Source organism: Pseudomonas sp. MHK4, from assembly GCF_054600775.1.
Window position 1 is genome coordinate 1 of record NZ_BAAIAK010000015.1, and the last position, 114416, is coordinate 114416.

At 61.0% G+C, this 114416-nt stretch carries 98 protein-coding genes and 2 pseudogenes (1 of these 100 running past the window's edge); 56 read left to right on the forward strand and 44 right to left on the reverse strand.

Annotated elements, in window-relative coordinates; all coding sequences use genetic code 11:
- The 7 genes from ACYP2Q_RS27065 to ACYP2Q_RS27095 all read left to right on the forward strand — a co-directional run.
- Nucleotides 1-2222 (forward strand): lipase family protein (locus ACYP2Q_RS27065; RefSeq protein ID WP_459733277.1); only part of this gene is annotated, 2222 nt, incomplete at its 5' end.
- Between the two features lie 338 nt (nucleotides 2223-2560).
- Nucleotides 2561-3268 (forward strand): transposase, encoded by a 708-nt coding sequence (locus ACYP2Q_RS27070; RefSeq protein ID WP_459733278.1) that lies wholly within the window; start codon nucleotides 2561-2563, stop codon nucleotides 3266-3268.
- Between the two features lie 345 nt (nucleotides 3269-3613).
- The gene (locus ACYP2Q_RS27075; RefSeq protein WP_459733279.1) at nucleotides 3614-4093 is read left to right on the forward strand and encodes a hypothetical protein; all 480 of its coding nucleotides are present in this window, start codon (nucleotides 3614-3616) and stop codon (nucleotides 4091-4093) included.
- A gap of 107 nt (nucleotides 4094-4200) precedes the next feature.
- Nucleotides 4201-4758: a polysaccharide biosynthesis/export family protein gene (locus ACYP2Q_RS27080; protein ID WP_459733280.1), complete on the forward strand. Its 558-nt coding sequence runs from the start codon at nucleotides 4201-4203 to the stop codon at nucleotides 4756-4758.
- Between the two features lie 56 nt (nucleotides 4759-4814).
- Nucleotides 4815-5909 (forward strand): hypothetical protein, encoded by a 1095-nt coding sequence (locus ACYP2Q_RS27085; protein ID WP_459733281.1) that lies wholly within the window; start codon nucleotides 4815-4817, stop codon nucleotides 5907-5909.
- Between the two features lie 20 nt (nucleotides 5910-5929).
- Nucleotides 5930-7492, forward strand: coding sequence for a GumC family protein (locus ACYP2Q_RS27090; protein ID WP_459733282.1), 1563 nt, complete (start codon nucleotides 5930-5932; stop codon nucleotides 7490-7492).
- An 11-nt stretch (nucleotides 7493-7503) separates the two neighbouring features.
- Entirely contained in the window at nucleotides 7504-8292 is a 789-nt protein-coding gene (locus ACYP2Q_RS27095) for a CpsD/CapB family tyrosine-protein kinase (RefSeq protein ID WP_459733283.1), read from the forward strand.
- Nucleotides 8293-8457: 165 nt separating this feature from the next.
- On the opposite strand, the gene galE is transcribed toward ACYP2Q_RS27095, so the two are convergent.
- The 3 genes from galE to ACYP2Q_RS27110 all read right to left on the reverse strand — a co-directional run bounded on the left by galE (nucleotide 8458) and on the right by ACYP2Q_RS27110 (nucleotide 13668).
- On the reverse strand, nucleotides 8458-9435 hold the full coding sequence (gene galE / locus ACYP2Q_RS27100) for a UDP-glucose 4-epimerase GalE (protein ID WP_459733284.1): 978 nt from the start codon (nucleotides 9433-9435) through the stop codon (nucleotides 8458-8460).
- Between the two features lie 70 nt (nucleotides 9436-9505).
- The gene (locus ACYP2Q_RS27105) at nucleotides 9506-12136 is read right to left on the reverse strand and encodes a cellulase family glycosylhydrolase (RefSeq protein ID WP_459733285.1); all 2631 of its coding nucleotides are present in this window, start codon (nucleotides 12134-12136) and stop codon (nucleotides 9506-9508) included.
- 5 nt (nucleotides 12137-12141) lie between these two features.
- Nucleotides 12142-13668, reverse strand: a complete 1527-nt coding sequence (locus tag ACYP2Q_RS27110) for an O-antigen ligase family protein (RefSeq protein WP_459733286.1) — start codon at nucleotides 13666-13668, stop codon at nucleotides 12142-12144.
- 102 nt (nucleotides 13669-13770) lie between these two features.
- Between ACYP2Q_RS27110 and ACYP2Q_RS27115 the strand changes: the two genes are divergently transcribed.
- The 12 genes from ACYP2Q_RS27115 (at nucleotide 13771) to ACYP2Q_RS27170 (ending at nucleotide 26774) form a co-directional block, all read left to right on the forward strand.
- Nucleotides 13771-15153: an oligosaccharide flippase family protein gene (locus tag ACYP2Q_RS27115; RefSeq protein WP_459733393.1), complete on the forward strand. Its 1383-nt coding sequence runs from the start codon at nucleotides 13771-13773 to the stop codon at nucleotides 15151-15153.
- A gap of 263 nt (nucleotides 15154-15416) precedes the next feature.
- Entirely contained in the window at nucleotides 15417-16883 is a 1467-nt protein-coding gene (locus ACYP2Q_RS27120; protein WP_459733287.1) for an FAD-dependent oxidoreductase, read from the forward strand.
- A gap of 111 nt (nucleotides 16884-16994) precedes the next feature.
- A complete protein-coding gene (locus ACYP2Q_RS27125) occupies nucleotides 16995-17612 on the forward strand; it encodes an acyltransferase (RefSeq protein WP_459733288.1) in 618 nt (205 codons plus the stop codon).
- A complete protein-coding gene (locus ACYP2Q_RS27130) occupies nucleotides 17605-18561 on the forward strand; it encodes a glycosyltransferase family 2 protein (RefSeq protein WP_459733289.1) in 957 nt (318 codons plus the stop codon). Before ACYP2Q_RS27125 ends, ACYP2Q_RS27130 begins: the two co-directional genes overlap by 8 nt.
- Before the next feature lie 8 nt (nucleotides 18562-18569).
- Nucleotides 18570-19094: a serine O-acetyltransferase gene (locus tag ACYP2Q_RS27135; protein ID WP_459733290.1), complete on the forward strand. Its 525-nt coding sequence runs from the start codon at nucleotides 18570-18572 to the stop codon at nucleotides 19092-19094.
- Nucleotides 19091-20077, forward strand: a complete 987-nt coding sequence (locus ACYP2Q_RS27140; RefSeq protein WP_459733291.1) for a glycosyltransferase family 2 protein — start codon at nucleotides 19091-19093, stop codon at nucleotides 20075-20077. The genes ACYP2Q_RS27135 and ACYP2Q_RS27140 overlap by 4 nt, the downstream gene beginning before the upstream one ends.
- A gap of 7 nt (nucleotides 20078-20084) precedes the next feature.
- Nucleotides 20085-21008 carry a DUF535 family protein gene (locus ACYP2Q_RS27145; protein WP_459733292.1) on the forward strand — a complete coding sequence of 308 codons (924 nt, stop codon included), beginning with the start codon at nucleotides 20085-20087 and terminating at the stop codon, nucleotides 21006-21008.
- 69 nt (nucleotides 21009-21077) lie between these two features.
- Complete coding sequence (locus tag ACYP2Q_RS27150; protein ID WP_459733293.1) at nucleotides 21078-22280, forward strand: glycosyltransferase family 4 protein; 1203 nt, start codon at nucleotides 21078-21080, stop codon at nucleotides 22278-22280.
- Complete coding sequence (locus ACYP2Q_RS27155; RefSeq protein WP_459733294.1) at nucleotides 22277-23464, forward strand: glycosyltransferase family 2 protein; 1188 nt, start codon at nucleotides 22277-22279, stop codon at nucleotides 23462-23464. The genes ACYP2Q_RS27150 and ACYP2Q_RS27155 overlap by 4 nt, the downstream gene beginning before the upstream one ends.
- Nucleotides 23464-24207, forward strand: a complete 744-nt coding sequence (locus ACYP2Q_RS27160; protein WP_459733295.1) for a WecB/TagA/CpsF family glycosyltransferase — start codon at nucleotides 23464-23466, stop codon at nucleotides 24205-24207. The genes ACYP2Q_RS27155 and ACYP2Q_RS27160 overlap by 1 nt, the downstream gene beginning before the upstream one ends.
- A 239-nt stretch (nucleotides 24208-24446) precedes the next feature.
- Nucleotides 24447-25598: a hypothetical protein gene (locus ACYP2Q_RS27165; RefSeq protein WP_459733296.1), complete on the forward strand. Its 1152-nt coding sequence runs from the start codon at nucleotides 24447-24449 to the stop codon at nucleotides 25596-25598.
- A gap of 63 nt (nucleotides 25599-25661) precedes the next feature.
- On the forward strand, nucleotides 25662-26774 hold the full coding sequence (locus ACYP2Q_RS27170; protein WP_459733394.1) for a glycosyltransferase 61 family protein: 1113 nt from the start codon (nucleotides 25662-25664) through the stop codon (nucleotides 26772-26774).
- 96 nt (nucleotides 26775-26870) lie between these two features.
- On the opposite strand, the gene ACYP2Q_RS27175 is transcribed toward ACYP2Q_RS27170, so the two are convergent.
- The 7 genes from ACYP2Q_RS27175 to ACYP2Q_RS27205 all read right to left on the reverse strand — a co-directional run bounded on the left by ACYP2Q_RS27175 (nucleotide 26871) and on the right by ACYP2Q_RS27205 (nucleotide 33806).
- On the reverse strand, nucleotides 26871-28295 hold the full coding sequence (locus ACYP2Q_RS27175) for an undecaprenyl-phosphate glucose phosphotransferase (RefSeq protein ID WP_459733297.1): 1425 nt from the start codon (nucleotides 28293-28295) through the stop codon (nucleotides 26871-26873).
- 341 nt (nucleotides 28296-28636) lie between these two features.
- A complete protein-coding gene (locus tag ACYP2Q_RS27180; protein ID WP_459733298.1) occupies nucleotides 28637-29158 on the reverse strand; it encodes a cytochrome C in 522 nt (173 codons plus the stop codon).
- 58 nt (nucleotides 29159-29216) lie between these two features.
- The gene (locus ACYP2Q_RS27185; protein WP_027620621.1) at nucleotides 29217-29738 is read right to left on the reverse strand and encodes a methylamine dehydrogenase light chain; all 522 of its coding nucleotides are present in this window, start codon (nucleotides 29736-29738) and stop codon (nucleotides 29217-29219) included.
- A gap of 18 nt (nucleotides 29739-29756) precedes the next feature.
- Complete coding sequence (gene mauD, locus ACYP2Q_RS27190; RefSeq protein WP_075949195.1) at nucleotides 29757-30377, reverse strand: methylamine dehydrogenase accessory protein MauD; 621 nt, start codon at nucleotides 30375-30377, stop codon at nucleotides 29757-29759.
- Nucleotides 30378-30382: 5 nt separating this feature from the next.
- On the reverse strand, nucleotides 30383-30922 hold the full coding sequence (locus tag ACYP2Q_RS27195) for a MauE/DoxX family redox-associated membrane protein (RefSeq protein ID WP_459733299.1): 540 nt from the start codon (nucleotides 30920-30922) through the stop codon (nucleotides 30383-30385).
- A gap of 14 nt (nucleotides 30923-30936) precedes the next feature.
- The gene (locus ACYP2Q_RS27200; protein WP_459733300.1) at nucleotides 30937-32085 is read right to left on the reverse strand and encodes an amine dehydrogenase large subunit; all 1149 of its coding nucleotides are present in this window, start codon (nucleotides 32083-32085) and stop codon (nucleotides 30937-30939) included.
- 233 nt (nucleotides 32086-32318) lie between these two features.
- A complete protein-coding gene (locus tag ACYP2Q_RS27205) occupies nucleotides 32319-33806 on the reverse strand; it encodes a sensor histidine kinase (protein ID WP_459733301.1) in 1488 nt (495 codons plus the stop codon).
- A 191-nt stretch (nucleotides 33807-33997) separates the two neighbouring features.
- Here ACYP2Q_RS27205 and ACYP2Q_RS27210 point away from each other — a divergent pair, with 191 nt between their 5' ends.
- The 9 genes from ACYP2Q_RS27210 to feaR all read left to right on the forward strand — a co-directional run bounded on the left by ACYP2Q_RS27210 (nucleotide 33998) and on the right by feaR (nucleotide 41892).
- Nucleotides 33998-35161 carry an acyl-CoA dehydrogenase family protein gene (locus tag ACYP2Q_RS27210; RefSeq protein WP_459733302.1) on the forward strand — a complete coding sequence of 388 codons (1164 nt, stop codon included), beginning with the start codon at nucleotides 33998-34000 and terminating at the stop codon, nucleotides 35159-35161.
- A 28-nt stretch (nucleotides 35162-35189) separates the two neighbouring features.
- The gene (locus tag ACYP2Q_RS27215; protein ID WP_046816379.1) at nucleotides 35190-35561 is read left to right on the forward strand and encodes a hypothetical protein; all 372 of its coding nucleotides are present in this window, start codon (nucleotides 35190-35192) and stop codon (nucleotides 35559-35561) included.
- Nucleotides 35562-35564: 3 nt separating this feature from the next.
- Nucleotides 35565-36035 carry a nuclear transport factor 2 family protein gene (locus ACYP2Q_RS27220; protein ID WP_459733303.1) on the forward strand — a complete coding sequence of 157 codons (471 nt, stop codon included), beginning with the start codon at nucleotides 35565-35567 and terminating at the stop codon, nucleotides 36033-36035.
- Entirely contained in the window at nucleotides 36032-37156 is a 1125-nt protein-coding gene (locus ACYP2Q_RS27225; protein ID WP_459733304.1) for an amidase, read from the forward strand. The genes ACYP2Q_RS27220 and ACYP2Q_RS27225 overlap by 4 nt, the downstream gene beginning before the upstream one ends.
- 23 nt (nucleotides 37157-37179) lie before the next feature.
- Nucleotides 37180-38463 carry an aromatic ring-hydroxylating oxygenase subunit alpha gene (locus ACYP2Q_RS27230; RefSeq protein ID WP_459733305.1) on the forward strand — a complete coding sequence of 428 codons (1284 nt, stop codon included), beginning with the start codon at nucleotides 37180-37182 and terminating at the stop codon, nucleotides 38461-38463.
- A complete protein-coding gene (locus ACYP2Q_RS27235) occupies nucleotides 38460-38960 on the forward strand; it encodes an aromatic-ring-hydroxylating dioxygenase subunit beta (protein ID WP_459733306.1) in 501 nt (166 codons plus the stop codon). Before ACYP2Q_RS27230 ends, ACYP2Q_RS27235 begins: the two co-directional genes overlap by 4 nt.
- Before the next feature lie 10 nt (nucleotides 38961-38970).
- The gene (locus ACYP2Q_RS27240; RefSeq protein ID WP_459733307.1) at nucleotides 38971-39711 is read left to right on the forward strand and encodes an SDR family NAD(P)-dependent oxidoreductase; all 741 of its coding nucleotides are present in this window, start codon (nucleotides 38971-38973) and stop codon (nucleotides 39709-39711) included.
- A 157-nt stretch (nucleotides 39712-39868) separates the two neighbouring features.
- Nucleotides 39869-40819, forward strand: coding sequence for a PDR/VanB family oxidoreductase (locus tag ACYP2Q_RS27245; RefSeq protein WP_459733308.1), 951 nt, complete (start codon nucleotides 39869-39871; stop codon nucleotides 40817-40819).
- Between the two features lie 152 nt (nucleotides 40820-40971).
- Nucleotides 40972-41892 carry a transcriptional regulator FeaR gene (gene feaR, locus ACYP2Q_RS27250; protein ID WP_459733309.1) on the forward strand — a complete coding sequence of 307 codons (921 nt, stop codon included), beginning with the start codon at nucleotides 40972-40974 and terminating at the stop codon, nucleotides 41890-41892.
- Nucleotides 41893-42028: 136 nt separating this feature from the next.
- Here the strand turns inward: feaR and ACYP2Q_RS27255 are convergent, their stop codons facing one another.
- On the reverse strand, nucleotides 42029-42658 hold the full coding sequence (locus ACYP2Q_RS27255; protein WP_274076163.1) for a response regulator transcription factor: 630 nt from the start codon (nucleotides 42656-42658) through the stop codon (nucleotides 42029-42031).
- A 260-nt stretch (nucleotides 42659-42918) separates the two neighbouring features.
- On the opposite strand from ACYP2Q_RS27255, the gene hpaC reads away from it, so the two are divergent.
- Nucleotides 42919-43428: a 4-hydroxyphenylacetate 3-monooxygenase, reductase component gene (hpaC, locus tag ACYP2Q_RS27260; RefSeq protein ID WP_459733310.1), complete on the forward strand. Its 510-nt coding sequence runs from the start codon at nucleotides 42919-42921 to the stop codon at nucleotides 43426-43428.
- A 216-nt stretch (nucleotides 43429-43644) separates the two neighbouring features.
- On the opposite strand, the gene ACYP2Q_RS27265 is transcribed toward hpaC, so the two are convergent.
- The 4 genes from ACYP2Q_RS27265 to ACYP2Q_RS27280 form a co-directional block, all read right to left on the reverse strand.
- A complete protein-coding gene (locus ACYP2Q_RS27265; RefSeq protein WP_459733311.1) occupies nucleotides 43645-44658 on the reverse strand; it encodes a phosphotransferase enzyme family protein in 1014 nt (337 codons plus the stop codon).
- Nucleotides 44659-44668: 10 nt separating this feature from the next.
- Nucleotides 44669-45949, reverse strand: coding sequence for an aspartate aminotransferase family protein (locus tag ACYP2Q_RS27270; protein WP_459733312.1), 1281 nt, complete (start codon nucleotides 45947-45949; stop codon nucleotides 44669-44671).
- Nucleotides 45942-47255 (reverse strand): amino acid permease, encoded by a 1314-nt coding sequence (locus tag ACYP2Q_RS27275; protein WP_459733313.1) that lies wholly within the window; start codon nucleotides 47253-47255, stop codon nucleotides 45942-45944. Before ACYP2Q_RS27275 ends, ACYP2Q_RS27270 begins: the two co-directional genes overlap by 8 nt.
- A gap of 459 nt (nucleotides 47256-47714) precedes the next feature.
- Complete coding sequence (locus ACYP2Q_RS27280; protein ID WP_459733314.1) at nucleotides 47715-48638, reverse strand: hypothetical protein; 924 nt, start codon at nucleotides 48636-48638, stop codon at nucleotides 47715-47717.
- 459 nt (nucleotides 48639-49097) lie between these two features.
- On the opposite strand from ACYP2Q_RS27280, the gene srmL reads away from it, so the two are divergent.
- On the forward strand, nucleotides 49098-50246 hold the full coding sequence (gene srmL / locus ACYP2Q_RS27285) for a PheS-related mystery ligase SrmL (protein WP_459733315.1): 1149 nt from the start codon (nucleotides 49098-49100) through the stop codon (nucleotides 50244-50246).
- A gap of 190 nt (nucleotides 50247-50436) precedes the next feature.
- On the opposite strand, the gene ACYP2Q_RS27290 is transcribed toward srmL, so the two are convergent.
- From ACYP2Q_RS27290 to ACYP2Q_RS27305, 4 genes and pseudogenes are all read right to left on the reverse strand, one after another.
- Nucleotides 50437-51276, reverse strand: coding sequence for a methyl-accepting chemotaxis protein (locus ACYP2Q_RS27290; protein ID WP_459733395.1), 840 nt, complete (start codon nucleotides 51274-51276; stop codon nucleotides 50437-50439).
- Nucleotides 51277-51294: 18 nt separating this feature from the next.
- Nucleotides 51295-52563 (reverse strand): annotated as a pseudogene (locus tag ACYP2Q_RS27295) (HAMP domain-containing protein); the annotation flags it as partial.
- A 53-nt stretch (nucleotides 52564-52616) separates the two neighbouring features.
- Complete coding sequence (locus tag ACYP2Q_RS27300; RefSeq protein ID WP_459733316.1) at nucleotides 52617-53939, reverse strand: alginate export family protein; 1323 nt, start codon at nucleotides 53937-53939, stop codon at nucleotides 52617-52619.
- 175 nt (nucleotides 53940-54114) lie between these two features.
- Nucleotides 54115-54831, reverse strand: a complete 717-nt coding sequence (locus ACYP2Q_RS27305; protein ID WP_459733317.1) for a glycosyltransferase family 25 protein — start codon at nucleotides 54829-54831, stop codon at nucleotides 54115-54117.
- A gap of 258 nt (nucleotides 54832-55089) precedes the next feature.
- On the opposite strand from ACYP2Q_RS27305, the gene ACYP2Q_RS27310 reads away from it, so the two are divergent.
- Nucleotides 55090-55482 carry a c-type cytochrome gene (locus ACYP2Q_RS27310; RefSeq protein WP_459733318.1) on the forward strand — a complete coding sequence of 131 codons (393 nt, stop codon included), beginning with the start codon at nucleotides 55090-55092 and terminating at the stop codon, nucleotides 55480-55482.
- Nucleotides 55483-55491: 9 nt separating this feature from the next.
- Nucleotides 55492-56982 (forward strand): aldehyde dehydrogenase family protein, encoded by a 1491-nt coding sequence (locus tag ACYP2Q_RS27315; protein WP_459733319.1) that lies wholly within the window; start codon nucleotides 55492-55494, stop codon nucleotides 56980-56982.
- Between the two features lie 32 nt (nucleotides 56983-57014).
- On the opposite strand, the gene ACYP2Q_RS27320 is transcribed toward ACYP2Q_RS27315, so the two are convergent.
- The 5 genes from ACYP2Q_RS27320 to ACYP2Q_RS27340 all read right to left on the reverse strand — a co-directional run bounded on the left by ACYP2Q_RS27320 (nucleotide 57015) and on the right by ACYP2Q_RS27340 (nucleotide 62877).
- The gene (locus tag ACYP2Q_RS27320) at nucleotides 57015-59399 is read right to left on the reverse strand and encodes a DUF3772 domain-containing protein (RefSeq protein ID WP_459733320.1); all 2385 of its coding nucleotides are present in this window, start codon (nucleotides 59397-59399) and stop codon (nucleotides 57015-57017) included.
- A 116-nt stretch (nucleotides 59400-59515) separates the two neighbouring features.
- Nucleotides 59516-60928, reverse strand: coding sequence for a heavy metal sensor histidine kinase (locus ACYP2Q_RS27325; RefSeq protein WP_459733321.1), 1413 nt, complete (start codon nucleotides 60926-60928; stop codon nucleotides 59516-59518).
- Entirely contained in the window at nucleotides 60925-61596 is a 672-nt protein-coding gene (locus ACYP2Q_RS27330; RefSeq protein WP_459733322.1) for a heavy metal response regulator transcription factor, read from the reverse strand. The genes ACYP2Q_RS27325 and ACYP2Q_RS27330 overlap by 4 nt, the downstream gene beginning before the upstream one ends.
- A gap of 113 nt (nucleotides 61597-61709) precedes the next feature.
- Complete coding sequence (locus ACYP2Q_RS27335; RefSeq protein ID WP_459733323.1) at nucleotides 61710-61967, reverse strand: DUF2790 domain-containing protein; 258 nt, start codon at nucleotides 61965-61967, stop codon at nucleotides 61710-61712.
- A 136-nt stretch (nucleotides 61968-62103) separates the two neighbouring features.
- A complete protein-coding gene (locus ACYP2Q_RS27340; RefSeq protein WP_459733324.1) occupies nucleotides 62104-62877 on the reverse strand; it encodes an alpha/beta hydrolase in 774 nt (257 codons plus the stop codon).
- A 208-nt stretch (nucleotides 62878-63085) separates the two neighbouring features.
- Here ACYP2Q_RS27340 and ACYP2Q_RS27345 point away from each other — a divergent pair, with 208 nt between their 5' ends.
- The 4 genes from ACYP2Q_RS27345 to ACYP2Q_RS27360 all read left to right on the forward strand — a co-directional run bounded on the left by ACYP2Q_RS27345 (nucleotide 63086) and on the right by ACYP2Q_RS27360 (nucleotide 67185).
- Nucleotides 63086-64051, forward strand: a complete 966-nt coding sequence (locus ACYP2Q_RS27345; protein ID WP_459733325.1) for a Bug family tripartite tricarboxylate transporter substrate binding protein — start codon at nucleotides 63086-63088, stop codon at nucleotides 64049-64051.
- A gap of 1 nt (nucleotide 64052) precedes the next feature.
- Nucleotides 64053-64538 (forward strand): tripartite tricarboxylate transporter TctB family protein, encoded by a 486-nt coding sequence (locus tag ACYP2Q_RS27350; protein WP_459733326.1) that lies wholly within the window; start codon nucleotides 64053-64055, stop codon nucleotides 64536-64538.
- Nucleotides 64539-64556: 18 nt separating this feature from the next.
- Entirely contained in the window at nucleotides 64557-66065 is a 1509-nt protein-coding gene (locus ACYP2Q_RS27355) for a tripartite tricarboxylate transporter permease (RefSeq protein WP_459733327.1), read from the forward strand.
- A 106-nt stretch (nucleotides 66066-66171) separates the two neighbouring features.
- Complete coding sequence (locus tag ACYP2Q_RS27360) at nucleotides 66172-67185, forward strand: hypothetical protein (protein ID WP_459733328.1); 1014 nt, start codon at nucleotides 66172-66174, stop codon at nucleotides 67183-67185.
- Between the two features lie 20 nt (nucleotides 67186-67205).
- On the opposite strand, the gene ACYP2Q_RS27365 is transcribed toward ACYP2Q_RS27360, so the two are convergent.
- Complete coding sequence (locus tag ACYP2Q_RS27365) at nucleotides 67206-68090, reverse strand: LysR substrate-binding domain-containing protein (RefSeq protein ID WP_459733329.1); 885 nt, start codon at nucleotides 68088-68090, stop codon at nucleotides 67206-67208.
- Nucleotides 68091-68246: 156 nt separating this feature from the next.
- Between ACYP2Q_RS27365 and ACYP2Q_RS27370 the strand changes: the two genes are divergently transcribed.
- The gene (locus ACYP2Q_RS27370) at nucleotides 68247-69548 is read left to right on the forward strand and encodes an NAD(P)/FAD-dependent oxidoreductase (protein WP_459733330.1); all 1302 of its coding nucleotides are present in this window, start codon (nucleotides 68247-68249) and stop codon (nucleotides 69546-69548) included.
- 51 nt (nucleotides 69549-69599) lie between these two features.
- Nucleotides 69600-70688 carry a polyamine ABC transporter substrate-binding protein gene (locus ACYP2Q_RS27375; protein ID WP_459733331.1) on the forward strand — a complete coding sequence of 363 codons (1089 nt, stop codon included), beginning with the start codon at nucleotides 69600-69602 and terminating at the stop codon, nucleotides 70686-70688.
- 135 nt (nucleotides 70689-70823) lie between these two features.
- On the opposite strand, the gene ACYP2Q_RS27380 is transcribed toward ACYP2Q_RS27375, so the two are convergent.
- A complete protein-coding gene (locus tag ACYP2Q_RS27380) occupies nucleotides 70824-71342 on the reverse strand; it encodes a carboxymuconolactone decarboxylase family protein (RefSeq protein ID WP_459733332.1) in 519 nt (172 codons plus the stop codon).
- A gap of 132 nt (nucleotides 71343-71474) precedes the next feature.
- On the opposite strand from ACYP2Q_RS27380, the gene ACYP2Q_RS27385 reads away from it, so the two are divergent.
- The 4 genes from ACYP2Q_RS27385 to ACYP2Q_RS27400 all read left to right on the forward strand — a co-directional run bounded on the left by ACYP2Q_RS27385 (nucleotide 71475) and on the right by ACYP2Q_RS27400 (nucleotide 77938).
- The gene (locus ACYP2Q_RS27385; protein WP_459733333.1) at nucleotides 71475-72287 is read left to right on the forward strand and encodes a cupin domain-containing protein; all 813 of its coding nucleotides are present in this window, start codon (nucleotides 71475-71477) and stop codon (nucleotides 72285-72287) included.
- 132 nt (nucleotides 72288-72419) lie between these two features.
- On the forward strand, nucleotides 72420-75230 hold the full coding sequence (locus ACYP2Q_RS27390) for an amino acid adenylation domain-containing protein (RefSeq protein ID WP_459733334.1): 2811 nt from the start codon (nucleotides 72420-72422) through the stop codon (nucleotides 75228-75230).
- A 97-nt stretch (nucleotides 75231-75327) separates the two neighbouring features.
- On the forward strand, nucleotides 75328-75708 hold the full coding sequence (locus tag ACYP2Q_RS27395) for a RidA family protein (protein WP_033044524.1): 381 nt from the start codon (nucleotides 75328-75330) through the stop codon (nucleotides 75706-75708).
- A gap of 232 nt (nucleotides 75709-75940) precedes the next feature.
- Nucleotides 75941-77938 (forward strand): peptidase U32 family protein, encoded by a 1998-nt coding sequence (locus ACYP2Q_RS27400; RefSeq protein ID WP_459733335.1) that lies wholly within the window; start codon nucleotides 75941-75943, stop codon nucleotides 77936-77938.
- A 58-nt stretch (nucleotides 77939-77996) separates the two neighbouring features.
- On the opposite strand, the gene katG is transcribed toward ACYP2Q_RS27400, so the two are convergent.
- The 4 genes from katG to ACYP2Q_RS27420 form a co-directional block, all read right to left on the reverse strand.
- A complete protein-coding gene (gene katG, locus ACYP2Q_RS27405; protein ID WP_459733336.1) occupies nucleotides 77997-80249 on the reverse strand; it encodes a catalase/peroxidase HPI in 2253 nt (750 codons plus the stop codon).
- 435 nt (nucleotides 80250-80684) lie between these two features.
- Nucleotides 80685-81191, reverse strand: a complete 507-nt coding sequence (gene msrA / locus ACYP2Q_RS27410) for a peptide-methionine (S)-S-oxide reductase MsrA (RefSeq protein WP_459733337.1) — start codon at nucleotides 81189-81191, stop codon at nucleotides 80685-80687.
- 53 nt (nucleotides 81192-81244) lie between these two features.
- The gene (locus tag ACYP2Q_RS27415) at nucleotides 81245-81748 is read right to left on the reverse strand and encodes a copper chaperone PCu(A)C (protein ID WP_459733338.1); all 504 of its coding nucleotides are present in this window, start codon (nucleotides 81746-81748) and stop codon (nucleotides 81245-81247) included.
- Entirely contained in the window at nucleotides 81748-82353 is a 606-nt protein-coding gene (locus ACYP2Q_RS27420; RefSeq protein WP_459733339.1) for an SCO family protein, read from the reverse strand. Before ACYP2Q_RS27420 ends, ACYP2Q_RS27415 begins: the two co-directional genes overlap by 1 nt.
- A gap of 242 nt (nucleotides 82354-82595) precedes the next feature.
- Here ACYP2Q_RS27420 and ACYP2Q_RS27425 point away from each other — a divergent pair, with 242 nt between their 5' ends.
- The 4 genes from ACYP2Q_RS27425 to ACYP2Q_RS27440 all read left to right on the forward strand — a co-directional run bounded on the left by ACYP2Q_RS27425 (nucleotide 82596) and on the right by ACYP2Q_RS27440 (nucleotide 86869).
- Entirely contained in the window at nucleotides 82596-82796 is a 201-nt protein-coding gene (locus tag ACYP2Q_RS27425) for a YbdD/YjiX family protein (RefSeq protein ID WP_459733340.1), read from the forward strand.
- Between the two features lie 665 nt (nucleotides 82797-83461).
- On the forward strand, nucleotides 83462-86023 hold the full coding sequence (gene nirB, locus ACYP2Q_RS27430; protein ID WP_459733341.1) for a nitrite reductase large subunit NirB: 2562 nt from the start codon (nucleotides 83462-83464) through the stop codon (nucleotides 86021-86023).
- On the forward strand, nucleotides 86023-86397 hold the full coding sequence (nirD, locus tag ACYP2Q_RS27435) for a nitrite reductase small subunit NirD (protein WP_459733342.1): 375 nt from the start codon (nucleotides 86023-86025) through the stop codon (nucleotides 86395-86397). The genes nirB and nirD overlap by 1 nt, the downstream gene beginning before the upstream one ends.
- A 31-nt stretch (nucleotides 86398-86428) precedes the next feature.
- The gene (locus tag ACYP2Q_RS27440) at nucleotides 86429-86869 is read left to right on the forward strand and encodes a CBS domain-containing protein (RefSeq protein WP_459733343.1); all 441 of its coding nucleotides are present in this window, start codon (nucleotides 86429-86431) and stop codon (nucleotides 86867-86869) included.
- 87 nt (nucleotides 86870-86956) lie between these two features.
- On the opposite strand, the gene ACYP2Q_RS27445 is transcribed toward ACYP2Q_RS27440, so the two are convergent.
- Entirely contained in the window at nucleotides 86957-87388 is a 432-nt protein-coding gene (locus tag ACYP2Q_RS27445) for a nuclear transport factor 2 family protein (RefSeq protein WP_459733344.1), read from the reverse strand.
- Between the two features lie 278 nt (nucleotides 87389-87666).
- Between ACYP2Q_RS27445 and ACYP2Q_RS27450 the strand changes: the two are divergent.
- Both ACYP2Q_RS27450 and ACYP2Q_RS27455 read left to right on the forward strand, forming a co-directional pair.
- Nucleotides 87667-88422 (forward strand): annotated as a pseudogene (locus tag ACYP2Q_RS27450) (MCP four helix bundle domain-containing protein); the annotation flags it as partial.
- A 132-nt stretch (nucleotides 88423-88554) separates the two neighbouring features.
- The gene (locus tag ACYP2Q_RS27455) at nucleotides 88555-89280 is read left to right on the forward strand and encodes a methyl-accepting chemotaxis protein (RefSeq protein WP_459733396.1); all 726 of its coding nucleotides are present in this window, start codon (nucleotides 88555-88557) and stop codon (nucleotides 89278-89280) included.
- 110 nt (nucleotides 89281-89390) lie between these two features.
- Here the strand turns inward: ACYP2Q_RS27455 and ilvD are convergent, their stop codons facing one another.
- Nucleotides 89391-91073 (reverse strand): dihydroxy-acid dehydratase, encoded by a 1683-nt coding sequence (ilvD, locus tag ACYP2Q_RS27460; protein WP_459733345.1) that lies wholly within the window; start codon nucleotides 91071-91073, stop codon nucleotides 89391-89393.
- A gap of 362 nt (nucleotides 91074-91435) precedes the next feature.
- Between ilvD and mqo the strand changes: the two genes are divergently transcribed.
- Nucleotides 91436-93079, forward strand: a complete 1644-nt coding sequence (gene mqo / locus ACYP2Q_RS27465; RefSeq protein ID WP_459733346.1) for a malate dehydrogenase (quinone) — start codon at nucleotides 91436-91438, stop codon at nucleotides 93077-93079.
- Nucleotides 93080-93178: 99 nt separating this feature from the next.
- On the forward strand, nucleotides 93179-93511 hold the full coding sequence (locus tag ACYP2Q_RS27470; RefSeq protein ID WP_459733347.1) for a hypothetical protein: 333 nt from the start codon (nucleotides 93179-93181) through the stop codon (nucleotides 93509-93511).
- Nucleotides 93512-93523: 12 nt separating this feature from the next.
- On the opposite strand, the gene ACYP2Q_RS27475 is transcribed toward ACYP2Q_RS27470, so the two are convergent.
- Nucleotides 93524-93976: a hypothetical protein gene (locus ACYP2Q_RS27475; protein ID WP_459733348.1), complete on the reverse strand. Its 453-nt coding sequence runs from the start codon at nucleotides 93974-93976 to the stop codon at nucleotides 93524-93526.
- Between the two features lie 164 nt (nucleotides 93977-94140).
- Here ACYP2Q_RS27475 and ACYP2Q_RS27480 point away from each other — a divergent pair, with 164 nt between their 5' ends.
- On the forward strand, nucleotides 94141-95562 hold the full coding sequence (locus tag ACYP2Q_RS27480; RefSeq protein ID WP_459733349.1) for a DUF2252 domain-containing protein: 1422 nt from the start codon (nucleotides 94141-94143) through the stop codon (nucleotides 95560-95562).
- A gap of 4 nt (nucleotides 95563-95566) precedes the next feature.
- On the opposite strand, the gene ACYP2Q_RS27485 is transcribed toward ACYP2Q_RS27480, so the two are convergent.
- The 4 genes from ACYP2Q_RS27485 to ACYP2Q_RS27500 form a co-directional block, all read right to left on the reverse strand.
- Nucleotides 95567-96061, reverse strand: a complete 495-nt coding sequence (locus ACYP2Q_RS27485) for a PaaI family thioesterase (RefSeq protein ID WP_459733350.1) — start codon at nucleotides 96059-96061, stop codon at nucleotides 95567-95569.
- A gap of 206 nt (nucleotides 96062-96267) precedes the next feature.
- Nucleotides 96268-97446, reverse strand: a complete 1179-nt coding sequence (locus tag ACYP2Q_RS27490) for a trans-sulfuration enzyme family protein (protein ID WP_459733351.1) — start codon at nucleotides 97444-97446, stop codon at nucleotides 96268-96270.
- Nucleotides 97443-98819 (reverse strand): pyridoxal-phosphate dependent enzyme, encoded by a 1377-nt coding sequence (locus ACYP2Q_RS27495; protein ID WP_459733352.1) that lies wholly within the window; start codon nucleotides 98817-98819, stop codon nucleotides 97443-97445. The genes ACYP2Q_RS27490 and ACYP2Q_RS27495 overlap by 4 nt, the downstream gene beginning before the upstream one ends.
- Nucleotides 98820-98990: 171 nt before the next feature.
- Nucleotides 98991-99653, reverse strand: coding sequence for a glutathione S-transferase family protein (locus ACYP2Q_RS27500; RefSeq protein WP_459733353.1), 663 nt, complete (start codon nucleotides 99651-99653; stop codon nucleotides 98991-98993).
- Between the two features lie 168 nt (nucleotides 99654-99821).
- Between ACYP2Q_RS27500 and ppk2 the strand changes: the two genes are divergently transcribed.
- Both ppk2 and ACYP2Q_RS27510 read left to right on the forward strand, forming a co-directional pair.
- Nucleotides 99822-100643, forward strand: a complete 822-nt coding sequence (gene ppk2, locus ACYP2Q_RS27505) for a polyphosphate kinase 2 (protein WP_459733354.1) — start codon at nucleotides 99822-99824, stop codon at nucleotides 100641-100643.
- A 49-nt stretch (nucleotides 100644-100692) separates the two neighbouring features.
- Nucleotides 100693-102471, forward strand: coding sequence for a SulP family inorganic anion transporter (locus ACYP2Q_RS27510; protein ID WP_459733355.1), 1779 nt, complete (start codon nucleotides 100693-100695; stop codon nucleotides 102469-102471).
- Nucleotides 102472-102558: 87 nt separating this feature from the next.
- Here the strand turns inward: ACYP2Q_RS27510 and ACYP2Q_RS27515 are convergent, their stop codons facing one another.
- The 6 genes from ACYP2Q_RS27515 to ACYP2Q_RS27540 form a co-directional block, all read right to left on the reverse strand.
- Nucleotides 102559-105006 (reverse strand): TonB-dependent siderophore receptor, encoded by a 2448-nt coding sequence (locus ACYP2Q_RS27515; RefSeq protein WP_459733356.1) that lies wholly within the window; start codon nucleotides 105004-105006, stop codon nucleotides 102559-102561.
- An 87-nt stretch (nucleotides 105007-105093) separates the two neighbouring features.
- On the reverse strand, nucleotides 105094-106074 hold the full coding sequence (locus tag ACYP2Q_RS27520) for a FecR domain-containing protein (RefSeq protein WP_459733357.1): 981 nt from the start codon (nucleotides 106072-106074) through the stop codon (nucleotides 105094-105096).
- The gene (locus ACYP2Q_RS27525; RefSeq protein ID WP_459733358.1) at nucleotides 106071-106577 is read right to left on the reverse strand and encodes a sigma-70 family RNA polymerase sigma factor; all 507 of its coding nucleotides are present in this window, start codon (nucleotides 106575-106577) and stop codon (nucleotides 106071-106073) included. Before ACYP2Q_RS27525 ends, ACYP2Q_RS27520 begins: the two co-directional genes overlap by 4 nt.
- Nucleotides 106578-106774: 197 nt before the next feature.
- On the reverse strand, nucleotides 106775-107230 hold the full coding sequence (locus tag ACYP2Q_RS27530; protein WP_459733359.1) for a MarR family winged helix-turn-helix transcriptional regulator: 456 nt from the start codon (nucleotides 107228-107230) through the stop codon (nucleotides 106775-106777).
- A gap of 135 nt (nucleotides 107231-107365) precedes the next feature.
- On the reverse strand, nucleotides 107366-107818 hold the full coding sequence (locus ACYP2Q_RS27535) for an Ohr family peroxiredoxin (RefSeq protein ID WP_459733360.1): 453 nt from the start codon (nucleotides 107816-107818) through the stop codon (nucleotides 107366-107368).
- Between the two features lie 229 nt (nucleotides 107819-108047).
- A complete protein-coding gene (locus ACYP2Q_RS27540) occupies nucleotides 108048-108503 on the reverse strand; it encodes an outer membrane lipoprotein (RefSeq protein ID WP_459733397.1) in 456 nt (151 codons plus the stop codon).
- A gap of 319 nt (nucleotides 108504-108822) precedes the next feature.
- Between ACYP2Q_RS27540 and ACYP2Q_RS27545 the strand changes: the two genes are divergently transcribed.
- On the forward strand, nucleotides 108823-110160 hold the full coding sequence (locus ACYP2Q_RS27545) for an MFS transporter (protein WP_459733361.1): 1338 nt from the start codon (nucleotides 108823-108825) through the stop codon (nucleotides 110158-110160).
- Between the two features lie 25 nt (nucleotides 110161-110185).
- Entirely contained in the window at nucleotides 110186-111448 is a 1263-nt protein-coding gene (locus ACYP2Q_RS27550; RefSeq protein ID WP_459733362.1) for a gallate dioxygenase, read from the forward strand.
- A 1218-nt stretch (nucleotides 111449-112666) separates the two neighbouring features.
- Here the strand turns inward: ACYP2Q_RS27550 and ACYP2Q_RS27555 are convergent.
- Entirely contained in the window at nucleotides 112667-113881 is a 1215-nt protein-coding gene (locus tag ACYP2Q_RS27555; RefSeq protein ID WP_459733363.1) for a LysR family transcriptional regulator, read from the reverse strand.
- Nucleotides 113882-114038: 157 nt separating this feature from the next.
- On the opposite strand from ACYP2Q_RS27555, the gene galB reads away from it, so the two are divergent.
- On the forward strand, nucleotides 114039-114416 hold the 5' portion of the coding sequence (gene galB, locus ACYP2Q_RS27560; RefSeq protein WP_459733364.1) for a 4-oxalmesaconate hydratase. The gene runs 369 nt beyond the window's last position; only the first 378 of its 747 coding nucleotides appear in the window; it begins with the start codon at nucleotides 114039-114041; its stop codon lies beyond the right edge, outside the window.

The following is a 114416-nucleotide window of genomic DNA, read 5'->3' on the forward strand; positions in this document are numbered from 1 at the left end:
CGCTATCGGAACGTGAGCAAGCATTTTTTGGCGGCGATATCCATGCCTGCCCGTTGCGCGGCCACTCCACCAGTTTTCAGCTAGTCGACGAGTTCGGTGACGGTCGGGCCTACGCCGGGTTGACCTATCAGCTCATCGATTACGAAGACATCGTCTATACCGGAAAACTGGATACGACGGGTTCTGGCAAGTTGGAAAATCACTACTGCGGCCCGCTGGAAATCCGACTGAATCAAGCCTACCGAGGGCAAGAAAAGTCCTACGAGCGCTTGCAAGAACGAAAGGCCTATCCACTACCCATCACCGAACTGCAAGTACGTGCCGAGAACACCCGCTTCTTCAATAAAACCGGCCAGCGCACCGAGTCCAACCCGGCACAAGGCCTGGCTGCGGCCAACGCCTTTTATCAGGTTGAAGTGCGTGAATTGGTGGAGCATGGGGCACATCTACCCCCGCTGGCCGAACGCCATTTCGCGCCCAAACATCATGTCATCAAGCTGTTTCGACCGCTGCCGGTCAAAGGCCAGGCGGGCTACAAGCCGGAACTGGCCAAACGCTTTGGCATTCCCCTGTTGCCAAACAAACACCATGTGCTGGAAGTGCGCCCGCTGCGCGCCTTGCGCCCCATGCTGTCCACCCGCAATGAATTCTGCGCGCTCAATTTGTACCAATTGGCCTTGATGGCGACCTTGAGTTACACACCCTTTGGTCAGCAGCCTGACCAGCACCCCGTGACCGAGCGCTCGGTGAGCTTTCCACTTCAGCCCAGCAGTGGCAACTGGTTTGGCGCGGCCTTGGCCAAGGGGGATGAAATCTGGCGGGTGGACGCGGGTCAGGAACCGGCACTGCCGTATTACCCCTTGTACGAAGACGTAGCGTACTCCAAGCGTTTGGAAATCGTGCCGTTTGACCCCCAATTGTACCCAGAGGTGAATGATCCCGCGTTAGGCGATGCACAGGAAAATCCGGCCAAGCTCCATTTTCTTGATGACGCGGAAAAAGAGGCTGGAACAAACAGTCAAGCCTTTATCACCCATAACGATGAGCTGGTGTTGATTGCCGTGCGCGGTACCAATGAGCTGCCGTGGGACCTGTTGACCGACATCGATGCGCAACAAGTGCCTTTTGCAGAAGGTGTAGGCCAGGCGCATCAGGGCTTTTACGGCGCCGCAAAAGTCACCTATGAATTCGTGATCACCTACCTGGACAAGTTTTACAGTGGGCAAAAGCTCGTCATTACCGGGCATAGCCTGGGTGGCGCAACCGCTTTACTGCTGGCTGAAATGCTGCGGCGTCGAGCAGAGCAATACGACATTCTGCTCTACACTTACGGCGCCCCACGGGCCGCTGACCAGACCTTCATCGACGCAGCCGCTGAATTGACGCATCACCGCATGGTCAATCATAACGACCCGATCCCGAGCGTGCCGGGCACCGGCATGGACACCAAGCCCATGGTGTTTGGCACCGGCCTTGCGGTCAGCTTCGCCAACGCCCCACTGGGTATCTCGATGTTCATGGCCGGGGTGAGCAATCTCAGGGGCGCGCCCTATGGACACCACGGCAGGCTGCACCACTTCATGCCGGTACGGTTCGAGGACGGTCGCCAGTCTTCGATCCTCTGGGAGCCAGGTTGCGAGAGTATTAGCAACCACGCCTGCACCGAGATACTGCGGCAAAGAAACGGTTTACCGACCCATCGCGCCTTCGAGCCGGCGCTCTACATCCTCAATCACCTGATGGTCGGGGGCTACGTCCCCAACAGTTGGGCCACCCTGCGCCGCTGGCAGGAGTCGCAAGAGATGCGCCGGCCATTGGTGACTAAACGCGAGTTTGAGTGGGTTGATAACGCACTTCAGAGCATGGACCGGCAATTGGCAAGCGTAGCCCGGGAAACCCGCTCCGATGCTTACTTGCGCGCCCATGAGAAAGAATATGCGGCACTCTGGGCTGAAAGAGACAAGTTGCAGATAACCCGGGATCGCTTGCGCGAACTTCGTTTTAAACCTGCCAGCGAGGAACAAGTCTACGGCACGCTCGCCCGCCACCCGGAGTTACTGACAACCAACCTGCCACGCTGGAAAGCACACGCCGCCAATACTGTCCCGGAGCAACTGGCGATGACCCCGCCAGCGGTGCTAACCGATGATCAGGCGATCGCCGCAATAGTCGGCGGACACGTCATAGGCGCCCCCTATTATCTGGATATCGATTCAGTTTGAAGGTGATGGATTCACCAGGCTCTTGCATCGCCGCCATCATTGCCTGACTTCAATGAAGCCACCTATTTCCCAGGGAGAACTCAAGTTCAATGTCCGAAACTCGCCCTCCACCCGACTACCACCGGTGCCTACCCGTCAAGCTCCATGGCCAGGCGGATGCCTTTATCCGCTATCTGCACCAGCTACCCAATAAATCACCGGTCGAGTGCCCTGCGTGCGGTCATCCACGCTTCAGGCTGGATGCCACGAAAAAGGTGCGTCTGCCTTTTTACCGCTGCGTTGCGTGTGACAAAGGCTTTAACAGTCTGTCGAAAACCCCGTTTTCGAATTATGGGCTGATGCACCTGTGGTCGATCTATGGTCAGTACCTGTTAGCCGGTTGGCCCTCAACCGATATTGCCCAGGCCATGGGTATTTCCCGCAGCTCCTCGTGGCGCTGGATCAAGCCGTGCCGTGCCGTGATGGCCATAGAGTTTGCAGCGTTGTACCACTGGTGGTCCGCGCGGCAGGATCGAACCAACCTGCAGCCGCCCGCGCACATCGCGGCCCAGGCCCGGTTGTTCCTGAGTGGGTTGGAACAGCTGCTGACGGCTCAGCGGGTGGATTGTGCGAAATGTGGTTCGCCTGATATGCAGCGTATCGATCAGCGTCGCCCTGATTTTCGCTGCCCCGGTTGTGGCTACGCGGTGAGTTTACTCAAGGGCACGTTGCTGTCCCGATTGGGGTATCCGCAACACTGGTTGGGGTTTGCCCAAGGGCTGATCAATGGCGAGAGCGTGGTCGATCTGCAACGGCGCACAGGTCTTTGCGAGAAGGCGTGCAAGCGCTGGCAAGTGCGTTTCCTGCTAATGCTTGAACAGCAGGGCCATACCGAGCTGGTCAAATGGATTAGCTGGCTGCGTAGTCGCCGGGTCAAGGAAGTGAATGAATTTGTGCGTGAGGGCGGACGGATGGAGCCGGTCGCCGGTTCCCGGTATTCGGCAGGCTCTAATCGTCGATTTGCCGTTCCACCCAGACAATCCCGAAAGCGCAACACAGTGTCTTAACCGCTTCAACGCGTACCAACCCCCAAGAAAGTCTATTACTCGGGATGAGCCCATCCGATCGTCGGTCAATCTTCGGCATCTTCATTGCATATTTTTGATACGCAGTCGTGAAATTGACGGGTTTTTTTTGGGGCTCCACTGAACACATAGGCACTTGCTGTCGCTGCTACGTGGCTTGTTCTGTTAGTGGCGTTTTTTTGACGTTATCCGGCCGGATTTTATATTTCTATTTATTATGGTGACGTGCTATTGACGTACTGGCTATCTGCTTATAGGCTCCATTTAGCCTGATTCAGATTTCTTCAACCGACCAATTGCAAACCCTCAGCGCAGGGAGGCGGTTATATGCGGACGACAGTTTTCATTAAGTTGATGGTGTTATTTGCGACTCTGAATGGAGTAGCCGTTTCCACTGCCCAAGCGACCAATTTGCCCAATGAAATTAGTCGCATAAGTAGTGCTTGCGAGGGGGCACGGGCTCAAGCTGGCGTGGCTTCGACAGGCTCCGCCGCTGCTGCGACGGCGAACCTTGGCAAAGACCATAGTGGCTCTTCGCCAGACACCCAAAGTGCTCAACTTGCCACCTCTGATACTGGATCCAAGTCGGGAGCAAGTGCTTCCGTCAATACTTCAGCGTGCGACGGTTTAATGACGAAAGTTGCCGCTCAGCCCTTCGTGATCGATCCAGTCCAGGACAAGGGACTGACTGGAGAAACGGCATTCCACGACACTCAAGCCAATGCAGTGCCGGTCTCTGCGGTTGTATGGTTATTCTCTTCCGCACTATTGGGTTTCATCGTTGTTGCCAACCGGCGCAAGATTTAGTTGCCAGTTTTACGAGACAGGTTTTTCCAGGTGTTACAGCTTTAAAGAGGACGCTGATTGTAACGGTTGATCCTCATTAGATGTGCTAACCAGGCGGAGGAATTCAGATGCTGCGTTTACTGTTACCTGCACTGTGTGCGCTGGCTATCGTGCCCGGCGTGGCCCGTGCCGCCGAAGACAGCCCCTATCTCCTGAACCCTGGAGACAAGGTTGAAGTGTCCATTTGGGGCGAGCCAGCGGAAAAAATTGAGCGCGTCGATGTGCTGCCCAATGGCTACGTCACGTTGAAGCTGGCAGGGCCGGTCAGGGTCAAGGGGCTTGATACGTCTCAGGCTGAAAAGATAATCACTGAAAAACTCACAAAATATTATCCCGATCCGGTGGTCAGCGTTGTTGTCACCGAGGCCAAGGGCAATGTCGTCTATGTCCAGGGCAAAGTGCTCAAGCCTGGCAAGGTACAGATAACCGGCGATACCGATGTACTGCAACTGTTGGGTGAGACCGGTCCACTCGACAAGTTTGCAGACAAGGATGAAATCAAACTCTTGCGGCGCGACGGGAAAACCCAGAAAGTGATGCCCGTCGACTACAGCGCTCTGATTTCCGGGAGTGACATGTCCACTAACTACGAACTTAAGGCCGGCGATACGCTGGTCGTTCCCTGACATTGCGCGATGCATTAAGGATTAACTTGCGTTCATTGCAAACAACCGGAGTGGTGATGGCAATATTGACTTTGCCATGTTCCGGCATGACTTACGCCGGCACCTGGCAGTCGGCAGTTGCGCTGCCCATGACAGTCGAACACGACAGCAACCCACTGCTCTTGACGACTGACGAGAAAGCGATCACGCGAACGATCATTGCCCCCGATTACACGCTGGTGGGTAATTTTGATCGGGATCAGTGGAAGTTTGGCCTCGGTGTCAATGTCGAGCGCTCGTCCGATCCCGACATCGTGTCCGATCGAGAAGATCCGAGGCTGTCGTTTGGCTGGCAGCGTGAGACCGAAAAAGGAAGCTATGGACTCACGGCGAGATACTTCGAGAGTTCGACGCTCTCCACTGAAGTCCAGCAGACCGGGGTAACAAACTCGACCGATGGCACGCAAAAGCTCTCGACCATCGGTGGTAACTGGCGAACCGCGGTGACCGAGCGCAGCACCCTGGTCGACGAGATCGACCTCACCCATGTCGAATACGACACCGCCTCGCTGACCAACTACGATGAGCTGACCAACCGTTTCAGCTGGCTTTATCAATGGAATGAGCGGGTCGAACTGTTCACCCGATTCGAAGCGACGCGTTATGAGCCCAAGGACGACACCACCTCCACCCTCGGCTCCTCGAACAGCTACACCCCGGTAGTCGGCGTGAACTACCAGATTTCCGAGCAGTTTATGGCGTCGGCGTACGGCGGCGTGAACGAGGTATCCAACAGCAACAGCGGCCCCAGCGGCCAGGGTGGCATGAGCCTGCGTTACACCGGTGAGCGTGTCGAGTCCAGTGTCGAGGCCAGTCGCAGCACGATCGCCAACGGCGAGAACGGCCTGATCGAATCCGATGAGCTACGGGGTAACTGGAGTTATCTGCTCGACGAGACCAGTCGTGTCGGTGTTGATGGCTCCTGGCAAAAAACCAAAGGGGACGCGGCCAGTACCTTTCGCACATACGGCGCCTTTGTGAGTCGCGAACTCTCGCCTTTTTGGCTTGCACGCCTATCCTTCACCTACAAAGAGCGCGAGCGAGACGGCTTGCCAAACGCCGATGCCAACATCATAGGGATGACCGTGATCTATAGTCACCCCGACTTCTGACCATCAGCAGCGTGGTATTTATGTCCTCTGAATACGAAATGTCGGTCAACGACTACATTGCAGTAATCAAGCACCGGGCCTTGCTGTTGGTTGTGACGGTAGCCGTGATAATCGGGGCGAGTGTATTGGTGGCGACGTCCATGCCACCGATCTATCAGTCGTCCGGGACTATCCTGGTCGAGTCGCAGCAGATATCGCCGGACCTGGTGGCGGGGAACAACAATACCTTTGCTGACGAGCGCATCGAGGTCATCCGCCAGCGCGTGATGACCCGCGAGCATCTGGAGGCGATCATCAACAAGTACAATCTTTTCGAAACGGGCAGCCGTCGGCTGACCCTGACCGAAAAGATCGAAGAGATGCGCAATGCGATTTCCGTCGCCCTGGTCAGTGCGGCGGTCAAGGGGCGAGGTGAAGTGACGATTGCCTTCCGTCTTGCCTTCGAGCACCGCGAACCGCAAGTGGCGAACGAAGTGGCCAACGAACTGGTGACGCTGTTCCTCAACGAGAACATCAAGCAGCGCACCGAGCGCGCCAGTGAAACCACCGAGTTCCTGACCCAGGAAGCGAACAAGCTGCGCACCGAGCTGGAAGTGCTGGAAAACAAGCTGGCGGACTTCAAGCAGGCCCACGGCAACGCGCTGCCCGAGCATCAGGAGCTGCGCATGAACATGTTGTCGCGCTCTGAACTCGAACTCAAGGATATCGACCGCGACTACAAGGCGGCCAACGAAGAGTTGCGCTTCCAGGACCTGGAACTGTCGGCGGCCCATGCCGGTCTGGCGACCAGAGTGGGTACGGCGGGTGCGGTCGCTGAACCCGTGCAGGATCTGGCCAGCCTCAAGGCCGAGTACGCCCGGTTGCAGACTATCTATACAGAAGCCCACCCGGATGTACGGGCGGTCAAACGCAAGATTGCTGCACTGCAGGCCAGCGAAGGCCGCGGCAGTTCCGTCTCGCCGGTCAGCCTCGACGTTGCCAGGGTCCAGGCGCGCATTGCCGCTTCGGAACAGCGCATGAGATCGCTGGCCGCGCAGAAGCAGGAATTGCTCAACAAGATCACGACCCTGGAGAGCCAGATTCTCGAGGCGCCGCAAGTGGAACGCGGCTTGGTCACGCTGATGCGCGACCATGAAAACGCACGCAAGAAATACGAGGAAATTCGCACCAAGGAAATGAGTGCGAAGATTACCGAAAGCCTGGAGCAGGAAAACAAGGCCGAGCGTTTTGTGTTGCTCGAAGCGCCGCTGATGCCGGAAAAACCAGTCCGGCCGAACCGCAAGAAAGTCGTGGCCCTGGGCTTTGTCCTCGCGCCGGTAGGGGCGGGTGCACTGGTGATGCTGCTCGAGATGCTGAGCCAGCGGGTACGCGGTGTCGACGCGCTGACCAGTGTGCTGGGTAAACGTGTACTGGTTGCCATTCCCTACATTCATACCCAGGCGGAACTGGCTCGTCGCAAACAGTGGCGAACGATACTGGTGCTCTGTGGCGTCCTGATGATCGTGGTCTCTCTGGTGCTCCTGCATTTCTTCTACATGCCACTGGATCTGTTGATGTTCAAAGCTCTGGCGCGGTTTGAATAAGGAATATTGCGATGGAAATTATTAAGCCACCTCTGGGAAAAGGCGAACAGCCACCCTCGTCAGGCCTGGTGCTCTCATCCTCCGGACAGCCTGCGCCGCTCAATGCGCTCAGTTACGTGCAGACAAAGGTTGTACCGCTGCGAGCAGAGCACCTGGAGCGCCATCGCATTGTCGCCTACAACAAGAATTCGAACATGGGCTGGGCCTTCGATCTGCTGCGTACCCAGGTCCTCAAGGCCATGGAGGAAAATGGCTGGCGCACGCTCGCCATCACCTCGCCGACGCCGGAGGCGGGCAAGTCGGTGTTGGCGATCAACCTGGCAATGAGTATCGCGCATCACACGACCAAGACGGCGCTGCTGGTGGATTTCGATTTGCGTTGTCCCAAGGTGGGTAGCTACCTGGGGCTGCCGATGGAAAAATCGCTCAATGAATTGCTGACCAACGAAGCAGAACTGCAGGAGGTCCTGGTCAATCCGACCTTGCCGCGCTTTGTGGTCCTGCCGACGCGCGAACCGATTCCGCTCTCTACCGAGGTACTGTCTTCACCGGCGGTGGGCGAGTTGATCGTCGATTTGCGCGAACGCTACAACTCTCGCATCGTGATCTTCGACTTGCCGCCGGTGCTGAGTTCGGACGATGTGATTACCATCCTGCCCAAGTTCGACTGCGTCCTGCTGGTGGTCGCCAACGGCATGAACACCAAGAAAGAGATCGAGGAAAGCCTGCATCACCTGGGCAGGGCCAATCTGATCGGTACGGTGCTGAACAAGTCCGGGCCGGCGAAACGTCCTTACTGATGCACCGTTGGTCTGGCTTCTCGGGTCGCAGCATCGCAGCGATGGCGGCCTCATAGCCGACGCACTCAGCCTCCCGAAGGGGCGGGTAGATCAAGATCAAGAGCTGCAGGCGAGCTAACGCTCGGCCTGAAGGGTGGTTAAAAGCAGGTGTGTCCAGGTTTTCATTCAGTTCCAGGGATACTTCTTCTCCCACTCCCACGCATGCGCCACGATCTGTTCCAGCGTGGCGAATCGCGGTTGCCAGCCCAGCAAGCTATTGGCCCGTCGAGCATCTGCCACCAGCCGTGGCGGGTCACCAGCGCGGCGGGGCGCTTCGCTGATGAAGATGTCGCGGCCGGTCACGCGGCGCGCCGTGTCGATCACTTGTTGCACCGAGAAACCCTGGCCATTGCCAAGGTTGAAAGCCGTGCTGGCGCCCCCCGCCAATAAATAGTCCACCGCCTGCGCGTGAGCGGCGACCAGGTCGACAACGTGGACGTAATCGCGAATACAGGTGCCGTCCGGCGTGTCGTAGTCAAAGCCATAGACAGTGATGGTCTTGCGCCGGCCAGAGGCCGCCTGCAGGATCAGCGGCAGCAGGTGGGTCTCCGGTTCATGGCGTTCACCCAGCTGCCCATCAGGGTCTGCGCCGGCGGCGTTGAAGTAGCGCAGGCAAACCGACTTGAGCCCATAGGCACGGTCGAAATCTTCCAGCACCTGTTCCACCATCCACTTGCTGCGACCATAGGGGTTGATCGCGGCCTTGGGGTGCGCTTCATCGATCGGCACATACTCCGGGTCGCCATAGACGGCGGCGGTGGAGGAGAAGATGAAGTGTTTCACCTTGGCGCGAACCATGGCCTTGAGCAGCGTCAGGGTGGCGGCCAGGTTGTTCTGGTAATACTTGGCAGGTTCAGTGACGGACTCGCCCACCTGGATGAAGGAGGCGAAGTGGAACACGGCATCGAAGCGATGTGTGTCAAACAAGGCGTCCAGGGCCCGGGCGTCGGCGATGTCGAGTTCGACCAGTGTCCCGCCCAGCACCGCGTTGCGGTAGCCCGTGGAAAGATTGTCCGCCACCACCAGTTCGTGCCCCGCGCCAAGGAGCTGCTTGACCATGTGCGAACCGATGTAGCCTGCGCCGCCAATCACCAGGAATTTCATGCCGCTCTCCTTGATATCGATGCGGTGTCAGCGCGAGGCGGCTGACCCGTCCTTTACAAGACCTTTGCTGTCACTTGAGACTGTCACTCGCTTGCGATGCTTTTTTCAGGAACAACCAATTGGACGCCTGCAGGCCATCGAACTGGATCGTGTAGCGGCCATCCAGGTATGTGGCTGGCAGTTTTCCAGGTTGCCCAAGAGGCCCGACCTGGGTGAACAGAGTCAAGCCCGGGGGGGCCTGGAGGGTCAGCGTGCCCGCGAGGGGCTCCACGTAAAAAGGTGTCTTGTTGACGTCCTTGGGGATGGCCCGGGTGCCCAGGGAAATCAGCAGGTTCGTGGACTTGCCAACGGGCGCGTCGTCCAGGCTTTGCACCACTACGCTGGCGTAGGCGTTTTTGATTTGCACCTGCATATTGCCCAGCTTGATCGACTCGCCGCCGATCCAGCCGGTTGCCGCCTGGGTGCGCGGCGTATCGATGGTGTAGATGCCTTGTTTCCAGTTGCGCTTGAGCTCGCCGGTGTCTGTCGTGGACTCGCTGGCCGAGGCGTCCAGTAGCGATTGAGCAGGGTCATGAAACACCTGGGCGTTACTGGCGATGATCCCCGGTTGCAACCAGGGCAGTTGCGGCGTCTTCGGCATGGCGATCTGCAGCTTGCCTTTCTCCATGGCGGTGCGCAGCAAGGCCGAGTTGGCCGGGTTAATGCGTTGGTTGAACAGGGTTTGCGGCGTCGGTGCGAAGACATAGGTGGTCTTCGCTTCGTGAACGTCTGCACGGCGATAGAGCAAGGCGGCGGCGGGCAAGGTCGCCAGCATGGCCGGGTCGCTATAGGCGTGCCAGTTGTCGGCCGATATTCCTTCACCGTTGAGTCCCTCCTGGCTATAGGCATATTGCATCAGGGCATCCCAGCCCTGATGACTGGCCGTTCCTGCCATATAGAGTGGGAGCGAGTGGCGATCGGGTATCGGGAAGGGTTCATTGTTCCATTCCGTGACGGTCAGGGGTTTGCCGGTGACCTGTCCGGCGGCGATCCAGTCCACCAGGTTGGCGCTGGTCAGCGGGTTTTTCTCAAGTTGTCCCGGGCCACCGTAGCTATGGACGTCGATCACGTCTCCAGCAGTCAAGGCAGGCAGGGAACTCAGGCCATTGCCGCCCCAGCTGCTGGTCGTGGCGATCGGCACTTTCACGCCTGTCTGGCGCAGGTAATCAATCATGTCGACGTTGAAACGCCGTTCCAGGTCGTTGAGGAACAGCTTGGCGGGGCCAGGCTCCCAGGACCGCCAGGTCTGGTCTTCAGACAGGTCGTGCTGTTTGGCAAATGCCCTGGCAGCCCTCATGTACAACTCGTTGTGCCGGGGCACGGACTTGTCTGGTAACAGGGCGTTGCCGTAGTGGTGGGTGATGTCGTTTTCGTTGGTGAGCAGAACCGCGGCGATCGCCGGGTCGTCCTTGTAGGCGAGGCCGGTATAGCTGTTTACATGGCTCAGATAATCTTTTGCAAAGCGTTTCATGGCCTGCTGGATAGTGACGTTTACGTAGGCGTAGCCCTTGAGGTCGGCGCCGCCCAGCTCGTTCTTCGTCAATTCATCGAAGCCAAAGATGTTGTCGTTCGCCATGAGGGCTCGTTCGACGTGCATGTCGAGCCAGACATAGATGCCCTCGTCCTTCAGGCACTTGATCCACAAGTCGAGTTTCTTCAGCGATTCTTCGCTCAGGTGCTGGGTGTCACGCAAGACCATGCCGTTACCGAAGATGTTCGGGAAAACCCACGGAGAGTCATGGTGGTGCAGTCGCACCAGATTGAAACCTAGGGCCGAGAGGCGCTTGGCCTGCTGCTTGATCGCATCGTCCGGGGTGCGGTACAGCGTGTAGGCCGACAGGTTGGTGCCCCAGAAGCGTACCGGGGTGTTATCGGCAAACAGCAGTTGCTCGCCGGCTGCCTTGACGAAGCCGCGCTTGCCCGCAGGTTTTTCCTGGGCATTGAGAAAGGACAGGTCGACCGGCGCGGTCTTCCAGTCCAGCCTGTCGCTCGGCCAGCTTTTCGGGTCGGCGAGCCCGAAGCGCTCGGCGGCGGTTGGCCCCAGTTCCACATCACCGGAGACGCTAAACGTGGCTTTGAAGTTTTCGCGGCCAGGTTTGATCCTGTCCTTGTAGAGGAACGCCCGCACCTGGGAACGATCACCCGGTTCGAAATACACCCTCGCCAGCGCCGGCTCGAAGCGCATCTCGATGCGCCGCCCCTGGGCATTGCCCCAGGACCAGCCACGGTTGTCGGGCAGCAACTGCGGCTCGCCCATTTCTTCGGCAAGGGCCGGGTCGAAGTTGAAGACGATGCCTCCGCCCATCACGTTCGACTTCATGCTGTGGGCATTCAGGACCAGGTCCATGCTCAGCGTCTGCTCGCCTTCCTTGCGGATTTGCCCCGTCGCGTCGAAGTCCAGTTTTTGGCTCTTGCCTTCCATGGCGTAGACATAGGGCGAGATCACCTTGAGCGAGGGGGTAAAGTCCGCCCAGTCCCAGTTGCCTCCCCAAAAGACGTATTGAGAGGCGATGGCAGGGCTGCCGCCGCGCGTGACCTGGGGCAGGCCACTGCGCTCATCCACGCTGGCGACCCACTCCGACGCCTGGGTGCTGAACGGCCAAATGACAAGAAACAGGAGAGCGACGGGCAACAGCGGGCGGCGGTAAAAAAAACACGTCATGAGCGTTACCAGGTAGGTAGGAAGGCACTCTTGCTGCTGGAAGTCTCCGCGCGCTTGAGCCTGCGCGCCATCTGAGCATAGGACACACCCAGTCCGGCTACCGACCAATACACCACGGGGATGACCGTAATACTGCTGACAGTGATGATGGTCACCAATATCCCGGCCAGTGTCGCCAGCAACGTACGTCCGAGGCGGCGTGACTCATCGTCCGGGTTGGGGAACGAATGCATCGCCTTGCGAATGCCGAGCACGATCGTGGCGAAAAAAGCCACGAAAAGCGTCAGCCCGATCAAGCCCATTTGCAGGGCGATGGCGATATAGGAGTTGACGATGTCGATGATGCCCTGGCCTTGCGTCAGCGACTGCATTTCCGGGGTGCTGCGGTAATCGAAGGAGCCCAGCCATGGATTGCGCTGGATGACGATCAGCGAGTTATCGATCAAGCGCTGGCGGTAGGTGATGTTCTCTGTTTCCACCGAGCCGATGAAGGGCAGCAGATCAAGGATTTTTTGTCCGCCGGGCACGATGGCCAGCAAGGGCAGGGCGAGCACGGCGGCGAGCCCGAGCAGCATCAGGCGCCTGACTGCATAACGGCCGGTGCCGATGTACATGACGATGATCACCGCGGCACCGATCCAAGGGCCGCGCGACAGGGGGGCAAACAGACCGCCGGCGAGCAGGAGGGCGCCAAGTCGTCGCTGCAGTTTGCTGCGAACGCTTTCCTGCAGGAACAGGTAGAAGCCGATGGCCACGGCGATGACGTAACCCAGCGCAATGGCCTGGCCAGTGGTGACGCTGGCGCGCAACGAGCCGCCACGGCTGAGGTAGCTGGAGATTTCCCATTGCACGCCCATGGCGTCGGTCAGCGCGTTGTACAACAACCATCGGCGCGAATATTCGAACAGACCGATCAGTGACAGCACCATGGCGGCGAGTAAAAAGCCCAACAGTGCGTCCTTGAAATCGCTGACGTTCTTCAGTGCCCGACTGGCAACGTAGTAAGGCAAAAAAACGTCGACGAACAGATAGAGCGATTGCCGCAACGTGTCTGTCGGCGTGGTTTGGCGCAGGGAAAGAACGGCACTCAGGAGGAGAAAGGCGAGCAGCAGTTTGTCCGGCAGGGTGCGCCCGAAGGGTAGTGTGTCCGGCTTCTTGCGCAAGGCGAGAAAGGCCGGGAGCAACACAAACAGCGCCAGTATGCGTACGTGGTTCAGGTCGACAAAATAGTTGATCAGGCCGAAGCCGGGGACCTGCGCCGAGGCGGGAGGAATGAGAAACAACAGGAAGAAAAACAACGCCATGGGGTTGCGCTCTCGCTGTCGCGTGACCGTCAGGATGATTGCGGTAACACCCGCGTACACCCAGAAGCTGTGGGAGACAAAGGCCAGTAGCGTCAAGGCGAACCATAGATTGCGCCGGCGGGTGAAATCACTCAGAGGGATCAGATCGGCTGCCGGTCGCCGTGCGAAAGCGAAGACGATACCGGCAAGGACCAGGATGACGACTAACGCGCGAAAGTGCTCAGGCATGGGCTACCGATTTATTTGATGAGTGAGCGATGGCTAATGGCTAGTGGTTTGCCTAATAGCGACTATAGTACCTTTCGTGTCGTCCAATACGGGATTGATGTTATGCCTTCAGTACGCATCTCGCCATCGTTTGGCCTTCGTGGGCGAGCAATATCAGCTGGGGCATGGAATCTGGGGGCGCTGGTCACCTCTCAAGTGATGCGCCTGGGCGGCAACCTGATAATGACCCGCCTGCTGATGCCGGAAATGTTCGGCATCATCAGCATCGCCGCCACCGTTTTATTCATTCTTCACCTGCTCTCCGACGTGGGGTTGCGCCAGAACATTCTGCAGAGCCCGCGCGGCGATGATCCGGAGTTTCTCAACACCCTCTGGACCGTGCAGATCGTGCGCGGCTTTGTGCTGTTCGCCTTGACGCTGTTTCTCGCAGCCGCTGCCTGGTACGCGCAAGCCATCGATTTCTGGTCGCACGACTCCACCTACGCCGCACCGCAATTGCCGGCGGTGTTGGCCTGGACCGGCCTTACCGCGATCATCTACGGGTTCCAGTCGACGAAAGTCGACTTGGCCGTGCGCGCTTTTCAGCAAAAGAAAGTGGTGATCGCCGAATTTATTTCCCAGGTGGTCGGCCTGTTGGTGATGCTGGCCATCGGATACTTCACCCATTCCATCTGGTCACTGGTGGCAGCCGGCCTGGCCGCGGCCCTGGCCAGCACGCTGCTCGGGCATCTCTGGTTCGAGGGGCCGTCCAACGGTTTGCGCTGGGAACGCGCCGCGCTCGACGAACTGGTGGTCTTCGGTCGCTGGATCCTGTTGTCTTCGGCCGTGGGCGTACTGTCCATGCAGGGTGACCGGATCATTTTCGGCGGCAGCATGACGGTCACCGAAATGGGCGTGTACTCCATTGCCGGACTGATCCTGGGGGCTGTTCAGACGGGTGTATTGAAAGTGGTCGGGGCCGTGGCCCTGCCAGCCTTCGGTGAGGCCGCCAGAACCAACGACTTCGAGCGTCTGCGCCGGTTGTATTACCGCTTCAAGATGCTGGTCGACCTGGCGCTGCTGTTTCTTTGCGGGCTGTTCTGGGTCACCAGTCCACTCATCATCGGCATTCTTTACGATGATCGTTACGCCGAAGCCGGCAAAATGATGTCGATTCTCTCGACGTCCTTTTTCGTGATGCGCTTCATAGTGGCCAATCAAATCTGGATCGCGCTGGGGCTCACCAAGTACCAAGCTATCGACAACATCATTCGTGTCGTTTCGTTATGGGTGCTGGTGCCGCTGTTACTGGCTATCGGGGGGGTCGAATACGCGATCTGGGGCGTCGCCCTGCATACATTGCCGACCTTGGTACTGGTTATGTATGTCAATCGTCGCGTGGGTATCCTCGATATCAAGCGCGAGCTCATCGTGTTGCCTATGCTGGTGGTAGGCGCCTTGTGTGGCGAGCTGGTCCTGGTCGTTTTCCACTGGCTTTTCGGTTGAGCCGCGTTACCAGGCATGTTGAAACACCCTTGAAATCTGCGATGCAATCTCGATCCCATGGAGTCGTGAGTGATGAGTGAACGCGTGTTGAATAACTCTGGCATCAGTCGCAGAGGTCTCATTCGGGCATTTGCCCTGTTAAGCCTGGGGGGGCTGGTGGTGAAATTTTCCGGGGTTGGGGCCCGGTCTCCTGCAGGAAAATCGGAGTTTGTCGTTATCAACGGGTGGGTGTTGCCTGCCGCGCATTTCCGGTAACTACAAATATGATCAAAGATTACCAAACGCAGAAAGACCTGCGCGATCACTATGATTTCTGCATCGTTGGCGCAGGTCCGGCCGGTATTACGCTGGCCTTGCGTTTGGCCGGCAATGGATGGCGCGTAGTGCTTCTCGAGGGAGGAGGGCGCGAATATGCCCTGTATTCGCAAAACCTCTACAAGGCTTCGTCCTCGGGGCTGGAGGCCTACACCGAAGAAACCCGCCTGCGTTACCTGGGGGGGACCTCGAACCACTGGGCCGGTCGTTGCCGTCCCTTCGAACCTTCCGACTTTGCCCTGACCCCTCCGGTGAATCTGCCCGGCTGGCCCATCGCGTTTTCCGAGATGGAGCGCAATCTGCCAGCGGCCATGGCGATTCTGGACCTGCCGCTGGACTCGGGATTCAAGACCGTCAACGCGGCCTTCCACAGCGACGAATTCGAGGCCGACCGTTTCCTGCTCAGTCCGCCGACGCGTTTTGCACAAAAATATGCCAAGGAACTCTCCGAGACCGAAGGCCTGGATGTTTTCATCAATTGCAATTGCGTCGACCTGGATTTCGACAGCAACACCGGCCGCGTCATCGCCGTTGTCGTGTCCGATTACGAACGGCATCAAGAGCGAATCTCGGCCAAGCAATTCATCCTGGCCACCGGCGCGATAGAAAACGCCCGGCAGTTGCTCAACAGCCAGTCATTGGCCGCCGCCGGGGTTGTCACCGAGGATGGCTTCGTCGGTCGATGCTTCATGGAACACCTGAACATCGCACTCGGTACCTTCATCCTCAACGACGGCGAAAGCAGGGAGGCCAGGCAGTTCTTCACCAAGGATGCCTTTGTGATCGAGCATCATTCCGGTAAAGGCAATGTCACCGCTTCCCTCGTGTCGCACGTGGAAACCTATGGGCGCATGGCGGCCATCAAGGGCTTTTTCGAGAATCTGGCCTGCAAGGCAGGCGTGGCGCACAAGATCGATTTCATCACCCAGTTCAACTGTCCCGGTGACGGGGAGCTCGCCACGATGATCGAGCAGTTTCCCAACCGCAAGAGTCGCATCTCGTTGACTGAAGAGCGCGACGACCTGGGGATGAGAAAGGTCAATATCCACTGGGAACTCGCCCCCGAAGACAGGGAAACCATAAAAAGCATAGGCCTGGAGGTGGCCAAGTGTTTTGCCGAAGAGGGGCTTGGCTATGTCAAGTTGAACGAAGCGGTTTATGAGGTTTCCCTGCCGCTGCAGGTCGGGCCGCATGCCCATCACATGGGTACGACCCGGATGGCGACTTCCCCTGAATTCGGGGTAGTCGATGAGAACTGCAAAGTGTTCGGGACCAATAACCTGTACGTCGCTGGCAGCAGTGTTTTTTCAACGGCCGGCGCGAGCAATCCAACCATGCCGCTGTTGCAGCTGACGCTGCGGCTGGCGGACTACCTCAACCACCAAATGGGACCTGCGCAAGGCACGTATTCTTGAATGAAACAGTCTTAGGGAGAGCAACCAAAGCAGGGTGCCACTACAACAACAACCATGGCGCATCTGGTCTTGGTACCGATGTGAAACGCTGAAATTTGTGAGGCTGACAGGATGATTGGGCTAGCAAAGCGTGCAATACGTTACTACGTGTTCAAAACGGGTCGGGGCAAGGGGCTGTTCAAGAAGTTTTGCCACCCCACCGGCTATGAATGGGCCGATTACCTGGCGCGCTGGGGAGGTATTTATTCGGTCGGCAAGGGCGTGTGGATCAATCCCGGCGCCAACATCCCCGACCCTACGCTGTTGCGCCTGGGCGACAACGTCGGCTTGTCCGATTGTACGATACTCGGGCACGACGGACTCGTTGGCATGCTCCAGATCAGCGAAGGTAAACTGCTCGACTCCGTCGGTGCGGTCGATATCTTCGACAACTGTTTCATCGGTTATCAGTCGATCATCATGCCAGGTCGCAAAATCGGTCCGAACTCAATCGTCGCCGCCGGTGCCGTCGTCACCCGGGATGTTCCGCCCGGTGTCGTGGTGGGCGGGAACCCGGCGAAGGTGCTCTGCACTGTTGAAGACCTGATCAAGAAAATCGAAGAACGTTGCGAAGACTATCCGTGGATGGAACTCATCCGCCAGCGCGCCACGCACTTCGATCCGGATTACGAGCCCAAGCTCAAGGCCATGAGAGCGCAGTACTTCTTTGGCGAGAAAGCCAATGAGTAGCGCCCCCCTGGATGTGCTCGTAGTCAACTACAACACGGCGGGCCTGCTGCAGCCGATGTTCAATGCACTGCGCCAGTCCAAGCGTGCCGATCCGGCGCGCTACCTGGTGGTGGACAACGCCTCGGCGGACAATTCGCTGGATTGCCTGGGCGATATTTGCCCAGAGGCCGTGCTGCTGGCCAATAAAGCCAATGTCGGCTTTGGGCGGGCCAACAATCAATTGGTTGAACACCTGCAGGGCAAGTACGCGTTGCTGCTCAACACCGACGCATTCGTGTCCGACGACACCCTGGCCAAGACCCTGGAGTACATGGAGGCTCATCCCGATTGCGGGATCCTCGGTGTGCGCCTGGTCGGTCGGGACGGCGAACTGCAACCCTCGTGCCGCTATTTTCCGACACCGCTGAATGTGTTCCTCGTGACGGCCGGGCTCGAGCGGTTTTTCCCCTGGGTGAAACTGGTCGACGACCTGGACTGGGATCATGCCTCGGTGCGCGAGTGTGACTGGGTGCCAGGCTGCTATTACCTGATTCGCCGTGAAGTGATCGACAAGGTCGGCTTGTTCGATCCGCGCTATTTCCTCTACTACGAGGAAGTCGATCACTGCCGGCGCGTCAAGCAGGCAGGGTGGAAGGTGGTCTACTACCCCCACACGTCGGTGGTGCATATCGGTGGCGAGAGTGCCAAGTCGGTCGACAAGCTGAACATGGACGGTCGGCAGCTGCAGACGCTGCAGATCGAAAGTGAGCTGTTGTACTTTCGCAAGCACCACGGTTTGCCGGGGTTGGCATTGCACATGCTACTGGTCAGCCTGTGTGACCTGATCCTGGGGCTCAAGGCTTTGTTGAAAGGTCGCGGTCGGGCCGCCATCAAGGCGTGTTGGCAACATACACGGGTCACCTGGGCGCTGCTGCGCAAAACCAAACTCGGTAGCCAACCCACACGGTAGGTCAGTCCATGTTCGATAACATACGTGCGGACTTGCGAGCATACGAGGGTGACTGGGGCGCCCAGGGTTTCTGGGTGATGCTGGTGTATCGCTTCGGGCGCTGGCGTTATGGCGTGCGCCCGGCGCCGCTGCGCAAATTGCTGTCCTTTATCTACAAAGTGCTCTTCAAGCTGGTGCAGATCGTGACGGGCATCGAGTTGCCGTGCGAGGTGGTGGTCGGGCGCAACTTCGTCATCGATCATTTCGGCGGCATCGTGATCAGTGGTTATGCGCAGTTCGGCGATGACTGCCGGATCCGCAATGGCGTCGTCGTTGGGCTCAAGAACGTGAACGAGCCCATCGCCCCTATAATGGGCAACAACGTCGATATCGGCACCGGCGCCAAGGTGCTGGGCAATATTCGCATTGGCAACAATGTGGTGATCGGTGCCAATGCCGTGGTGTTGACCGACGTACCGGACAACTCGGTGGCCGTCGGCGTACCGGCGACCATCAAGCAGCGCAAGTTCGTCGATGCCGGGGAATACTCATGAGCACGGCGTCGATGGGGGTGGGCGTCGTTGTCATCGGTCGCAATGAAGGCCAGCGACTTGAGCGCTGCCTGGCTTCGCTGGTCGGCGCGGCGCAGCAGATCGTCTATGTCGACTCCGGGTCGACCGATGGCTCGGTACAAATGGCGCAAAGGCTTGGCGTCGAAGTGGTCGAGTTGGACATGAGCATTGCCTTCACGGCGGCTCGCGCGCGCAATGAAGGGTTTGCCCGCTTGCAACGCCTGTTGCCGTCGATGCGTCATGTGCAGTTCGTCGACGGCGATTGCGAGGTGGTCGCCAGTTGGCTGCCCCATGCACAGGCCTTTCTGGATGCGCAGCCCGAGGTGGCGGTGGTTTGCGGACGGCGCCGCGAACGATTTCCCCAGCGTTCCATTTATAACCTGATGTGCGATCTCGAATGGGATACGCCGACCGGTGCGACCAGCGCCTGTGGTGGCGATGCCCTGATGCGCGCGGACGCCTTCGCCACCGCGGGCGGGTACCGACCGGACCTGATTGCCGGTGAAGAGCCGGAGCTGTGTGTGCGCCTGCGGGCAAAGGGCTGGAAGGTCTGGCGCTTGCCTGCGGAAATGACCTTGCACGATGCGAGCATGACCCGTTTCGGCCAATGGTGGCGGCGTACCCTGCGCGGAGGTTATGCCTTTGCCGAGGGCGCGTTCTTACATGGCAGCGCGCCGGAGCGTCATTGGCGACGCGAGTCGCGCCGTGCCTGGTTCTGGGGCCTGGGCGTGCCGCTGGCAACGCTGATTGCCACGCTCATGCTCGGTTGGACGGGACTGCTGGTGCTGTTGGTCTATCCCCTGCAGGTCGCGCGTTTGGCCAGGCGCGGCGCAGGTCCCGCGCGGCAAAACTGGCTGCTGGCGTTCTTCCTCGTACTGGGCAAATTTCCCGAGATGGTCGGGCAGGTCAAGTTTCTTTTGAACAGGTTCGGTGCCGGCAAATCCGCACTGATCGAATACAAGTGAGACTTCGATGGACTATTGGTTGATCGTCAAAAGCGTCTTCTCCGTGCACGCTGGCTATTCCCTGAGGGCATTGAAGAACAAACTCAAGTTCCTGCTGTTGGTGGCCAAAAACTGGACCGAGCTGGATCTGTTTTTCGCCCGTATGTCCAACGCGCTGGGCAGTACCGGGATCGAGAGGCTCGGCGGCGATTGCCTGGGCGTCGTGCACTGGCCCTACATCAGCAAAAGCTGGGGCGCCCAGGACAAACTTGGGGTCATGGCCTCGCACTACGAAGTGGTCAGCAAAAGCTGCCCGCAATTGTTGCTGTTCGGGCGCGACGACAGCCTGGTCCTGAGCGATCTGACGGCCTGGTCGCCAGGTTGTACCCTGGTGCTGGATCGCCCGTTCTGGTTCATGCGTGAAGGCGAACTGGTGTTGAACCTGTTCCAGGGCGATCTGCGTATCGCCTCGATCGCCTTCACCTTGTGTTTAACGCAAGGTGAGCTGTGCATCTTCATCGGTGCCGTCCAGGGCATCCATAAAGGCATCGAGAGCGACAGGTCGCTGGCCATCTACCGGGATGTGACCAAGGACTTTGAAGGCCTGCGTCCCAGAAGCTTCTTGATCGAAGTGACCAAGTACATCGCCGGCAATATCGGGGTCGGAAAAATCTACGCGGTAGGGGATGTCTATCGTCACCACCGTCACCCGTATTTTGGTGCGCACAAAGCCCAGGAGCTGGCCGCCAATTACGATTCGATCTGGCTTGAACACGGGGCGACCCCCTCGGAGCGCGAAGACTTCTTTGAAATTCCCATGGCATCGTCGCGCAAGCCGCTTGAAACCATCGCTTCAAAAAAACGCGCCATGTATCGCCGGCGCTATGAGCTGCTGGACGATGCCTTTGCCCAGGTCGACAAGGTGTTGACAGGCAGCTACGCAGTGCATTGACGTGACCGGTTACTGGACTACTGTGGGGGTACCTGCAGTAACAAATTCGACGACAAAAGCCGGGTGCCCATGCGTATCGCTTACTTCATCAATCAATACCCGAAGGTCAGCCATAGCTTCATTCGTCGCGAGATCCTGGCACTGGAACGCCAGGGCTTTGAGGTACAACGCATCGCGCTGCGAGGCTGGGATGCCGAGTTGGTAGACGCCGAGGACGAGTCCGAACGCAGCAAGACCCAGTATGTGTTGGAGGGCGGCGTCAAGGCGTTGCTCAAACCTGCTCTGCAGGTACTGCGCGCCCAGCCGCAACGGTTTTTTTCGACGCTGTGGCTGGCGTTGCGCATGGGCTGTCGTGCCGATCGGTCCTGGCCGTACCACCTGGTCTATTTGCTCGAGGCGTGTCGCGTGCTGTTGTGGATGCAGGCGTTTGGCGCCCGGCACGTGCACGCCCATTTCGGCACCAACTCGACCGAAGTGGTGATGCTGGCCAACGCCCTGGGTGGGCCGGCATACAGTTTCACCGTGCATGGCCCGGAAGAGTTCGACAAGCCGCAGTTCATTCATCTGGGCGAGAAAGTCCGGCGCTCGGCCTTTGTCGCGGCCATCAGCGCCTATGGGCGCAGCCAGCTGTATCGCTGGGTCGACCACGCGCATTGGGCTCGGGTCAAGGTCGTGCATTGTGGCCTGGAGCGGGCCTTTCACGATGTGCCGGCGGTGGCGGTGCCGTCCGCGCCGCGGTTGGTCTGCGTGGGGCGCTTGTGCGAGCAGAAGGGCCAGTTGCTGTTGCTGGAGGCTGCGCGTCGGTTGGCCGAGCAAGGGGTCGAGTTCGAGATGGTCCTGGCCGGCGACGGCGAAATGCGCCCGCAGATCGAAGAACTGATCACCCGGCATGGCTTGCAATCGCGTGTGCGAATCACTGGCTGGATCAGCAGCAAACAGGTGCGCACGGAAATTCTCGCCGCCCGGGCCCTGGTGCTGCCGAGCTTCGCCGAAGGCTTGCCGGTGGTGATCATGGAAGCCATGGCGTTGCGCCGGCCGGTGCTGACGACCTATGTCGCGGGCATTCCCGAACTCGTACGCCAGGGCGAGAACGGCTGGCTGTTTCCCGCAGGCGCCGTGGAGGAACTGACGGCGGCACTGGCGGACTGCCTCGCGCAACCTGTCGAGGTGTTGCAGCGCATGGGCGAGGCGGCTTACCAGCGCGTGCTCGAGCGCCACGATATCGACACTGAAGCGACCAAGTTGGCTCATCTGTTCAAGGCGCAAGCATGATCACATTCCTCAATTGGCTACTGGGCGTACCGCTGGCAATCCTCCTCCTGCCGGTGTTGGTGCTGTTCGTGCAGGTGCTGCTGGCGGACCTGCCGGTGCGCACGCCTGCGTCGACGCAACGCCCGCGTCCGCGGGTGGCGGTGCTGGTGCCGGCGCACAATGAGTCCTCGATCATCCAGGCCACATTGGAGTCCCTGCGCCCGCAACTGCTGGAGGGCGACCGCCTGCTGGTGGTGGCGGACAACTGCTGCGACGACACCGCGGCGGTCGCTCGCGCAGCGGGCGCCGAGGTGGTGGAGCGCAGCAATGCTCAGCTGCGTGGCAAGGGTTATGCGCTGGATTTTGGCGCGCGTCATCTGGCCAGCGACGCGCCGGACGTGCTGATCATTGTCGATGCCGATTGCCAGATCAGCGAAGGCTTCATCGAGCGCCTGGCCATACAGTGCATCGACTCGGGCCGGCCAACCCAGGCCCTTGATCTGATGCGTGCGCCGGCGGGTTCGGGGCTGAAGGTACAGCTCGCCGAGTTTGCCTGGTGCGTGAAGAATAAGGCGCGCCCGCTAGGCTGGGCCCGACTGGGCTTGCCCTGCCAGTTGATGGGCACCGGCATGGCGTTCGTCTGGCGCGACCTGCCCTTGATCACGCTGGCCAGTGGTCACATCGTCGAAGACCTGAAAATGGGCCTGGATTTCTGCCGTAGCGGCAAGCCGCCGTTGTTCTGCCCCGATGCCCTGGTGACCAGCTATTTCCCGCGCAGCGACGAAGGCCTCACGACCCAGCGCACGCGCTGGGAGCATGGCCACCTGGGCGTGATCCTGGCAGACGCGCCCAAATTGCTTGGCGAGTCGATTGCCCGGCGCAACCTCAACCTGCTGGCCATGACCCTGGATCTGCTGGTGCCGCCGTTGGCCTTGCTGACGTTGTTGCTGGGCGCGGCGTATACCCTGTCCTGGCTGGTGTTCTGGTTGTTCGGCGCCTGGCTGCCGGCCTTGATCGCTTCGCTCGGGGTGGCCATGTTGATGGCGACCATCCTGCTGGCGTGGAGCCGGTTCGGGCGCGGCATCATTGCCTTTTCCGCGTTGCTCTATGCGCCGTTCTACGCCCTGAAGAAAATTCCCCTGTACCTGGGCTTCCTGCTTAAACGCCAGGTTGAATGGGTGCGTTCCAAACGAGACGACTCCTGATGCGCGCACCCGCCTGGCAGCACAACTGGCAAACGATCATCCAGTCACTGAGGGTCATCAGCGACGCCGAAGAAGAGTTGCGCTTGATCGAGACGTTGTCCAGGCCGCAAGCGGCGACGGTGCTGGGGTTCGTCAACGCCCATGCGATGAACCTGGTCGCCAGGGACAATGACTATTACCAGGCACTGGCGGCCGCCGACGTGTTGCTGCGCGATGGCTCCGGCATGTCCATCCTGTTTCGTCGACTGGGCCGGGTGCCAGGTCTGAACATGAATGGCACGGACTTGATCCCCAAGTTGCTGGCGGCGTCCAAAGGACGACGCGTGGCATTATGGGGCACGCAAGAACCTTTCCTGGCCAATGCGGCAAGACAGTGCGAGGCGGCATGGGCGGTCAATGTGGTGTCTGCCCACCATGGTTTCGCCGAGGTGCAGACCTACCTGGACCTGGCCCGGCAACATAAGCCGGAACTGGTGGTGTTGGGGATGGGCATGCCCAAGCAGGAAGTCGTTGCTGCCAGGCTGGCGGCCAGCGGCGTACCGTGCCTGATCGTGTGTGGCGGGGCGATCCTGGACTTTCTCGGCGGCAAGGTGAATCGCGCTCCGCAATGGATGCGTGGCTTGGGCTGCGAATGGGTATTTCGGCTGATCAGTGAGCCCAGACGCCTGTTCAGTCGATATGTAGTCGGTAACCCGATGTTCATATTGAGGACGCTTGCTTGCACAGGGCCGACTGGCGAGTGAGCCCGGGCGATATATGCAGGCTTGGCTCTGTAATATCTTGCAAAACTCTCGCGCAGGATCTTTACTGCTCATGTAAGCGACGGCTTGCTGGCGCGGTTGCCATTTGTGTCGTGTTTAGTGCAATAAACGACGAAAGTTTGACGTCAACCGCCATTGAATCGAAGCCTGGTTTGCAGTGTCTTATTCCTTGACTCGAACTTTCGAATAATCTTTCCTTAATTAATTAGTGTTAATACCAAATGAAAGAATATGTGAAGGCACTGTTGCGCCAGTGGGTTACGCCGTCGGTACGCTTTGAACTGAGGAAAGCTCACGCCTGGCTGCGCGACATTGCCGGACGAGCCTGTTTCTGGCGCTGGGAATTTGTCAGGTTCAAACTGCGTGAAGAGAGCGCTTACGACATTCTCTATGTGGGTCGCAAAGCCCAGCGCGAATTTGTCAAAGTTCTGATGGGCGCTGAACCCGCTGAACCCCAGGTGGCCAATCAGCAAGTTAAACCGGATAAATCAGCTCACACGGTATTTGTCAGTGAAATACCGACGCCAGGTGCGCTGTGCGTGCCGCAGTATCTTAGCGCTGTCGTGCCCCTGGGCAGATCGATCGAGGATATAACCGCCAGATACAACTCCGAGTTGCGCCGCAATCTTCGCAAGAACCGCCTGCGCTATCGCTTGAAACAGGCGTTGAACGACGATGAAATCGAAAGCGCGGACCAGGGCATGCTGCAACCTTATGCCAGCGCAAGGCACGGCAACTCCGCTTCGCAAATCGAGCAGCAGGAAGTGCGCCGGGTGGCCAAAACCGCCGGGCGACTGGACCTGGTGCTGCTGGAAGACGAGGTCGTCGCCTGTCACCTGGGTTGCGTGATCACCCGCGCGGGCAAGCGCTACTGGAGCACGATCCGTTTCGGCTACCCGGAAACGGTCTATACGGATGCGAAAAAGCTACGGGAAATCAACTCGATCACCACCTTCATGGCGCTGGAATGGGCGTTGGAAAACGGCTTTGACTATTACGATATCGGCACGTGCCTGGCGCGTCCCGACGATGGTCTGCTGGAGTGGAAAAGAAGGCGCGGCGGCGATGTCGATACGCTGAACAACCACGGTTATCTATTTATCCGACTGCCCAGGGTGGGCGTCGCGCAATTTCTCTGGGAAACCCCTCTGTTTGCCGTGGAGGGTAAAAAACTGACCTTGCACCTTGGTTTGCCGGACGGGCCGAGTGATGAGCAAATCGCCGAGCGCTATCGTGAAATGGGTTTTGGTGGACTTTCCAAGGTCTATCTTCATTGCGCCAAGGCGCCGCAAGAAATACTGCTCCAGACCTTACGCGGTCGCTACAGTCATCTGAAATCGCCCCCTGCCATGGAAAGCCTGATTTGCAACTGAAGTGGATGTCGAGCACGCAGATGACAAGCGCTATTGGTATTTCAACGTAGAGTGGTAATCCTTATGTCGCAATCGAATATGTTGGTGAGCGGCGCTGGGGCGAAATGGAGTTTTGCTGCGTATAAACACATATTCAAGGAGAAACTTGCCAGAAAACCGGCGCTGGATCTGCAAAGTGTCGCGGTGAAAACCTGGGAAGTTGCTCCGGCGGATGCCTCCGTTGCCCCGCCTGCTTTTTACCTGCCCAACCAGCTTGAGCGCGTGACGGGGTGGCAGTTTTATCCCTTCGAGCATCCCCGGCGCACCATGGAGGGCAACGGTCTCGTGCAGCACCGCCCGACACGCGCCTTTCTGCTCAAGGATGCCTGGTTGATCGATGGCGCGCTTTACAACGGTGGAGCCAAATCCTGGTTATCGCCCAGGGCTGGCTGGTTGCCGAAGATTCGCATAGAAAACGAAATTGATCGCGGCGCGATGTATTGCACCATGGGCGGGAACAAGTGGTTTGGCTCGTGGATGGTGGATGATTGCATCACCTATCCCATGGCCAGCCAGGAGGGCGTTCCGGTGACTACGGTGCTCTCTGAGGATGCCGTTTGCGTAGCCAGGCACGGGATTCTCCACGCGCCCGGTTATGAAGACTGGCTGGGGATGAATCCGGTTCGTTTGCGCAATGCGTATTTTCGCGAGCTGGTGATCTTTGACGACATCAGTCACAACCGCCATAAGCACATGCGCTTTCGTGGAATGTCTGAAAAGTTGCTGTCGCATGTCGATGCCAGTTCTCACCCGGGCGTATTCGTTCTACGGGGCAACAAGGGCGAGTTGCGGTTGTTGCGCAATGAACTGGAGCTGGCCGAACGTCTGCGCGAGCGCCGGGGTTTTCGCATCATTGACCCGTCGAAGTGCGATGTGCCGACCATCGTCGCCGCCTGTGCCGGGGCCAGGACAGTGATTGGCATTGAAGGCAGCCAGCTCATACATGGCGTCAATCTCCTGCAACCCGGCGGTTCGCTGCTGATCCTGCAACCGCCTGATCGTTTTGTCTGCTTCTTCAAGTACCTGACGGATCGCGATCAGCAAAACTTCGGTTTTGTGGTGGGTACCCCGGACGGCGAAGGTTTCCGGATCGACCCCGACGAGGTTGAGCGCACGCTCGATCTGTTCCCGGTATAACGCGTCTTCAGGCTTTGCCTGCCTCTTTCGTCACCCGGTAGCGCTGATAACCAGCGCTACCGGGCGCTCGATTTCGCTCATGCATCCAGGACACGATTAGTAGGCATGCTTGCCGGAGAAGGCCGTCACCGTTCGGGCAAGAATGATGAAGTCGAGCCACAGCGACCAGTTGTTGATGTATTCGATGTCCGAATCGACCCGACGGATCATCTGTTCTATATCTTTCGTTTCGCCCCGATAGCCACGCACCTGGGCCAGGCCAGTGATGCCAGGCTTGATGTTGTGACGCGCAAAGTAGTCGGCGATGTCGGGCGAATACTGCGCATCGTGCTGGATGGCGTGGGGACGAGGCCCGACCAGGGACATTTCGCCCATCAGCACATTGAACAGCTGTGGCAGTTCGTCAAGGCTGGTTCGGCGAATGAAGGCGCCGACCCGGGTCATGCGCGGATCATTCTTTTGCGCTTGCTTGACCACACCGTCTTCGGGCTGGTGGACCTTCATGCTGCGAAACTTCCAGATGCGAAAAGGTCCGCCACTCCAGCCCATCCGTTGCTGGCGAAAGAACACCGGCCCCGGGCTATCGAGCTTGATGGCAATGGCGACGATGGCCAGCACCGGCGCGGCAAACAGCAACAGGAGAAACGCCAGCACGCGGTCTTCAAGGTTCTTGAGCAACAGGCGCATGCCCATCAGTGGCGTTTCGGACAAGGTCAGCACGGGAATGCCGGCAATCTCGCGAACGCTGTGATTGATCAGGCGCAGGGAAAAGATGTCCGGCACCCAGTTGACCGAGATGTGCTTGTCGAACAACTTCAAATACACATCCTTGATCACCTGGGATCCGTCCAGTGGCGTGACGAAGTAGACGGTGCGAATGGAATGTTGCGCGACCAGGTCATCGAGGTCGGATAAATTTCCCAGTATCGCCAGGCGATTGGGATTCTCCGAGCCATCCTTGCCGTGGTCGTCGGCCGCCCCGATCAACACGGAGCCGACGACCCGTTCACCCAGCCAGGGATTGTTACTGATTTTCTGGTGGAGAAAATCCGCCAGTTCTCCCGAGCCAATGATCAGCGCGTTGTCCCGTTGGGTGGGATGCGCCAGGAACTTCTTTTGCAGTTCACGGCTCCCTAGGTGCAACAGCAGCTGGGCAAAATAGCCAATGACGAACAGCTCACCGACCAGCAGGCGCGAGTACTGTTCGCTCTGTTTCGTAAGAAAGGCCATGGCGACGAGAAAACAAAAAGCGGCGGTCCATGCCTTGAACAGTTTGAAGGCCTTGACGGCGAACCCGACATTGCTTCGATAGATGGCGTAGTGGTCGTATACGACGGCCAACGCCCCCAGCAACAGCAGGACCATGATCACATAGGCCTGCGTGATGTAGCCGATGTGGTAATCAATCAGGTACCACGCGACACCGGTGACAGCAAGGCTATCGAGACCTGCCTGGATAAAGATACTGGTGCTGCTTCTTCGCTGGAGGACGGAACGACTACTGCTCGGCTCAAAAATCATGATCAGATCCCATTTTTGCTACCCCCCTCGCGCCCGACAAGAGCGCGATCCAGGTCAAAACTACCCTCGTTTCAGAGCTTTAGCCTCAGCGGCAAGCTACTTATAGTCGAGAAATCCACCCTCCACCGAAAATCGCAGGGCAGGGGAGAATGCGGGTCCCGTGCTATCACTTTAGCAGCACTGTGGATTCATTCACGTTATGGACGAAGTTTAGTCGGGAGAAGTGACGCAGGCGCCGGCTGGCCTGCTTTTGGCGTGTCTGCACGACCATCGGTCGCAAGGGGATTATCCGGGCAGGCGCGAAGGCCTGGACCCAGGATGAGTCATTGCGTTTGCCGCTATCAGTTGTTCATTCCGTCTTCGATGGCGATACCTTGGGCGCGCATCTTGTTGATCAGTTCGGCACGGGTACCCGGCAGGTTGAGCATGGTCTTGGCCCGCAGTGCCGCGACTTCGTCCGCGCTGTAGGGTTGGTAGTCGGCGGGCCTGCTTTTGCCGGCCATGCCGTCCTCGCGCATCAGCCAGTTGAGCAGGTCAGCCAGTTGCGCGTTGTTCAACGCCGATTGCGACATGCCCGGCACGCGCACCAGGAATTCACGGCCGCCGGGGACTTTCAGGAAGTTGCCGACAAACCCGGTCATTCTCGGTGTGTCATTGGCCGCCGAGCCCATGCCGTTGCCCAGGTGGCAACCGGCGCATTGCAGCTGGTAGTTCACGCCCACGCTGTAGCCGGCCTGGGCGATGGGCTTTTGCAGTTCTTCGTTGCCGGGTGCGTGACGCTGCGTCGGGTCGGGGATGGCCCGGGCATGGACGAGCGGGGCGCTCAGGGCGCAGACGAGACCGAGGACCAGCAACTTGCGCATGAGATGTCTCCTACAAGGGAAACCGCCGATTGCCAGGCAACCGGCGGTAAAGCGCGTGTCAGACCGCTACGCCACGGATGATCGAAACGGTGCAGTGATAGATGTGCGACTTGGCGGCCAGGCACCAGTTCACATCGTTGTTGTTGAACGGGCGGTAGGCCGGTTCTTCACTGTCGTTACGGGTGCAGGCGCACTGGGCGCAGCTTTGTTTACCGCAGCAGTCGTTGTACGAAATGATGTAGTCCTTGCCGTCGGCCGGGTTGCGGCAGGTGCCGATCCAGGTCACTTGCGAGGCTTCGGTGCCCGGTGGGCAGGACGTCACCGACCCGCCGCAGCAGCTGCACAGAAAGCCGTCAATGGAACAGTAGCGCCAGTAGTCGCAACTGTTCGGATCACCCGGGTCACCAGCCTTCGGGTCAGTGGCGGCCAGCGCCTTGCTGGTGCGATCCAGGGGCAGCAGCAGGGGCAGGGCGGCACCGGCCACCATCAGCGAGCCCATGCGCGACAACAGTTTGCGGCGCGAAGTAGTGTCGGCAACACGGCGCGTCGAGCGCTCGAACAACAGATCCAGCAGTTTCATGAAGGTCTCCCTGCCTTATCAGTGGCTATGGCCGTGGCTGTGGTCATGGTCGTGGGGCTGCGCGTTGAGGTACTGCTGCAGCGTGGCGTGCTTGAGGTGCTCGACTTCGAACAGGCTGTCCAGATGCTCGCGGGAGTTGACCAGGCCTTTGGCGCGCAGGGTGCCGGACTTGTCGATCAGCGCGGCGTACGGCAGCTTGCCGATCTGGTAGGTCATGCCGACTTCCGGTCCGACCACGTAGGTGGCGTCTTCGAGCTTGTGTTCGCGGATCAACGCTTGCTGGGCGTCCATGTCGCCATCGCTGACGAACACCACATCGAGCGTACCGGCCTGTTCTTTGGCGATGGATTTGATCGCCGGCAGCAGGGATTTGCAGATCGGGCAAGTCGGCGAGAGGAAAAACAGCAGTTGCGATTTTTCGCCGGCATAACCGAAGTTCACCGGGCGGCCCTTGCGGTCGGCGGCGGTGATTTGCGGTGCGGCTTCGTTGACGGCCACGCCTTTGTCGACCATCAGTGCGCCGGCCGGCGCGAGGCGACCGTGCAGCACGCCAATCTGACGAACCAGGCCCATGACGACAAACGCCACGGCCACCAGCAGCACCCAGAGCAGAACGTTGGAAACTATCAAGCCTTCCATTTCGATTACCTACCAATCAATTTGAGCAGAAGAGGGGAGTTCGCCATCAGGCCAGCGGCCGCGGCGTAGATGAGCAGCGCGACAGCGGCGGCGGCCACGGTCACGAAGCCATCGAACACAGTCATGTCACGCACCACCGGCGCCATGCTGGCCAGCAGCGCCAGCGCCACCAGCACGCTGTTGCGCAGCAGCAGCACCGGGCGCAGCGGTTGCGCCTGGTCTGGACCGGCACAGCCGCAGTCGATGTCGCGACGACCGCGCCACAGGTTGATGCCGATGGCGGCGGCGTACAGCGCCAGCAGGCTGGCTGCGCTCAACGCTGCCCAGCCCCGGCTGACCGGGACCAGCAGCGCGAAGGCGATGGCCAGTTCCAGCAGCGGGATCAACTTGGCGCTCGGACGAACCAGCGCCGCAGGCAGCAGTTGATAATCCGCCAGCTGCTTGGCGAAGCGCCCCGGTGCCCGCACCTTGTGGGTCGCGGCACTGGCCAGCAGCGCCGAAATGGCGAGGGCGCTGGCAATGATGAAGATCGGATCTGATTGCATGGGCCGAATCTCGTTTAGTAGCTCATGACCTGGGTCGCGGTTTTGGCGACCTTGGCCATGCTGCCGGTGTGCTGGTTGGTCTTGAGGTCGAAGATCTGCAAACCACCTTCAACGTCGGTGCCCAGCAACAGCGGCTTGTCGTCGCCGGTTGCCTGCATGCTCCACACTGGCGCCGGGGCTTGCAGGGTGGCGACTTTCTTCATGGTCTTGAGATCGAAGGCCCAGATGAAGGTGCTCGGGTCTTCCCACTTCATCGGTTCGTGGGCGTCATGCATCAGCACGTACAGGCGGTTGAGCTTCGGCGCGACGGCCATCAGCTGCCAGCCGCCCGGTGCCCAGCCGGCTTTCTTTTCCTCTTCGGTGGTCAGCGACCAGCTCGGCAGGATTTTCGGCGTGTCACCGGAGAAATCCACGGCGCGCACCGTGCCGGTGGTGGTGGTGAAGTAGTAGGTGTCGCCGACGTTGACCGCGCGCTCCACCAGTTTTTCCGCGTTCGGGTCGAAGAACGGCGTGCGGTTGCGCGCGGTTTCCTGGCCCTGGTCGTTGAGGGTCACCACCTGCAGGCTGCCGTCGCCGCACAGCGAGGCGAAACGGCGCTTGCCGACCGGGTAGTTGAGCACGCAGCCAGGGATCGAGATTTCGCTGGCGACGGCCTTGGTCTGGGTATCGACCACAGTGACCGAGGTCGACGGGGTGAAGTTGTAGACGTAGACGAAACGGTCGTCGCCGCTGGTCTTCAGGCCGTAGCGCTGGGTCAGCGACTCGGCGCGCTTGTTCGGGATCAGTACTTCCCAGGCCGGCGACAAGGTCGAGCTGTCCCAGGCGGTCAGGACGTCGGTGCGGGTGCCGCGGGTGCCGCGCGAGTACCAGATGTCGGCGCTGTAGATCAGCTTGCCGTCGTGGCTCAAGGTCGAAGGCGCGGCAAAGCCGGTCGGCACCATGCCGAGCACGCGTTTCTGGTCGGGGTCGACCACGGTGACACGCCCGGCGACGAAGCTGTCGAACTCGACATCGACCACAAACGCGCGGTGCGGTTCGGCGGGGAAGGCCAGGGTGGTCTGGCCGATGGTGTCGGCCGGCAGGTCCGCACGGGCACTGTTCAAACCGAGTACAAGCAGGCTCAGGCCTAGCGCTGACTGTACGGAGATCCTGTTTGTTCGCATAAGGGGAACTTCCTGAATTGTTGGTAACGCGGATCGCGGGTGAGTGGGCAGATTCTGACCATCGAATAGTGCCTTGCCCGGCAATCGGGGGAATTGCCCTGCCTGCCAAGTGTTTGTGTATCTGTGCCAGTGTCATGCTGTAGGAGCGAGCTTGCTCGCGATGGACGTCAACGATATCGCGCCCTGCCTGACTGACTGCATCGTTCTGACGTTTTTCGCGAGCAAGCTCGCTCCTACAGGGGGCCGGGGGTGGCCAGGGGAAGGGAGAAGCTGAATACCGCCCCACAGGGCTCCAGGTTCTGCGCCCAGATATCGCCCCGATGACGACCGATGATGTTCTTGCACAGCGCCAGGCCGATGCCGTTACCGCTGACCTTGGACGAGAAGAAACCGTCGAACAGCTTCTCTTGCGCCTGGGCCTGGATGCCGCGGCCGCTGTCCTCGATGCTCACCAGCGCCATGCCGTTGTCGGCGCGCGCATGGATGCGCAGCAAGCGGCGTTCGACGGGCAGGTCGGCCATTTCTTCGATCGCATTGAACGCCAGGTTGAGGATCACCTGGCCGATCAATACCTTCTCGCAACTCACCCGCAGCGGCCCGGGCGAGGTCACGACCTCAACGCGTACCACGCTCGGGTCGGCCCGCAGGCTGATGAAGTAGCGGGTTTCACGCAGCAGTTCGTTGAGGTCGATCAGTTCTTCGCTCTGCTCCAGCTTCACCACGTAATCGCGCACGCTCTTGATGATCACCGAGGCGTGCTCGATCTGCCGCACGGCATTCTGTAGACCCCAGGCGACGCCTTGATCGGCGTCGGCGGCGTTGCCCAGGCGAATCACCGCGCCCTCGATGAAATTGCGGGTGGCGGCCAGGGGTTGGCTCAGTTCGTGGGCGATGGCCACGGCCATTTCGCCCATGGCGTTGTAGCGCGCCAGGTATTCGAGCTTTTGCTCGCTGACCCGCCGCGCTTCCTCGGCCTGCACCTGTTCGGTGACGTCGCGAAACAGCAGCAGATGGCCGACCAGGTCATCCTCGATCTCTATATAGCGGCACGTTGCATCATGCCAGCGCCATTCGCCGTCGCGCCGCTGCACCTGGTAATGCACGTTGAACGGCGCGTGATCCGGGGTCTCATGGGCGAACCGTTGCAGCAGGCGCTGGCGCGAAGCGTCGTCGCACCAGGCCAGGAAGTTCTTGTCCATCAACGGGTGCACTTCACTGCCGAGCAAGTGCGCGCCGGAGTCGCTGATAAACCGGATGTCACCCTCGGGGCCCAGCACCGCCACGCCCTCGGCCAGATCCTGCATGAAGGCCTTGAGCCGGCTCTCGAAACGCTTGAGGTCGCGCTTGACCCGGTCCTCCTTGGAGATGTCGCGAAACTGCACCATCAGCACATCGCGTCCTTCCAGATGCACCAGGGTCGCCACGGCCTCGGACAGAATCTCGACGCCTTGCTTGGAGCGATAGCACCACTCGATGGCGCGCTGGCCGGTGCGCGCGGCGCCTTCCAGCCAGCGCAGCCCCACCGAGCGCCGGTACTTGGGCTCGTCGCGGGTCATGTCCGGGGCCTTGAGCGGCGTCAGTTCCTCCAGGGTAAAACCCAGCGCCGCCAGGGCGGCAGCGTTGGCCCAGAGAATTTCCTTGGTCTGCGCATCGTGAAGAATGATGCACAGCGGCATGGCTTCGATCAGCGCAAAAAAATCGTTCGGTTTTGGCAAGTACATCGCACGGCCCTTGGCGGCAGAGATTTGCAGTATGGCGTTTTATACCTGCTCGCACAGCGGGATGCGCTCAGAGGTAACCGGTGAGGATCTAGGGGTTTTCTTTAGTCGGGGGGCTGCACGCACCAATAGTTGCGCCGGCATGCGGTTTTTACACTGGGCCCATCTAACAAAAAGCAAATCGGAGAAAGCCCATGCTGCGTTCAGCGGTCGTGCAACAAGACGCATCGATCGGCGTTGACGAGAATGTCGTCGACAGCCCGGCCTTTGCGCAGGTACTGGAAGAAGTACGCCAACGCCGCAACGAATTCGACGCCGGCTCCCACGTGCCGCGGGACATGATCGAACGCTTCAAGCAGGTGGGCATCTACCGTGCCGCCACGCCGCAATGCTACGGCGGCGACGCCCTGGCCCCGGCAAAGTTTCTGCAGATGATCGAGCGCATCTCCGAAGCCGACGGCTCCGCTGGCTGGGTCGCCAGCTTCGGCAGCGCCGGCGTCTATCTCGCCGCATTGCCGCCGGAAACCCTGGCTGAAATCTATTCGCAAAGCCCCGACCTGGTATTCGCCGGCGGCCTGTTTCCGCTGCAGCCCGCCGAGGCGGTTGAGGGTGGCTATCAGGTCAACGGCACCTGGAAATTCGCCAGCGGCTGCAAAGGTGCCGACCTGCTGGGCGTGGGCATCGGTGCAGCGGGCGGTAAGCCGCGCACAGCGGTGTTCCGTCCGGACCAGGTAGAGATCGTCGAGAACTGGGACGTGGTGGGCCTCAAGGGCACCGGCAGCCATGACCTGCGCGTCAGCGACAAGCGCATCGACGAGCGCTGGACTTTTATCCGCGGCGGGGCGGCAACCATCGATGAGCCGCTGTTCCGCTACCCGTCGATTGCCTACGCTGCGCAAGTGTTGGCGGTGGTCAACCTCGGCCTGGCCCGCGCCGCCCTCGACGAAGTCAGCCGCATGGCCGGCGGCGGTGGCATCACCGGCGCGCCGAAAATGGCCGACCGCGCTTATGTGCGTATCGAGATTGCCAAGGCTGAAGCCAAGCTCGCCGCTGCCCGTGGGTTCTTCTACAACGCCACCGAACAGGTGTGGGACTCGATCATCAAAGGCAACCCGGTCACGCCGGAACAGACCAGCCTGTTGCGCCTGTCTGCGATCCACGTCTCCCAGGCCGGTGCCGCCGTGGTGCAGAGCGCCTACAGCCTGGCCGGAACAACCGCCATTTACCTGCGCCATCCGCTGCAGCGTTACCTGCGCGACTCGATGGTCGTGACCCAGCACGCCTTCCTCAGCGAAGGGCTGTACGACGGCGCCGGCTCGGTGTTCCTCGGCGTACCGCCGTTCCCGGGCTACATCTGAATTCTCTATTTCAAAAGGATCAACACTCATGACCCAGACCACTCAAGAACCCTTGCGCGTCGTCTTCTGCATCGGCATCACCCAGAACTTTTTCGACCTGCCCACCGGCGAAGGCCTGAGCGTGTGGAAAGGCTTCAGCCAGATGATGGGTGACCTCGGCGCCATGCCCGGCATCACCGTGCTCGGCGCCATGGATGACGACCGCCTGATGGTCGGCCCGTCGACCACCTCGCCCTGGACCGTGTACATCATGGCCGACGTCGACTGCCACCAGTCGGTGATCGACGCCTGCAACCTGTTCCGCACCACGCCGGTCGGCCAATACAGCCTGTGGCGCTACGCCAAGATCGAAGCGCGCATCGGTCGTCCGCTGACCATTCCTGACGCGGCCCGGGTGTAAGCCATGAACGAGGCCTTGCTGCAGCGTCTTCAGACGCTCGAAGGGGAAAGCGCAGTGCGTCGCTTGATGGCGCGCTACATGGACCTGTGCGATGTGCCGAGGGCGCTTGCCCATGTCAGCGAGTTGGCTGAGCTGTTCTGCATCGATGCGATCTGGGAAGGCGTTGGCAGTACCACCGCGCAGACGTTTGGCCAACACCGTGGACGTGAAGCGGTGGCCGCCTTTGTCGCAGGTTACCTGCCGCCTTCGGACCACTTCCGCCTGAACCTGCACTACCTCACCAGCGAGTCGATCCTGGTCGACGGCAGCACGGCGCAAGGGCAGTGGATCATGCAGCAGATTTCCACCTACGCCGATGGCCGCAACGAGCTGTTCGGCACCCGCCTGAACATCGATTTTCGCTGTGTCGACGGCACCTGGCTGATCGCGCATTTGCGTACGCAACGGCTGTTCAACACGGAGCTCAATGCATGAGTACTTTCATCAGTGAATTCCTCCTCGGTGGCAACGGCAAACGCGTGGCCATCAAGGACTCCATCGACATTGCCGGGTACCCGACCCGCTCTGGCAGCCGTGCGTTTGCCGATGCAGCGGCGGCGACAAAAAATGCCGATGTGGTGGACGCCATTCTCGACGCCGGCTGGCAGATCGTCGGCAAGACCAACTTGCACGAACTGGCCTTTGGCGTCACCGGCATCAACGACTGGACCGGCACACCGATCAACCCGCAAGCACCGGATCGTGTGCCTGGTGGTTCCTCCAGCGGTTCGGCTTCGGCGGTCGCGGCCGGGTTGGCGGACATCGCCATCGGCACCGACACCGGTGGTTCGGTGCGGGTGCCGGCGGCCTGCTGCGGCATCGCCGGGCTCAAGCCGACGTACGGCCGGGTCAGCCGCGTGGGCGCGCATCCGCTGCAATCCAGCCTCGATTGCGTCGGGCCGTTCGCCAGGAACATGGACGATCTGATCGCCGCCATGCAGGTGATTTGCCCGGGTTTCGCCGTGCAGGGTTTGCCCGCTGACGGCGCCAAGGTCGGCTTCCTCGACGTGGCCTGCGACGCACATCTGCAAGCCAGCCTCGGGGCTGCCGCCGACCGCGCGGGCTGGCGCCGCAGCCATCTGCAATTGAGCGAATTCGAAGCTGCGTTCGCTGCCGGCTTGACCGTGATCAATTTCGAGAACTGGGCCGCGTTCGGTCACCTGACTGGCAAGGGCCTGATCGGCGCCGACGTGGAAACCCGTCTGCTGGCAGCCAGCCGCACTACTCGTGAAGAGCTCGCGGAGGCTGAAACCGTGCGTACACGTTTCACCCAACAGGTGGATGCCGCGCTGGAAGAATTCGCCGTGCTGCTGTTGCCGACGCTGCCGAGCCTTCCACCCACGCTGAGCGAAGCGCGTAGCGGCAGCAAGGCTGTGGCCGGCATGACGCCGCTGGTGCGTCCGTTCAACCTCAGCGGCCATCCGGCGCTGACGGTGCCGGTGGAACTCGATTGCGGCGGGCTGAAAGTCGGCCTGCAGATTGTCGGTCGCAAAGGCCAGGACGAACTGGTCTGCGCCTTTGGTGCGCAACTGCAAGCCTCTACTAATCAATCATAAAAAGAAGCCATGAGGAGAACCGCATGAGCACTCATGAATACCGGCTGATCGCATCGTCGAAAAGCCCCGAAGACCTGGTCCAGCATGACCGCGTCGACGTCTCGCTGTACAACGATCCGGCGCTGTTCGAAGCCGAGCTCGAGAAGATTTTCTACCGCACCTGGGTGTGGGTTGCCCACGAAAGCGAAGTGCGCAACAGCGGCGACTTCAAGACCGCCACCATCGGCCGTCGCCCGGTGATCGTCGTTCGCGATAAGAAGAACAACATCAACGTGCTGGAAAACCGTTGCCGCCACCGTGGCGCCACCGTGTGCGAGAAGCACAAGGGTAACGCCACCGGTTTCACCTGCCCGTACCACAGCTGGTCCTATGGCCTGGACGGCAAGCTGCGCGCTCTGCCGTATCCGGATGGCTACGAAGGCATCCTGGAAAAGTCCGAACTGCCGCTGACCAGCCTGCGCGTGGAAAGCTACGCCGGCATGGTCTTCGCCAGCTACAACGACGAGATCGAACCGCTGCAAGACTTCCTCGGCGGCGCCAAGCACTGGATGGACCTGTTCATGAAGCAGGGCGCCGGCTACCCGATCAAGACCCAGGGCGAACACAAGTTCAGCTTCAAGGGCAACTGGAAGATCCAGCTGGAAAACACCACCGACGGTTACCACTTCCCGATCGTGCACAAGTCGTTCATGTCCTCGGTAGATGAAGAAACCTCGGAAATGCTCTCGTTCATGACCGACGAGCAAGCCGTCACTCACTCGCTGGGCAATGGCCATAGCGTGATGGTGATGGTGCCTGAACACGTCGATCTGGATCACGACGATGGCACCGAGCAGTTGCAGGAACGCTTCGCCCACGTCACCGAGGAACTGTCGAAAACCATGCCGGCGGATCAAGTGCGTCGCATCGTGCGCTCGCTGCACGGCGCCGGTTTCAACCTGAACCTGTTCCCGAACATCGCCATGTCGATGTCGTTCTTGCGTGTGCTGCGTCCGGTGTCGGTCACCGAGACCGAGATCCGTCACGTCGCCCTCGGCATGGACGGCGGCCCGGAAATCGCCAACCGCGAACGCATGCGCATCCACGAACACTTCCAGGGCCCGTTCGGTTTCGGCAGCCCCGACGATGCCGAAGCCTGGGATCGCGTGCAACGCGGCTCGTACGCCGGCGCCGACGCGCCAATCCTGGTCAACCGCGGCCTGAACCGCGAAATCACCGCTGAAAACGGCGACAAGGTCAGCCACGCCACCGACGAGGGCGGCATGCGCGGAGCCTACGACATGTGGAAAAGGATGATGAGCCAATGAGCAATCACGACACCCTGAACGGTTTTACCGGCCCTTTGGCCCAGGCCATCGAATTCATCTGGCGCGAAGCCGAACTGCTCGACCACAAGCACTACGCCGAGTGGGCGACCCTGTGGAGCGAGAGCGGCAAGTACATCGTGCCGATCGACCCGGACACCGAGGATTTCGAAGCGACGCTGAACTACGCCTACGACGACGCACGCATGCGTGACCTGCGCATCGAACGCCTGACCGCCGGCTACTCGCCGTCGGCGGTGGACGCGGCGAAAACCATCCGCACCGTCTCGCGTTTCCGCCTGGTGGAAGCCGCCGGTGACATCGTCGAAGTCAATTCGGCGCAGCTGCTGTACGCCTACAAACGCGGGGTGCACACACCCTTCGTGGCCGACCTGAATCACCGCATCCGCTTCACCGATGGCGTGCCGACCCTGGAGCGCAAGGTTGTGCGTTTGATCAACTCCACCGACAGCCTGAGCGCGCTCGGCTTCCTTTTGTGAGGGCAACATCATGAGTCGAGTAGCCCTCGTAACGGGTGCCTCGCGCGGACTGGGCGAGTGCATCGCCCGCCGTCTGCACGCAGCCGGTTATCGCGTCGGCCTGGCCGATGTGCGCCTTGATGGCGTGCAACAACTGGCCGCCGAGCTGGATGGCAGCGGCGCCACTGCAGTCGCGATCGAGCTGGATGTGCGCAGCAAGGCCGACTTCCAGCGCGCCCGCGACCTGCTCGCCGCGCACTGGGGCGGCACTGACATCCTGGTGAATAACGCCGGCGTGTCGAAAGTCGCGGCGCTGATGGACATCACGCCCGAAGAGTTCGACGAGTCGATGGCGATCAACCTGCGCGGCACTTTCGTCGCCTGCCAGGTGTTCGGCGCGCATTTCGCCGAGCGTGGTTTTGGTCGCATCGTCAACATCGCCTCCCTGGCCGGACAGAACGGCGGCACCGCCACCGGCGCCCACTATGCGGCGGCCAAGGGTGGCGTGGCGACCCTGACCAAGGTCTTCGCCCGTGAATTGGCGCCGCAAGGAGTGACAGTCAACAGCATTTCGCCAGGCCCCCTGGACTTGCCGGTGGTGCGCGAAACTGTGGCCCCGGAGCGTCTGGAACAGATCCTGAAAATGATCCCGGCCGGCACCCTCGGCGACCCGGCGTTCATCGCCGACAGCGTGTTGTTGCTGATCGCCGACAACGCAACGTCGGTAACGGGCGCGTGCCTGGACGTCAATGGCGGCTTGTTCATGCGCTGAGCAACAGAAAAATGCCCCCTGTAGGAGCGAGCTCGCTCGCGATGGCCGCTAACGATAACGCGGGAAACCTGACACCCCGTGTTGTTCTCAGGTTCATCGCGAGCAAGCTCGCTCCTACAAGGTGCAGTACCCAAAACAACAGTATTCAGGTGATGCAATGATGAAGGTGAAGATCGAAAGGATCGTCGACGAAGCGCTGGATATCCGTTCCTTTCGCCTCGTGCGCAGTGACGGCCAGCCGCTCGACACCTATGAACCGGGTGCCCACGTCGACCTCACCGGGCCGACCGGGGTGACGCGCCAGTATTCGCTGTGCAGCCCGCCAGAGGATCGCCGCGCCTATCTGGTGGCGGTGAAGAAAGAAGCGCAGTCGCGCGGTGGCTCCCTGGCGTTGCACGAGCAGGTGGAAGAGGGCATGGAGTTGGAAATGGGGGCGCCACGCAACCTGTTCCGTCTTGATGAAAGTGCCCGCGAACATGTGCTGTTCGCCGCCGGTATCGGCGTGACGCCACTGCTGAGCATGGCCTATCGACTGGCTGAAAGCGGCCAGCCGTATCGCCTGCATTATTTCGCCCGTTCGGCGCAATACGCTGCGTTTACCCAGCTGCTGGCGACGAATTTTGCCGATCATGTGCAATTCCACTACGGCGTGGAGCCGGCCGACCTGGACAGCGCATTGAGCGCCTGCCTGGAACGCGCCAACCCTGCGGCCCACGTCTACACCTGCGGCCCGGCACCGTTCATGAACAAAGTGGTGGAAGTAGCCTCACGCACGCGTTCGGACGAGGCCATTCACCTGGAACACTTCGCCGCAGACCCGGCCGCCAACAGCGCGCCGGCCGGCGGTTTCGAAGTGGAGCTGGCCAGTTCCGGCGTGGTGCTGCACGTGCCGGCCGACAGCAGCCTGGTCGATGTGCTGCAAGCCCATGGTTGCGACATCGACACCGAGTGCCGCGAAGGCATCTGCGGCACCTGCATCGTCGAGGTGCTGGACGGCGTGCCGGAGCACCGCGACAACTGCCTTTCCAACAAGGAAAAGGCCTCCAACAAGCAGATCTGCGCCTGCGTTTCCCGGGCACTTTCCGCTCGTCTGGTATTGGACATCTAAGCGCTTTCTTCACTGGAAAGCTGACGCCGGAGCTTGTTGAATGGCGCCCGGCGGCCATCGAGGGAGGTGATGGCTACAGAAAAAACCGTGTTACCGAACCGCTCGACGAAGCGGTCGAGAAAAAACAACAAAAAACCTGAGGCTTTGCGGACATGACTACAGCATCGACGGTGCGCAATGAGGCGTTCGAAAGTTGGTTGAGCCAGGTGAACCAGGCCTGCGGGCGTTTCGACGCCCGGGCGCTGGACACCGACTTTTACGGCCAACTGACGGAATTTCGCAGCGGCGCGATCAACCTCAGTGTGGTCGACATGGCGCACGTGCATCTGTATCGCACCAGCAAGGACGTCAGCACCGGCAGCGACGGCCACTACTACGCGGTGTTCCAGCTGCGCGGCAGCTCGCACCTGGAACAGGGCGACAACCGCGCGCAGCTGGGCTGTGGCGACATCGCCCTGATCGACGCCAGTCGCCCGAGCGACATGATCTACAACGACGATTGCCGACAGCTGTCGCTGATTTTGCCGCGTCAGGTGGTCGAGCGTGGTTCGCACTTCAATGCCGTCAACTGCGCCACGCGCATCGGCGCCAACAGCCCGCTGGCGGCAATGGCCAACAAGCTGGTGCTGGAGACTCGTCAGCAGGAAGGGCTGGACATGCAGGAAAGCGAAGCGGTGCTCGACGCCCTGGCCAGCCTGTTGCTGCCGGGGATCAGCGCCCGTGACAGCGCTGCCGATTCCCATGAGCGGCAGTTCCGCAAAATCATCGCCTTCATCGACGCGCACCTGAGCGACGAAGAACTGTGCCCGGAACTGATCGCCCGTGAAGTGGGCATCTCTGTGCGCGGCCTGTACCGGATGTTCTCCAAGCGCGGCCTGGTGGTAGCGCAATACATCAAGCACCGACGCCTGGACTTCTGCGCGCAAAACCTGCGGCGCAGCGATGTGGAGCAGAAGCTTTCGGCGCTGTGTTATGCCTGGGGATTCTCGGATTCGAGCTACTTCTCGTCGGCGTTCAAATCGCGCTTTGGCGTGTCGCCAGGTGCGTATCGCAAGCGCTACAGCCAGCACTGACACCGCGTCATCGTTCATCGCCAGCAGGCTGGCTCCCACATTTGATTTCTGGGGTACACAGGATTTGTGTTCGCTGCAGATCCACTGTGGGAGCCAGCCTGCTGGCGATGGCGGCCTCATGACCGCCGCAGATACCTCAGTGCCGCGCCGGCTCATCCACCGGCAGATGCAGCACTTCGCGCACCAGCATGGCAATGCTGCTCACGCCCATCTTTTCCTTGATCTTGGTGCGGTGCACGTCAACGGTCTTCACGCTGATGTTCAGCTCCCGGGCGATCACCTTGCTGGCCTTGCCATCGATCACCAGCATCAATACCTCACGCTCGCGGCTGGTCAGCAGCGCCAGCTTGCCCTGCAGGTTCTGGCGCTGCTGCTGATCGGCCTGGGCGTGCACGGCGGTCTTGAGCGCCGCCTGGATGCGGTCGATCATCTGCTGCGGGTTGTAAGGCTTCTCGACGAAGTCCAGGGCGCCGTTCTTCATCGCCGTGACGGACATCGGAATGTCGCCATGGGCCGAGACGAAAATGGTCGGCAAGGTGCTGCCGCGCTGGTTGAGGATCTCCTGCAACTGGAAACCGCTGGTTTCCGGCATGCGCACATCCAGCACCAGGCAGGCGGGCTGCTGGGGGTCGTACTGGCTGAGGAACTCGTCGGCGCCGGCGAAGCATTGCGCCTGCACGCTGACTGACTCGAGCAGCCAGGCCAGGGAGGTGCGCAGATCCTTGTCATCGTCAACGATGTAAACAATCGGTTTGCGGGTTTGCATCAGGGGCTGCCACGAAAATTTCTAATTATTGTTTTCGCACGCGAACGCGCGGCACGCATCGGCTGTCGTTTTTCCAGCCTGTAAGCAGGATACCCACTGTCGGCGGCCCTTGCGATAAAGAAACCACCTAGTCGACTAGCGGAAACCCAACCTCGCCATGGGGATCGTCAGAATGGTTGCGCCGTGCCCGCAGCCTTAGTCTTGTTCCATCACCTACGGGCCGCTTTCCTCGCGGTCCACCTGAAGGAAGGGGCATCGACATGGCCGACCTGAGCCAGCAGCAAATCGACTTTCGCAACGCCATGGCGCAGCTGCCTGCTGCGGTGAACATCATCACCACCAATGGCCCGGGCGGGCGCTGCGGCATCACCGCCAGCGCCGTGTGCTCGGTCACCGACTCGCCGCCCACGGTGCTGGTGTGCGTCAACCGCAACAGCGCCACCCATGACGTGTTCCGCACCAACGGTCGCCTGTGCGTCAACGTGCTGTGTGGCGAACAGGAAGAACTGGCCCGTCACTTCGCCGGCATGACCCAGGTGCCAATGGCCGAACGTTTTGCCTGGGACCTGTGGGACGACGGCGCCGCCGAAGTGCCGGTGCTGCGCGATGCCCTGGTGCAACTGCAGGGGCGGATCAGCGAGTGCAAGGAAGTGGGTTCGCACTCGGTGATGTTCGTGGAGCTGGATAATGTCGGTGTGCGCGAACCGCGCGACAGCCTGGTGTACTTCAACCGCGTGTTCCATCGCCTGGAACACGCCAGCGCGGCTTGATCGGAACCGCGTCAGGGTTTGTGTCGATCACACCATTTGTGAGCGACACAAACCTGTAGGAGCGTGGCTTGCCCGCGAAAGCGGTGTGTCAGTCAACATGGATGTTGGAAGTGATGGCCCCTTCGCGGGCCCGCTCCTACAGGGATCTCCTGAGAACACAGGTATTGTGTCCGGCGCAAATCCTGTGGGAGCCAGCCTGCTGGCGAAAGCGGTGGATCAGGCCTGCAGATATTCCCGAGCCAACTTGCAGGCCCGCTCAATCAACATCGGCGCCATTTCAACCGCCGTCGGCGTGCCTTGGCGGGTATGAATCCAGCCCAGGTACGTGGTGCCGCGCAGCATCAGGAACAGCGCCAGGGTCTGGCGATCCGCCTCGGTCAGCGGCTTGACCGCGTGGTAACCCTCCAACAGCGCCGCCTTGATCTGCTCATAACGCGGGTCATCGAGACAGAAGTACAGGGCGGTGGCCAGTTCAAACATGTGCCAGCCGAACCCTGCGTCGTCGAAGTCGATCAGGCGCAACTGCGGGCCTTCGATCAGCAGGTTTTCCGGGACCAGATCGGCGTGGATCATGCTGAAGTTGCCCAGGTGCCGGCCGTATTCACGCAAGTCGCGCCGAGCCGCGCGCCGGGCCTGTTGCAGCAGGTCCATTTGCTCATCGCTTAGTTGCTCCAGCTCCCAGAATCTCCCCCAGAACGGATTCGCCCCGATCAGGCCTTCCTCGTCCCAGGCATGCCGGACAAACTCGTCCGGCTGCTGCCAGTCCGCCGAATGCAGATGAATGCGCGCTGCCATCTTGCCGGCCTCGGCGAACAGAAAGTCGATCTCGGTATCGGCCTGTACCCCGGCCTCCGAGGTGCCGGCGGTGGCACCGGGCAACCAGGCGAGCATGTCGACATGGCGTTGGCCGATCTCGGCATGGCTTACTTCGATCAGGTGACGCTGGTCCTGGGCGCGAATGATCTGCGGCACGGTAATCCCGGCGCTTTCCAGCGCCTCCATCCATTGCAGCTCGGAGCGCAGCGCCGCTTCGCAGTGATAGCCATTGCGATGGATACGCAGTGCCACCCGCTGACCGTCGTGGCGGCGGGCAGAGAACACCGCGTTCTCGCGGTATTTCACCAGTTCGATGTCGCCGAACTCACCCTCCCAGTGTTGCAGGGCGCGGCGCGCCAGGTCGTGCAGGCGGGCGACTTGCTGATCATGGTTCAGGGTATGGAATTCAGTCATGGCAGGGGCCTCAAATTGCGCTCAGGGCGTGGTCCAGGGTATCGACGAACAGGTCGGCGTGATCGCGGCTGAACACCAGCGGCGGGCGCAGCTTGAGAATGTTGTCGCCGGCGCCGATCTTGCTGATCAGCACGCCGTTCTCGCGCATGTCGTTGACCACCTTGCGCGCTTGCAGCCCGGCGGGTTCCTTGCTGGCCCGGTCGCGCACCAGCTCCATGGCGAAGAACAGGCCCTTGCCGCGCACATCGCCGATGATCGAGTGCTTGCCCGCCAGCCCTTGCAGGCGTTGCTGCACGTAGGCGCCGACGCTTTGCGCATTGCGCAGCAGTTGCTGGTCCTCGATCACATCCAGCACCGCCATGCCGACGGCCGCCGCCACGGGCGAGCCGCCGAAGGTGTTGAAGTACATGGCGTGGCGGCCGAAGGATTCGACCAGCGCCTTGTGCGTGATCAGCCCCGCCAGCGGGTAGCCGTTACCCATGGGTTTGCCCAGGGTGACGATGTCCGGCACGACCCCGTGGGCCTGATGGCCCCAGAGGTGCTCGCCGGTTCGACCGAAACCCGATTGCACTTCATCGGCGATGAACAGGCCACCGGCGGCGCGGATCAACTCGGCGGCCTTGGCCACGAAGCTGGCCGGCACCCTTGGCAAGCCTTCGTTGGCGAACAAGGTGTCGATCAGCAGCGCGGCCGGGCGAATGCCCTGGGCCTGCAGCGAGGCGATGGCTGCGGCGATGTTGGCCGCGTATTGCTCGGCCAGCTGCGTTTGCGTGGTGCCGGCCGGTGCGTGGTACAGGCATGGAATCGGTACGGCGCGGGCATGGGCGGCGAAGGGTTCCGGTGAGGGCAGGGCGGTGGTGACTTCGGCCAGCGACGCCGAGTTGCCGTGGTAGTTGTAGTCACTGACGATGATGCCGGTGCCGCCGCTGGCATAGCGCGCCAGGCGCAGCGCCAGTTCGTTGGCCTCGGTGCCGGTGCAGGTGAACATCGCGGTGTCCAGCGGTTGGGCGAAGGTCGCGGTCAATCGCTCGGCATAACGCACCACCTGCTCATCGAGGTAGCGGGTGTGAATGTTCAGCGTAGTGGCCTGGCGGTGCATGGCGTCGGTCACGTGGGGGTTGCAGTGCCCGACGCAAGGCACGTTGTTGTAGACATCGAGGTAGCGCCGCCCCTCGACGTCGAACAGCCACACGCCTTCGCCGCGCACCAGATGCAGGGGCTTGTCGTAGAACAGCGGGGAGGCGCTGCCGAGCACGCGGTGGCGGCGTTGCAAAAGGGTCGCTTCAGGCATGGTCTGGAACCTCGATGACAGGGCTGCGACGGGTACGCAGCAGGAAGTTGAAAATGCACAGGGCGAAGGTCACCCCGAGGGCGATCAGCATCAGCAGGTCGAGCTGGAAGCAGGCAGCGATCACCACCAGCGTCAGCGCCAGGCCCAGCCAGGCGACGACCTTGCCGCCAGCCAGGATGAACGGGCGTGGCAGGTCTGGCTGGCTGCGCTTGATGCGCAGGTAGGCGCCGAAAATGAACAGGTAGCAGACGTTGAGCAGCAGGACCACGGCGAGCATCACGGTAGCCGGATCGACTTGCGACAATGGCAGGCCGATGGCGCCGATCAACAACAGCGCCGGCCAGGGCGTGCCGCGCTTGCCGGTCTTGCCCAGCCACTGCGGGAACAGGCCGTCGCGGGCCATCGCGAACAACTGCCGGGAGGCCGCGTAAACCAGGGAGAAGAAGGTGGCGATCAGACCGAACACGCCGCCGCAGCCAATCACCTTGGCCAGCCACGAGTCCGCGCCGAACGCACTGTTGCTGGACATCGCCGCATACAGCGGGTCGCCCGCCGAGCCCACCAACTGGACACCGCCAGCGCCCGGTGCGCACACCAGCACGACCAGCGCGGTGACCAACAGGGTGCCGATGGCGGCGAGAATGCCGCGGGGCATCGTACGGCCGGGATCGTTCGCTTCCTCAGCCGCCGAACCGGTCTGCTCGACGGTGATGAACAGCCAGATCGCGAACGGCACGCAGGCGAAGACGCCGCCGAGGCTGAGCGGGGTTGATACATTGGCCGGCAACGCCAGCAGGTTGGCCAGTTCGATATGCGGTGCCATGGCGACGCCGAAGGTCAGCAGGGCAACGACGGCGATCACCCCGGCAATGAACGTCAGGCCCATGGCCTCACCCACGCCGCGCAGGTGAATACCGATGATCACCGCGAACAGGGCGATCTTCACCGGCCAGCCGCCAAGACCGAAAATCGACTCGGTGTAGGCGCAAATGAAGGTCGCCGCCGCGCCGGTGCCGATGGTCAAGGCCAACGCACAAGCCACCCCGACCAGGTAACCCACGAACGGCCCGAACGCACTTTGCGCATACACGAACACACCGCCGGCACTGGGCAACGCGGTGGACAGTTCCGCCACGCACAACGCCAGTCCGCCGCAGAGCAGCGCCATCAACAAAGTGGCGACCAGCATGTTCAGCCAGCCACCGGCCGCCAGGCCAAAGTTCCAGCCGGAAAACTGCCCGGCCACCACCAATGCAATGCCAAGGCCGGCGATCTTAGGCCAGCCCAACGCACTTTTCTTGAGCACAGAAATCTCCCGCGACCCGAAGGTCGATTTATTGTTTTAGTGAGGAATGGAGGGGTTCAGCGTTGCCTTACGCGCTTCGATACTACGCGTGGGGTGCGACGCGGCATGTTTGTGCGCATGCCAGGTGGTTGGTTGTGGGTGCCAGATTGGGTGAGGCTTTTCAGTCCGCAGGAGATCCTTGTAGGAGCTGGCTTGCCGGCGAAGGCGGAGTGTCAGGCACTATGAGTGTTGGATTTGATGGCCTCTTCGCGGGCAAGCCCGCTCCTACACTAGATCTCCAGCGGACACAGAGGAAATGTCCGAGGGTGATCTAGTGTGAAGGCGAGTTTGTTCGCGTAGATGTTGTAATTAGCAATACGCTGAAGGTTCGCTTGTGTTGAATGTTAGAGAGATTACTGTAGATCAGGTAGTGTGGGTGATGTCGCGATGACTCGATTGATATCATGGAGGTTGTGTTTGCTAGTATGCTGGGCTGACGTGCACGTCTGGACTAAGAAAATCGATGTGATATCCAGAGGAACCGTCGCCGATAGCTAAATGAACACCGCTGATCCCTTCATTTAATTGAGAATTTATTTTGTAATCAATACTAGTCGCGATAGCATCGTTAACCCCTATAGCAAATTCAGTCAGTTTAACCCCCCGAGGACCTGCCGCAAGATCCAATAATTTCACATGTTCTTCTTCGCTGATTTTTAGCGAAATTATGGTGTTATCTTCGACAGATAATACTGCCCCTTCTTCACATATTCGTTTGCTTAGCCATATGAGTGAGGTCTTCACTCCTTCTGGCAGTGTAGGGATTGGTTTTCTAAGTACAGTTAGTATTCCAGAGATTTTCAAGGTTCCACTGAAAGAGAACGGGCAGGGGGCTTGTGGATTCATGTGAGCGTAATGAACTTCAAAAAATTCCGCCACAGAATGAACAAAGTCATGTTCTATGTCTTCTGCAATTAGTGCATAAGGTTGAGCGTGAGGGAAAATTGTAACCTGCGCGTCAGCATCATTTCCGGTTAATAAAAATGAGTCGTGTGAATTAAGCATGGTTAGGACGCTTCTCTGTTTGCTTAGCGCCTGTTCAAAATAACTCTTCAATATGAGTTGTAAGCTATAGACCGAGCTTTCTAAAGAAGGGTCAAATACTTGCATGGCACAAAATATACTTTTCTTGATTTGTGTGTTCTTCGCTATCTCGAACGTCAATTTCGCTGCGGCGTTCGTGAAAGAAAAAATAATGCTGTTTTCTGGGAGACTTTCAATTTCTGAGATGTTGGCGATTGTGAAGCCCAGCTTCGAACATTCGTGCAAAAAGCTTTTCGAGTCGGAAATTATTGATGGTGTATCCTCACCAAAAAGAGTCTTTATCATTGTTGATTGTGACATGAGTACCTCCTTGTGTTGTCAATGGGCGGCAAGAGTGCTCTTGACGCCCATTTGCATCATTTAATCTTCAGTGTGAGCCCAGGCCAAGGGTCCCAGCCGAAGTTTTCCGGACCGGAAGTAATGCGATTGAGCTTTTCGATGGTGGAGATTTTTTTGTTCATTTGGTCATCCTTTTTATGTTTTTGATTTGTCCGCCCCGGTTTTCATGGGGCGGAGTTATTAATACAGATTTTTTTGGTGTGTTAAATGGTTTGTATACAGGTTTTTAGATTGAATTATTCTCTTGTAGATGTTGTAAATCTCTCTGGGTTATTTGTGTAGGGAGTGTCTGTAGTCCTATTCCGAAAATTCCGATTTTCATCGATTCTGGGTTGTGCCTGTCGGTCTGAAGTCGTTAACGTGTCTTGTGGGTTCTCTTTTTTTGAGGGCCAGTATTAAATATTCATAAGGGGTTATTTAGTGCAGGAATCAAAGAAATACCTTACGGACAAATCTGTACATCAGGCCCTGTTACAGGTCGATCTAACAGAAGCCGCTACACCTGATCACGCCGTTCGGTTATTACTCAAGGAGATCCTTCAGGGCCTGACTGAAAAAGGCTGGCCCCAAGCGATAATATTGACCGGGCCGCGGATTGTGTCCGCTGAGGAAAATTACGGTTTGCTCGGTTATGACTCAACGGAAATCACCCTCGGAAGTGCCCACACCCGTTGGGTCGACGAGTGTTCTTTGTTGCGCACCCAAACCACCAGTCAAATTCCGGCGGCGCTACAGCGTGCCGCTCAGTCCCGGCAACCGGGGGAGACGATATTGCTGGCCGCACCCGGTATCACTTTCCGCCGCGATAGCCGGGACCGTTGGCACTGTGCGGAACCGCATCAGATGGATATTTGGGTGCTCGGTGATCCGGAGCTGGCGTCTCATGAACATTTGTTGCGTCTGGTCGGCGATATCCTCAAATCGGCCGTACCTGATAAGTCTTGGATCTACAGCGATAGCCCGCATCACTACACGGAGGGTGGAAACGAGGTGAATGTGTTGAATGATGGTGCTCCGGTCGAGGTGCTGGAGTGCGGTCGTATTGCGAAGTCTTTATTGGAGCGACTGAAAATAGATCCCTTGCAACATGGTGGGCTCGCGCTGGGAATGGGGTTGGATCGACTGACTATGTTGCGAAAAGGCATCCCGGACATTCGATTGCTGCGCGACCAGAACGAACGAGTACGGGCGCAGATGCATGATCTGAAACCGTGGAGCCCCGTATCGCGTTTGCCTTCGATTGCTCGTGATATTTCGCTCGCTGTAACACCGGGATTGAGCGAAGAGGTGTTGACCGAAAGAATGTTGCAGGCTGCGGGCGACTGTTCTGACTGGATCGAAGAGATGCAGGTCAAGGGGCGCTGGCAGTCCTCGGATTTGCCCGACCAGGCCATAGAGCGGCTCGGATTATTGCCGGGTCAGGAGAATGTACTGCTGCGCGTTGTATTACGTGACTGCTCGCGGTCAATCACAACTGCGGAGGCGAATGCCTTGTATTCCAGAATTCAGTCGGCGTTGCATGAAGGTGCACCAGGGGCGGGTTACAGAATGGATCTTCCGGCGGTTTAAAACATTCTAGATCACTGTAACTTGCCCTGGAGGGCCGAGCGTCAGACGCTGGCGATGGTGGGTTTGATGGTCTCATCGCGGGCAAGTCCGCTCCCACCGTGATTGCGGGTGTGAATAAAGTTTGTGTTCACAACCGCACCCTGTGGGAGCGAGCTTGCTCGCGAAGACGGTAGATCAGACAACCGCTATCTCAGATCCGAAAACTCCCCACCAACTGATTCAACCTTGCCGCCTGCTGCTCCAACTCCGTACAAGCCCGCAACGTCGCCTGCAGGTTCTCCACCCCTTGCTGGTTCAGTGTGTTGATCCGGGTGATGTCGACGTTCAAGGCTTCGACCACGGCGGTCTGCTCTTCGGTGGCGGCGGCGACGGACTGGTTGACGTTGTCGATCTCGCCGATGCGTTGGGTCACGCTGCTCAAGCGGGTGCCGGCGAGGTTGGCGATGGTGACGCTTTCTGCGCTGTGCTGCTGGCTTTCGGTCATGGTGGCGACCGAGTCGCGGGCGCCCACTTGCAGCTCCTCGATCATCTGCTGGATCTCCTGCGCCGAGGTCTGGGTGCGCCCGGCCAGGCTGCGTACCTCGTCGGCGACTACGGCAAAACCACGGCCCGCTTCACCGGCCCGCGCCGCTTCGATGGCGGCATTGAGCGCCAGCAGGTTGGTTTGCTGGGAGATGCCCTTGATCACTTCGAGGATCTGGCCGATGTTCACGGTCTTGTCGTTGAGCACTTCGATGTTGCTGCACGACGCGCTGATCTTGCCGGACAGTTCGTTCATCACCTCGATCGTGCGCTGCACCACCTGGCGACCGTCCTCGGCCTGTTGCCGGGCGGAGGAGGCCTGCTGCGAGGCATCGGAGGCGTTGTGCGCGATTTCCTGGGCAGCGGCGCCCAACTGGTTGATCGCGGCGGCGACGCTGTTGGTACGGCTGGACTGGTCGTCGAAATTGCTCAGCGACGAATTGGAGGCGTCCAGCACACGACGGGCACCTTCGTTGACGCCATGGGCCGCTGAAGACACTTCGCGCATCGAGTGATGGATGCGGTCGACAAAGCGGTTGAACGCCGTGGCCAGCTGGCCGATTTCATCCCGTGACTGCACCTGCAGGCGCCGGGTCAGGTCGCCTTCGCCGAGGGAGATGTCCTCCATGACCCGGGTCAGCACTTGCAGCGGCCGGGTGATGCGCCGTGCCGTGTACCCGATCAGCAGCAGGCCAAGCAGGGCCGAGCCGCCACCGAGCAGCAGTTCCAGCGCAGTGCTTTGCACGCCTTGGGCATCGAGTTGCTGTTGCAGGGTGGCGACCGGTGCCAGCAATACGTCTTGCGGCACGCCCACCAGCACTCCCCAGGGCGCGGCGCCGGCAATCGGTGGCAGCGGTTCGAGGACCGTGATCTGCTGCGGATCGACAAACACCTTGGGCCGACCCTGGCCCAAGGCGTCCATCACCTGGGCGTTGTCCATCGGTTGGCCGAGGCGGCCGGCGTCCTGGCTGTTGGCGGAGATCACGCCACGGGGGCTGACGATGCTGATCTGGCCATGGCCGTCGAACAGCTGCAGCGCACTGGCTTCGCTGTTCTGTTGCAACGCGGCGAGGTTGATGTCGAGGCCGACGACGGCGATGACTTTGCCGTTTTCCAGCAGCGGGAAAGCGACGCTGGTCACCAGTTTGCGACTGCCCGAGGCCTCGTCGAAGTAGGGCTCCAGCACGCAGGCCTGGCGGGTGTCGCGGGCGCAGGTATAGAAGGCGTTGTACGGTGTGCCGCTGGGCCCCGGCTCGGTGTTGGCCAGCAGGCCTTCATCGCCGATCACCGCTTGCAGTTCGCCGGGTTTGCTCTGCACCCAGTACAGGGAGAAGCGTCCGGTTTCGTTGCTGCCCAGGTCCGGCTTGTCGGCAAAGCCGGCGTCGGCACCGTCCAGCGCGTCGGGTTCAAAAATGACGTAAAGCCCGAGCAGGTCGGGCTTGTCGATCAGGGCCTGGTGAAGCTGGGTGCTCAGCGCCTGGCGCAGTTGTTGGCGGGTCAGATTGCCCTGCTGTTGCAGTTGCCTCAGGTACAGCAGGTACCGCGATAAACCCTGGCCGTATTCGTGGGTCTGCATGAAGGTGCGCTGCACTTGCATGGCCTGCACTTTGCCCAGGGCCTGCATGTGTTGCTTGGCCGCAGCGGCGAGCATGTCGCTGCTGGCCCGGGCCACTTGCTGGCTGCTTTGGTGCGTCTGGTAGAGCGACAGGCCCATCAGCAAGCCCACCACCAACACCAGGCAGAGGCCGGCGAGCAGGGTGATCTTGCTCTGGATCGTGAGAAATTTTCTGTGCATGGGAAAAGCCTTTTTCCACGGGGGCAGCGGATGCGCCACTGCCCCGGCATGACTTAGAAAGTAGTGGCGAAAATTACCTGGCTGTAGAGGTTCTGGTCGTTGTTGCCCAACTGCGTACCGCCCTGGTCAGCGCTCTTGTCCGGCTGGAACACACCGATCAGCGGCATCACCGTGAGGTGGTCGTTGAGGTGCCATTCGGCGTACAGGTCGACCTCATGGCCATCGGTGTTGCCCAGGTCGCGGTCGATGGTGTCGAAGTTGAAGTACATCGCGCCAACGGTCAGGTTCTCCAGGGGCGTGACGGTGAACTTGAGTTGCTGGATGCGCGAGTTGGTGTTGAACGGGCCGGCATAGTTGCCCGCCACTTCACCCTGGAACCAGGTGCCGAAGCCGCGGCTGAAACCGTAGAACAGCGTGTCGTAGCCTTCCGAGAAACGGCTGTAGCGGTAACCGGCATACGGCGTCCAGGCGGCGTCGGAAAAGGTCCAGCCGGCTTCCAGGTACCAGGCGTCCTCGGTGGCCGTGTGCGGTTTGTCCTGCTTGGCGTATTCGCCGGAGAGGAACAGGTCCTTGACCCCGGCGTTGCCGGTGGCGCGCAGGCTGTAGGTCTTCATGCCATCGCGCTCGAGTTGCGCGGGTGAGGCGTACTGCTCGTCGACGTCCGTGGTGTCGATGTAGGTCAGGCCGACGGTACCGGCCTCGGACACGTGTTCCAGGGTGCCGACGTACATTTCGGTCATGGCCTGGGCGCGGTTGTTGGATTTCAACCACATCAGGTCACTGCGCCAGCCTTCCTTGCCGCCGATGCGCAGCACCGCGGTTTCGTCGAAGGCCTTGCGCGCGGCCAGCCAGTAGGCGCCACCGCGATTGAACTCGCCGTCCGCCAGGCCTTTGCCCAGGTTCAATGCATCGCCGTTGATCAGGAAGCCGTCGCCGACCATGATGTTCTGGCGGCCGAAAGACAGGTCGATGCCGTCAGCGCCCAGCACGGGAAACAGGTCGCTGGAGCGCCAGCCGAGGTAGGCGTCTTCGAACTTGGTGGTGCGTTCGGAACCGTCGGTGAAGCCGGCGGCATCACCGTCGCCCCAGGTGCCGGAGCTGAGCATGTTCGCCGCGCCGTAAGCCGTGCCGACACCTGCCAGGCCCTGGTCGAAGCTCAGGCCGTACTTGATGTAGCCCTCGCGCCACGACGACGAGCCTTCATTGAGACGACCCGACAGGGCATAGTTTTCCTGGCTGTGGAAAACGCCGAAGACCGCTTCCAGGGTGGCGTTCAAATGACTGTCGTCAGAGGCGTAGAGTTCGTAGGCGCTCGCCTGGCCAGCACTGATCATCAGCGCCAGGGTCGAGAGGCGAAGCAAGGGGGACTTGAGCATGGTGTGGCATCCGTTCTTGTTCTTGAGCGCAGGTTTGCGTCCCGCCAGATACTAATGCCGGGATTTTTTGCGCCTTGTTGCCTCGGTGCCAAAGAGTTGGTTGTGCTTGCCAGATTGCAGGGCAGGGTGACAGTGCACAGGTCAGTGCACTGATCGGGAAGGGAGGTTTTTCGATTTAGCGAATTCGTCTCAGGTTTCTCGCCTTCAACTTCCTGAGCATGCCCATGACGTCCCGCAGGACAGGCGTCCTGTCGAAGAGCGACAGCGCGTGCAGGTCGGTGCGCGAGGGTCTTTGATAACCAAGATTCCAGGTGAAGTAGTAGGCCTGGACGTCTTTGTTCGAATGAATCAGCGTGTTGAGGGCGGCGTCATAGTGCATCGGGCCGCCGTCCGGATGCCCCGGCGGGCGCTCGAGGATCTGCAGCAAGAAGTCCCTCAACCGGGTAATGCACTTGCCGTTTACCGCATAGAAATGCGACAGGTGTATGGGTTGGTCGACCGCTTTCCAGGAGGGCGAGCTGGAGTCGCCTTCAAACGGGTGGCCGAAGTAGGCGATGTCCCACTCCATGCCCTGCAGGGACTCGATGGCCTGTTTCCCGTACTCGCAAATGCGCCTGGAAAACTGAATGTCATCCTCCAGGATCAGGATGTTTTTCACATCCAGGCGGATCGCCTCTTCCAGAATGCCCAGGTGACTCATGAAGCAGCCCCGGGCGCCGATGCTCGGGAAGCCATCGTCCTCACTGGGCGTTACCGCCTGGAAAAAGCTGACTTTTTCATGATCGAAGGGAAAACCGTTACGCGCGAATTCTTCCACCGTTTCTACGCGGCGATCCTTTCTCGACGAAATATTGATGATTCTTGCTCGATCAAAATAGTCGGTCACATTCATCCAGCAGTTCCTCGGCGCAGGTGATCAGGGGCGGCTGGGTTGCAGTATAGGCAGAACTTTGAATGTCGCTTTGCTATCGCAGGTGTTGCCCATGCAGCAGTTTGGCAGAACCGCCAACACAACTGGCACGCAGGGCAAACCCTGCGAATCGCGCAGCACCGACAATCCCTCTCAACCTGCCGAAGCCCCGTTGCCTCGGCACTTTCTGTGTTGACGTTCGCTTGCTTGCGAACGCGTGGATTTTCAAGGTCGTTTCCTATGTTCGCCACCCTGCGTTTGCCCCTCGTTGGTTTGTTGACCCTCACCCTGGCCCAGGCCGCCCTGGCGGCCGATTGCGCACCGGTCAAGAGTCGTGGCGCCGAACTGTTCGCCAATGAATGCGGGGTCTGCCATGCGGTGACCAAAGGCACGACCGGCATGATGGGGCCGAACCTTTCGGGTGTGGTCGGGCGCAAGTCCGGCTCGCTGGAAGGCTTCAACTACTCGCAAGCCATGCGCAACAAGAACATCGACTGGCAAGCCGAGAACATCGCGCAACTCATCACCCAACCCCAGGCCTATGTGCCTGGCACCTACATGCCCTACATGGGCATGGCTTCGGCAGATGATCGCCAGGCGGTCGTGTGCTTCCTCAAAGAACAACAGAATTGAAGGTGATTCATGAGCAACGTTGAAATCCTGCCGCAGGTTGCTGCATTCCTCGATCGCCAGCACGGCTGCTTTATCGATGGCCAGTGGGTGTTTGCCGAAGGCCCGAGCATTGCCGTGGTCAACCCGGCCACCGGGCAAACCCTGTGCGAAACCCTCGACGCGCCCCTGGAAATCGTCGAGCGCGCCGTGCAGTCGTCGCACCAGGCCTTCAAGTCCGGCGTGTGGTCGGGCCTGCGTCCAGCGGACCGTGAGCGCATCCTGCTGAATTTCACCCGCCTGGTGCAAGAGCATGCCGAAGAGCTGGCGCAGCTCGAAACCCTGAGCCAGGGCAAGTCGATCAACATGGCCCGCGCGCTGGACCTGAACGCCACGGTGGAGTTCATGCGCTACATGTCCGGCTGGGCGACGAAGATCGAAGGGCAGACTTTCGATGTGTCAATCCCGCTGCCGCCAGGCGCCAAATTCACCGCGTTCACCAAGCGTGAGCCGGTGGGTGTCGTGGTGGGCATCGTGCCGTGGAACTTCCCGCTGCTGATCGCCGCCTGGAAACTGATGCCGGCGCTGGCCACCGGTTGCACGGTCATCATCAAGCCGGCGATGGAAACCCCCTTGACCGCCATGCGCCTGGCCGAACTGGCCCTCGAAGCGGGCATTCCGGCGGGCGTGTTCAATGTGGTGACCGGCGGCGGAGCATCGGTCGGTGGCGTGCTGACCGCGCACCCGCTGGTAAGCAAAGTGTCGTTCACCGGCTCCACGGCCGTGGGCAAGAGCGTCGGCGTGGCGTGCATGGAAAACATGACGCGCTTCTCCCTGGAGCTGGGCGGCAAGAACCCGATGATCGTGCTCGCCGATGCGGACATCGAAAAAGCCGTACAGGGCGCAATCCTCGGCGGCCTGCTGAACAATGGCCAGGTGTGCGCGGCGGCCTCGCGCTTCTACGTGCATCGCTCGATCCACGACCAGTTTGTCGAAGCCCTGGCGACGGCGGTCTCGGCCATGCCGATTGGCGCGGGCATGAACGGCGAAGCGGCGATCAACCCGCTGGTGTCGCGCAAGCAACAGCAAAGCGTGCTCAAGCACATCGAACTGGCCCGCCAGGAAGGTGCACGGGTGGTGGCGGGCGGCGAGTTGCTGGAAGGCGAGGGTTTCTTCGTCCAGCCGACCATCCTCGCCGACATCGACCACAGCATGGCCGTGGCGCGCGAAGAGGTGTTCGGTCCGGTGCTGGGCGTGATGCCGTTCGACGATGAAGACGCCGTCATCGCGCTGGCCAACGACAACCGCTACGGGCTGGCCGCCAGCCTGTGGACCAACGACCTGGGCAAGGCCATGAACCTGGTGCCGCGCATCGAAGCCGGTACGGTTTGGGTCAACGCCCACGTGCTGCTCGACCCGGCGATGCCGTTCGGCGGCGTCAAGCAATCGGGCATGGGGCGTGAGTTCGGGCGTGCGGTGATCGAGGCCTACACCGAGCTCAAATCGGTGTGCATCGCCCACTGATGCAAAAAAAACCACCGGCGCCGTGATGCTGATCACGTCGCCGGCGGTTTCGCCAGTTCTATCCCGGCGGCGCCCAGCCGCTTGAGAATCTCGAACAGCAGTTCACTCTTGATCGAAACCACCATGCGTGGGCTGCTCACATAACCGGTGACGGTCAGGGTAATGCCTTCGGGCTTGAGCTGGCTGAAGCGCACCACCGGCGCCGGCTTCTCCAGGATGGTCTCGTGCTCGCTGAAGGTGGCTAACAGCAGGTTGCGCACTTGCTCGGGGTCGATGTCCAGCGGGAACATCAGTTCAAGGCTCGCCACCCCCTGGGCGCTGCCCCCGAGGGTGACGTTACGCAGGTTCTGCGAGATCAATTGCGAGTTCGGCACGATCACGATCGAGCGGTCGGCCAGCTGTATTTCGGTGGCCCGCACGTTGATCCGGCGGATGTCGCCTTCCACCCCGCTGATGCTGATCAGGTCGCCGACTTTCACCGGACGTTCGGTCAACAGGATGATGCCGGAGACGAAATTCTTGACGATCTCCTGCAGGCCGAAGCCGATACCCACCGACAGGGCGCTGACGATCCAGGCCAGGTTGGTCCACTTGACCCCCAGCGACGACAGCATCAGCAGCAGCACCAGGGCATAGCCGATGTTGGAAAACAGTGTGCTGAGCGAGGCACACATGCCGGGGTCCATTTCAGTTTTCGGCAGGAACTCGTTGTCCAGCCAGCGCCGCAGCGAACGAATCAGGTAGACGCCGATGATCACGGCGAGCAAGGCATGTAACAGGTTGGCCGGGACGATGTTCAGTTTGCGCAGACCGTCGCCGCCGAGGATGGCGAGGATGTTGGTGGCCAGTTGTTCGAGTGTCGATCCGATGCCACCCACCACCAGGGTAATCAGTGCGATCAGCAATAACGAGGCGCGGCCGGCACCGGAGAAGATGATCGAAATCTGTTCCAGCCGCGTATCGCCGATGCCCAACAACTGCTTCAAGGACTTGCCGGTGGAGGTGCGGGGGGAAAACAGGTGTTCGCAGCCATCTTTCACCAACTGGATCAGCAGATAAAAGCCCGCGAAGGTGATGTAGAACCAGACCAGTTCGTAAGTGATGAAGCGCGACAGCGATACGTAGCCGGCGAGCAAGGCCAGGAGTGAAATCACGATCGCAATGCTGGCGAACGAATAAATCAACCCGGCGAAGGTCCGGCCAGCCTCGGGGGCGACACCCGCCATGACCATGTCCCGGCGGGTTTTGCTGACGCGCAACAGCAGCATCGCGATCATGACCGAGACGATCAGGGCGACCACGCCTCGGACAGAAATCACCAACTCAGCGCTCATGCTGGTGGCGTTGGTCATCTGGGCCAGCGATACCAGCACCAGGAGTGCCCAGGCCAGCCGTGCCGGGAACGGCTCCATCGCCAGGGCGAGCGGATCGGCAAAGTTTGGCAGGCGCCATGAGGGGTGCTGCGTGGACAGCAGTGCGCGACTCAGGCCGAGGATCAGCACGCAGGTATAGACGATTTTTTCGAAGTCCTGGGAAAACCCCGTCAGCTGTGGCGTCAGCGGCAATTCGCGGGTAAAGGCAAAAAACAGCAACCGCAAGGCTATCCAGGCCGTCAACACCGTGGCGATGACCGAAGCCAGGGCCAGGGCGCTACGCCGCAGGCGACCTTCCGGCATGCGATGGATGCACAACCAGGTCAGCCCGCGTTCGGCCAGGCGCCGTCCCACGACCCAAAGCACTACGGCAATCGCGATCAACAGGCTGCTCAGCAGGCGCTCGCCCGGTTGCCAGGTGGCGTCCAGGGTGTCCTTGATCTGCTGCAGGAAGGCGCGGAATTTTTCCCGGTCATGCTCTGGCGGATTGAGCAGGGGGGCCCAGAACCAGGGGTTGAGTACGCTGCGGGTCTGCTGGGTCATTTCGGTTTCCAGCAGGCTGCGGCGGATGGCGGCAATCTGGGTCAGCAGTTCGGCGGCGCTGTTCTTGAGCGATGCCAGGGTTTTCAGTTTGGCGTCGACCCGGGATTTCTGTTCGGTCAGGGTCATTCTCTGGAGGGCGATATCGGACTTCTCGGGCGCGGCATCCGCCACTGGCGGCGGGCCCAGCACGCCCAATTGCGCCTGCAGCTGGTCCTGCTCGGGCAGCAGCAATGCCGAGAGGCGATCGACCTCCTTGACGAGCGCCTGCACCAGATCTTGCGGGCTTTCCAGCTGGCTGTAGTTGCTGGCCTGCGACACCTGCTGCTTATAACTGCCGAGTTGGCCCTGCAGCGCCTCCAGGTCGCTGTCGGAAACGCTGGCGGACGGGGGTGACTGGGCGATGGTGGGGACATCGGGCATGGGCGCTGCCGATAGCCATCCGGCGCTCGTTCCCGACAGCGCGAAAGCGATGAGGATCACTAGCTTCAATGCATAACGCATGGGCGTGCTCGACTGGTTGATAGTCACTCAGCCTATGAGGTTAGGTCATGACCAACGCTATCGAGGTTTTTTTGGTCGCGTGTGCAAGGGCAGGCTGCGATCTCTTGATTTTTTGTTCATTCGCCCGCTCGCCGGGCCGGAAAAAACAGCTCGAAACACGTCACGCCATCCACACTTGTGACGCTGTACCCGCCATTGTGCAACTGCATGATCGTCGCCACGATCGACAGCCCCAGCCCGTTGGATTGCGCCGAGCGCTCGCGGGATTCGTCGACGCGGTAAAAGCGTTCGAACAGCCGGGGCAGGTGTTCGGTGGGGATCGTCTGGCCCTGGTTGCGCACCTGCAGGCGGATGCCATCGGCCGTTGGGGTGGCGCAGATCGCCAGTTCGGAGTTCGGTGCGCCATATTTGATGGCATTGGCGCACAGGTTGGCCAGGGCGCGGCGCAACAGCATCGGCTCGGCCCAGATCACACCGCTGCCCTGGGCGTTGATGGCAATCCCGACATCCGCCGCGAGCCCCTCGAAATAGTCGGCCATGCGCTCCATTTCATCAAAGGCGCCCAGTTCCTGGCGTTGGCGCAGGGCACTGGCCGGGTCGGTGCGGGCCAGGAACAGCATGTTGTCGAGCATGCGTGCCAGGCGCTCGAGCTCCTCGACATTGGAGGCGAGCAACTGTTGATAGGCTTCGATGCTGCGGTTTTGCTGCAAGGCGACCTGGGTTTCACCGAGCAGGTTGTTGATCGGTGTGCGCAACTCATGGGCCATGTCGGTCGACACCTGGCCCAATTGCACGAAACCTCTGCCGAGGCGGTCGAGCATGGCGTTGAAGGCCTCGATCATCGGTAGCAACTCCAGCGGCGCGCCCTGGCTGTCAAGGCGTTCGCCGAGGTTGCCGACGCCGATGCCCTGGGCATGCCGGGCCACGCGCCGCACCGGCAGCAAGCCGCGCTGCACCAGCACGTAGCCGGAAAGTGCCAGCAGAATCGCCGCCACGCTGGCGAACAGGTAGACGTTGAACCGGTAGCTGGCGAGCACCGCCGTACGTTCAGTCATCAGGCGCCCGGTCAGCACTTGCAGCGTGCCCTGGTCACCGGATTCGATGGTCGCGGCCAGTGCTGAAAAAGGTACGCCGTCAACGTTGGGCAAGTGCTGCACGTCGCCGAGGCTCAGCGGGTGGTTGATGGCCATGGGGGGCAACGCGGGCATGTCCAGATTGCCCGGGTTGACCACCAGCAACGGCGGTTGCCCCGGTGCGCCGATACTCAAAAGGGCTTCGCGGTTGCCGAGCATGTTCTGGAACAGCGCGGGCTTGGTGCGGATCAGTTCCAGGGTGTTGCTGTCGTTGAGGAAGGTGCGCAGTTGATCGATACGGGTGATCAGGGCCGCGTCATCACGACGGACCAATTCGCGCTCAAGATCACGGTACAACGCCACGCCCAGGGACGTCAGCGAGACAAACGCCAGGAACGCGAACACCAGCGCCAGGCGCAGCGTCAGGGAGTGGCGCAAATGCGACAGGCTGTTCATGGCTGCGTATCGAAGCGGTAGCCGATGCCGCGCACACTGTGGATCAACTTCAGCTGGAAGGGATCGTCGATCTTCAGCCGCAACCGCCGCACGGCGACGTCCACCACGTTGGTGTCGCTGTCGAAATTCATGTCCCAGACCCGTGAGGCGATTGTCGAGCGCGACAGCACTTCACCCTGGTGCGTGGCGAACAGGTGCAGCAGGGCGAATTCCTTGTTGGTCAGCGTAATGCGTGTGCCGGCGCGGGTAACGCGGCGCTTGAGCACGTCGATCGCGAAGTCTTCGATGTGCAACTGTTCTTCTTCGCGGGTGGGGCCGCGACGGGTCAGGGTGCGCAGGCGGGCCACCAGTTCGGCAAAGGAAAACGGCTTGATCAGGTAATCGTCGGCGCCCAGTTCCAGGCCCTTGATGCGGTCGGCGATGTCATCGCGGGCGGTGAGGAACAGCACCGGGGTATCGGCTTCCTTGCGCAGGCGGCGCAGGACTTCCCAGCCGTCCATCTTCGGCATCATCACGTCCAGCACTATCACATCGAAATCGTGTTCCAGGGCCAGGTGCAAGCCATCGACGCCGTCGCGGGCCAGGCTCACCGTGTAACCGAGTTCCTGCAAGCCGTTGAGCAGGTAATTGCCGGCCTTGGGTTCATCTTCGACGATGAGAATGTTCATGGGGTTCTGCCAGGTGTGGGGTCAGCAGGAATCAGCGCCGCGCAGGCGGGCTACAGCGGCATGCCGGTGCCACCAGTGTAGCCCGATCATCCACCGGCACTCAGGGATGACGATCAGTGATCATTGGTGCAACCGCTGCCCTGGACCAGGTAATCGAGCTCATGCTGGCGACCCCGATGGTCGAGGTAGTTCAGTTGGGCGGGGATGATGCCGCATTGTTGCGAAATGTCCGTTTCACCCAGCACTTTGGCGATGTCGAGGTGGACGAAGGCCGCGTCCTTGTCGTGGATCACCGGCGCGGTGCTTTGGGTATCGGCAAAGGCCGAGCCAGTTGCGAGGAGGGCGGCGAAACCGAGGATGTACATTTTCATGACGGTGCTCTCTTTTCAGGTTCTCAGGGTTGGGGTGGCTGTTGGCGGGTTGGCCTGGCAGTGAGTTCAGGTTAACCAGGCGATCCGAACAGCCAACCAACAGCTCGATGACAAAGTTGTAATAAATGGCCGCGGGTTATGGCTGGCGACCGGCGGCCGCCAGGATCAGGTCGGCGATTTCCTTCGAGTGGGACACCAGCGACAAGTGGCTCGACGGCAATTCGAGGGTGGTGGCACCCATGCGCTTGGCCAGGAAGCGCTCAAGGTCCGGGCTGATTGTCTGGTCCTGGCTGGATACGGCGTACCACGACGGTTTGGTGTGCCAGGCCGCAGCGGTGGTGCGGTCGGTGAACAGGGTCTTGGCAATCGGTTGTTGCACGGCGAACAGCTGCATGGCTTTGTCGTGGGGCACGTCGCTGGCGAAGTAGTTGAGAAAGGCGTCTTGCTTGAGGCTGACGAAACCGTCGTGTTCTTCGGTACCGGCACGTACCGGCATGGTCGGGTATTTGGCCGAGAGAGCGACGAAATCTTCCCCGGCATCCGGCGCACGCGCGGCGACGTACACCAGCGAACTGACTTTCGGATTGACCCCGGCCTCGCTGACCACCGTGCCGGCGTAGGAATGGCCGACCAGCACGGTCGGGCCGTCTTGTTGATCGAGCACGCGCTGGGTCGCGGCGACATCATCGGCCACCGACGTCAGCGGGTTTTGCACGGCGGTAACGTGCAGGCCGGCGGCCTGCAAGCGGTTGATCACATCCGCCCAACTGGAGCCATCGGCCCAGGAACCGTGCACCAGCACGACGTTGTTGGCCTTGACCGGTGCGGCCGGGGTGGCAGCCATGGCGCAGCCGCTGCCCAGCATGAACAGGCTGGCGGCGATCAGGCAGAGTTTGCTCAATGGATTCATGTTATCGACCCTTGTCATCATCAGTGGCAGGCGTGTCACCCGGTGCGGGTGACTGACGACTTCACTGTATGAAGCGAGGGTGGTGGCTACGCTGACAACTCGATGACAAGTCTGTAATGCAGCGCAGGAGGCAGGCCTTCGACGGAACCATGTTCTACGCTTACCCGCAGATGGCACCCATAAAAACAATGTTAAAGGGAGAGACACCATGTCCGCTTTGCTTCATCGCGTCAGCCATTGCCTGGCTGCAGGCCTTGTCGCTGCCACACTCAGCACCTGCGCGCTGGCGCTGGATACCGTCAAGTTCATGGCCCCCGGTTCCGTGGGCGGCGGTTATGACCAGACGGCCCGGGTGCTGGGCAAGGCCCTGATCGAGGCCAACGTCGCCAAGGCCGTCACCTTTGAGAACAAGGGGGGCGCGGGCGGTACGCTAGGGCTGGCGCAATTTGCCAACAGCACCAAGGGCGACCCGAATGCGCTGCTGGTGGTCGGTGCGATCATGGTGGCAGGCATCGAGCAGAACAAACCGCAGATCAGCTTGAAGGACGTGACACCGATCGCCCGGTTGTTCACCGAGTACAACGTGCTCGCGGTGCGCAAGGATTCGCCGTACAAGACCCTTGATGACCTGATCAAGGATTTCAAGGCCAAGCCGACCAGCGTGACCTTCGGCGGTGGTTCCAAAGGCTCGATCGATCACATCGGCATCGCCGAACTGGCCGGCAAGCTGGATGTGCCGGTCAACAAGGTGAATTACATCGCCACCGGCGGTGGCGGTGAAATTGTCGCCCAGGCCTTGGGCGGCCAGATCAAGGTGATCACCGGCGGGTATGCCGAACTGGGTCAATACATCAAGAACGGCCAGTTCCGCGTGCTCGCCATCGGCGCGCCCGAGCGCGTGCCGGGAATCGACGCGCCGACCCTCAAGGAAAGTGGTTACGACGTGGTTATCGGCAACTGGCGCGGTGTCTATGGCGCAGCCGGCCTCACCCCCGAGCAGCGCAAGGAAGTGACCGACGCCGTGCTGGCCGCCAGCAAAAGCAAAGTCTGGCAAGACAACATCAAGACCAACGCCTGGACGGAGAGCGTGCTGACCGGAGACGATTTCGGCAAATTCGTCGACGAAGAACACGTGCGACTGCACGCGATGCTGGTCAAGGTCGGGTTGCTTTGAAATGGCCGGATCCCGCGCAGTGGTGCCGACCCAATTGGCCATCGGTATCGGCCTGATTGTCCTCAGCGTGGTGTTGGCGGTGGGCGCCTGGCGCTTTCCGCCGGAGATGGGCTTCGTCATTCTGCCGGCCTATGTCTACCCATGGGTGGTCGCGGGGTTCCTGGGGGTGGTGGGCGTGTTGTTGAGTTATCAGGCGGTCAGCGGCGGTTTTCGCGAACTGGATAACGAACAGGCCCACACCGTGGCGGGCGGCAAGGCCGGCGCAGCCTGGGTCACCGCAGGGTTGATCGGTGTGGCCGTGCTCATCAATATCATCGGTTTCGTGCTGGCCGCCGGGTTGCTGTTCGCCTGTTCGGCCCGTGGTTTTGGCAGTCGTCATCCACTGCGCGACCTGGCGATCGGCATGGCCTTGACCCTGCCGATCTACTGGTTGTTCAACGCCGGGCTGGGGGTTTCCCTGCCGCCGCTGGTCAACGCCTGGATCTGATCCAAGGAGATCGACAGCATGGACATTCTCGCCAGCCTGGCGATGGGTTTTTCTGCAGCGCTGACGCCGATCAACCTGCTGTGGGGCTTCATTGGCTGCCTGCTGGGCACCGCCATTGGCGTGTTGCCGGGCATCGGGCCGGCGCTGACGGTGGCCTTGCTGCTGCCGATCACCGCCAAGGTCGACCCCACCGGAGCGCTGATCATGTTCGCCGGGATCTACTACGGCGCGCAGTTCGGCGGCTCCACCACCTCGATCCTGCTCAATACCCCCGGTGAGTCGTCGTCCATGGTCACGGCCCTGGAAGGCAACCTCATGGCGCGCAATGGCCGGGCCGGGCCGGCGCTGGCCACGGCGGCGATCGGCTCCTTTGTCGCCGGCACCATTGCGACCATCCTGCTGACCCTGTTCGCACCGGTCGTGGCCCGGCTGGCGCTGAATTTCGGGCCAGCGGAGTATTTCGCGATCCTGGTGCTGTCCTTCACCACGGTGTCGGCGGTGCTCGGCGCCTCGATGCTGCGTGGTTTTGCTTCATTGGGGATCGGCTTGACCATCGGCCTGATCGGCCTCGACTCGACGTCGGGCATTGCCCGCTACACCCTGGGCGTGCCCGAACTGGTGGATGGTATCGAGGTGGTGCTGGTGGCGGTCGGTCTGTTCGCGGTCGGCGAAGCCTTGTACAGCCTGCTTTATCAAACTGAACAATCGGAGGGCCGGCATCGCCTGACGTCGTTATGGATGACCCGTGCCGACTGGAAACGCTCGGTGCCGGCCTGGCTGCGGGGCACGCTGATCGGCTTCCCGTTTGGCTCGATCCCGGCGGGCGGCGCGGAGATCCCGACCTTCCTGTCCTATTCCACCGAACGCAAACTGAGCAAGTACCCCAAGGAGTTTTCGGCCAACAAGGGCGAGGGCGCCATCGAAGGGGTGGCCGGCCCGGAAGCGGCCAACAACGCCAGTGCCACCGGCTCGCTGGTGCCGTTGCTGACCCTGGGCATACCCACGTCCGCCACGGCGGCGATCCTGTTGGCGGCGTTCCAGAACTACAACCTGCAACCGGGGCCGATGCTCTTCGAAACCTCCGCCGACCTGGTCTGGACCCTGGTGGCCTCGCTGTACATCGGCAACGTCATCCTGCTGGTGTTGAACCTGCCGTTGGTGGGCCTGTGGGTCAAGCTGCTGCAGATCCCCCGGCCTTACCTGAACGCCGGGATCCTGGTGTTCGCCACCATCGGCGTCTACGGCATGCGCCATTCTTCCTTCGACCTGATGCTGATGCTGGGGATCGGCTGGGCCGGAGTGTTGATGCGGCGTTTCGATTTCCCGGTGGCGCCGGTGATCGTCGGCATGCTGCTGGGGCCGATGGCCGAGAAACAGCTGCGCAATGCCCTGTCGATCAGTGAGGGGGACTGGACGATATTTTTGACCCAGCCCATCTCGGCGGCTTTCATGGCCCTGACCCTGTTGGTGCTGGTGGTGCCACCGCTGTTGCATGCCAGGGGCATCAAGTTACACGAAGACGATTGAGTGCTCCGGCTGCCGGACGCGAAAACCGTCTTGAAAAACGCCGGAAGCAATCTATGGTAAATGCAATATTGGCCAGCGTGTCCGATAGGTCCCTCGAGGTGAAAGCATGCCTTACTCGACTGAGGTTTCAATGCCATCGATTTCGTTTGTTTGTTGTATCGAAAGTGGGCGGCTTGAAAGTCAAACCATCCTTATGATCAAAACGCTCAGGAAATTTGGCGGGCGGTTGGCAAAATGTACCGTGTTTGCAGTAAAGGCACGCGTGGGCGCCCCCCTTTCGCAAGCGACGTTGCATGCATTGCGCGAGTTGGATGTAACCTACGTCGATGACGGAGCCTATAACGTGGCGCCCTGGTTTAACTATTCAAATAAACCGGCGGCGGTGTATTGGGCGCAGCGTAATGCCACCACTGATTTAATTGCCTGGCTTGATAGTGATATTTTGATTGCCGCGGAGCCATCGGGGCTGCTGTTGGAGCCAGGCATCGATTTCGCTGCCCGTGCAGAATATCTTCCGCCCGCTATTCATGAGGGGGCGGCAAGAAACACGCCTTATTGGCAGTCTTTGTGCAAGTTGATAGGCGCCAATTTCGAGGAGCTTCCATGGATATCACTGGAAAGTCCTGTGGTAAAAATGCGGGCTTTCTTCAACTCGGGTGCCTTTGTCTGGCGTAGAAGTAGTTGCTTTGCTGAAAGCTATGTTTCAGCATTCGAAAAGTTACTGAAAAGTAAACTGGCAAGCTGTTCCGGGTCTGCATGGTATGCCGATCAAGTGGTTATTTCTCCCGTGCTGGTAAAAAATAACATCAGTTGGCGCCACTTGAGCCTGGTGGAGCATCACATGGTTTTTCCTGGGCATATCGTCGGCCCTTCGGCGACACCGTCCATGAAAAGTTCAAGCATTATTCATTATTCCGGGTCGCTTTCGGGTGAGTCCGAACCCGACATGCTGCAGCGTCTCATTAATGAAGTACCCCATGTTCATAAAGAGTTGATGGCGCACAGGGTAAGTAGTGAAGTTCCCAAAGTGAATGTTTTATGGCTGCCAATACGTGTTTTGAGAAAAATCAGGCTTTGGTATTTCTTGAAATCCCTTGATGTTGCCGAAGTGGGTGTGTAGCCAAAGTCTATCCCGTCCGGCTACAGGTTGTGTGGTGTTACAACCTGTCCGGAAAACCACTGCACAACCTGCGCGCACGCCGGATGTGCAGCCGCCGAAGGTTGCAGGCATAGCGAGTAAATTCCCCGGGTCTTCAACGGCTCGCCAAACGGCATAACCAGCACGCCACGTTCGATCGACTCGCCCGCCAGGGTCATGTCGGTCATGGCCACACCCAGTCCGCGCGCGGCGGCATCCAGCGCCAGTTCGTCGAGGTTGAAGGGAATGTGGCGAAACTCATCCAGTGATCTGCCACCGTTGGCGGCCAGCCAATACCTCCAGTCGTTCTTGTCGCTCGAACGGTGCAGTAGCGCAAAGTCGGCAAGATCCTCCTGTGATGCCAGCCCAAGGCCGGGTGCACACACCGGCACCAGTGCTTCCTCGAACAGCGTCAGGCAATCCGCAGCGGCGGACGGTTCTGGCAGGTAGAGGATGTAGGCGTCGCTGTCGCTGGCCGGTTCCACCACCTCGGTGGCGACGGTCTCGATCGCCAGCGATACCTGCGGATGATGGCGGTAGAAGTCATTCAGCCTGGGCAGCAACCAGCGCACAGCCAATGACACGTGCATGCGGATGCGGAACGGGCGCTTTTGCGGGGCGATCCGGTCTTCCAGCGCCTTGAGGTGTTCAAGGATGTGCCGCGCACTGGCGAGCACCTGTTCGCCTTCCGCTGTCAGCTGCAGGCTGCGGCTGGTCCTGACGAACATCGCGGTGCCGTAGTGAGTCTCCAATTGCTGGATTTTGCGACTCACGGCGCTTTGGGTCAGGCACAGCGTGTGCGCCGCTTGGGTGAAGCTGCCGGAATCAGCAACCTCGACCAAGGCCTGCAGGCCCTGGAGCGAGGGAACGTGGCGAATGTTATCCATGCGTTTTCAGAATACCTGGATGATTTAATAACGTTGGTTGTCGTTGCAATGTCCCTTTAGATTCTAGCCATAGCGGCCGTCATCTCAAACCTATCATGCAAATGCTGCATGCATTTGTGCGAGAGGCCGGCACAACGACAGTCTATGAGGTGACGCATGGAAAACGTATGTGGCTGGATTGCACAAGCCGGGGACAGCCCGTTGCGCGACCCGCTCAAGGGCACGCAGCAGGCCGATTGGCTGGTGATCGGCGCCGGCATCACCGGGCTCTGTGCCGCTCACTCACTGGCGCAACTGCATCCCCAGGCACGCATTGTGGTGGTCGACCGCCAGCGCGCCGCGCAAGGTGCATCGGCGCGTAACTCGGGATTCGTGGTGGCCCACGAACATCCCGGCCATGCCGAGTTGCAGGGCACCCCGGGTTTCGCCGGCTACCAGGCCGACACCGCGATTGGCCGCGCCGCCAGCGACGAGGTGCGCAAGCGCGTTGCCCGGCACGGTATTGAATGCGACTTTCGCGAATCGGGGTATTTTTTCGCGGTCAGCGATCCGCGCAAGTTGACCCAGGTCGAGGCCAAGTTGCAGACTTTGCGCGCCGTGGGCGCTTCTGCAGAGTTTCTGCAAGGCGAACGGTTGCGCCAGAAGTTGGGAACCCGGCACTACCAGGCGGCGATCTGGTGCGGCAATGGCAATGCGCTGCTGCAACCGGCGAAGTACGTCAAAGGGCTGCTCGATGCATTGCCGCCGCAGGTGGCCCTGTTTGAAAACACCGAGATCAGCGGTCTGCAGCGCCTGGGCGATGGCCGCATTCGCGCCAACGGTACCTACGGCTGCATCGAGGCCAGGCAAGTGCTGGTTTGCCTCAATGCCTTCATTCCCCGATCCGGCATCAGTGACAGCGGCACCTTCGCGATGGAACTCAGCGCCAGCCTGACCCGGCCCCTGAGCGACGAAGAATTCCAGGCCCTTGGTGCCGTCGAACCCTGGGGCGTGTTGTCGACCCGTCCTCTAGGCGCCACGGTACGCCTGACCCCGGACCGCCGGGTGATGATTCGCAACACCGCCGAATACCGCGCCCACGACTTGTCGCCCGGCGAACTGGCGACCCGGCGCCAACACCATGTCCTGGGTCTGCAGCGCCGGTTCCCGATGTTGGGCGCGCAGGACATCCAGTACACCTGGACCGGCCACCTCAGCGCTTCGCGCTCCGGGCAACCGTATTTTGCCAAGGTCGAGGAGGGCGTGTACGCCGTGGCCGGGTGCAACGGCTCGGGGGTGGCGCGCGGCACGCTCTGGGGGAGGCTGCTGGCGGAGCTGGCATCGGGCATCGACTCGCCGCTCTTGCAATCGGTCATCGATCGCGCCCAGCCCGGCTGGCTGCCGCCCAAACCCTTGCTCGATATCGGTGCCATGCTGCGCATGCGCGTAGAGACGGCCCGGGCCAGAACCGAAATCTAGAACAGCGACTTTCACATACAAAAAAACACTTCAACACGAAGGTGATCGAACATGCGCGTCAATACTGTTTCCCTGGTGGCACTGCTCTCTACGTTCAGCGCTGCCGCCTACGCCGATGAGACCGTGAACATTTCCAACTGGAACGGCTACATCGCCGATGACACCCTGGCCACGTTCACCCGGGAAACCGGGATCAAGGCCACCTACGACATCCATGACAGCAACGAAGTGCTGGAGTCGAAGTTGATGACCGGCAACACCGGGTATGACGTGGTCAGCCCGTCGAACCATTTCCTGTCGCGCCTGATCAAGGCCGGGGCCATTCAGAAGCTCGACAGGAGCCAACTGCCTGGCTGGAACAACCTTGACCCGGTGCTGATGAAGAAGCTCGAGGTCAACGACCCCGGCAACCAGTACGGTTACCCCTACATGTGGGGCACCGCAGGCATTGGCTATAACGTCGAGAAGATCAAGGCGATCTTCGGCAACACCGACGTCACTCGGTCCTGGAGCCTGTTTTTCGACGAGGCCAATATCAAGAAGCTCAGCGAATGTGGCGTGGCGATCATCGACAACCCGACGCAAGTACTGCCGATCACCCTCAATTACCTGGGGTTGCCGCCCCACAGCCACGAGCCTGCCGATTACAAGAAAGCCGAGCAGGCGCTGCTGAGAATCCGCCCTTACGTCCAGTATTTCCACGCCTCCAAATACATCAGCGACCTGGCCAACGGCAACGTCTGCGCGGTGATCGGCTTCAACGGCGACATCGTGCAGGCAGCCGCCAGCGCCAGGGAAGCGAAAAACGGCATCGACATTGCCTATTCGATCCCGGATGAAGGTTCGACGCTGTGGTTCGACATGGTGGTCATGCCCAAGAGCGCGCCGCACCAGAAGAACGGCTACACCTACATGAACTACCTGCTGCAACCGCAGGTCATCGCCAACATCAGCAACAGCATCCACTACGCCAATCCCAACAGCGCGGCGGACGCCGATGTGGTGCCGGCGGTGAAGCAGGACCTGGCGATCTACCCGCCCAAGGCGGTGATGGACAAGTTGTTCACGGTGGAAGACCTGCCAGCCTCCATCGCCCGCTTGACCACGCGGCTGTGGACCAAGTTGAAGACCAATACCTGATCGCTGCGATGCGCCGACCCGACAAGCCAGCTCTGTGGGCCAGGATCAATGTGTGGCGTACGCGCCTCTGTAGGAGCCGGCTTGCTGGCGATGCGATGGTGGCCGTGACGCCGCCATCGCTGGCCGCAGGGTGATTCAGCCGTCGATCGCCGGAAAATCGATATCGGTCAGGGCGACGTTGTTCAGGTAGTTGGTCAGCGTTTGCGAGGCCACGTGGGCGATCACTTCGATGATCTTCGCATCATCGATTCCAGCCGCGCGGGCCGCGGCAATGTGCTCGCTGTCCAGGTGGCCACGACTTTCGGTGATCTGGCGGGCGAGCAACGCATAGGCATCGAGCCGGCCTTCGCGGGCGCTGAGGATTTCCTGGCTGGAAAGCCCGGCCTTGCCGGCGAACAGCGTGTGCGCCGCCAGGCAGTAGTCGCAGCCGTTGACCTGGGAGGTGGCAAGGAAAATCGCCTCCTTCTGCGGGGCGCTCAGGGATGTCTTGGCCAGTGCCGCCGAGTTCTGCAGGTAGGAGGCCAGTACAGCGGGGGCGTGGGCCAGGACCCGGAACACGTTGGGCAGGAAGCCGATTTTCTTCTGCACGCCGTCGAGCAATGGGCGAGTGGCTTCGTTGGCAAGTTCCAGGCTGACAGGGGTAATGCGTGGCATGGTGATTCTCCGTAGTGGATGCGCGACAGGCGCTGGGTACGGAATGGATGCTAGAGAATCGGCTTGGCCTATTGGATGCAAATCGTCGACGATATGCGACAGATCGTCCAGAACTGCAGCCGGAGGCCCTTCATGGATCGCTTGTCCACATTGCTTGCGCATTTCGGCGTCAATGCCGGGACCTTTCACAGCGGTACGTTTTGCGGCACGACGGCGTTCGACGGCAGCCAGGCCTGCGGGCATTTGCATTTGCTCCAGGCGGGTGAATTGTCCTTAAGGCTCGCGGACGACCGTGAGCTGCACATCACCGAACCGACCCTGATCTTTTTTCCCCGACCCTATCGCCATCGCCTGTTTGCCGCGCAGGACAGCGATACGCAGCTGGTGTGCGCGTCCCTGGACTTCGATGGCGGCGCGGGCAATGCCCTGGCCACGGCGCTGCCGGATTACCTGGTGCTCAAACTGGAGGACATCCCGGCCCTGGCCAGCACGCTGCAATGGTTGTTCAACGAAGCCTTCGACGGCACCTGTGGCCGTGAGGCGGTGATGGACCGGCTGTTCGAACTGGTGGTGATCCTGTTGTTGCGCCACATCCTGAGCAGTCGCGATCAGCAGCCGGGCATGATGGCCGGCCTGGCCGATCCGCGCCTGGCGCGCCCCTTGAACCTCATGCACGAGGCGCCCGGCAAGGCCTGGAGCGTGGCCGAACTGGCGGTGGCGGCCAACATGTCCCGGGCCAGTTTCGCCGAGCACTTCAAACGGGTGGTCGGGCAGGCTCCCATGGATTATCTGGTGAGCTGGCGCATCAGCCTGGCGCAGAAACGCCTGGGTGAAGGCAAGCCCATTGCCCTGATCGCCGAAGAGGTTGGTTATGAAAGCCCTTCGGCGCTGGCCCGGGCATTTCGTCGCAAGACCGGAGTCAGCCCAAGGCAATGGCGAGGCTGACGGCTGCAGCGCCTATTGGCCGGCGCACTGGCGGGCCACGGCAGCTGTGCTAGCTTCTTGGGGGGGAATCTGCGGTTTGCGAGCGTCCCGTTGTGTCTACCTCGTACAGGCCCTGGGGAGTCAATCAATAATATGCAGGATGCGCGCCCAAACCCGACGCTGGACCTGGAGTATTGTGTCGAACGGCCGATATTCATGGACTTCCTGCAGCACGCCGCACGCACGCCCGATGCCGTGGCGGTGGTGTCTCAGGACGCTACGTGCAGCTACGGCGAACTTGCAGCGATCAGCCAGCGCCTGGCGGGCTTTCTGCTTGAGCAGGGCGCGAGGCCATCCGACCGGGTGGTGATCGTCTCCGGTCGCTGTGCGGGGCTGGTCTACGCCATGCTCGGTGCCTCGCGCGCCGGCTTGACGTTCACCGTTGCCGACATGGCCTATCCCCGTGCGCGCATCGAGCAGATCGTCCAGGTGCTCGAGCCGAGCTTTATCCTGGTCTGCGGCGAGGCCGCGTTCGAGCTCGATCCCCGGCGCTCGTCCGGGGTACGCGTGGTCAACATCCCGGAAATACCCGGCGACGTGCTGAAGGCTTTCGCCGTCGAGCCAAGGGGCTTGCCCCAGGTCAGCCCTGGAAACCCGGCCTATATCACCTTCACCTCGGGCAGTACCGGCGAGCCTAAGGGGATTGTCACCCATCACTCGCCCCTGGTGCATTTCATCGAATGGCACAGCCAGCGTCATTCGTTGACCAAGGACAGTTGCTTTTCCCTGCTGTCAGGGCTGGGCCACGACCCGGTCTACAGGGATGTGTTCACGCCGCTGTCCATTGGAGCAAAGGTTGTTATCCCGGCCCAGTCGACTGTGATCGATCCAGCTGCATTGGCCAAATGGATACACCAGCACGGGATCTCCGTCATTCACCTCACGCCGCCCCTGGGCAAACTCATTGAGACTGGGGCGAAAATCAGTGGCTTGCAGTTCGATGGGCTGCGCTACCTGTTCTGGGGCGGGGATGCCTTGAGCAACACCCTGTACCAGCAAATCTGCGCCATTGCCCCCAACGCCATCAGCGTCAACTTCTACGGCACCACCGAAACGCCCCAGGCGATGGCTTACCATCAGGTCGATCCCGCGCGCGACAATTCGAGGATCCCGCTGGGCAAAGGCATCGAGGGCGCGCAACTGCTGCTGGTCAATGAGGCCAATCAGTTGGTCGGCGAAGGCGAAGTCGGAGAAATCCTGATACGCAGCCCGTATCTGTCCCTGGGTTATTACGGTGACGCGACGCTGACTAAAGAAAAGTTTGTGGTCAATCCCTTTACCCGGGCCGAGGGTGATATCTGCTATCGAACCGGCGACCTGGGCACTTATCTGGCCGATGGCAGTGTCATGTTCCGGGGGCGCGGCGATAGCCAGGTGAAGATTCGCGGCCATCGCATCGAACTCGCTGAAATCGAAGGCGCGATCTCAAGACACCCGCGGATCAAACAATGCGTGGTGCTGGCCGACAACGACCGTTCGAACGTGAAACTGCTGGCCTGCTGCGTTGCAGCCAAGCCTGTTGCAGCGGTTGAACTGCGTGAGCATGTGGGGGAGGAACTGCCCGACTACATGGTGCCGGCATTGTTCGTGTTCGTGGAGTCCATTCCACTGACGCCCAACGGCAAGATCGACAAGCGGGCGTTGCAGGCGCTGGTCGATAGCCAGGCGGCCCCCGTCAATGCCAGCCAGGACCTGTCTCCGCTTGCGCTCAAGTTGACCCAGGCATGGGCCGAAATTCTCGAAGTGCCGCGCATCGATCCGCAACTGACGTTTGTGGAGCTGGGCGGGGATTCACTCTCGTTCGTCCAGGCGTCCATGGTGCTGGAAGAGCTGATCGGCCATCTGCCCGATCAATGGGAAATGATCCCGGTCGTTCAATTGTGTGAGCTGGCCAGCGACACCAAGGCCTCGAGGTTTTCGATCCGGGCAATGGAAGTGCCGGTGTTCATGCGCGTGGTTTCCATCGTCTTGATTGTCATTGGCCATTTTCAACTTTTTTCAGCCTGGCCGATTTTTGGCGAAACCATGATCCTGTTCCTGATTTCCGGGGTCAGCCTGGCAAGGTTTCAATTCAAGGCCATCAATGAATACGGGAGCGTGCGCACGCTGGTGAAGTCCGTTGCCAGTATCGCGGTGCCTACGATCCTGTACACGGCGTTGGTGCAAATGCTGTTCGACAAGGTGCATTGGCAATCACTGCTGCTGATTTCCAATTGGTTTTCGGCGGATACCGTCGGCAACTTCGCCTATTGGTACATAGAACTGCTGGTGCAGATGCTGGTGATCATCGGGTTCGCACTGTCGTTCGAGCGCGTCAGGAACGTCATCAGTGCAGACCCGTTTCGTTGTTTTGTCATTGCTTCATGCGCGTTGGCGGTGGTCGATGTGCTGATCAGTACCTATGTGTTCGATGCCACCGCGCTGCTCAATCGGGTGCCCCAGCATTACCTGGCGATCATGGTGCTCGGCATGGCCATTCACAGTGCCGGTTCAACCCGCCAGAAGTTGATCGTCAGCGCCGTGACCGTCCTGGTAGTGGGTTGGCAGGACATGGTGGCCATGTTGGGGTATGGACCGTTCGCCGCCGAGATCTGGAACCATATCGATATCGCCGTGCCTGCCGCGCTCCTGGTGATCTGGGTCCGGTCCATTCCCGTACCCGGTTTGATGGCCCGTGGCGTGGCATTGATTGCGTCCTCGACGCTGTATATCTACTTGACGCATTTCCAGTTTCAGTCGGTGGCCCGGCGCCTCGGCGACTATCCGGTACTCGCGGTGATCCTTGCGATCGTCGGTGGCGTGGCGGTGGGTTATGCCTGGAACAAGGTCGTGCGCTGGGTGTTGATGCGCGGCAACGGCGACGGCAAGAAGCGTGGCGCGGATAAAATCGAGCGGGTGGCGTGACGGTTCCGTAAACTGGCGGCGTAACAGGCGTTGCTGCACGAAGGCTGCGGCTGACCTGCGCGCGCCGCCGCCTTACCACCTCAAGCAAGAGACCCCCATGGCAAATCAAGACCTGACCTTCGTTCCCGATCCCGATGCGGACTCCATTTCCTCCGACGTCGCCGGTTTCGCCGGCATGCTGGTCTCCACCCAGATTCCGACCCGTGCCGATGGCAGCCTTGAACTGGGCGATATCACCCTGCAAAGCGAATGCACCCTGCAAGCGCTGAAAGTGGCGCTGGAGCGCGCCGGCAGTTCCATGGACCGGGTGCTGCACCTGACCATCTACCTCACCGACATGGCCGACCGCGCCGCGTTCAATGAGGTCTACAAGCGCTTCTTCGCCAAACCGTGGCCAGTGCGCGCTGCGGTGGGCGTGGCGTCGCTGGCGGTCGAAGGCATGCGCGTGGAAGTGACTGCGATGGCCGCCAAGGCCTGATCGTAATCCCACACGCGAACCTGTAGGAGCTGGCTTGCCAGCGAAGAGGCCCGAAAGAGCAGCGCAATACTCAAGGCCGCCTTCGCTGGCAAGCCAGCTCCTACAAGGGGTTTTGGTACGCGCAGCTGCATCTTCGCACCCGCAAGCCGCCACCTGGCAGTACATGGGTGCCCCTCAGGCATTTCACCGCTACAATGCGCGCCTCGACCGTGACAGCCTGACTAAAAATATTATGTCCCTGCCCAAACATCACCTGGAATTGCTCAGCCCCGCCCGTGACGTGGCGATCGCCCGCGAGGCCATCCTGCATGGCGCCGATGCCATCTACCTCGGCGGCCCGAGCTTCGGCGCGCGTCATAACGCCTGCAACGAAGTGAGCGATATCGCCGCCCTGGTGGAGTTCGCCCATCGCTACCACGCCCGGGTGTTCACCACGATCAATACCATCCTGCACGACAACGAACTGGAACCGGCACGCAAGCTGATTCATGAGTTGTACGATGCGGGCGTCGATGCGCTGATCGTCCAGGACCTTGGTGTGATGGAACTGGACATCCCGCCGATCGAGCTGCACGCCAGCACCCAGACCGACATCCGCACCCTGGAGCGGGCGAAGTTCCTCGACCAGGCTGGTTTCTCGCAACTGGTACTGGCCCGCGAGCTGAACCTGCAGGAAATCCGCGCCATCGCCGACGAAACCGACGCGGCGATCGAGTTCTTCATCCACGGCGCGCTCTGCGTGGCGTTCTCCGGCCAGTGCAACATTTCCCACGCGCACACCGGTCGCAGCGCCAACCGTGGCGACTGCTCCCAGGCCTGCCGCCTGCCATACACCCTCAAGGACGAAAAGGGCGGGGTGATCGCCTACGAGAAGCACCTGCTGTCGATGAAGGACAACAACCAGAGCGCCAACATCCGCGCCCTGGTGGAAGCTGGCGTGCGCTCGTTCAAGATCGAAGGGCGCTACAAGGACATGGGCTATGTGAAGAACATCACCGCCTACTACCGCCAGCGCCTGGACGCCGTGCTCGAAGACCGTCCGGACCTGGCCCGCGCATCCAGCGGCCGCACCGCGCATTTCTTCCTGCCCGATCCGGACAAGACCTTCCACCGTGGCAGCACCGACTACTTCGTCAGCGAACGCAAGATCGACATCGGCGCCTTCGACTCGCCGACCTTCACCGGCCTGCCGGTGGGCGTGGTGGAAAAAGTCGGCAAGCGCGACCTGCTGGTGGTCACCCACGAGCCACTGTCCAACGGTGACGGCCTCAACGTGCTGGTCAAGCGTGAAGTGGTGGGCTGGCGGACCAACATCGCCGAGCCTAAAGGCGAGTTTGAAGAGGACGGCGAAAAACGCTATCGCTACCGCGTCGAGCCCAACGAGATGCCCAAGGGCTTGCACCAATTGCGCCCGAATCACCCGCTGAGTCGCAACCTGGATCACAACTGGGCCCAGGCGCTGCAAAAGACCTCCGCCGAGCGCCGGATCGGTCTTTCCTGGGTGGCGCGCCTGCGTGAAGAACGCCTGGAACTGATTGCCACCAGCGAAGAGGGCATCAGCGCCAGTGTCGGCCTGGACGGGCCGTTTGGCGTGGCCAATAAACCAGAACAGGCCCTGGAGCAATTGCACGATCTGCTGGGCCAACTGGGTACCACCGAGTACCACGCCACCAACATCAAGCTGGACGCCCCGCAGGCGTTCTTCATTCCCAACTCGCAACTCAAGGCCTTGCGCCGCGAAGTGATCGAGGCGTTGACCGTGGCGCGCATCGCGGCCCACCCACGGGGCGGCCGCAAAGCCGAGACCACACCGCCGCCGGTGTACCCGGAGTCGCACCTGTCGTTCCTGGCCAACGTCTACAACCAGAAGGCCCGCGACTTCTATCACCGTCACGGGGTCAAGCTGATCGATGCGGCCTACGAGGCCCATGAGGAGACGGGTGAAGTGCCGGTGATGATCACCAAGCACTGCCTGCGGTTTTCCTTCAACCTGTGCCCCAAGCAGGCCAAGGGCGTGACGGGCGTGCGCACCAAGGTCGCGCCGATGCAGTTGATCCACGGCGACGAAGTGCTGACGTTGAAGTTCGACTGCAAGCCTTGCGAGATGCACGTGATCGGCAAGATGAAAGGGCACATCCTCGATCTGCCGCAACCGGGCAGCGTGCAGCAGGTCGTCGGGCACATCAGCCCCGAGGACCTGCTAAAGACCATCCATCGCGCGCCCCACTGAGTGATCGGCGAGCGCGCAGTCCAGGCTGCGCGCTCGCCATTTCACCCCGCAGTTCAGCTCACTTCAGGTCGAAGCGGTCAAGGTTCATCACCTTGGTCCAGGCCGCCACGAAGTCCTTGATGAACTTCTCCTCGCCATTACTGGCATAGAACTCCGACAGCGCGCGCAACTGCGAGTTGGAGCCGAAGACCAGGTCGACTCGCGTGCCCGACCACTTTTTCTGGCCGGTCTTGCGGTCGCTCGCTTCAAACTCTTCCTGGGCATCCGACACCGGCTTCCACTCCACGCCCATGTCCAGCAGGTTGGTGAAGAAGTCGGTGGTCAGCGCCTCCGGCCGCGTGGTGAACACGCCGTGGGAAGTTTGTCCGGCGTTGGTCTTGAGCACACGCAGGCCGCCAATCAGCACGGTCATTTCCGGCGCGGTCAGGGTCAGCAACTGCGCCTTGTCGATCAACAGCGACTCCGCCGATACCGTGTATTTGCCCTTGAGGTAATTGCGGAAGCCATCGGCGATCGGTTCGAGAAAACCGAACGACTCGACATCGGTCTGTTCTTGGGAAGCGTCCATGCGCCCCGGCGTGAACGGCACCGTGATCGTGTGCCCGGCATTTTTCGCGGCCTGTTCGATGCCCGCATTACCGGCGAGGACGATCAGGTCGGCCAGGGAGATTTTCTTGCCGCCGGCGTTGAATTCCTGCTGGATACCTTCCAGTTTCGCCAGCACGCTGGCCAGTTGGTCGGGCTGGTTGGCCTGCCAGAACTTCTGTGGGGCCAGGCGCAAACGCCCACCGTTGGCACCGCCGCGCTTGTCCGAACCGCGGAAGGTGGACGCCGCCGCCCACGCCGTCGAGACCAGTTGCGAGACCGACAGGCCCGAGGCCAGCAGCTTGCTTTTCAGGGCCGCGACGTCGCTGTCGTTGACCAGCGGATGATCGACGGCAGGTATCGGGTCTTGCCACAACAGTTCTTCATTGGGCATTTCCGGGCCGAGGTAGCGCGAGAGTGGCCCCATGTCGCGGTGGATCAGCTTGTACCAGGCGCGGGCGAACGCGTCGGCCAGTTGATCGGGGTTCTCCAGGAAACGCCGGGAAATCGGCTCGTAGATCGGGTCGAAGCGCAGCGCCAGGTCCGTGGTCAGCATGGTCGGATTGCGCCGTTTGGACGGATCGTGCGCGTCCGGAATGATCCCGGCGCCGGCACCGTTTTTCGGCGTCCACTGGTGGGCGCCCGCCGGGCTCTTGGTCAGCTCCCATTCGAAGCCGAACACGTTCTCCAGGAAGTTGTTGCTCCACTTCGTGGGCGTGGTGGTCCAGGTCACTTCCAGGCCGCTGGTGATGGTGTCCGGGCCTTTGCCGATGCCAAACTTGTTCTTCCAGCCCAGGCCCTGTTCTTCCAGGCCAGCGGCTTCGGGCTCGGCGCCGACGTTGTCGGCCGGTCCTGCGCCATGGGTCTTGCCGAATGCGTGACCGCCGGCAATCAGCGCCACGGTTTCCTCGTCGTTCATGGCCATCCGGCCGAAGGTTTCACGGATGTCCTTGCCGGCGGCCACCGGGTCCGGGTTGCCTTCCGGGCCTTCCGGGTTCACATAGATCAGGCCCATTTGCACGGCCGCCAGAGGGTTTTCCAGGTTGCGGCCTTGCTCGGTACGGCTCTCCTCATTTTCCCCAGGTTCGGCGACGAGCGGGCCTTCGCCGGGTTCCTGCATGGGTTTTTGCGCTTTGTCGTAACGAACGTCGCCACCCAGCCATTTGTTTTCCGAGCCCCAGTAGACATCCTCGTCCGGTTCCCAGACATCAGGCCGGCCACCGGAAAAACCGAAGGTCTTGAAGCCCATGGATTCCAGCGCGACGTTACCGGTCAGGACGATCAGGTCGGCCCAGGAAATGCTGTTGCCGTATTTTTGCTTGATCGGCCACAGCAGGCGGCGGGCCTTGTCCAGGCTGACGTTGTCCGGCCAACTGTTGAGCGGTGCAAAGCGCTGCTGGCCAGAGCCGGCGCCGCCGCGGCCATCGCCGGTCCGGTAGGTGCCGGCGGAGTGCCAGGCCATGCGGATGAACAGCGGTCCATAGTGACCGAAGTCTGCCGGCCACCAGTCTTGCGAATCGGTCATCAGGGCGGTCAGGTCACGCTTGAGCGCGGCAAAATCCAGGGACTTGAACGCCTCGGCATACTTGAAGCCCTCGTCCGTGGGGGTGGTCAGGGACGAGTGCTGGTGCAGGATCTTCAGATTAAGCTGGTTCGGCCACCAATCGCGGTTCGTGGTGCCACCACCAGCGGCGTGATTGAACGGGCATTTCGTTTCAGTTCCCATCTGTGAGCTACCTTTGGTCGTGTTCATTCAGCCATCGTCCCGGTTGAGGTCTGATAGCGGTGAGTGAAATCAATGACTCAGGCTGTTGGCCCAGCAAGTCGATCAACTGATCATCGTGGCCAAATGGGCATCGCGGCACTGGCAAGCGAGTTGCCAACGCGATGACCCAGGCATGCCTAGTCGGTTTCTGACTCCTGCTTTATCTTCTTATCAGGTCTAGGCCGGCCAGACCGCACCGGCGCTAGATAAGGCTAGACCGCCCTTGGGCAGACGGCTAATAGCTGGAGTATTTGTAGCCGATAGGCGGAATCTTTCAAGGCGCCTATGGGGCCTGATTCACCAGGTGTCGATTCGGCGCCCAGGCGCCGTGTCCAAACGGCCACTGGCATGGCGCGCAGCGCGGCTATCTGACTTGATTCAAGCCGGCTCCTGCCGTTACTTACGTCTGGGCAACGTCCAGTTCGGTCGTACGAAGTGGCAGGTGTAACCGTTGGGGTAGTGTTCGAGGTAATCCTGATGCTCAGGCTCCGCCTCCCAGAAGGGGCCGGCGGGTTCTATTTCCGTCACCACCTTGCCTGGCCATAGGCCAGAGGCGTCAGCGTCGGCCACGGTATCCTCGGCCACGCGCTTTTGCTCTTCATCGAGATGGAAGATCGCCGAGCGATAGCTCATGCCGATATCGTTACCCTGACGATTGAGGGTGCTCGGGTCGTGGATCTGGAAGAAAAATTCGAGGATCTGGCGATAGCTGATCTGCTCCGGGTCGAAGACGATTTCGATCGCTTCGGCGTGGGAGCCATGGTTGCGATAGGTTGCATTGGGTACATCACCGCCGGTGTAGCCCACCCGCGTGGAGATCACGCCCGGGTAGCGCCGCAGCAGGTCCTGCATGCCCCAGAAGCAGCCGCCGGCGAGGATGGCGGTTTCGGTGTTCGTCGTCATCAGTACGCAGCTCCCATCAAAGCGCGGCCTCCGTCAGGGAGGCCGCCAGACTCTCAATGCATCTTGCTGTGATCCATGTTGCCATGATCCATCGTACTAGGGTTCATCGTGCCCAGCGCACGCGCCGGGGCCTGGACCTTGATCGTCTCTTTCTCGCCCTTGGCGTTTTCCACGGTCAGGGTCAGGGGCACGCTGTCGCCTTCCTTGATCTGGCCCGTCAGGTCCATGAGCATGATGTGGTAGCCATGGGGATCGAAGCTCACCGCCTTGCCGGCCGGCAACGCCACGGACTCGACCTGCTGCATGCTCATCACATCGTCTTTCATGCTCGACTGGTGAATCTGCACCAACTTCGCCACGGGCGACTGCACGCTGAGCAGCTTGCTGTCAGTGTCGGCCTGCAAAGTCATGAAAGCGCCGCTCGAAGGCTGGCCGGCCACTGTCGCCCGGACCCAGGCGTTGTTGACCTGGGTTTGCGCTGACACCTGCCACGCCATGCCGATCAGGGCCATTCCCAGTACAAGCTGTTTGAAACGTGGTGCGCAAAACAAAGTCATCAGCAGACCTCCATGACGGTGAGCAGGTCTTCTGCGCACTCTTGAGCGGTAAGGGACGCGGACAGGCCGAGGCGCAAATTGCCACGGGAGTCGAACACGAAGCTGGTCGCGGTATGGGACAGGGTGTAGGTGTCGCCGCTTGGGACTTTCTCGAAGAATACGCCGAACTCCTTGGCGGTGGCGGCGGTTTCTTCCAGGGTGCCGGACAGCGCTTCGAAACTCGGGTCGAAGGCTTTCACGTACTTGTCGAGCAATTGGGGTGTATCGCGCTCGGGGTCCAGGGTAATGAAGATCACTTGCAGGCGCTCGCCGTCGCGGCCCATCAGTTTCTTCGCCTGGGCGGCGCGGGCCAGCGTGGTCGGGCAGACGGCCGGGCATTGGGTGAAACCGAAGAAAATCATCGGCATCAGGCCCTGGTAGCTGCCGAGCATGCGGGTTTCGCCTTCGGCGTCCTTGAGCTTGAAGGAACGCCCCATGATCTTGTCGCTCAGGTCCTTGCCGTATTTGAACGACAGCTTGCTGCTGTCATCGCAGCCGGCGAGCAGGCCGAGGCTCAGCAGGCTCATGCCTTGCAGGACCGTGCGGCGGGAATACAACGTACTCATGGAAAAAAGCATCCTGTGTAGCGACTGGAAATCTACAGTGGCTGATCTCTCAGACGAGAAAAAGCGCGTGGATGTTAACAAACTGTTGCCCGTTGGCGCTCAATCGATGGCCAGCCGGTCATGCGCCAAAAGGTCGCGGTCGGTGGAATACATGAATATGCAAACGCGCCGGAAGTCGACACATTGCAGATACAAACTTGCGATTAGATGGCGCTTTCCAACGAGTTGAAGCGAGCATCGTCATGATTCGTAAACTGCAGCAAGTCGCCGGTTTCCTTGGCCAGGGCGCGCGTTTGATGGTGGGTGTTCCCGATTACGACAATTACCTCACGCAAATGGCGATCAAGCATCCGGGCGAGCCGGTGATGAGCCATGAGGCGTTTTTCCGCGAGCGTCAGGAAGCGCGTTTCGGTCGTGGGAAATGTAATACGCGGTGTTGCTGACGCTTCAAACTCTCCCACTAATGTACCCGATCAAACTGTAGGAGCTGGCTTGCCAGCGATGACGACCTGGCAGCCAATCCGTCTCTCGCGGCCGTACCCGATCTACTGTGGGAGTCGGCCTGCCGGCGATGGCGCCCGAAAGACCAGCGCATTATTGAAGGGCGGAACACCCATCAAGGCGGATCAATCTGATCCAGCACCGATTCGCCGTGATCTCCGCCAGCATCACACTGTTTGAAATCCCGGCAGCGCAATCGACCGTTGCATGCACTTTTAAAGCGCCGTGCCTGGCAACGTGCACCAGTGCGAAGCGGTTTGCCGAGTTTTTCCACGGCAAGCTGCGACAGTCGCCCGCCCCGCTCAATCCGCCAGAAACACGCCTGACTCGCGGTCATCACGCCAGTTCTCACGACCGTGGAAGTATCAATAAGCAATCTGGCACAAACACTGCATCAACCCCCTCAAGCCCCTCTGAAAAAGACGGGCAGCCCTCTCGGTCAACGACGATCGACTGGCCGCACAGGTCGTGGGCAACATCGGTGGATCAGGCATGGCCGTCTGGTTTCAACACCGCAAAAGAACAGGCAAAGACGCCTGGAACCGCAAGGTTTCAGGCGTTTTTTTTTGCTTTTTTTCACCGTGATGGGCTTTGGGCAGGGTCGTTTATGAATTCCAATGTAGCCAGTTTGAACAAGCTGCAAACGCTGATCGTGATCGGCAATGGCATGGTCGGACATCATTGTGTCGAGCAGTTGATCGAGCGCGGCGCGCTTGATCGTTATCGGCTGCACGTCTTCAGTGAAGAGCCGATGCGTGCCTACGACCGCGTGCATCTGTCCGAATACTTCTCCGGTCGCGACGCCGAGTCGTTGGCACTCAGTGACGCGGCGTTGTACCAGACGCCCGGCGTCACCCTGCACCTGGGGGTGCCGGTGCTGGAAATCGATCGCGTCCGGCGCCAGGTGATCACCGCACAAGGCTGTGTGGCCTACGACAAGCTGGTCCTGGCCACCGGCTCTTACCCGTTTGTGCCGCCGATCGAAGGCGCCGAAGGTGACTCGCGCCTGGTCTATCGCACCCTGGAAGACCTCGATGCCATTCGTGCCGCGGCGGCCAATGCCCGGCGCGGTGTGGTGGTCGGCGGTGGCTTGCTCGGCCTGGAAGCCGCCAACGCCCTGAAAAGCCTGGGTCTTGAAGCCCATGTGGTGGAGTTCGCGCCACGTTTGATGCCGGTGCAACTGGATGATCTGGGTGGGCTGGCGCTCAAGGCGCAGATCGAACGGCTGGGCGTCGGAGTGCACCTGTCTCGCGCTACACAGTCGATCAGTGCCGGCGAGCAGTACCGCTACCGGATGAATTTTGCCAACGACGAATTCCTTGAGACCGACCTGGTGGTGTTCTCCGCCGGGATTCGTGCCCAGGATGCACTGGCCCGTCAATGCGCGCTGGACATTGGCCCGCGTGGTGGCGTGGTGATCGACGACACCTGCCTGAGCTGCGACCCGCACATCTACGCCATCGGCGAGTGCGCCTCGTGGAACGGCAGCCTGTTCGGCCTGGTCGCCCCCGGCTACCAGATGGCCCGCAGTGTCGCGGCACGCTTGTGTGACGACGCAGCCGAGCCCTTCCAAGGCGCCGACATGTCGACCAAGCTCAAATTGCTCGGTGTCGACGTCGGCTCCATCGGCGATGCCCACGCCAATACGCCGGGTGCGCGCAGCTATCAGTTCATCGATGAAACCAGCGCCAGCTATCGGCGCCTGGTGGTCGACGCCAGCGGCAAACAGGTGCTCGGTGCGGTGCTGATCGGCGACAACAGCTACTACGACACGCTGCTGCAATACATGCAGAACGCGATTGCCTTGCCGTCCGAGCCGGCGGCATTGATCCTGCCGTCGTCCGAAGGCGCGCCGACCCTCGGCCCTGGCGCCTTGCCCGAAACCGCCACGGTCTGCTCCTGCCATAACGTGACCAAGGGCGCCATCTGCTCGGCCATCGACGGCGGTTGCACCGACCTCGGCCTGCTCAAGTCGCAGACCAAGGCCTGCACCGGTTGCGGTGGTTGCGCAGGCTTGCTCAAGCAAGTCTTCGAGCATGAGCTGGTTGCCCGTGGGGTAAGCGTCGACAAGAGCCTGTGCGAACACTTCGCCTACACCCGTCAGGAACTGTATGCGCTGGTGCGGGTAGAAGGGGTGATCAGCTTCGAAGAACTGCTGGCCAAGCATGGCCGCGGCCACACCGGTTGCGACGTGTGCAAGCCGGCGGTGGGCTCGATCCTGGCGTCGTGCTGGAACCAGCCGATCATGGACCCGTCGCTGGTGCCGTTGCAGGACACCAACGACACCTTCATGGCGAACATGCAGAAAAACGGCACCTATTCAGTGGTGCCGCGCATTCCCGGTGGCGAGATCACCGCGGACAAGCTGATAGCCATCGGCGTGGTGGCGAAGAAATACGACCTCTACACCAAGATCACCGGCGGCCAGCGCATCGACCTGTTCGGCGCCCAGTTGCATGAGTTGCCGGACATCTGGAGCGAACTGATTGAAGCGGGCTTCGAAACCGGCCACGCCTACGGCAAATCGACCCGCACGGTGAAGTCCTGCGTCGGCAGCACCTGGTGCCGCTATGGCGTGCAGGACAGCGTGCAAATGGCCCTGACCATCGAGGATCGCTACAAGGGCCTGCGCTCGCCGCACAAGCTCAAGTTCGCGGTGTCCGGTTGCACCCGTGAATGCGCCGAAGCGCAAAGCAAGGACGTCGGCGTGATCGCCACCGAGAAGGGCTGGAACCTCTACATCGCCGGCAACGGCGGCATGCGCCCGCGCCATGCCGAGCTGTTCGCCACCGACCTCGATGACGCGACCCTGATCCGCTACATCGACCGTTTCCTGATGTTCTACATCCGCACCGCCGACAAACTGCAGCGCACCTCGGTCTGGCGCGAAAGCCTGGAAGGCGGCCTGGACTACCTCAAGGACGTGATCATCCACGACAGCCTCGGGCTCGGTGCCGAACTCGAATCGCAGATGCAACTGGTGGTCAATCGCTACGAATGCGAGTGGGCCAACGCCCTCAAGGACCCGGAAAAGCTCAAGCGCTTCCGCACCTTCGTCAACGACAAACGCGCAGACCCGGACATCCACTTTGTCCAGGAGCGCGGCCAGCGCCGGCCGATCATGGCGGCCGAACTCAACCTGATCCCCGTTACCGAGGAGCGTGCCTGATGAACCAGTCCAATAGCCAACGCGTTGAATCCGCTGCGTCTGCCACCTGGCAATCGGTGTGCAGCCAGCACGACCTGGTCAATGACTCCGGCGTGGTGGTGTGGCTGGACGGTGCCCAGGTGGCGCTGTTCTACCTGCCGGGCATGGCGGGCAAGAACCTCTATGCCATCGACAACCACGACCCGCAATCCGGCGCCAATGTCATCGGCCGCGGTCTGGTCGGCAGCATCAAGGGCGACCTGGTCGTTGCGTCACCTATCTACAAGCAGCACTTTCGTCTGGAGGACGGCATTTGCCTGGAGTACCCGCAACAGCGCTTGCGGGTCTGGCCGGTGCGGTTGAACGACGGGGTGGTGGAAGTCGGGGTGGCCTGACGTTGCACGCCATTCACAGCAGGAGACGAACATGAAGACAGCCGCACAGTTGCTCAAGCTCAAGGTCGTGGAAAACCAGCAGGTGCACAGCATCGCCCCGGATGCCATGGTGCTGGACGCCGTGAAGAAAATGGCCGAAAAAAACGTTGGCGCATTGCCCGTGATCGAAAAGGGCCAGGTCGTCGGGGTGATCAGCGAGCGCGACTATGCGCGCAAGGTGGTCCTGCTGGGGCGTTCGTCAGTCGGCACGCCGGTCAGGGCAATCATGAGTTCGCCGGTGGTCACGGCCGATAGCCAGCAGAGCATCGAGCATTGCATGGCGGTCATGACCGACAGCCACTTGCGGCACTTGCCGGTGGTGGAAAATGGCGAGCTGATCGGGTTGCTGTCGATTGGCGATCTGGTCAAGGAGGCCATTGTCGAGCAGGCGGACCTGATTCGCCAGTTTGAACATTACATTCGCGGGCACTGAAACCAGCGGGTTGATCGGCGCAACACAAAAGGGGGCGAAGGGCGGGTAGACGCCGATTCGTCCCCTTTTTTCGGGATCAGTCAAACATCAGAACTTGAACGCCTGGCGTCCTACCAGCAGCCATTTTCCGCCTTGTTTCTGCCAGATCTGGAAATTCTCGATTTCTGTCGGGACCACCTCGGTGCCCTTGAGGGCCTGGGCCGAGAAGTGGTGGCGGACCAGCGCGACATCGCCGGAAACGGTGATGCTCTGGTTCTGCATCTCAAGGGTCTTGAAGGCACTTTTGCCGGTTTCGATATCGGCGATGAAGGCTTTCTTGTCCTGGATCTTGCCGCTGGAATGGCCGTAGGTGAGGTTCTCGGCGGTCAACGCGTTCAGTTCAGGAATGTCCTTGTGCAGCATCGCCTGGGTCAAGTGCTCGACGGCTTGCGCTACGTCCTTGTCTCCGGAAGCCGGGGTGGCGGCGACGTAGCCGCTGAACAGGCACAGAAAACCAATCAGCAGGTTTGCTTTTTTCATGATGTTTCCTTGTTGTTGTGGGGGATCGGATCGAGGAGTACTAGATAACATGTCTGTCATCGTACAACCTAGCATGGAGCGGAGGAAATACGCGAACCTGCTGTTGATTTCCCTGGGCCATACCGCAGAAAAAGCTGGGTTACCTACCGCATGTCGAAAAAACCACAATCAATTGCAATAGGCTTCAATTCGCGCAGAGACCCGTCGATAACCTCTTGAGATGCCATTCGCGGTGGCCGTTGGCCAACCGACACACGTGCCAGAAGAGGAACCACAGAGTGTCCATAAAACTGCGTTTACTGTTGTTGATAGGGACGGGGTTGCTCACCGCGTTGATCATGGGCCTGGTCGGTTACCTGGGGACGGCCCGGATGGCGGAGGCGGTGCAGGACAACGAAGTGGGCATGACCGTGCTGCGCAACCACATGGAAGCCGACATGATGCATGACGCGCTGCGCGCCGACGTGTTGTCGGCGATGCTGGTCGGGCTGGGCAAAAGCACCAGCAGCCAGGCCGAGGTGCGCACGTCCATCGAAGAGCACGCGGCGCACTTTCGACAAGTGCTCGGCGACAACCTCCAGCTGCCGGTCAACGACACTCTAAAAACCGCGCTGAACAGGATCAAGCCCAGTCTCGACACCTACATCAGTACGGCCGAGCGCATTGCCGGCGTGGCCCTGGAAAATCCCGAGGCCGCGCAAAAGGAACTCGGCACCTTCAACAGCGTGTTCAGTCAACTGGAAGAGCAGATGGCCGCCCTCAGCGAGCTGATTGAAAGCAACAGCCAACAGGCCAGTGCAGGCACCCGCCAGGCGCTCGGCAGCGCCAACCTGACCCTCGGCGCCGTGCTCATCGCCAGCCTGTTGTTGCTGCTGGCCCAGGGACGCTGGGTAATCCTGAGCATCATGGGTCCGTTGCGCACGGCCAGCCGCATTGCCGAGAGCATCGCCCACGGCAACTTGAGCGAACCCATTGTCGAGCCGACCCGCACCGACGAAGCCAGCCTGTTGATTCGCAGCCTGGCGACCATGCAGCGTGATTTGCGCGGCATGATCGAAGTGGTGCGCAGCAACGCCCATGGCGTCAGCGGCATGAGCACACGCCTGAGCAATGGTTGTCACGAAGTGGCCGGCAGCAGCCAGCAGCAAAGCGCTGCCGCCAGCACCATGGCCGCTGCCGCCAGTGAAATGACCGCGAGCATCGAGGAAATCACCCGGCATGCCGGGCGGGCGCTGGACATGGCCAACCAGGCCGAGGCGCTGGCCAAGGATGGCGGGCGGGTGATCCACCAGGTAGTCAACGACATGGACGGCATCGCCCGTTCGGCGCAGCAGTCGGCGCAGGTAATTCGCACGCTGGACAAGGAATCGGAAGGGATTTTCAGCATCATCCAGGTGATCAAGGGCATCGCCGACCAGACCAACCTGCTGGCGCTCAACGCCGCCATCGAGGCCGCTCGCGCCGGGGAGCAGGGCCGTGGTTTTGCCGTGGTGGCCGACGAGGTGCGCAGCCTGGCAGGCCGCACCAGCGCCTCGACCCAGGAAATAGCCGGCATGGTCTCGCGCATCCAGCAAAGCACCCGCGAGGCGGTGGTCAGCATGGAGGAGGGCGTCGCCCAGGTCGACAAAGGCATGGCCGTGACCGCCGACGTCGAGCGCGCCATCCGCGAAATCCTCGAGGCCACGCTCAACACCACACAACTGGTCAACGACATCAGCCGCACCATCGGCGAACAAAGCCTGGCCAGCAATGAAATCGCCCATCAGGTAGAGATGATTGCCGGGATGTCCGAAGGTAACAGCAAGGTGATCGGGCAGACGGCTTCGACGACGGATGAGCTGTCGAGCCTGGCGGGGCAGTTGTCGCAGTCGGTGGATCGGTTTCGGCTTTGAGGAACTCCTGTAGGAGCTGGCTTGCCAGCGAGGCGGCTTACCTGACACACCGCATCGCCTGGATTCGCCAGCAAGCCGGCTCCTACGGGTCGTGTTGATTGCCACGGAATTTAAAGGTACTTGTCGGTCACCGCTCCCTCCGAAGCACTGGACACCGTCTTCGCATACTTGGCCAACACTCCGCGCTTGTACTTCGATTCGGGCCTTACCCAACGGCCCTTGCGCTCGGCCAGTTCCGCGTCGGACACATCAACCGTGATCTGCCGTGTTTCAGCATCGATGGTGATCCGGTCGCCATCTTCGACCAGCGCGATTGGCCCGCCTTCAAACGCCTCCGGCGTGATATGCCCGACCACAAAACCATGGGAGCCGCCGGAAAAGCGGCCATCGGTGATCAGCGCCACTTCCTTGCCCAGGCCCTTGCCCATCACCGCCGAGGTCGGCGAGAGCATTTCGCGCATGCCTGGTCCGCCCTTGGGCCCTTCGTAGCGGATCACGATCACATCGCCCGCCTGCACTTCGCCGTTGAGGATGCCGGCCAGCGCGCCTTCCTCGCCGTGGTACACCCTGGCCGTGCCTTCGAAGCGCAGGCCTTCCTTGCCGGTGATCTTGGCCACGGCGCCGGTGGGCGAGAGGTTGCCGCGCAGGATCACCAGGTGCGAGTCCTTCTTGATCGGCTGGTCGAAGGGCAGGATCACATCTTGCCCTGCGGGGTAGTCGGCCACGTTTTCGAGGTTTTCGGCGAGGGTCTTGCCGGTCACGGTCAGCACGTCACCGTGCAGCATGCCGGCCGCCAGCATGCGCTTCATCAAGGGCTGGATGCCGCCGATGGCCACCAGCTCGCTCATCATGTATTTGCCACTGGGGCGCAGGTCCGCGACCACCGGAGAGATCTTGCCCAGCTCGACGAAGTCGTCGAGGGTCAACTCGACGTCCACGGCATTGGCCATGGCCAACAGGTGCAGCACGGCGTTGGTCGAGCCGGCGAGGGCGATCACCACGCGGATCGCGTTTTCGAAGGCCTTGCGGGTCATGATGTCCCGGGGCTTGAGGTCAAGCTTGAGCAGCTCCATGACCTGCTGGCCGGCGCGGAAACTGTCCGAGGCCTTGTCGCTGCCCACCGCGTCCTGGGAACTGGAACCGGGCAGGCTCATGCCCAACGCCTCGATGGCCGAGGCCATGGTGTTGGCGGTGTACATGCCGCCACAGGAACCGGGGCCGGGAATCGCCACTTCCTCGATCTGCTTGACCTGGATCTCGCTGATGTCGCCGCGCGCGTGCTGGCCCACGGCTTCGAACACGGAAATGATGTCGGTGTGGCCGGCGCCGGGGCGAATGGTGCCGCCATAGACGAAGATCGAAGGACGATTGAGCCGCGCCATGCCGATCAGGCACCCCGGCATGTTCTTGTCGCAACCGCCCACGGTCACCAGTCCGTCAAAACCTTCGCAACCGACCACCACTTCGATGGAGTCGGCAATCACCTCGCGGGACACCAGTGAATACTTCATGCCTTCGGTGCCGTTGGCGATGCCGTCGGAAATGGTGATGGTGTTGAAGATCACGCCCTTGGCACCGGCGGCGTTCGCGCCTTTTTCCGCTTCGATCGCGAGTTTGTCGATGTGCATGTTGCAGGGCGTGACCATGGCCCAGGTGGAGGCGATGCCGATTTGCGGTTTCTTGAAATCTTCGTCGGTAAAGCCCACGGCGCGCAGCATGGCACGGGCGGGCGCGGCCTCGACGCCGTCGATGACCTGGGAGGAATATTTGCGCAGATCGTCTTTATCGCTCATGGCTCTTCCCCACATGCTTGACTGATGACCACTGAGTATAGACACCCATCCACAGCAACCAACCCGCGCGGGCTGGCCTTGTCGTGATATTCTTGGCAGCAACTTGGTTTGATCCATTCAGTTTTCCTGTCCTTGAGACGGGCGAGCAGAATCACTGTCGCTCAAGTAGCTGAAGCCAAAAAAGATAAGAAGTCAGTTCAGGAGGGACATATAACTGGGGTCGATGCAGTCAGTCGGCCTTGTGTGCCCACCCTCCAGACGTCCTGTGCGAGAACCCGCGGCAGACTTGCCTGAATGCCGTGAACAAGCGGCTCGCGATTGCAGATGGAGGGGCGGATGGCGTTTTATCATAGGTGCTACAGATGTTTAAGAAAGTGAACACGGCCCTGCTGGGGCTGGCCTTGTCGTTGGGGATGACGACAGCCCAGGCCGAAGAAGCCAAGAAAGTCGACGTGCTGCTGATCGGCGGCGGCATCATGAGTGCGACCCTGGGTGTCTGGCTCAACGAGTTGGAACCCGGCACTTCGATGGAAATGATCGAGCGTCTGGACGGCGTCGCTCTGGAAAGCTCCAACGGCTGGAACAACGCCGGTACCGGTCACTCGGCACTGGCCGAGCTGAACTACACCCCGGAAGACGACAAGGGCAACGTGTCGATTCCGAAGGCCGTTGAAATCAACGAAGCGTTCCAGATCTCCCGTCAGTTCTGGGCCTGGCAGGTCCAGCAAGGCGTGCTGAAGAACCCGCGCTCGTTCATCAACTCCACGCCGCACATGAGCTTCGTGTGGGGCGATGACAACATCAAGTTCCTGAAAAAGCGCTACGAAGCCCTGCAAGCAAGCCCGCTGTTCGCCGGCATGCAGTACTCCGAAGACCCGTCCGTGATCAAGAAGTGGGTCCCGCTGATGATGGAAGGGCGTGACCCGAACCAGAAAGTCGCGGCCACCTGGAGCCCGATCGGCACCGATGTGAACTTTGGCGAAATCACCCGCCAGTTCGTCGCGCACCTGCAAACCACGCCGAAGTTCGACTTGAAGCTGTCCAGCGAAGTGCAGGACATCAGCAAGAACGCAGACGGCAGCTGGCGTGTCAGCTACAAGAACCTGAAAGACGGTAGCAAGTCCGAAACCGACGCCAGGTTCGTGTTCATCGGCGCCGGCGGCGGTGCCCTGCACCTGCTGCAGAAGTCGGGCATTCCTGAAGCCCGTGAATACGCAGGCTTCCCGGTAGGCGGCTCGTTCCTGGTGACCGAAAACCCGGCCATCGCCGAGCAACACCTGGCCAAGGCCTACGGTAAAGCGTCGGTTGGCGCTCCGCCGATGTCGGTTCCGCACCTGGACACCCGCGTGCTGGATGGCAAGCGCGTGATCCTGTTTGGCCCATTCGCGACCTTCAGCACCAAGTTCCTGAAAGAAGGTTCGTACCTGGACCTGCTGACCACCACCACCACGCACAACGTGTGGCCGATGACCAAGGTCGGCATCAAGGAATACCCGCTGGTGGAGTACCTTGCCGGTCAGCTTATGCTGTCTGACGAAGACCGCCTCAACGCCCTGAAGGAATACTTCCCGAACGCCAAGGCCGAAGACTGGCGCTTGTGGCAAGCCGGCCAGCGCGTGCAGATCATCAAGCGTGACGAAGCCGCCGGTGGCGTGCTGAAGCTGGGCACCGAGATCGTTGCTTCGCAAGACGGCAGCATCGCCGGCCTGCTGGGCGCGTCCCCGGGTGCTTCGACTGCCGCACCGATCATGCTCACCGTGCTGCAGAAAGTCTTCAAGGACAAGGTCGCGACCCCGGCCTGGCAGGAAAAGCTGCACCAGATCGTGCCGAGCTATGGCACCCAGCTGAACGCCAGCCCGCAAAAGGTTGCCGAGGAATGGGCCTACACCGCCAAGGTGCTGGAACTGACTCCGCCACCGGCGATTGGCCAGGCCGTTGCTCCAGCTGTCGAGGCTGAGAAGGCCAAGGCACCGAAAGAGAATGCTGCGGCAGACATGGCGCTGTAACTGAGCGCCTGATCAGCAAGCCCACTGTGCCAGGAATGGCCGGTGGGCTTTTTTGTATCCGCTTGCCCCCTGTCCACCTGTTCTCCTGTAGGAGCGAGCTTGCTCGCGAAAAACCTGAGTACGCCGCGGGGTATCAGGTTGATAGCGTTATCGTTGACGACCATCGCGAGCAAGCTCGCTCCTACAGTTCATCCGTTTCATCCGTTTCATCCGTTTCATTCGTTCCATCTGATCCGTATTTTCCAGCGCTTTCTGACCCTGTTATGCATTCAGCCCAAGCCCCACAATGACGGCAGGTTCCGCAGCTGTAGCCGCGGTGCACCGCATTCTCAAACGGTAGGAGGCTTTATGGGCAAGATGGCGTTTTTCCTCGGTGGTTTCCTGGTGTTGACCATTCTGATCGGCGTATTGGCAACGATTTCGCCGGTATGAGGTGAATGGCGCCTACTTTGCCGAATCTGCTTGCCTGATGTCTCCACAGAAAATATCGACGTTTCCATCCGTCGCTGCGGTGCGCACGACGACGTGATAGTCACCGGACAGCAGGACAGGCAAGGCCACGGGCACGCTTCTTGAGAACGTCCAGCCGCGAATCGGTTGGCGCTCGGTGTTGACCCTGTCATTCATGGCATACGCGACGGGGCCGGGTTGCTCGCAGCTGCCTTTGTTGATGAAGCTGTAGAGGCGCAGGGGCAGGGAGGCACCGCTTGGCGCACCACTGATGAAGAAACTGAGTCCGGTTTGCTGGTCCCAGGCGGACAACGCCACATTGCCGATCTGGCCGGTGTTCTGCCGGGTGGCGACCAGGGTGACCGAGACGCTCTGGTTGGAGGAGGTGGCGCAGCCGAACAGGCTGGCGCAGACCATCAGCGCCGCCAGTGAATGTCTGGGCTTCATTGCAAAACTCCTGTGCAGGACAACAGGGGGAGATTAGTGGGTATAGCCCATTTATCGAGGGCCGAAGGCTGTCGATTTTGCGGCGTTGCAATCGGGCACGGGTCGCAAAGCGGATCTAGACTCAATGACGTCGGGCTTCCTCAAGCCTTGGCCAAGGAGTGAACATGGCTCCCCGCAAGAGCACCCGCAAGAGCAAGCCCGCCAAAGACGGTAAATCCACCGCGGCCGTGCAAGAGCCGGTCTTTCGCTCGCGCAAGGAACGCCTGGGCGCCGGTGAACGATTGAGCCAGAGCGTGCCCCACGCGCTCCACGCCGAATGGAAACCACCGCGCAAACATCGCGACCCGATCGAGCTTCTGGAAAAGTCCAACCGCTATCGGCTTCCCAGCCTGGTACCGGTGCGCTACGGGCGCATGTTGCGCAGTCCGTTCACTTTCTTGCGCGGTTCGGCGGGCTTGATGGCGCATGACCTGGCCATGACCCCCACCACGGGAATCGAAGTGCAAGCCTGTGGCGATTGCCACCTGTTGAACTTCGGCCTGTTTGCCACCCCCGAGCGCAACCTGATTTTTGACATCAATGATTTTGACGAAACGCTTCCCGCGCCTTGGGAGTGGGATGTGAAACGCCTGGCGATCAGTTTTGTCGTGGCGGCCCGGGATAACCGGATCAGCGATAAAGTGGCCAGGGACATCGCCATGGAGTGCGTACGGGTCTACCGCGAGCGCTTGCGCAAGCTGTCGAAGTTGAGCCCGTTGCAGGTCTGGTATGAGCGTCTCGATGCCCAGACGATCATCGACAAGGCGCCCACGGCCGAGATCAGGAAGCTTCGCGAACAAGTGGTGGCACGGGCCAAGGCACGAGTCGGTGATTACCTCTATCCGAAAATCAGCAGCGAGGTGGCGGGGCGCCGGCGGCTGATCGACCAGCCGCCGATCCTATTTCACGTGGATGAACCGGATTTCCTCCAGCGAGCACGCGAGGCGCTGCAGGATTATCGGCTGTCGCTGCCCCATGAACGGCGCGTGCTGTTCGATCGTTATCGCCTCGAAGACATTGCGGTCAAGGCGGTCGGGATCGGCAGCGTGGGTACCTATTGTTTCGTCGGCCTTTTCTTCAGCGCGGAAAACCAGCCGTTGCTCCTGCAATTCAAGGAAGCCTGCCCCTCGGTATTGGCGCCTTACGCCGGCAAGAGCGAATTCGAGAACCAGGGGCAGCGCGTGGTCACCGGGCAGCGACTGATGCAGTCTTCCAGCGACATCTTCCTGGGTTGGACCCGTGGTCGGAACGGTCGGGACTTCTTCGTACGCCAGCTGCGTGACATGAAAATGTCGGCACCCATCGAAGGCATCACGGCGGCGCGCCTGAAGCGCTACTCCCATTGGTGCGCCCAGACGCTTGCCCGTGCCCACGCCAATTCCGGGGATGCTGCGCTCATCAGCGGTTACCTGGGCAAATCGGACAGCTTCGACCAGGCCATCGGCAAATTTGCCGTGGCCTATGCCGATCAGAACGCCAAGGACTATGCCGCGCTATTGGCCGCGTACCGATCCGGGCGTATCACGGCGCTGATGGAAGAGGATTGACCCGCTACCGTCCGTGCGCGGTGTCTGCCAGTTGCGCGGTATCGACCCGGACGAAAATGGAGTCACCCACCGCGGTCAGCACGTCCCCGGCGTAGACTTCGCAGATGACCCGCGTCTTGCGCCCGACTTCACCTTCCACCCGCGCCCGCAGGGTGAGCGGGATGCCCATGGGCGTCGGCTTGATGAACTTGATGCCGAGGTTGCCGGTGACGCAATTGATCCGCGGCAGGCTTGCGACTTCACGGTTTTCCGCGCGGTAGTGATAGGCCATGACCGCCCAGTTGGAATGGCAATCGACCAACATGGCGATCAGCCCGCCGTAGACCAGGTCCGGCCAGCCGCAGTATTTGGCTTCGGGCACGTGCTCGGCGATGACATGCACGCCGTCATCATGCCAATAGCTCTTGATGTGCAACCCGTGGGGATTGTTGCTGCCGCAGCCGTAGCACACGCCGTCGGGCGCGGCGGAGTCTTGCAGGGAGGTGTCGAGGTTGGACATGGTTGTGTTATCCGGAAAAAAAGGCCGAACCTGGTGTGCGTTAATGTTGTAGGAGCCAGGCTTGCCGGCGAAGACGTCGGCACATTCAGCATCGTAGTGTCTGACAGGCCGCCTTCGCTGGCAAGCCAGCTCCTACAGGTTTTGGATCGGCACATCCAACATCGACCAGCCTTCGCTGGCAATCGAGCAATAGGGCGTACCTGCCCCTAAATCCGGATGAGGGCTTGCGCCAGGTCTGCGCGCAGGTCTTCCACGTCCTCCACCCCCACCGACAGCCGCACCAGCGCATCACCGATGCCCAGCTGCGCGCGGGTTTCCACGGGGATGGTGGCGTGGGTCATGATCGCCGGGTGTTCGATCAGGCTTTCCACCCCGCCCAGGCTTTCGGCCAGGGCGAAGATCTGCACGTTTTCCAGGAAGCGCCGGGAACCGGCCAGGTCGGTGTTCAGGTCGACGGAGATCATCCCGCCAAAGCCGCGCATCTGCTGGCGCGCCAGTTCATGCTGCGGGTGCGAGGGCAGGCCCGGGTAGTAGACGTGGGCGACTTGCGGCTGGCGTTCCAGCCATTGCGCCAGTTCCAATGCGTTGCTGCAATGACGCTCCATGCGCAGCGCCAGGGTCTTGACCCCGCGCAGGGTGAGGAAGGCGTCGAACGGCCCGGCGATGGCGCCCACCGCGTTCTGCAGGAAACCCAGGCGCTCGGCCAGTTCGGCGTTCTGCCCGACCACGGCGATGCCGCCGATCACGTCGGAGTGGCCGTTGAGGTACTTGGTGGTGGAATGCAGCACGATGTCGAAGCCCAGTTCCAGTGGACGTTGGATCCATGGGCTGGCAAAGGTGTTGTCGGCCACGCAGATGATGCCCCGGTCGCGGCAGGTGCGGGCGATGGCGGCGAGGTCAGTGAGGCGCAGCAGCGGATTGCTCGGGGTCTCGACCATGACCATGCGCGTGTCGTCTTGCAGGGACGCCTCGAACGCCGCCAGGTCCGTCAGGTCGACGAAGCTGAAGCGATGCCCGGCGCTGCGCTGGCGCACCTTGTCGAACAGGCGGAACGTGCCGCCGTACAGGTCGTTGCCGGAGACGATGTGCGAGCCGGCGTCGAGCAGTTCCAGGACCGTGGAGATGGTCGCCAGGCCCGAGGCGAAGGCAAAGCCCCGGGTGCCGCCTTCGAGGTCGGCCACGCAGCGTTCCAGCGCCCAGCGCGTCGGGTTGTGCGAGCGCCCATAGTCCAGGCCCTTGTGCACCCCGGGGCTCTGTTGCAGGTAGGTGGAGTTGGCGTAGATCGGCGGCATCAGTGCGCCGGTCGAAGGGTCCGGCGTTTGCCCGGCATGGATCACCCGGGTGGCGAAGCCCCGTGGCGGGGCGTGTTCATCGTGCTGGCTCATGGCAGGGATCTCCGCAGGTGATTGAGCATGTCGGTTCGGGTAATCAGGCCGTGGAAACCCGAGGCATCCTGGATGATCGCCACCAGTCCGCGACCCAGTTCCGCTTCCAGTTCCGCCAGTGAGGCGCCGGGGGACAGGGTTTGCAGTTTGTCGGTCATGGCGCTGGAGACGGTCTTGCGAAAGTGCGTGACGTCTTCATGCACGCCCAGCAGGATGTCGGACTCGTCGATCACGCCGACCAGTTGTTTGCCGTTGACCAGGACCGGCAGTTGCGACACATCCGCCAGGCGCATGCGCTGGAACGCGGTGAGCAGGGTGTCGTCGGGGCCGACGCTGATCACCCGGCCATCCTCGAAGCGCCGCGCGACCAGGTCGCGCAGGTCGCCGTACTGCTTGCGTTGCAACAGTCCCTGATCGTTCATCCACTGGTCGTTGTAGACCTTCGACAGGTAGCGGGTGCCGGTGTCGCAGACGAAGCTGACCACCCGTTTCGGCTCGGTCTGCTCGCGGCAATAACGCAATGCCGCCGCCAGCAGGGTGCCGGTCGACGACCCGCCCAGAATGCCCTCGGCCTTCAGCAACTGGCGGGCATGATCGAAGCTTTCCTCATCGCTGATCGAGTAGGCGTGGCGCACGCTGGACAGGTCGGATATCGACGGAATGAAGTCTTCGCCGATACCTTCCACCGCCCAGGAGCCGGGGGTGGGGAGGGTGCCACTGCGGCTGTATTCGGCCATCACCGAACCGACCGGGTCGGCCAGGACCATTTCCAGGTCCGGCTGCACCCGCTTGAAGAAGCGGGTCAGGCCGGTGAGGGTGCCGGCCGAACCGACACCGACGACGATGGCGTCCAGATCATGCTGGGTCTGCGCCCAGATCTCCGGCGCGGTGCTGCATTCGTGGGCCAGCGGGTTGGCCGGGTTGTTGAACTGGTCGGCGAAGAAGGCGTCGGGGATTTCACTGGCCAGCCGCGCGGCGACGTCCTGGTAGTACTCCGGATGGCCCTTGCCGACATCGGAACGGGTGATGTGCACCTCGGCACCCATGGCCTTGAGGTGCAGGACTTTCTCGGTGGACATCTTGTCCGGCACCACCAGCACCACCCGATAACCCTTGGCGCGGCCCACCAGCGCCAGGCCCAGGCCGGTGTTGCCGGCCGTGGCTTCGACGATGGTGCCACCGGGTCGCAGGCGGCCATCGCGCTCGGCGGCGTCGATCATCGCCAGGCCGATGCGGTCCTTGATCGAACCGCCGGGGTTTTGTGATTCGAGCTTGAGAAACAGCGTGCACGGTCCGGTATCGAACCGGCTGACGCGTACCAGTGGCGTGTTACCGATCAGTTCGAGTACGGCAGGGCGGGAGTCGTTGGGCATGTCGTCACCTCGTTGCGCTAGCACCATGGATGGACAAAAAGACGGCGGCGAATCATCGCGCCAGTCGTGAAATTGTTGTGTCTGGACCATAGGCCGGGAACGCCACACTCGCAACCGTCCGGGCGAAAGTACCCCCGACAATGGGGGGAATTTTTTGAAAGGGCGTGGCCGCTAGCGAAACCGTTGGGGGATGGCCTCGGCAAACGGATAGAAGGCAAACCAGGGTTTCGCTTCATCGATGACGCGCTGGACCGATGGCCGTTGCGTCAACCTGTCGAAATACCCGTTCAAGTGCGGGTGGTCATCGGGCAAGGGCACCAGCGTGCTGGCATAGAACAGCGCCGGTGCGGCCGCACAATCGGCCAGGCTGAACTCCGGGCTGGCCACCCAGGTCCGCGAGGCCAGCTGGCGCTCGAGCATGCCGTAGGCCGTGGTGAACATGGCCCGTTCCCCGGACAGGTCGCCGTTCGCCCCGTGCAGGCGGTCGGCGACTATCCGTTGCAACGGCCCCTGTACGTACTGGTCGAAAAATCGGTCCCACAGGCGCACTTGCAGCGCAATATCGCAATCGCCGGGGAGCAGGCAGTGCTGGGCGCAATAAGCCCGGTCCAGGTATTCGATGATCACACTCGATTCCGCCAATCCTTGCGGGTTCGCGTCATCGCGGATGACCGGGAACTTGCACAGGGGCCATAACGCCGAGAGTTCCGCCCGGTCTGCCTCGCTGGAAAGATCGATGATCCGCCGCTGGCAATCGATCCCGTGCTCGTAGAGCGCGATCAGGACCTTGTGGCAGAACGACGAAAGCGGGTGGTAATAGAGTGTCAGGGCCATTGTTCAACTCCTCGTTTCCAGCGACGGGATGACTGGTTCGCGAGGCATCCCACAGATGGCAGATTAAGTAGCAGGCGTGTTGTTCGCTACCTTGAACCATGATCTAGACTCATGCCGTTGGTCGGGGAAGTCAAAGGTCAATTACTGAGCAAAAGTGGGGTCCTGGTCATGGCAAAGGACAAGAAGGGCGCACCCAAGGTGCGTTCCGCGCAAGGCGAGAAGCTGAAGAACAAGGACTACCTTGAGCAGTTGCGCCTGTTGCATGTCGAACTGGTCAAGTTGCAGGAATGGGTGAAAGCCGAGGGCATCAAGATCTGCATCGTGTTCGAGGGGCGCGACGGCGCGGGCAAGGGTGGCACGATCAAGGCGCTCACCGAACGCGTGAGTCCGCGGGTGTTTCGAGTGGTGGCACTGCCTGCGCCCACCGATCGAGAGAAGAGCCAGATGTACGTGCAGCGCTACCTGCCGCACTTGCCCGCGGCTGGCGAAGTGGTGATCTTCGATCGCAGTTGGTACAACCGCGCGGGCGTCGAGCGGGTGATGGGCTTCTGCTCCCAGGAGCAGGTGGACATCTTCCTCAAATCGGTGCCCCACGTGGAGCGCGCGATTGTCGATTCGGGGGTCATCCTGCTCAAGTACTGGCTGGAAGTCAGCCCCGAGGAGCAGACCCGTCGCCTCGAGGCGCGCATCAAGGACGGCCGCAAGATCTGGAAGCTGACCCCCATGGACCTCAAGTCCTACAGCCGCTGGTTTGACTACTCGCGAGCGCGCGACGCCATGTTCGAGGCAAGCGATAGCGAGCATGCCCCCTGGCTCGTGGCCAACTCCAACGACAAACGGCGCGCGCGCCTGAACATCATCAGCGATCTGCTCAGCCGCATTCCCTATAAAGAAGTGGCGCGCGACAAGGTAGTGTTGCCCAAGCGGCAGAAGCCGGGCGGCTATCGCGAACCGGATTATCCGCTCAAGCGGATCCCCGAGAAATACTGATGGCTCCGCTCATGCGCATCGACGCTGCACACCCGGGGGCCATTGTCCCATGAGCCAGCCAGACGCTTCACCGTCCGCGGCGGAACCGGGCCGCATCGTGCGCCGCGACAGTGGCGACCTGGCTGGCTGGGGCCGCTGGTTCCCCGGGCTGCGTACGCTGCGCGGCTACCAGCTAGCGTGGTTGCGCCACGACCTGATGGCCGGGCTGGTGCTGACCACGATGCTGGTGCCGGTGGGCATTGCCTATGCGGTGGCATCGGGCGTACCGGGCATCTATGGCCTGTACGCCACCATCGTGCCGTTGATTGCCTATGCGCTGTTCGGCCCCAGCCGAATCCTGGTGCTGGGGCCGGATTCTTCGCTGGCAGCCGTGATCCTCGCCGTGGTACTGCCCCTGTCGGGCGGCGATCCGCAGCGCGCAGTCGCCCTGGCGGGCATGATGGCCATCGTCTCGGGAGCCGTGTGCATCCTTGCGGGCATCGCGCGCCTGGGCTTTATCACCGAGTTGTTGTCCAAACCGATTCGCTACGGCTACATGAACGGGATCGCGCTGACGGTGCTGATCAGCCAGTTGCCCAAGTTCTTTGGCTTTTCCATCGATACCGAGGGGCCGCTGCGAAACCTGTGGGCCATCGCGACTGCGCTGGTCCAGGGCAAAACCAACTGGACCGCGTTCATGGTCGGCGCCGCCACCCTGGTGGTGATCCTGCTGCTCAAGGGCCACAAGCGCATACCTGGCATCCTGATCGCGGTGGCCGGTGCGACGATCGCCGTGGATGTGCTGGACCTGGCTGCGCGCGCGGGCGTGAAGGTCCTTGGCCCGCTGCCCCAGGGCCTGCCGTCGTTCGCCATTCCCTGGATCACCAGCGCCGACATCGTGCCGGTCCTGATCGGCGGTGGCGCCGTGGCGCTGGTGTCCTTTGCCGACACCAGCGTGCTCTCGCGTGTGTACGCGGCGCGCACCCGCACCTACGTCGACCCCAACCAGGAAATGGTCGGGCTGGGCATTGCCAACCTGGCCGCCGGATTGTTCCAGGGGTTTGCGATCAGCAGCAGTTCCTCGCGTACGCCCGTGGCCGAAGCCGCTGGCGCCAGGACCCAGTTGACCGGCGTCGTCGGCGCGCTGGCGGTGGCCTTGCTACTGCTGGTGGCGCCGAATCTGTTGCAAGACCTGCCCAACAGCGCCCTGGCGGCCGTGGTGATCGCCTCCGCCATCGGCCTGATCGAGATCACCGATCTGCGGCGCATTTATCGCATCCAGCGCTGGGAGTTCTGGCTGTCGATCGTCTGCACGGTTGGCGTGGCCGTGCTGGGGGCGATCGAGGGCATCGGCCTGGCCATCCTGATTGCGGTGATCGAGTTCCTCTGGGATGGCTGGCGCCCATACTCTGCGGTGCTGGGGCGCGCGCGAGGGGTCAGGGGCTTCCACGACATCAAGCGCTACCCCGACGCGCGGCTGATTCCCGGCCTGGTCATCTTTCGCTGGGATGCCTCGCTGTTTTTTGCCAACGCCGAACTGTTCCACGAGCGGGTGCTGGACGCCGTGGCCGCATCGCCAACGCCGGTGCGCTGGCTGGTGCTGGCGGCGGAACCGGTCACCAGCGTCGACGTGACCAGCGCCGACATGCTGGCCGAGCTGGACGACACCCTGAAGGCGGCGGGCATCGAGTTGCGCCTGGCCGAGATGAAGGATCCGGTCAAGGACAAGCTCAAGCGCTTCGGGTTGTTCGAGCGGTTTGGCGAAGCGGCGTTTTTTCCGACATTGAATGCAGCCGTCAGCGCTTATCTCGCGACGCATGCGGTGCAGTGGCCATACCCCGAGGATTAGGGGCAGCCGGATTCGCCCGGACACAAATCGGACAGGTAAACCGCGGTAAACGTGTAGGAGCCGGCAAGCCGGCTCCTACAGGGGGGGTCAGAACGTTGGGGTGTATTTCACGCTGAACATCAGGTTGCGTGGCTCGCCGAAATTGTTGTTGCCACTGAGCTGGCTGTATCCCGCGGTGTAGTAGTGCTTGTCGAACAGGTTGTTGGCGTTCAGCGCCAGGCCGATCTCCTTTGTGAGCTGGTAGCCGGCGCGGGCACTCCAAACGGTATAACCCGGCACGTCGAAGGTGTGTTCGTAGCCCAGGGTATGGCTTTGGGTGGTGAAGCCCAGGCCAGTGCTGACACGGTTCCAGTCGCCGCTGAACTGGTAATCGCTCCACACCCGCAGCATGTGCTTGGGCGTCCAGGTGCTGAAGACCTTGCCTTCGTTGTCCGGGTCATCGAGGTACTTGGTGGTGTTGTAGGTGTAACCGGCAAACAGCTGCAGGCCAGTGAGGACTTCGCCGCTGATTTCCGCGTCGAGCCCCTGGCTGCGTACTTTCCCCGCGGCGATCGAGCAGTACCAGCCGTCGCAGGCGAAACCCGACGCCAGGTCGTTGAGCGCACGGTTCTCCTGGTCATAACGGAACAGCGCCAGGGAGGTGTTGACCCGGCCGTCCATGAGCTCGCCCTTGAGGCCGACTTCGTAGTTGCTGCCGATCACCGGCTTGAGCATCTTGCCGCTGGCGTCGCGCAGGGCCTGGGGTTCGAACACGTCGGTGTAGCTGGCGTACACCGCCCATTCACGGTTCAGGTCATAGATGATGCCGGCGTAGGGCGTGACCTCTCCGGATTCGTTGGCGGTGCTTTGCGGGTCGGCGTTGACCACGTCGCTGAACGCGACCTGGCTCCATGACTTGTAGCTGTAGTCGTACCAACTGACCCGCGAGCCGAGCACCAGGGTCAAGGGTTCGATCGGCTTGACCCGCCAGCTGCCGTACAGGCCTTTTTGCCGAATGTCGTATTTGCTCGGCGTTGCCCGGCCGCCGGCGGTATTGAGTATCCCGTCGTAGCTGATTTCCGGGCGGTCGTGGTCGATGCCGAAGATGGTGTCGGTGCTGTCGTTGAAGGTTCGGGCGAACTTGTCGTCCGATGTGTATTTGGAGTAGTTACCGCCGATCATGACTTCGTGCTGCATGGACAAGGCGTCGAAGTGGCCGATGAGGTTCATGTCCAGGCCGAGCTTGGTGGCGTCGAAATCGGTCACGAAGTCAGCGTATTGCACGCCGCTGCCGTCGGCTTCCAGGCCATCGCCGCTGCTTTGCAGCCGCTGGTTTTTCGCCTTGTTGTTTTCCGTCATGCGCACGGCGCCGACCTTGAACGCCCAGTCGTCGTTGAAGTGGTGCGCAAGGTCGGTGTAGACGGTGGTGACATCGATGTCCGAATGGTTCCAGCGCGCGCCTGTGTAGGTGGAACGCGACACATCGAGGGGGCTGCCGTCGGAATAACGCGGCAGGCCGCGGATCATCGGGCGTGACTCGGCATCGGAGTAGCTGACCGCCAGGCCCAGGGTGGTGTCCTCGCGCAGGTCGAAGTCCAAAGAGCCGTACAGCGAGTGGGTCTTGCTCCATTCATAGTCGATGAACGAATCGCTCTGGTCTTCATCGGCGACGAAACGTCCGCGTAGGGTTCCGGCCTGGTTCAGTGGCCCACCGGCGTCCAGTTGCAGGCCGTAGTGATCCCAGGTGCCGGCCTTGCCGGTGACGGTCACGGTCGGCGCGTACTGGCCGCGCTTGCGCACCAGGTTGATCGCGCCGCCGGGGCTGCCGGTGCCCTGCAGCAGGCCGGAGGCGCCGCGCAGCACTTCCATGCGATCGAAGAAGATCAGGTCCTGGGTGGCCCAGTTGCCCAAGGCGTAGGTGTTGCGTGGGATCGGCACGCCGTCGTATTGCCAGTCATCGATCTGGAAACCGCGGGAGGTCAGGATCATGCCCTTGCCCACGCCCTGGACGCCGACCAGACCGGTGGTCTTGTTCGCAGCGTCCTTGAGGTCGGTGAGGTCCTGGTCGTCCATCTGTTTGCGAGTCATCACGGTGACCGACTGCGGGATTTCCTTGAGGGTGTGGGTGCCCTTGCCGATGGTCACCGCCCGCGCGGCGTAGGAACCCGAGCCTTCGGTGGTGGCGTCGGCGCTGTTTTCGATGATGTTGGTCGCACCCAATTGCAGCGCGGCAGTGCCGGTGTCAGTGGGGGCAGGCTCGACGCTGAAGTTGCCCTGGGCGGTCACCCGCAGTTGCAGGCCGCTGCCCGCCAACGCCCGCTGCATTGCATCTTCAGCTGACATCTGGCCCTTCACCGCCGGTGCTTGCTTGCCCTGCACCAGCGCCGGCGCCAGGGAAATGATCTGTCCGCTCTGGCTGGCAATGGCATTGAGGGTGCTTGCGAGCGGGCCGGCGGGCAGATTGAAGGGCAGGGTTTGTCCTTGCGCCAGGGCTGGGCCTGCCAGGGTGGCCAGGGCAACGGCGACGGACAGCGAGTGGGACCACGGGTTGAACACAGCATTCTCCTGAAGGTGTAAGTGTCAGGAGATAGGTGGGATGAGAATTGAAAACCGGACACGAATAAGAGTGATTTGCAAAAAAAATTATTCTCTGGCCGGTTTTGCGCGGATCAACGCCAGCCACGGACTGTAGTGATCGACCCGGATCGGCAGGGTTTCCGCCAGCGCCGCGAAGGCACGCGCGGGGTCGTCGAGCGGGAACACGCCCTGGACCCGCAAGTCGCGAACCTCAGGGGCCAGGCGGACAAATCCGCGACTGTAGGGGCGCAGCGCATCCACGACGTTTTCCAGGGGCTCGTCCAGCACATTCAAGCGCCCGCCGAGCCAGTCGGCGCGATGTCGCTGATCGCCAGGAACCGGTTCGATGCGCCGCGGGTAGAGCAGGGCGGACTCGCCCTCCTGCAGGTCACGTCGAGTGCCATCGAAGAGACTGGCCTGGACTGAATGCTCCAGCACCACAACACGGCTGGCGTCCTGCGCCTGAGCGACCAGGAAACGCGTACCCAACGCGCGCACCTCACCTTGGGCGGTGCGCACACGCAGCGGGCGGCGCGGATCGGGCGCAACCTGAATTACCAGTTCGCCGTGGCGCAGGATGACCAGCCTTTGCTTGCCGTCGAATTGCAGGTCCACCGCGCTGTCGGCGTTGAGGCTCAAGCGGCTGCCGTCGACCAGGTTGAAATCCTGGCGCTGCCCGCGTCCGGTGGACAGGTCGGCGAACAGGCTATCGCCCAGCGGGCTGCGCGCCCCCAGCCACAAACCGCCACCCAGCAGGCCAAGACCTGCGATCACCCGCAGCGCATCACGCCGCGATGCCTGCGGTTGCAGGAGCACCTGGCGAGCGTGCTCAGTGTGCCCCGGCAAGCGTCGATCCAGGGCGCGCAGGGTGTTGAAGGAGCCGCCCAGGCGCTCCTGCAACCTGGCCCAGGCCTGGGCGTGTGCAGGGTCCTTGGCCAGCCAGGTATCGAAACGTTCCTGCAAGGCGGGCGTGGGGGTACCGGCGCGCAGGCGCACCATCCAGTCGATGGCCTGCTCGCTGACAGGGTCCAGGCGCTCTGTTTTCATGCCGCCATCTCGCTCAGGTAGCACTGGCGCAACGCCTGTTTCATGTAGCGGCTGACCGTGCGCTCCGACAGTCCCAGCTTGTGGGCGATCGCGACATAACTCATGCCGTCCAGCTGGCTGTAGAGGAAGGTGGCCTTGACCACCGTCGGCAGGCCATCCAGCGCCCGGTCGATGGCGACCAGGGCTTCGATCAGCTGCAGCTGTTCTTCCGGGGACGGTGCGAGCATCTCGGGCAAGGTGGACAGGCGTTCGAGATAGGCCAATTCCAGCTTGCGCCGACGATATCGATCGAAAATGAGCCGTCGGGCGATGGTCGAGAGATAGGCGCGGGGCTGTTCGATGCTGTCGGGATCGACCCGGGCCATCAGCATCTGGCAAAACGTATCGGCGGCAGTGTCCTCGGCGTCCGCATGATTGCGCAGCCGTCGCTGGATATGCTGCAGCAGCCAACGGTGATGATCGCTGAAAAAGTAGCTCAGCTTGCTGGTGGAGGGAGGTTGCACCGGTGGTTTTTCCAGATGTTAGTGTGAATCGTTCTCAATACTAACTTCGTGGAGGGGGCTACCGCAATCATTGACTTGGTTGGGCTATGTAGGAGCTAGCTTGCTAGCGATGGTCGTTAACGATAACGCGGGCATTCAGACAACACGCGTTATCGTTGACCACCATCGTCGGAACGCCGCCCGGAGCAAGCTCGCTCCTACAGGGTTTTGGTGGTGCGGATAAGGTTGTTGCGCAACGCCACGATCGCCTGCTGCATCTGTACGAAATCCTCGGGATCCAGGCCGGTTTGCGGAAAGCCGTCTTCGGTCAGTTCCGCGCGCAGTTGGCGACCGGCGTCGGTCAGGCTGATGCGCACCTGGCGTTCATCTTCCGGGTCGCGCTGACGCAGCAGGTAACCCATCGCCTCGAGCTTTTTCAGAATCGGGGTGAGGGTGTTGGATTCCAGGAACAGCTTTTCTCCCAGGCTGCCGACGGTCTGATTGTCCTGTTCCCACAGCACAACCAGGGTGATGTATTGGGTGTAAGTCAGGCCGAGCCGTTCGAGCATCGGCTTGTAGGCCTTGCCGAACGCGAGGTTGGTGGAATAGACCGCAAAACACAGGAAGTCGGAGAGCTTGAGATCCAGGGCGGACGTCTTGTCGGTGTTTTTCATGGGGGTTCTCTTTGGGCGGGCTGCAAGTTGGGCGGGCTGCAAGACTGGCACTGTACATCGTATGCGATGGTGTCGGAAGAGCTCTAACCTGCGGGCGCCTGGCCGGTCCCCCCAGGGAACCGGCCGTGCCATGGGTTACGCGGTCTGCACGTTGATGGTCACGTCAATGTTGCCGCGGGTGGCCTTGGAGTAAGGGCAGATCGCATCGGCATTGTGGGCCAGCTCGGTCGCGACTTCGTGCGACAAGCCCGGCACCCGCAGGGTCAGGCGGGCCTGGAGGAAATAGGCGGCGCCGGTCTGGCCCAGATCGACTTCGATGTCCACGGCCGTATCGGCCGGCAGGGTCACTTTCGCCTGTTGGGCGGCCAGACCCACCGCGGCGATGTAGCAGGCCGACCACGCCCCGGCGAACAGTTGCTCGGCTTTCGGGTGCGGTTGCACACCGGTGAACACGTGCGCCGGAGTGCTGTTGCCGGGGGACGACAGTTCGATGTCGAGGTTGCCGTTGTGGCCGCGCGTGGTGGTGCCGGCGCTGCTCAGGGTGGTGTGGGTCTTGCCGCTGGCCAGGACTTTTTCGATCTTGCTCATGGGGTGAATCCTCAAGGGTGTAGTCAGGTTTGATTTAGTATCGCGTGCGTTTAGATCGCATCCGATGGAAATAATAGTCCTCCAGAAGTCGAGTGACGTCAAGGGGTACGATCCTGGCTGGTCGACGAACGGCCAGCTTCAATTGCCGTTCAATAAAAAAGCCCCGGGCTGTTCAGGCCCGGGGCTTTGTATTGACGTTTGGCGATCGGTTCTCGACGGCGGGGGATGATCAGCTTTGCGGCACCACCCTGGCTTCATTGCCGGCGCCTTCGATATAGACACTCTGGCCTTTGCTCAGCGCGGCATTGACCGGCTGGGTCACCGACACCAGCACGCCGCTTTTGGTGCGCACGATGATCTGCTGGGCCTGTTGCGGTTGATCGTATTTTTTCTTTTCGGCGTAGTTGCCGCCCGCCGCACCCGCGAGGGCACCGGCGACCATGGCCACATCACGCCCGGTGCCCGAACCGATCAGGCTGCCGATGCCCACGCCGGCGAGTCCGCCAAGAATGGCGCCGACGCCGCTGTCGTGATTGGTCTGCATCTGCGTCATGGTGATCTGCTCGATTTTCCCCGAGCGGATTTCCATCTCGCCGGCGCCACCGCTTCCAGCATCGACGGCGGCGCAGGCACAAAGCACAAGACTTACAAGGGTAATCGTCAGCCAGGAAGCGGTGGTTTTCATGTCGAACTCCATCATCCAGGGGAAGCGGTTCATGCAAACGCATCAGCGCAGGTTAGACGAAGGAGACTAGCACAGGGCCCTGGGGCCGCAGCCGTTGCGACGATGGCGCCGGTACGAGCGCGGAAAAACTCACCTGCAAAATCTCTCCTCGAAAACAACTCGATAAGAAAAACCGATACCTGCTTAAGGATTTCCCAGAGGCGGGGCAGGCACCTGCGGCTTTAGAGTCACGCCCAACGTTCGAAGGGTGGATGGCTGCCGGGCCAGCCGTCATAACCGAGCCTGACGCAACTCCTACAAAAACAAGAAGGTGAAAAGCATGAGTCACGAAACGGTCGATATCAAAGCGTGGATCGACAACCGACCGGTTGCCGGATACCAATGGCTCATCATGAGCCTGTGTTTCTTCGTCGTGCTGTTCGATGGCTTTGACGTCGCGGTCATGGGTTTCATCGCGCCTTCGCTGATCCAGGACTGGGGTCTTTCCAAGGCGGCCTTTGGCCCGGTGATGAGTGCCGGCATGGTCGGCCTGGCCATTGGCGCATTGACGGCCGGCCCTTACGCCGATCGCCTGGGGCGCAAGAAAGTGCTGTTGATCGCGGTGACGGGGTTCAGCGTGCTGAGCCTGGCCTGTGCCTTTGCGCGCAACCCCTACGAACTGGCAGCCCTGCGGCTGCTGACCGGCGTCGCCCTGGGCGCCGCAATGCCCAATACCACCACGCTGCTCTCCGAATACTTGCCGCAGCGTAATCGCTCGCTGTTCATCACCCTCATGTTCACCGGTTTCAACATGGGCTCGGGATTGGGCGGTTTTCTCGCGGCCTGGCTGATCCCGCAGCACGGCTGGCAATCGGTGTTGCTCGCTGGCGGTATCCTGCCGCTGGTACTGCTGCCGTTCCTCTGGCTGCTGTTGCCCGAGTCCCCGCGTTTCCTCGCGGCGCATCATGCGCCGGCCAGTCAGATCGCCAAGGTGTTGAACAAGTTGGGCGGGCGTTTTTCGCCGAGCACGACATTCACCCTCAGCGAACCCCAGGTCCAGCACAAGGCGCCGGTGCGCATGCTGTTCAGCGAGGGTTATCGCTTCGGCACGCTGGCACTGTGGATGACCTACTTCATGGGCCTGCTGGTGATCTACCTGACCATGGGCTGGATGCCGACGCTACTGCGCGAAGGCGGCCTGTCCATCGAACGTGCAGCGACCATCACCGGCCTGTTCCAGATCGGCGGCACGGTTGGCGCGATCCTGGTCGGCTGGGCCATGGACCGACGCAATCCCAACGCCGTCATTGCGACCTCCTATGCCTTGGGCGGCGCGTTCATCCTGCTGCTGGGGGCTTTCAGCCTGGAGTCGAGCCTGCTGGCGTTCGGCGTCGTCGCGGCAGGCTTCTGCATGAGCGGTGCGCAGACCGGTCTCAACGCCTTCGCGCCCGGTTACTACCCGACCGATTTCCGCGCCACGGGTGTGAGCTGGATGCTGGGCATCGGTCGTTTCGGCGCTATCTTTGGTTCTCTCATCGGTGGTGCGGTGCTCAGCCTTGGCTTGGGCTTGCCGCTGCTGTTCACCCTGTTGAGCGTGCCGGCCTTCATCGCCGCGCTGGCGATCCTGGCCAATGGTCATGCCCGGCGCCGGGTCAGCCAGACTGTACTGGCGCAATAATTTTCTTCGAACACAGGAACTTGTCATGGCACGCATCATCGGTGGTCTCGCCGTCTCCCACACACCCACCATCGGCTTCGCAGTCGATCACGACAAACAGAACGAGGCGGCCTGGGCGCCGATCTTCGAAGGTTTCGAACCGATCAAGGTGTGGTTGAAGGAGCAGCGGCCGGACGTGTTGTTCTACATCTTCAACGACCACGTGACGTCGTTTTTCTTCGACCATTACGGCGCGTTTTCCCTGGGTGTCGATGAGCGTTACGAGGTCGCGGATGAGGGCGGCAATCCACGTTCGTTGCCGGCGGTCGGTGGGCATGCGGCGCTGTCGCGGCACATTGGCCAGAGCCTGATGGCCGATGAATTCGACATGAGTTTTTTCCGCGACAAACCTCTGGATCATGGCTTCTTCTCGCCGATGTCGGCGTTGTTGCCCTGCGAGCCTGAATGGCCGGTGGAAATCGTGCCGCTGCAGGTCGGCGTGTTGCAGTTCCCGATCCCCAGCGCGTTGCGCTGCTACAAGCTGGGGCAGGCGCTGCGCCGGGCGATCGAAAGCTATCCCGAAGACTTGAAAGTGGCGATTGTCGCTACCGGCGGCGTGTCCCACCAGGTGCATGGCGAGCGTTGTGGTTTCAATAATCCGCAGTGGGACGAGCAGTTCATCGACCTGCTGGTCAACGACCCGGTGCGCCTGACCGAAATGACCCACGCCGAGTACGCCACCCTGGGCGGCATGGAAGGCTCGGAGGTGATCACCTGGCTGATCATGCGCGGCGCGTTGTCGGCCACGGTGAAAAACCTGCATCAGGATTACTACCTGCCGTCCATGACCGGCATCGCCACCCTGTTGCTGGAAAACCAGGATCGGCCAGTGCCGGCCGAAGTCACCGCGCGCCATGTGCAGCACATGCAACACCAGTTGGCCGGCATCGAAAAACTCGAGGGCACCTATCCGTTCACCCTGGAGCGCAGCGCCAAGAGTTATCGCCTGAACAAGTTCCTGCACCGCATGATCGAGCCGCAATGGCGCCAGCGTTTTCTCGATGCACCCGAGGCGCTGTTCGAGGACGGCGGCTTGAGCGAAGAGGAGCGCGAGCTGTTGCGCCGCCGTGACTGGCGCGGATTGATCCAGTACGGGGCGATCTTCTTCGTGCTGGAAAAACTCGCGGCGGTGCTCGGTATTCCCAACCTGCAGGTCTACGCCGCCATGCGCGGCCAGAGCCTGGACGAGTTCATGAAAACCCGTAACCAGCAGGTGCTGTACTCGGTGGCGGGCAAAGCGCCGCGCTGATGTAGGAGCAAGCTTGCTCGCGAAAGCGGTGGGCCAGGCGACATTTATAGACTGGTCGGCCGTCTTCGCGAGCAGGCGCGCTCCCACAGTTTGATTGTCGTCGTGCGCAAGATCCGGGTTCGCTGGAGACCCCTTGTAGGAGCAAGCTTGCTCGCGAAAGCGGTAAGTCAGGCGACATTTATTGACTGGTCGGCCGTCTTCGCGAGCAGGCTCGCTCCCACAGTTTGATTGGCGCCGTGCGCAAGATCCGGGTTCGCTGGAGACCCCTTGTAGGAGCAAGCTTGCTCGCGAATGCGGTGGGCCAGGCGACATTTATTGACTGGTCGGCCGTCTTCGCGAGCAGGCGCGCTGCCACAGTTTGATTGGCGCCGTGCGCAAGATCCGGGTTCGCTGGAGATCCCTTGTAGGAGCAAGCTTGCTCGCGAAAGCGGTAAATCAGGCGACATTTATTGACTGGTCGGCCGTCATCGCGAGCAGGCTCGCTCCCACAGTTTGATTGTCGTCGTGCGCAAGATCCGGGTTCGCTGGAGATCCCTTGTAGGAGCAAGCTTGCTCGCGAAGGTGGTGGGCCAGGCGACATTTATTGACTGGTCGGCCGTCTTCGCGAGCAGGCGCGCTCCCACAGTTTGATTCGCGCCGTGCGCAAGATCCGGGTTCGCTGGAGATCCCTTGTAGGAGCAAGCTTGCTCGCGAATGCGGTGGGCCAGGCGACATTTATTAATTGGTCGGCCGTCATCGCGAGCAGGCTCGCTCCCACAGTTTGATTCGCGTCGTGCGCAAGATCCGGGTTCGCTGGAGATCCCTTGTAGGAGCAAGCTTGCTCGCGAAAGCGGTGGGCCAGGCGACATTTATTGACTGGTCGGCCGTCTTCGCGAGCAGGCTCGCTCCCACAGTTTGATTCGCGTCGTGCGCAAGATCCGGGCTCGCTGGAGATCCCTTGTAGGAGCAAGCTTGCTCGCGAAAGTGGTGGGCCAGGCGACATTTATAGACTGGTCGGCCGTCTTCGCGAGCAGGCTCGCTCCCACAGTTTGATTGTCGTCGTGCGCAAGATCCGGGCTCGCTGGAGATCCCTTGTAGGAGCAAGCTTGCTCGCGAATGCGGTGGGCCAGGCGACATTTATTAATTGGTCGGCCGTCATCGCGAGCAGGCTCGCTCCCACAGTTTGATTCACGTCGTGCGCAAGATCCGGGCGGCGTTCCGACCAAAGCGGTGTATCAGTCACACGGAAATCGCCGCCTGTTCGCGAATCACCCGGCGAATCATCTCCATCAAGGCTTGAGCCACTGGCGTGTGCAGGCATCCATGGCGATAAGTCAGGCCGATCGCCCGGGTGGTCTGTTTCAATTCCACTGGCAGAATGCACAGCTCGCCGGAGGCGATTTCCTGTTCCAGTTGATGCGCGGATACCGCCGCGAGCATGTCCGAGCGCAGCAGCAACCCGCGGATGATCGCCATGTCGGCGCTTTCCACCACCGGCCGTGGCGGGGCAATACCGAAGCGGGCGAAACACTCCTCGAGCATCTGCCTGGCCGGCGATCCGGCGCGGGGCAGCACCCAGCGGGCGCTGCCGAGTTCGTCGTGCAGGGCGGTTTTCGAATAGAGCGGATGATCACGCCGGGCCAGGACCACCATGTCTTCCGTGAGCAACGCCTCGCCGGTCAGGTCGCTGGCGTAAGCCTCTGAACGCAAGGCGCCGAAAATGAAATCGACATCGCCGGCGCGCAGTTCCGTTGCCAGCAGATCGAACGGGCTTTCATTGGTGATCACCTGGATAGCCGGGTGCTCGGCCACCAGGCGCACGATGGCCTCGGGCAGGATGCGCGTGCGGCCAAGGGGCAGGGCGCCGACCTGCACCACCCCTTGCAAGGTACCGCGCAGGGCGGTGAGGTCGGTCTCGATATGGCGCAACTCATTCAGAGCCCGGCGAATCGGGAACAGGATTTCATGGCTGGCGGGGGTCGGCTGCAAACCCCGTGGCGTGCGTTCGAAGAGCGTCTGGCCGCAGCCGCTTTCCATGACCTTGATGGTCGAGCTGATCGCCGGCTGACTCAGGCCGAGCAGACTGGCGACCGTCTGCATATGCCGCGTTTCACAGAGCTTGATGAACACTTGCAGGCGTCGGGCCTGGAACAGGTAAAGCGGCTCGACCGCGCGTTTGTCCCCGCCGCCCAACAGTCGCGGCACGCTTTCCAGTTCGGCGAGTACGCGTCGTGCACGGGGCAGCAGGCGTTCGCCGTAATCGGTCAAACGCATACCGTTGGCGTGGCGTTCGAACAGCGGCACGCCAAGGCGGGTCTCCAGCTCGGCAATCGACCGGGTCACCACTGACTGCGCCCGATACAGCGCCACAGAGGCCTTGGAAACGCTGCCGTGATCGGCCACCCGGACGAAGGCGCGCACGTGCATGAGGCTGGGCAGTTCAGTGGATTGCATGGCGCTTTTGCTCGGACGATCGCTGTTTGTAACGGACTATGCCGCCGCCCTGATCCAGTGGCAATAAAAAAAACGCATACCTGAAACAGCGCAACGCATTACTCCGCTGGCGGGTCTGGGTGCGATGCTCTTTCGAAACGCAGCAGGAGTATCCGCAATGATCGATTCACCGAAAAACGCACCGAAAAACGCGCTGGTGGTCAGCGCTCACTCTGCCGATTTCGTCTGGCGCGCGGGTGGTGCCATCGCACTGCATGCGCAACAAGGCTACAACGTGCACATCGTCTGCCTGTCGTTTGGCGAGCGCGGCGAGTCCGCCAAGTTGTGGCGCAAGGGCCAGATGAGCGAAGACAAAGTCAAAGGCGCGCGCCGCGAAGAAGCCCAGGCCGCCGCCGATATCCTCGGTGCCAGCGTCGAATTCTTCGACATCGGCGACTACCCGATGCGCGCGGACAAGGAAACCCTGTTCCGTCTCGCCGATGTGTTCCGCCGGGTGCAGCCGGAGTTCGTCCTCAGCCACTCGATCAAAGACCCG

Coding starts and splice junctions, on each gene's coding strand:
- ACYP2Q_RS27535 (WP_459733360.1), bottom strand. CDS start 107,818: ATGAGCAAGATCGAAAAAGTCCTGGCCAGCGGCAAGACCCACACCACC.
- ACYP2Q_RS27365 (WP_459733329.1), bottom strand. CDS start 68,090: ATGGATAACATTCGCCACGTTCCCTCGCTCCAGGGCCTGCAGGCCTTG.
- ACYP2Q_RS27400 (WP_459733335.1), top strand. CDS start 75,941: ATGTCCCTGCCCAAACATCACCTGGAATTGCTCAGCCCCGCCCGTGAC.
- galE (WP_459733284.1), bottom strand. CDS start 9,435: ATGAAATTCCTGGTGATTGGCGGCGCAGGCTACATCGGTTCGCACATG.
- ACYP2Q_RS27155 (WP_459733294.1), top strand. CDS start 22,277: ATGATCACATTCCTCAATTGGCTACTGGGCGTACCGCTGGCAATCCTC.
- msrA (WP_459733337.1), bottom strand. CDS start 81,191: ATGACGACGAACACCGAAACCGCCATCCTCGCCGGCGGCTGCTTCTGG.
- ACYP2Q_RS27215 (WP_046816379.1), top strand. CDS start 35,190: ATGACCCAGACCACTCAAGAACCCTTGCGCGTCGTCTTCTGCATCGGC.
- ACYP2Q_RS27440 (WP_459733343.1), top strand. CDS start 86,429: ATGAAGACAGCCGCACAGTTGCTCAAGCTCAAGGTCGTGGAAAACCAG.
- ACYP2Q_RS27340 (WP_459733324.1), bottom strand. CDS start 62,877: ATGAATCCATTGAGCAAACTCTGCCTGATCGCCGCCAGCCTGTTCATG.
- ACYP2Q_RS27265 (WP_459733311.1), bottom strand. CDS start 44,658: ATGACTGAATTCCATACCCTGAACCATGATCAGCAAGTCGCCCGCCTG.
- ACYP2Q_RS27070 (WP_459733278.1), top strand. CDS start 2,561: ATGCACCTGTGGTCGATCTATGGTCAGTACCTGTTAGCCGGTTGGCCC.
- ACYP2Q_RS27170 (WP_459733394.1), top strand. CDS start 25,662: ATGTCGCAATCGAATATGTTGGTGAGCGGCGCTGGGGCGAAATGGAGT.
- ACYP2Q_RS27110 (WP_459733286.1), bottom strand. CDS start 13,668: ATGCCTGAGCACTTTCGCGCGTTAGTCGTCATCCTGGTCCTTGCCGGT.
- ACYP2Q_RS27345 (WP_459733325.1), top strand. CDS start 63,086: ATGTCCGCTTTGCTTCATCGCGTCAGCCATTGCCTGGCTGCAGGCCTT.
- ACYP2Q_RS27180 (WP_459733298.1), bottom strand. CDS start 29,158: ATGCGCAAGTTGCTGGTCCTCGGTCTCGTCTGCGCCCTGAGCGCCCCG.
- ACYP2Q_RS27520 (WP_459733357.1), bottom strand. CDS start 106,074: ATGAAAACAGAGCGCCTGGACCCTGTCAGCGAGCAGGCCATCGACTGG.
- ACYP2Q_RS27130 (WP_459733289.1), top strand. CDS start 17,605: ATGAGTAGCGCCCCCCTGGATGTGCTCGTAGTCAACTACAACACGGCG.
- ACYP2Q_RS27420 (WP_459733339.1), bottom strand. CDS start 82,353: ATGAGTACGTTGTATTCCCGCCGCACGGTCCTGCAAGGCATGAGCCTG.
- ACYP2Q_RS27350 (WP_459733326.1), top strand. CDS start 64,053: ATGGCCGGATCCCGCGCAGTGGTGCCGACCCAATTGGCCATCGGTATC.
- ACYP2Q_RS27475 (WP_459733348.1), bottom strand. CDS start 93,976: ATGAAGCCCAGACATTCACTGGCGGCGCTGATGGTCTGCGCCAGCCTG.
- ACYP2Q_RS27495 (WP_459733352.1), bottom strand. CDS start 98,819: ATGCCCAACGACTCCCGCCCTGCCGTACTCGAACTGATCGGTAACACG.
- ACYP2Q_RS27220 (WP_459733303.1), top strand. CDS start 35,565: ATGAACGAGGCCTTGCTGCAGCGTCTTCAGACGCTCGAAGGGGAAAGC.
- ACYP2Q_RS27390 (WP_459733334.1), top strand. CDS start 72,420: ATGCAGGATGCGCGCCCAAACCCGACGCTGGACCTGGAGTATTGTGTC.
- ACYP2Q_RS27200 (WP_459733300.1), bottom strand. CDS start 32,085: ATGCGAACAAACAGGATCTCCGTACAGTCAGCGCTAGGCCTGAGCCTG.
- ACYP2Q_RS27550 (WP_459733362.1), top strand. CDS start 110,186: ATGGCACGCATCATCGGTGGTCTCGCCGTCTCCCACACACCCACCATC.
- ACYP2Q_RS27335 (WP_459733323.1), bottom strand. CDS start 61,967: ATGAAAATGTACATCCTCGGTTTCGCCGCCCTCCTCGCAACTGGCTCG.
- ACYP2Q_RS27490 (WP_459733351.1), bottom strand. CDS start 97,446: ATGAGCCAGCACGATGAACACGCCCCGCCACGGGGCTTCGCCACCCGG.
- ACYP2Q_RS27240 (WP_459733307.1), top strand. CDS start 38,971: ATGAGTCGAGTAGCCCTCGTAACGGGTGCCTCGCGCGGACTGGGCGAG.
- ACYP2Q_RS27320 (WP_459733320.1), bottom strand. CDS start 59,399: ATGCGTTATGCATTGAAGCTAGTGATCCTCATCGCTTTCGCGCTGTCG.
- ACYP2Q_RS27540 (WP_459733397.1), bottom strand. CDS start 108,503: ATGAAAACCACCGCTTCCTGGCTGACGATTACCCTTGTAAGTCTTGTG.
- ACYP2Q_RS27145 (WP_459733292.1), top strand. CDS start 20,085: ATGGACTATTGGTTGATCGTCAAAAGCGTCTTCTCCGTGCACGCTGGC.
- ACYP2Q_RS27225 (WP_459733304.1), top strand. CDS start 36,032: ATGAGTACTTTCATCAGTGAATTCCTCCTCGGTGGCAACGGCAAACGC.
- ACYP2Q_RS27380 (WP_459733332.1), bottom strand. CDS start 71,342: ATGCCACGCATTACCCCTGTCAGCCTGGAACTTGCCAACGAAGCCACT.
- ACYP2Q_RS27330 (WP_459733322.1), bottom strand. CDS start 61,596: ATGAACATTCTCATCGTCGAAGATGAACCCAAGGCCGGCAATTACCTG.
- ACYP2Q_RS27290 (WP_459733395.1), bottom strand. CDS start 51,276: ATGCGCGAAGTGTCTTCAGCGGCCCATGGCGTCAACGAAGGTGCCCGT.
- ACYP2Q_RS27555 (WP_459733363.1), bottom strand. CDS start 113,881: ATGCAATCCACTGAACTGCCCAGCCTCATGCACGTGCGCGCCTTCGTC.
- katG (WP_459733336.1), bottom strand. CDS start 80,249: ATGGGAACTGAAACGAAATGCCCGTTCAATCACGCCGCTGGTGGTGGC.
- ilvD (WP_459733345.1), bottom strand. CDS start 91,073: ATGAGCGATAAAGACGATCTGCGCAAATATTCCTCCCAGGTCATCGAC.
- ACYP2Q_RS27140 (WP_459733291.1), top strand. CDS start 19,091: ATGAGCACGGCGTCGATGGGGGTGGGCGTCGTTGTCATCGGTCGCAAT.
- ACYP2Q_RS27425 (WP_459733340.1), top strand. CDS start 82,596: ATGATTCGTAAACTGCAGCAAGTCGCCGGTTTCCTTGGCCAGGGCGCG.
- hpaC (WP_459733310.1), top strand. CDS start 42,919: ATGGCCGACCTGAGCCAGCAGCAAATCGACTTTCGCAACGCCATGGCG.
- ACYP2Q_RS27485 (WP_459733350.1), bottom strand. CDS start 96,061: ATGTCCAACCTCGACACCTCCCTGCAAGACTCCGCCGCGCCCGACGGC.
- ACYP2Q_RS27120 (WP_459733287.1), top strand. CDS start 15,417: ATGATCAAAGATTACCAAACGCAGAAAGACCTGCGCGATCACTATGAT.
- ACYP2Q_RS27150 (WP_459733293.1), top strand. CDS start 21,078: ATGCGTATCGCTTACTTCATCAATCAATACCCGAAGGTCAGCCATAGC.
- ACYP2Q_RS27135 (WP_459733290.1), top strand. CDS start 18,570: ATGTTCGATAACATACGTGCGGACTTGCGAGCATACGAGGGTGACTGG.
- ACYP2Q_RS27305 (WP_459733317.1), bottom strand. CDS start 54,831: ATGAATGTGACCGACTATTTTGATCGAGCAAGAATCATCAATATTTCG.
- ACYP2Q_RS27210 (WP_459733302.1), top strand. CDS start 33,998: ATGCTGCGTTCAGCGGTCGTGCAACAAGACGCATCGATCGGCGTTGAC.
- ACYP2Q_RS27375 (WP_459733331.1), top strand. CDS start 69,600: ATGCGCGTCAATACTGTTTCCCTGGTGGCACTGCTCTCTACGTTCAGC.
- ACYP2Q_RS27230 (WP_459733305.1), top strand. CDS start 37,180: ATGAGCACTCATGAATACCGGCTGATCGCATCGTCGAAAAGCCCCGAA.
- ACYP2Q_RS27160 (WP_459733295.1), top strand. CDS start 23,464: ATGCGCGCACCCGCCTGGCAGCACAACTGGCAAACGATCATCCAGTCA.
- ACYP2Q_RS27310 (WP_459733318.1), top strand. CDS start 55,090: ATGTTCGCCACCCTGCGTTTGCCCCTCGTTGGTTTGTTGACCCTCACC.
- ACYP2Q_RS27300 (WP_459733316.1), bottom strand. CDS start 53,939: ATGCTCAAGTCCCCCTTGCTTCGCCTCTCGACCCTGGCGCTGATGATC.
- ACYP2Q_RS27280 (WP_459733314.1), bottom strand. CDS start 48,638: ATGTCACAATCAACAATGATAAAGACTCTTTTTGGTGAGGATACACCA.
- nirB (WP_459733341.1), top strand. CDS start 83,462: ATGAATTCCAATGTAGCCAGTTTGAACAAGCTGCAAACGCTGATCGTG.
- ACYP2Q_RS27510 (WP_459733355.1), top strand. CDS start 100,693: ATGAGCCAGCCAGACGCTTCACCGTCCGCGGCGGAACCGGGCCGCATC.
- ACYP2Q_RS27315 (WP_459733319.1), top strand. CDS start 55,492: ATGAGCAACGTTGAAATCCTGCCGCAGGTTGCTGCATTCCTCGATCGC.
- ACYP2Q_RS27385 (WP_459733333.1), top strand. CDS start 71,475: ATGGATCGCTTGTCCACATTGCTTGCGCATTTCGGCGTCAATGCCGGG.
- ACYP2Q_RS27195 (WP_459733299.1), bottom strand. CDS start 30,922: ATGCAATCAGATCCGATCTTCATCATTGCCAGCGCCCTCGCCATTTCG.
- ACYP2Q_RS27480 (WP_459733349.1), top strand. CDS start 94,141: ATGGCTCCCCGCAAGAGCACCCGCAAGAGCAAGCCCGCCAAAGACGGT.
- ACYP2Q_RS27125 (WP_459733288.1), top strand. CDS start 16,995: ATGATTGGGCTAGCAAAGCGTGCAATACGTTACTACGTGTTCAAAACG.
- ACYP2Q_RS27075 (WP_459733279.1), top strand. CDS start 3,614: ATGCGGACGACAGTTTTCATTAAGTTGATGGTGTTATTTGCGACTCTG.
- ACYP2Q_RS27355 (WP_459733327.1), top strand. CDS start 64,557: ATGGACATTCTCGCCAGCCTGGCGATGGGTTTTTCTGCAGCGCTGACG.
- ACYP2Q_RS27500 (WP_459733353.1), bottom strand. CDS start 99,653: ATGGCCCTGACACTCTATTACCACCCGCTTTCGTCGTTCTGCCACAAG.
- ACYP2Q_RS27115 (WP_459733393.1), top strand. CDS start 13,771: ATGCCTTCAGTACGCATCTCGCCATCGTTTGGCCTTCGTGGGCGAGCA.
- ACYP2Q_RS27325 (WP_459733321.1), bottom strand. CDS start 60,928: ATGAACAGCCTGTCGCATTTGCGCCACTCCCTGACGCTGCGCCTGGCG.
- ACYP2Q_RS27395 (WP_033044524.1), top strand. CDS start 75,328: ATGGCAAATCAAGACCTGACCTTCGTTCCCGATCCCGATGCGGACTCC.
- ACYP2Q_RS27360 (WP_459733328.1), top strand. CDS start 66,172: ATGCCTTACTCGACTGAGGTTTCAATGCCATCGATTTCGTTTGTTTGT.
- ACYP2Q_RS27455 (WP_459733396.1), top strand. CDS start 88,555: ATGGCCGCTGCCGCCAGTGAAATGACCGCGAGCATCGAGGAAATCACC.
- feaR (WP_459733309.1), top strand. CDS start 40,972: ATGACTACAGCATCGACGGTGCGCAATGAGGCGTTCGAAAGTTGGTTG.
- mqo (WP_459733346.1), top strand. CDS start 91,436: ATGTTTAAGAAAGTGAACACGGCCCTGCTGGGGCTGGCCTTGTCGTTG.
- ACYP2Q_RS27270 (WP_459733312.1), bottom strand. CDS start 45,949: ATGCCTGAAGCGACCCTTTTGCAACGCCGCCACCGCGTGCTCGGCAGC.
- ACYP2Q_RS27185 (WP_027620621.1), bottom strand. CDS start 29,738: ATGAAACTGCTGGATCTGTTGTTCGAGCGCTCGACGCGCCGTGTTGCC.
- ACYP2Q_RS27255 (WP_274076163.1), bottom strand. CDS start 42,658: ATGCAAACCCGCAAACCGATTGTTTACATCGTTGACGATGACAAGGAT.
- ACYP2Q_RS27105 (WP_459733285.1), bottom strand. CDS start 12,136: ATGACGTGTTTTTTTTACCGCCGCCCGCTGTTGCCCGTCGCTCTCCTG.
- ppk2 (WP_459733354.1), top strand. CDS start 99,822: ATGGCAAAGGACAAGAAGGGCGCACCCAAGGTGCGTTCCGCGCAAGGC.
- ACYP2Q_RS27090 (WP_459733282.1), top strand. CDS start 5,930: ATGTCCTCTGAATACGAAATGTCGGTCAACGACTACATTGCAGTAATC.
- ACYP2Q_RS27445 (WP_459733344.1), bottom strand. CDS start 87,388: ATGAAAAAAGCAAACCTGCTGATTGGTTTTCTGTGCCTGTTCAGCGGC.
- ACYP2Q_RS27085 (WP_459733281.1), top strand. CDS start 4,815: ATGGCAATATTGACTTTGCCATGTTCCGGCATGACTTACGCCGGCACC.
- ACYP2Q_RS27545 (WP_459733361.1), top strand. CDS start 108,823: ATGAGTCACGAAACGGTCGATATCAAAGCGTGGATCGACAACCGACCG.
- ACYP2Q_RS27205 (WP_459733301.1), bottom strand. CDS start 33,806: ATGTACTTGCCAAAACCGAACGATTTTTTTGCGCTGATCGAAGCCATG.
- ACYP2Q_RS27530 (WP_459733359.1), bottom strand. CDS start 107,230: ATGAAAAACACCGACAAGACGTCCGCCCTGGATCTCAAGCTCTCCGAC.
- ACYP2Q_RS27165 (WP_459733296.1), top strand. CDS start 24,447: ATGAAAGAATATGTGAAGGCACTGTTGCGCCAGTGGGTTACGCCGTCG.
- mauD (WP_075949195.1), bottom strand. CDS start 30,377: ATGGAAGGCTTGATAGTTTCCAACGTTCTGCTCTGGGTGCTGCTGGTG.
- ACYP2Q_RS27370 (WP_459733330.1), top strand. CDS start 68,247: ATGGAAAACGTATGTGGCTGGATTGCACAAGCCGGGGACAGCCCGTTG.
- ACYP2Q_RS27175 (WP_459733297.1), bottom strand. CDS start 28,295: ATGATTTTTGAGCCGAGCAGTAGTCGTTCCGTCCTCCAGCGAAGAAGC.
- ACYP2Q_RS27415 (WP_459733338.1), bottom strand. CDS start 81,748: ATGACTTTGTTTTGCGCACCACGTTTCAAACAGCTTGTACTGGGAATG.
- ACYP2Q_RS27245 (WP_459733308.1), top strand. CDS start 39,869: ATGATGAAGGTGAAGATCGAAAGGATCGTCGACGAAGCGCTGGATATC.
- ACYP2Q_RS27095 (WP_459733283.1), top strand. CDS start 7,504: ATGGAAATTATTAAGCCACCTCTGGGAAAAGGCGAACAGCCACCCTCG.
- nirD (WP_459733342.1), top strand. CDS start 86,023: ATGAACCAGTCCAATAGCCAACGCGTTGAATCCGCTGCGTCTGCCACC.
- ACYP2Q_RS27080 (WP_459733280.1), top strand. CDS start 4,201: ATGCTGCGTTTACTGTTACCTGCACTGTGTGCGCTGGCTATCGTGCCC.
- ACYP2Q_RS27235 (WP_459733306.1), top strand. CDS start 38,460: ATGAGCAATCACGACACCCTGAACGGTTTTACCGGCCCTTTGGCCCAG.